The following is an 89303-nucleotide window of genomic DNA, read 5'->3' on the forward strand; positions in this document are numbered from 1 at the left end:
AGGTAGCGATTTCTGCTGGTTTTCGTGATCAATTTACCTACGAATTTGATGGTATAGAAGTGCTTAAAGATTCTCTGGCGAGGAAACAAGGAGGGATTTTAATATCGGCGCACGTTGGGAATTTTGAGATTGCGGAGCGATTTTTCGCAGATATCGATATTGACTTTCAGATCAATGTGGTCACTGTCGACCAAGAGCATACAGCGATTAAAGAATATATCGAGCGCGTGGCAGGAAAATCTAGTGTCAAATTTATCAAAATTACCGAGGACATGTCACATGTCTTTCAGATTAATGAAGCGCTCTCTAATAACGAGCTTATTTGTTTCACAGGGGATCGTTATTTTGTTGGTTCAAAAAAGCTGCGAGCAGAATTATTGGGTGAATTTGCAGATTTTCCGGCAGGACCTTTCTTGATAGCCTCTCGTTTACGAGCTCCACTTATTTTTGTCTATGTCATGAAGGAGAAGGGGTTACATTATCATTTATATGCCCGACAAGCTCCGGATGTTAAACACAGGGATCCAGACTCATATTTGTTAGCGTATATACAAAGCGTGGAAGGAATTTTGCGTAAATATCCGTTACAATGGTTCAATTTTTTTGACTTTTGGAATCGTAAGACTTAATTAGGTAAGCTCTCATGAAACACGTTCTATTTATTTATTTTTCCCAATCCGGTCAACTCGAAGAGATAGCTCGTTCTATTGCGACCCCTTTATTGAATGATAGTGATATAGTTGTAGATTTTTATGAGATAAAGATGGTGCATGCCTTTCCATTTCCTTGGGAGTCTGATACGTTCTTTAATGCGTTTCCGGAATCATTTCGGCAAACTCCAGAGGAAATTCATCCCCCAGCACCAAAAATACTTGAAACCAATTACGATTTGATTGTGCTACATTATCAGGTATGGTACCTCACGCCGTCAATTCCCGTCAATTCATTTTTGAAGAGTAGATTTGCTCAAAAGATATTTATGAACAAACCTGTGGTAACGGTTAGCGGAAGCCGTAATATGTGGGCATTAGCACAAGATAAGATGAAGATTCTACTTAGTAATCTTCGAGCGGACTTAGTTGGTAATATTGCGTTGACGGACAGAAACCATAATTTGATATCCGTTATAACAATAGTAGATTGGCTCTTTTCTGGAATTAAACGCAAAGCCTATGGCATTTTTCCGATGCCCGGTGTTTCTGAAGAGGAGATTCATGGGGCGTCAAAATATGGAAAAATTATTTTGAAACACCTGAAACAGGATAGCTATGTCGGTATTCAAAGTGAGTTAGTGAGAATGGGAGCTGTTGATTATCGTTTTTTCTTGGTTTCTATGGATCAAAAGGGGAACAGAATGTTTAGAATCTGGTCTAAACTTATTTTAGATAACCCTAAATACAGAAGCCGGTTAATCCGAGCTTTTAAATATTACGTTATTTTCGCAATTTACGGCATTTCGCCTATAGTGTATTTGATAGAGTTAGTATTTTTCCCACTGTTATACTTTCTGAAATATAAAAAGGAAAGAAAACATTATCAAGGATTATAAAATGTTCGAAGTATATATAAATAGAATTTCAAAATTTCTCCCAAACGGTCCAATATCCAACGAGGAGATGGAATTATACCTAGGTAAAATAAACGATTATGAATCCAAAGCGCGACGAATAGTATTGCGGAATAACGGTATTCTAACACGGTATTATGCTTTAACTGAGGAAGGAAAGCCCACTCATACCAACGCCCAGTTAACGGCGGAAGCGATAAATGGATTGTTTGATAACGAGTTCTCAGCTAATGATGCGCAATTGTTATCTTGCGGAACATCATCACCGGATTACCTTATGCCCTCCCATGCTGTCATGGTACACGGTGAATTGAGGAACTGTAACCTAGAGGTTAATTCGGCTTCAGGAAATTGTTGTGCAGGGATGAATGCGTTGAAATTCGGTTATTTGTCCGTAAAAGCTGGAAATACAGATAATGCCGTATGTGCGGGGTCTGAACGGATGTCTTCTTGGATGATTGCGGATCATTTTAGCCAAGAAATTGAAAATTTAAAGCAGCTCGAGCAGCAACCGACGGTTGCATTCAATAAAGATTTTCTTCGATGGATGCTCTCGGATGGTGCAGCAGCAGTATTGTTAGAAAATAAAAAACGAGGACCGTTGGCCCTACGCATTGACTGGATGGAAGGCTATTCCTTTGCTCATGAGTTGGAGGTGTGTATGTACGCTGGAGCAGAAAAGAAGGGGGATGGGACGCTAACTTCATTCTCTGACCTGCCTTCTGAGGAATGGTTACATAGGTCTATTTTTGCCGTTAAACAAGATACGAAGCTGCTGGATCAATATATTTTGGTAAAAGGTGTTGAAAGTATGAAGGCCGCAATGGATAAACATGGAATCACCCCGAGTGATATCGATTTTTTACTTCCGCATGTTTCGTCTCATTTTTTTGTGGAAGGCCTCTACGAAGGATTCGTACAGGCGGGAATTGAAATTTCCAAAGATAAGTGGTTCATGAACTTGAAGGACGTCGGAAATGTTGGCGCTGGATCGGTCTATCTAATGTTAGAGGAACTATTTGCTTCGGGCCGGCTAATAAAAGGACAACATGTGATGCTTTGCGTTCCTGAAAGCGCACGGTTCACTTACGCCTACGCATATTTAACTGTATGTTAATGAAAATACCTATCTCTGGCGTCGATTTAAAAGAGCTCATACCTCAAAAAGATCCAATTGTGATGATAAGTTCGTTAGAAACTTACCAAGAGAATGCATTACAATCGTCATTCTTGGTGACCAAAGAATGTATTTTTATTCAAGACGTTGAGCTTGCGGAGACCGGGCTTATAGAGCACATGGCTCAATCTGTCGCTTTGCATACTGGGTACAGTTTTTATTTGCAAAATTTGCCAGCACCTATAGGATATATTGGGGCTATACAGCACGTCGAAATCCATCTTTTGCCGAAAATCGGACAGACCATATATAGTGATGTAAAGATTATACAAGAATTTTTTGGAGTCACATTAGTAGAAATAATTACTAAATTAGATGGAAAAATAATTGCTAAAGCTCAGATGAAAACCGTTATAGCCGCGCCGTGATGAACGAACAATTACAACAAATTGTTGTCGACATAGAAAATTTTTTACCCCATCGTAAGCCTATGTTGATGGTTGATAAGATAATTGCTATTTCGCCTACATATGTGTTGTGTAGCTTCGCGATCAACAGGGATAATATATTTGTTAGTGGGGATTTTTTCCAAGAAGTAGGGTTAATCGAAAATATGGCGCAGACCTGCTCATCCATAGTTGGACAAACGTTCTACGACCAAAATTATAATCCAATTTCGGATAAACGTATTATAGGTTTTATTTCTGCTATTAAACAACTTTCGATATTTAATTTACCAAAAGTTGGAGCGAATATATCAACGGATTCCACATTGACTTCGCAATTTGACGGTGAAGATTACACCATTTGCACCATGTTTGTCCAAGCTAAACATAACGAAGTGCTACTTGCAAATGCAGAGATCAACTTGTTCTTAAAAAAGCAGTAATTATGAAGAAATCAGAAGTTCCTCAGGATAACGGTCGCGTGTTTGAGAAAGGCTCACGGGAATTATATTACGCATTGGATGAAAATGGCGAATATACAACAGCGTTAAGTACAGGATGGGAGGTTAAGAATCAGGTTCAGGACCAAACGATGCTTGAGCTTCAAGAACGAATTGATCGTGCTCGAAACGATTTGAAGACAGGGTTGGTAAGCCCAATCGTTTATTTTATGGAGTTACAACGAATGGACTGGCAGATTTTGTCGGACTATACAGGTATATGGAAGTGGCGGATTAAGAGACACGCCAGACCTAAAGTGTTTGCGAAATTAAATGATCGTATTTTGAGTAAATACGCGGAAGCATTCGATATCGATATTGATGAGTTAAGGAAATATAGCGGCGTATAATGCAAATAGAATTCGAACACCGTATAAGTGCGCATTGCGAAAATGGAGTAGCATCTAATTTACTAACCAACAAAGGGCTCGCTATCAGTGAACCGATGGTTTTTGGAATAGGTTCCGGTTTGTTTTACGTGTATCTGCCCTTTTTGAAGGTCAATCATGCTCCCGGATTGAGTTATAGGCCGGCTCCCGGATGGATATTCAATCGACTTGCGAAGAGATTGGGGATTAAGATTAAGCGACTTAAATTTTCAGATAAGCGGAAAGCGCAACAGATCTTAGATGAAAATCTTCGCAATGGAACTCCATGTGGTCTGCAAGTAGGTGTATATCATTTACCTTACTTTCCCGAAGATTATAGGTTTCATTTTAATGCGCATAATATCGTTGTTTATGGTAAACAAGAAGAAGAATACTTAATAAGCGACCCGACGATGGAAACCGTCAATCGACTGACGGAGATAGAGTTAGAAAAGGTCCGTTTTGCAAAAGGAGTACTTGCTCCTCGAGGACATATTTATTACCCATTGTTTATCCCAAAAGATATTGATTGGCGAAAGGCAATCAATAAAGCAATTAAGAAAACATGTAGCGATATGCTCGCTCCTGTACCGATAATTGGTGTGCGTGGGATGCGTATGGTTGCTCGCGCTATTCGGCGATGGCCGAAGCGGGTCGGCACAAAAAAGGCCAATTACTATCTTGCGCAAATGGTGCGTATGCAAGAGGAAATCGGAACTGGCGGCGGAGGCTTTCGATATATTTATTCTGCATTCTTACAAGAAGCGGGCAGATTGGTTGAAAATGAGAGATTGTTGGAACTTTCAATGGAAATGACCGCTATTGGTGACATATGGCGTGATTTTGCTTTAGAAGCTTCGCGGGTATATAAAAAGAGAAGTAACCAGGAAGACGTATATAATAGTCTCGCTGATAGTCTTATGCATCTCGCTGATCTTGAAGAAGCATTTTTTAAGAAATTGAGACGATCACTTTGAATATGTGTGTAATCGATATAAATAGTGTAACCAAGCATTATAGGGGAGCTAGTGAAAATGCCGTAGATTCCGTAAGCTTCGCTGTCCAGGCTGGAGAGATTTTTGGGCTATTGGGGCCGAACGGCGCGGGTAAAACCACGTTGATCTCTATGCTATGCGGACTGTTACGTCCGACTTCTGGAAATTTTGAGATCTGTGGTTTAACATATAGAAAATCATCAACGGAGTTGAAAAGTCGTATTGGCGTGGTACCACAAGATTTTGCTATCTATCCTTCTTTGACTGCTAGAGAGAATCTGCAGTATTTTGGGGGCATATATAACCTTAAATCAAAAGATTTATACCACCGCGTTCAAGTTGCTTTAGAAGCTTTGGGTTTAGCACCCTATGCTGATAATCGAGTTGATACGTTTTCAGGTGGTATGAAACGGAGAGTCAATTTGCTCGCTGCAGTCTTACATAAACCCGATGTTTTATTTTTAGATGAACCTACCGTGGGTGTAGACGTGCATTCAAAAAAGGCGATTATTGAATATCTACATAAATTAAATAAACAAGGTACTACAATCGTTTATTCGTCGCATCATCTATTAGAAGCGCAAGAATTATGTAGTCGAGTTGGTATTATTGAATCTGGTAAGCTACTTCTTGACGGTGCCCCTAGAGAATTAATCGCTCAGGTGAACGAGGCCCGCGATTTGGAAGATGTGTTTATAAATCTCACAGGAAAGGGGTTGCGCGATGTTTAAAATATTATTGTCGATAAAAAAGGAGCTGCTCCTGCTTATACGTGATATTGGAGGTGTCGTGATTCTTTTTGTTATGCCCTTGCTTTTATTGATTGCAGTAACTATGGTACAAAAAGGCTCCTTTGAATCTATCCTTGGTAGTCAAGTGTCCGTACTTTTGGTAGATAATGATAAAGACAGCGTGGCTCAGGTGCTTATAGATAAGCTTGGCGAAAACGATGGCATTTTGGTAGTCGACTCCATAGATGGGCGGCCTGTAACGCAGCAGCAGGCGAAGGAATTAGTTCACAGTGGGCAGTATCAATTAGCGATAATATTACCGTCCGAATTGACTCGGGATCTACAAACGCACGTTCAACAAAATGTTGACAAGGTACTTGCAGAATTTGATTTCAGTATGGATACTGTGTCCGAAATTCCCGAAATTGTCGACCCTGGGGAAGTGATACTTTATTTTGATCCAGCTACGCAGGCCGCGTTTAAGACTGCGATTCGAATGTCAATAGATAAGCTTGTTTCGAATATTGAATCACGAGCCATTTATACAACTTTTCAGCAGGAGCTAGTCGATGATCCAACTGAAGATTTCGGTATCCAGCAGTTTATTTCTTTTAAAGAGGAGTCTTCAGGCGATAGTGGTTATCAGGAAATACCGAACGCGGCTCAACACAACGTGCCTGCATGGACGTTGTTTGCGATTTTCTTTATCGTAGTGCCGCTTTCAATAAATATCGTAAAAGAAAAATCCCAAGGGACGATGGTGCGTATCACTACGAGTCCAACATCGTATTCCGTATTCTTAGTTGGTAAGACAATATGTTATTTGATTATAAGCCTCACTCAATTTTATTTGATGGTATTGGTGGGAATGTTTCTATTTCCTTTTATAGGATTGCAGGCGTTTCAGGTAGGAGATAATTTCTTTTGGCTAAGTATCATTGCTTTGTTTAGTGGATTAGCCGCTATTGGGTTAGGTGTTTTAATCGGTACAATGGCTACGACTCAAGAACAGTCTGCTCCTTTTGGTGCAACATTAACTGTTGTTCTTGCCGCTTTCGGCGGGGTTTGGGTACCGGTATTTATAATGCCACCTTTAATGCAGACGTTTTCGGCGATATCTCCAATGAATTGGGGTTTGAACGCATTTTACGATGTATTATTGCGGCATGGAGGAATGGGCGAGATTCTCCCTGAAATTATTTTGCTATTTTTGTTTTTTGTGCTGACACTTGGGCTAGCAATATTTTATGATAAGAAGAAAAAGGCAGTTTAGTGACCCATCTTCACTCGGTGCGTCGATTGATATTTCCGTACGATTTAGCGAAGTCGATTCGCTGGGTATCGTTTGGCATGGTCATTATATTCTGTATTTTGAGCAAGGTCGTGAAGCATTTGGGAAACTGCATGGTATCGACTATTTGACTATTCAGAGCCATGGCTATACTACGCCGGTGGTGAGCAGTTCTTGTGAGCATAAGTTACCTCTACGGTACGGCGAGATAGCGCGAATAGTAACTAAATTTCGTAATACACCGGCAGCAAAGTTGATATTTCATTTTGAGATATATAATGAGCAGAATAGACTCGTTTGTACGGGTGAAACGGTCCAGGTCTTTCTAGATAGCGATAACAATTTAGTGTTAAATTTACCAAAATTTGTCCTTGATTGGAAGCGTAAAGTGGGTTTATAATTATGGAGTGGAAACCTGTATATATACATGACAGCAATTGCGTGAGTCCTCTCGGGATCGACCTGCAATCTAACTGGGCCCAGTTAACATCTGGGAGTACCGGTATTACCGAACAGAAGATTGGACCATTTGACCATGTTTTTGTAGGGAAGATTTGTAATGATCTATTAGAAAGTTTCCCTGTTGAAGATACTCATCTTGAGCGGATTCTTTTAGCCGCCGCAACGCCTGTTGTCAAGAAACATCCTCCGGGTCGCCGAACCGTACTTGTCCTTTCAACGACTAAAGGGAATGTTGATTATTTAAATTTAGATAATTTTCAACAAGCAAGATTTTCATGCTTAGCGAATAAAATCGCCCGTTGTTTGGGATTTCAAACCCAACCCATCGTAGTGTCACACGCGTGTGTTTCTGGCTTGCTTGCAGTCTCTGTTGCAAAACGCTTGATACAAATGGAGAGTTGTGATGATGCTATTGTCCTTGCAGGTGATGTCGTAAATTCTTTCGTCGTTTCAGGCTTTAATGCTTTTCAGGCGATGAGTGATGTTCCCTGTAGACCTTTTGATGTGGCCCGTTCGGGAGTGTCATTGGGTGAGGCTGCGGCTTGTGTCTATATGTCAAAAGAAAAAGGCTCGTTTCGAATATTAGGGGAAGGAGGAAGAAATGATGCAAATCATATTTCAGGCCCGTCTCGGACAGGAGAGGGTTTATACTTGAGCGTAATTTCCGCTATCAAGGAAGCACAGATCGATATCACATCAATTGATTATATCTGTGCACATGGTACCGCAACACAATACAATGATGAGATGGAGGCTATCGCTTTTGATAGGCTCGGATTGTCCAATGTACCTGTAAATAGTTTAAAGGGATATTTCGGACATACTTTAGGAGCTTCTAGCCTACTTGAGCTAGTTGTCGCAATGTATTCCATGCAAGAGTCAATGTTGCTCCCAACTTTGGGATTTCAAGAGCTTGGTGTGTCACGCGATATAAATGTTATTGATACGCTTCGAAACACGGAAATCAATTGTTTTTTGAAGACTTCATCAGGCTTCGGCGGAAGTAACGTCGCCATATTAATCGAGAAAGTATGTTAGAATCGTTCTACATCGAGAAATTCTGTAAAATCCATAAGCAGCAAATCGCGGTAGATAGTCAGATCGTATGGCGAGATGAGGAATCGCCGTTCAGCGAGTTTGTTAAAAACTCATTTCGCAATTTGCAAGTGGAATATCCCAAGTTTTACAAAATGGATCCGCTAAGTAAATTAGCTTTGCTTGCCTCTGAGTATCTCTTAAAAGATAGTTCTGATAGTAATATTGCCATTGTACTTGCAAACCAATCAGGTAGCATGGATAGCGATGTTAAACATATGCACTCTATTAGAGATCCAGAGAGTTTTTTTCCAAGTCCGGCGACATTTGTCTATACTTTAGCAAACATTTGTGCTGGAGAAATAAGTATTCGACACAATCTGCAAACAGAAAATGTATTTTTTGTAGATGATCAGTATCCTACTGACCTTATCTATGCCTATACATCCTACCTTTTGCAATCCAATCGCGCGCGAAAGGTACTCTGTGGTTGGGTAGAATATTTCCAAGAAAATTATAAAGTGGTTTTGTATCTTGTTGGTCGAGATGGCACGCAGATACATTCTGTGAAAAATATAGAAGTATTATTTTAAAAAAATGACAGAATTAAAAGAAGAATTGAAAGGTAAAATCATTGAGGTTCTCAATCTAGAGGATATAACCTTGACTGATATTCAGGATGAAGACGCTTTGTTCGGAGAAGGTTTAGGTTTGGATTCTATTGATGCCTTGGAGTTGATTGTGTTGATGGATAAAGAATATGGCATCAAATTATCGGACCCTAAAAAAGGGAAGATTATATTCCAGTCAATAAACACAATGGCCTCTTATATTTCGGAAAATCGAACGAAATAGTCTAATGGGCAAAGGAAGAGTAGCAATTACTGGAATGGGAATTATTTCTTCGATAGGTCTTACTGTCGAAGAGAATCTGCATGCACTATTAACGGAACAGCATGGCATTTCTCGATTGGAAAATTTTCCTACCAAGTGGAGTTCGGATATTCTCGTTGGAGAGGTGAAGCATACCAACGAACAGTTGGCTCGGATTTTAGATGTCGATACGACGGCAGCCTATACGCGGACAGCACTTTTGGGAATATATGCTGCAAGGCAGGCAGTATACTCGGCGGGTTTAAAAGATTTAGGGGATAATCGAACTGGTCTAATTTCTTCAACAAGTGTGGGGGGAATGGATTATACCGAAAGATATTTTTATGATTATGTAGATAACCCTGTAATACGACCTTTTATAACGACACATGACCCTGGAAGTTCAACGCAGCAGATTGCTAGTGATCTTGGAATCAAAGGTCTTGTGACGACAATTAGTACAGCCTGTTCATCGGCGGCTAATGCGATCATGATGGGCGCGCGACTGATTACTTCGGGGCGACTGGACCGGGTTATCGTTGGTGGTGCTGATGCGCTAAGTAAATTTACGATTAATGGTTTTAACACATTAATGATCCTCTCCGATAAGCCTTGTAGACCATTTGATGATCAACGTAACGGATTGAATCTTGGAGAGGCAGCAGCTTATCTGGTTTTGGAGTCAGAGAAATCTATTCAAGCGAGAGAAAGGGAGGTTTTAGCATACCTGGCTGGTTATGGGAATGCGAATGACGCTTTTCATCAAACGGCATCGTCAGCTGATGGTGAAGGTGCATATTTAGCAATGCACAAAGCGCTGACGAATGCAGGAATAGAAACTTCAGCAGTCGATTATATTAATGTGCATGGTACTGCTACGGCGAATAATGATCTTTCCGAGGGTTATGCTATATTACGTGTTTTTGGTGATAAGCCTCCCGTTTTTAGTTCTACAAAGGCATTTACAGGGCATACGCTTGCCGCCGCCGCTGCAATAGAAGCTGTCTATAGTATATTAGCAATACGTCACAATAAGGTTTTTCCAAACCTCAATTTTCAGCGAACTATGCAAGAATTTACCTTCCGTCCGCAGCCAAGTCTTTTGACACAGGATGTTTCGTGTGTGTTGTCGAATTCGTTCGGATTTGGGGGTAATTGTTCTACTTTAATTTTCACCAAAAAATGAGCAAGTGTGTCTACATTAATGGAATTGGCGCTGTTAGCACACAAGGTGCATGGCGTCTAGGTTTGTTCCATCAAGCCCAGGAATTAAATCATGGGATCAATGAGGCCGTCTCACCCTCTTATAAAGAACTTATTGCTCCAGCAATGCTCAGACGCATGTCGAATGGCGTTAAGATGGGGATATACGCGGCTCAACAGGCACTCAATGAGTCATTTATCGTTGTTCCTGACGCTGTTATCACAGGAACTGGTTTAGGGTGTTCGATAGACTCAGAGAAATTTTTGCGGGGCATATTAGACAACCAGGAAGAGTTTTTGACACCGACGTCCTTTATTCAGTCAACACACAATACCGTAGCCGCTCAGATAGCTCTTAGGCTAGGGTGCAAAGGTTATAATTTTACCTATGTACATCGTTCAGTTTCATTTGAATCGGCTGCACTCGATGGGCTAATGCAGCTCCAAGATGACCAGGTTCGTGACATTCTTTTAGGTGGAGTTGACGAGCTATCCCAGCATACCTATGGTTTGCTACAATTAATCGGCCAAATAAAACAAAATGGGCTACATGAAACGGTGAAATGCAGTGTTTCTAAAGGGGTCAATTACGCAGAAGGAGCGACATTTTTTACGCTTAGTTCAGAGCGTAAAGAAACTAGTTACGCACAACTGATTGACGTCTCCCTTCAACATGATCTCGATCATAATGAACTTTCTACTTTCGTCGAAAACTTTTTAATAGCACAAAAAATTGATTATGGACAAATAGATGCCATTGTTCTTGGGATCAACGGCGATCGAGAATACGATAAATTCTACGATATATTTGGTCAAACGTTTGGGGAGATCCCAACCCTGTATTATAAACATTTAATAGGTCAATACGACACCTCTTCGGCCTTCGGTCTCGCGGTAGCGGCACGTGTGTTAAAGGATCAAGAAATTCCGGATGTTCTTTTTTGGAATACTCATAAAATGTTCAAAACTTTAACGAACATATTAGTTTATAATCAGTTTAACGGTAAAGACCATTCTTTAATTCTTGTTCGTGCATGTTAAAGCATTCCGTTCTTTTTCCGTTATTTATTACCTTAAACAGCTTCACCTTACTAGCCGTCTTTGCAGGGCAGTCATATGTTTGGTTGTTGTTGTCTTCAATGGTTACCCTAGCGATCGTTACCTTAGGCACCTTCGATATCCGGTTAGGGTATTTCATGCCAATATATTTCAAAGGGAAGGATACAAGGGATAAATTTATTTCGTTGTCATTCGACGATGGTCCCTCGGACCATACTTCCGAAATACTTTTTCTTTTAGATAAATATAACGCCAAAGCGACATTTTTTTGTGTCGGTAAACAAGTGAAAATTTATCCAGAGATAGCAAAAAAGATTGTTAGAAATGGGCACACAATAGGAAATCATACCTTTACGCATACTCCTCAGTTTGGGTTTATGGATCGTAGGCAGGTTGAGCGGGAATTACGCGATTGCGATCGCACATTTTTAGAAGTAGTAGGCAGGGTACCTCGTCTTTTTAGACCTCCTTATGGAGTGACTAATCCTTCGATCGCGAAAACAGTCAAAGTTACAAAGCACCATGTAATTGGTTGGAGTAACCGTTCTTTAGACACGGTTATAAAGCAAGATGCTAAAATTTATAAGAGAGTCGTTAGAAGGCTTCGTAGCGGTGATATCATCCTTTTTCATGATACATCAGCACGTACCGTCGAGGTAATCAGGAGATTGTTACCTTTTTTAGTAGAAAACGGGTACGTATGCGTGACAATAGATAAATTGTTAAATTTGCAAGCGTATGAGGATTAGTTTAATATATATTATTCTGTTTATTATCCCTTTTTTGGGTTGGAGCCAATCCCGAAAAATGGATGCTACGCAAATTCAGACTTTTGAGCAGTCACTGCGTCAGCTGGATAAGGTGGAAACTCTGGAGGCAGATTTTGTACAGTATAAACATATGAGTTTTATAAAAAGGCCAATCGTTTCTAAAGGGAAACTGTATTTAAAAGGTACTAAATTACTGCGGTGGTCATATCTTTCACCCTTTGTTTATGACATGGTTTTTAAGGAAGGAACGATTCGGATTAACGACCAAGGAAATAAACGTACAATAAATATTGGTGATAGTAAGCAGTTTGAGAAGATAAGCGGTTTAGTTTCTTCAAGTATGCGTGGAGGTAGTTATAATCAAAAGGAGTTTACAGTCGGTTATTTTATTAAAGATGGAGCGAATATGGTTCGCCTTACACCCAAAGGAAACGAAGCAAAAAAATATATAGAAACGATTGAAATTATATTTTCACGATCCGACAAGAGTATACAGGAGGTCATTTTAACAGAACCATCTAAGGACTATACTCGTTTCGTGTTATCCAATAAAAAAGTAAACAAATATATCGATGATTCGATTTTTAACCTATAGTGCATTTTTAGTATTTCTTCTGTTTTCTTGTCGAAGTTATCGATACGCCGATGCGGTCGGCGTTAGACCAGCAAGCCAGGAAATAAACACCTTTTTTTTAGACACGGCTGAATCGATCGTTTATCGGGCAAAAATTGATGCATTTTCGCGAAAAATTAATGGGACAGCGCTTATAAAGACGTTAGCTCCACAGGAGCATCGCGTAGCCTTAGTCAGCGATTTTGGTCAAACTTTATTTGACGTCAGCATTTCTAATGATGACTATACGTCACATTATATCGCCCCAGACTTAGCAAAAAATACGGTGATTAATACGGTAGTAAATATCTTTCGGACTATCACCGAGCGTCGATTTGCTAATTCTGCTTTAATCTTTAAAGATAAACAACATTACCCCGTGTATGTCGTCGAAGATAGCTATTACAAGTTTAAAGAGAATAAAGTGAATAGTATAACGCAAGTTAAAAGGCTAAAAGAAGAGTTTATCGTAAATTTTACATCATCGGGAGACTCTATACCTACACATATTGACGTGCAACATAAAAAATATCCATTTACGATGAGTTTGGTCTTGGATCAGCAGGATCAATAGATCTATAATCATTAAATTTATGATGTTAAAAGAGTTTTATACGATTGAGAATATTATAGAGCACGATGTCCAGTCTTACGATGTGCAGATCCGTTTGAACCCCAAACATGATATTTTTAAGGGACATTTTCCGAATAACCCGGTAACACCGGGGGTTTGTATGATGCAAATTATTAAGGATCTAAGTGAGCATGTAACGGGAAAACAACTATTTCTAACAAAGTCTTCCAATGTAAAATTTATGGCTCTAATCAATCCAGATCAGAATCCTCTTTTGAACCTAAATTTATCCATCGAGGCAGACGAGCAATACGGATTAAAGGTGAAAAATGTAACAAGTTTTGATCAGACGGTTGCTTTGAAGCTAACTAACATATATAAAATTATAATATCATGAAAAGTCTAGCGGTTATTCTGTGCTTGTTTCTCGGCTGGATTGCCGTAGATTTGCCAACTATTCGTGAACACTTTCGCAAGGCGAAAGATTCACAATCAGCGACGGAATCACTTTATAACGAGTTGGTTGGTTATACGATGGGCGATCCAGTAGTACTTGCATATAAGGGAGCTTCTCAAACTTTAAAAGCCAGGTTTGAAAAAAATCGGGCTAAGAAAAAAGTTTTGGTCGGGCAAGGCATAAAAATTTTAGAAGAATCTGTAAAAGCGGCACCTGATGAAGTAGAAATTCGACTAGTGCGACTAGCTATTCAAGAAAATGCACCCAAAATCCTTAAGTATAAAGCAAATATGAAAGAGGACAAGCAGATGATTTTGACTAATTTCGCAGCTCAATCCGTGGCGGTCAAGAGAATAATTAGGCAGTATGTGGCACAATCCGACTATTTCTCGCAAACGGAGAAAGATAAGGTCGCAGAGTAGTTTTTCTAATGGATGAACACGAATCTATAGTATTGAAGATAGCGCAACAGGGTGTTGTTATTATTATACCAACATATAATAATGAGAAGACCCTAGCGCGTGTTATTGACGGTGTACTGGAGTATACCTCGTCTGTGATCGTCGTAGATGATGGGTCCACTGACGGCACCAAACAGATTCTTTCAAATTATCCACAAATTGATATTATTAATTGTCCCGTTAATCAGGGAAAGGGCATGGCATTGCGAAAAGGATTTCAATTTGCGTGTGCTCATGGCTTTAAATATGCAATAACGATTGATTCTGATGGTCAACATTATCCTTCCGATATTCCTGTGTTTATCAATCGTCTTGATCAGCTTGCGGAACCGACGTTGCTGATTGGTAGTCGAAACATGGCGCATGAATCGGTACCGAGGAAAAGTAGTTTTGGTAATCGGTTCTCTAATTTTTGGTTTTGGTTTGAGACAGGTGTGAAACTATCGGACACGCAATCTGGATTCCGCGCGTATCCACTTCAGGCTTTAGCAAGAAAGTACTACACTAGGAAATTTGAGTTTGAAATCGAAGTTATTGTTCGTGCGGCATGGCATAGTATTGCTGTAGAAAATGTTCCTATTCAGGTGTTGTATGATTCAAAGGAGCGTGTAAGTCATTTTCGTCCATTTAAGGATTTTACGCGGATTAGTATTTTAAATTGTGTGTTGGTTCTTCTGACCTTTTTATACATTATTCCGCGTAATTTTATAGGTAGTTTCAAAAAAAAAACTTTTACAGAATTCGTTCGTGAGAATATTTTCGGTAGCGAAGATTCTCCGGAGAAAAAGGCGTTATCCATAGGCTTAGGCGTGTTTTTCGGGATCGCACCGGTTTGGGGATTTCAAACTGCATTAACGATCACATTGGCGGTTTTTTTTCGATTAAATAAAATTTTAGCATTCGCCTTCTCAAATATCAGTTTTGCACCCTTTATACCGATCATTATTTATGTTTCGTTGTTGGTTGGCAGTGCCGTCTATCCATCGGCGGAAAGTCTTCATATAGAGTCGATTTCTTTAGATACCATAAAATCTCACCTATGGCAATATTTAACTGGTAGCTTGATTCTCGCGTTTGGAATGGCCTTATTGTTTGGCGTTTCAAGCTACATGTTTTTTAAACTTAATCAGCAACGATCAATTTCAGCACCGTAATGGACGTATTTTTTTATCAGATATATCTATGGGTGCAACGCAAGAAAATAATTTCATGCGTGATTGTTTTTTTGTTTTTGATCATTTGCACTTTTCTTGCTTCGAAAATCCGTTTTGAGGAGGATGTTACGGCGATTATTCCGAACTCCCAGCAGTCGGAGGAACTCTCCCGGGTGCTAAGTCAGATCAATTTTGCAGACAAGATTACCATACTTATTGAAAAAACGGGAAGCGGAGATTTTGGCGTAATGGCTGAAATGGCGAGACAATTTGTTGATTCAACAAGTGTAGATACTTCTTACATACGAGCGGTAACCGGTGCGATAGGGCAGAGCCAGATGGCGGATGCTGTAAATTTTGTGTATCAGAATTTACCTTTTATACTTGATCAATCGGATTATACGGTGATTCAGCAGAAACTAACTCGGGATAGCTTGCGGAGCCAGATAGAGAGCAATTATCGGCGGCTGATTTCTCCCGAAGGTATGTTTATGCGTGACATGCTGCTAAATGACCCCTTGGGCTTGACTACTATTGGATTGAAGAAAATGCAGTATAGTGCAGTTGGAGACAATTTTATTTTAGTAAACGGCTATATTTCAACTCTAGATAGCAATAAATTACTTCTTTTTATTGATCCTAAGTACCAAGGGACGGACACAGAACATAACACATTCTTTGTTGATCATTTGAATGACTTAAAAAAGCAATTGAATGAACAATATCAAGATCGAGCAGAAATATCGTATTACGGAGCGCCTTTTGTTGCTGTCGCGAATGCCAAACAGATAAAGAAGGATATTTCCACTACCGTCGTTGTTTCGATGTCAGTATTAATGGTGTTACTAGTGCTATTTTATAGACGTATCTATGTGCCTCTGTTGGTGTTTATTCCAACGGTGTGTGGTACATTATTTGCATTGGCTTGTTTGTATCTCTATAAGCCCATCATTTCAGCAGTATCGTTGAGTATCGGTGCAGTCCTTATCGGAATCACGATAGATTTTGCCCTGCATTTATTAACGCACTACAAGAAATCTGCGAATCCAAAAATGCTTTTTAAGGAGTTGACACGGCCTCTACTGATGAGCGGGGCTTGTAATGCACTAGCATTTCTTTGTCTGTTGTTTGTACATTCTGAAGCACTGGTGGATCTAGGTATTTTTGCATCAATATGTATTTTCTCCTCTGCGGTTTTTTCATTATTGATAATACCTCATTTATATCACCCAAAAGAACAACTGCGCCATAGTAATCTGATTGATAAGATTGCGTCGTTTCCTTTTGATCGGAGCAAAATTTTAATAGCAGTTTGCTTGTTGTTGATATTTGGAAGTATATTTAGTAGTGGACGAGTGAGCTTTAATAAAAATATTGCAGACCTAAATTTCGTTCCGCCAGATCTTCGATTGGCAGAAAGTAAGCTCGATAGCATAACATCTGGGTCTACAAAGTCATTGTACTTAGTGTCAACTGGGAAAAGTTTTGAAGATGCAGCGCGCCAATCAGATACTTTGTTAACTACTCTAAAACGGACGTATGATCAAGGTATTATAAATGCATATCAGGGCTTTCATATATTGCCTTTGTCGAAATCGGCTCAGCAATACAAAATAGAGCAGTGGAATAATTTTTGGACACCAGCGAAGAAACGCGCGCTTATAGAAGAATTATTGCAAGAAGAGGAACGCTATGGATTTTCTTCCGATGCACATCAATCATTTTTCGAACTCCTCGATAGACATGTTGAACCATTAAGCTTTATAGATTATCAAACGTTATCGCTGCCAGGGTTTACCGATTACATCGCCGAGCGAGATAGTTTTTATACCATATCAACTCTCGTGAAATTACCGGTTTCAAATAAAGATACTTTTGTAAAGCAGATAAATAAAGAACATAAAGTCCTTGTTGTTGATAGACAACATCTTAATGAAACTTTTTTAGGACAGCTGCGAAACGATTTTAACAGGCTTATCGGCTACTCTTTTTTAGCGGTTCTTTTGATCTTGTGGTGCTTCTTCAAAAAGATTGAACTCGTATTGCTGAGTGCGATACCGATTGGTCTTACGGGTCTGGTTACCACTGGTTTGATGGGGGTATTTGGATTGGAATTTAATATATTTAGCGCGATAGTATGTACATTGGTTTTCGGCCACGGGGTAGATTTCAGTATTTTTATGACCGCTGCCTTACAACAACAATACACGACGGGTAAGGATGAATTGCAGACCTACCGTACATCAATTCTATTGGCCGTGCTTACAACCGTGCTTGCAGTAGGCGCTCTTGTATTTGCAAAACATCCTGCGCTACTTTCAATCGCTTCGGTTTCGCTCATTGGTGTCTTTGCAGCAGTGATAATTACGTTTGTATTCTACCCGATGTTGTTCAGGTTCTTCATCTCCGATCGAGCAAAGAAGGGGCAGTCACCGTTTACTATCATCCAATTATTACTTTCATTAGCTTTTTTTGCTTATTATGGAATTGGAAGTTTTTTGATTTCAATTTTCGGATCGGTGATGCATTCTATCTTTCCCAGGGATAAAATGCATAAAGAGCTGTTCTTTAGGGGATTAATCGTTAGGTTTATGAACTCTGTGTTATCTTTGAATCCGAGGGTGAAAAGGAGATTGTTAAACCCTACTGGTGAAAGATTTCAACGGCCTGCCATAATTATAGCTAATCATAGCTCTTTCCTAGATACATTATCCATGGCGACACTTGTGCCAAAAAGTATTTTCTTGGTCAATGATTGGGTGTGGAATTCACCTATTTTTGGTCGCGCAGTACGTCTACTTGGAGCTTATCCTGTTAATAATGGACTGGAAGATGGGATAGAGGTACTCCGTCATAAGGTAGAAAATGGATATTCGTTGATTGTTTTTCCTGAAGGTACCAGGTCTTATGACAATGAAGTACGACGGTTCCATAAAGGAGCGTTCTATTTGGCAGAGAAGTTAAGTGTTGATATATTACCAGTCTATCTTTTGGGTAACGGAGACGTGCTTCCTAAAGGTGATATACTTATTCATAATGGTGTTTTAACCCAGATTGTCGGGTCTCGGATCGGGATGTTAGACCGTACATTTGGCGAGGGCTATAGTGAACGCACGAAACTTATTGCACATTATTTTCGTGCACAATACGCAGATTATAGATCGCAAGAGCAGGATCATTATTATTTCCATAAAAAAATACTGCTTGCCTACAGGTATAAACATCCGTCAATTCAACGGATGGTGGAGAAAAATTTGTCAAGTTTTGCGTCGTTTTACGAAGAGGTAGATCAGCAATTGGGCAATCAAGTTTCGGTAGTACATTTCTCTGATTCTGTTGGTGAGTTAGATTACCTGCTTTCATTGAAACAGGGGCGTAGAAAAGTTTATGGTTTAATTGAGGATCCAGAACGGAATGCAATCGCACAAAGTATCTATTGGAACATACATCGTAATATAATATTTCTGCGTTCCGCAGACGGGTTACAAGGGTATCCTTTGGTTATACATCCTAATTTCACAGCTTCGTGTCTTCCAATTGCACAGTTGCACACATTCTCAGAAATATATACCTTTAGACAGGAGGATAAACTTACTGAAAATGGCTGGACGGAAAGCCGCGTCTCAGGAATGGTGTACCGTTATTTCAAATGAACGATCAAAAACCTACATATGATGTTCTGGTTATCGGCAGTGGCTTAGGCGGACTTGTTTCCGCTGTTATTCTTGCAAAGGAAGGTAAGCGGGTGTGTGTCATTGAAAAAAATAATCAGTTTGGCGGTAATTTGCAAATATTTTCGCGCGACAAAAAGATTTTTGATACCGGGGTTCATTATATAGGGGGGCTCTCAAGAGGGCAAAATCTATCTCGTTATTTTTCATATTTAGGGATTTTTCAGGATCTTTCACTGGAAATTATGCCGGAGGTCTTTGACAAAATATACTTTGAACAGACTAATACCATCTATCCCATTGCTCAGGGTTATGATGCATTTGTTCGTCATCTTTCTGTTTTTTTTCCTGAGGAAATTGCTACCCTAGAGCAGTATGTTGAAGATTTAAAAGCTACATGCGCAGCTTTCCCTTTATATAATCTGGAAGACAGTGAAGGTTATGGGAAACAGATCATGAGACAGGGAGTTAAAGAATATTTCCAGCAGCTCACGTCAAATTCTGTTCTGCAAGGGGTCCTAGCTGGAACCAATTTTTTATATGCAGGGATCGGGGATAAAACACCGTTTTATATACATGCTCTTACCGTCAATTCCTATTTACAGAGTGCCTATCGCTGTCGCAAGGGGGGAGGCCAGATTGCTAAGTTGCTGATACGGGAACTTCGAAAACATGGCGGTGAGGCTTTTAAGCGGCAGGAAGTTACTGCTCTTGAGATGGAAAATGGTCGTATTAAGAGTATAGTAACGAGTCAGGGACATCGATTTTACGCCGACCTTTTCATCAGCAATATAGATCCTAAGGCATTCTTAGCGATGATGGGGAAAGAGCACTTTCGCCCTTCCTATTTTAATAGGATTCAAGGCCTGGAAGTTACTACATCTGCTTTTAGTTTACACGTCGTTCTACGGCCGGAAAAAATGAAGTATATTGCCTATAATCTATATGGACATAGAGATTTTACTACTGTATGGACCGCAGCGGATTATGGTATGAAAGATTGGCCCGCTATGTTTATGGTGTCTATGACCGAAGACAGCAGACATCCTGGATTTGCAGATACGGTAACGATATTGACATATATGCATTTCGATGAGGTTGAACCCTGGGAACGAACTCGTAACACGGTCGTTCTGGGGCAGGATCGCGGACCGAGCTATGAAGCATTTAAACGGACGAAGGGACAGATACTTTTGAATGACGTCTCGCGTGTTATCCCAGATTTGAATGACGCTATAAAAGATACATACATATCTACTCCACTTTCATATCGTGACTATATTGGGATGCATAAAGGAAACCTATACGGTCACGTAAAGGATATCGAGGATCCCTTGAAGACGTTTATTGCACCGAAGACCAAGGTGGATAATTTATTTTTTACGGGTCACGCGACGTCCATGCATGGTATCTTAGGTGTTACGATTGGGGCTGTAACGACCTGTTCGGAGATATTAGGGCGCTCCTATTTGTTAGAAAAGATCAGAAAGGAGACTGATGTTACGGTATAGCATTTTGTTTATAATTTCCTTAATGCTGTTGAGTTCTTGTAAGTTGTCTCGTATGCGGGCGGAGCTAGATCCAGGTTCAGTTGTTCAACCGCAAATGGACTTATTAGTTTTGAAAAGTGATTCCTTAATGTTTTCGGGGGATGACTATATGGTGAAAAATGAATTAGCCAATTGGGAATTATATGTTCAAGGAAGTCCCGAGGTAATCGGAGCAAAAATCGGGTTGTTGTCGAAGGATTTATATCGGAATCAAGAAAATATTTTTGCTGAAAAGCTGTTAGAGTTAGTACCGTCAAAAAGAAAACAAAAGAGAATAATGTCTTTTTTGAATTGGTATACACGAAAGCTTGATGATTATATTCCTAAGGAATACTTGAAGGAGATTTATGCGCTTTCAAAGTTTTTGGATACGACATATAACTATTTGGGAAGTCCTTATCAACGAACTCTATGGATGCATGGTGCCCATGATATTGGCCATGTGTTGCAGGATTTGGCTATGGTAGGTTGTTCTTCATTTGCCTTTTGGGGTGAGAATACGCAAGATGGGAATCTACTTATCGGGCGCAATTTGGATTTCTATATGAATGACGATTTTGCTAAACAAAAAATACTTTATTTTGTAAAGCCTTTGTCGGGTCATCCGTACATGTCGGTGTCGTGGCCGGGTATGATGGGCGTGCTCTCTGGAATGAACCGTGAGGGCTTGACTATTACCCTGAACGCAGGGAAGTCTTCCATTCCATGGTCCGCAAAGACCCCTATTTCGATTGTCGCGCGAGAGGTACTCCAATATGCTGCAAACATCGAAGAGGCACTGCGTATATTAGAGAAGAAAAAGGTGTTTGTATCTGAAACGTTGATGATCGGTAGCGCACAAGATAAAAAAGCGATCCTTGTTGAGATAACACCGAGGAAGATAGATGTTGTGAATTCAGTGGATAATCGTCTATTATCTACCAACCACTTTCAAGGAAAGTTGTTGGGCAATGATAAACGAAATACGAAACACATTGCGCGTAGCCACTCTATGTATCGTTTTCAGAAGCTCCAAATGCTACTCGATACGACGAGAGACTTAACACCGGAGAAAGCGATATCGATTATGCGAAATAAAGATGGACATCAAGGGGAAAAACTTGGTTTGGGCAATGAGAAAAGTTTAAACCATCTACTAGCACATCATGGTGTTGTTTTTCAGCCCGAAGATAGACTTGTTTACGTATCGAGCGCACCTGGGCAAATGGGGGCATATAAAGCATACGATTTGAAAGCGGTGTTTGATAGGACATGGCAAGCGGGTGCGGAGCGAAGTGTCGATTCTTTGTTAATTCCGGCTGACACATTTATTGGAACTCGAGAGTATTTTAATTTTAAATCTTTTCAGCGTCTAACGCAGTATTATCTCGAAAAAATCTATCGGAACGATATATTGGTGGTTGATAGTCAATTACAAGAATATATTGATTTGAATCCAGATTTATGGCTAGGCTATTATATCGTTGCTCAAATATATTATCTTCAAGGTGATTATCCTAAAGCGGAGCAATATTTTAGATCGGCAGCTTGTAAAGTTTTGCCGACCGCACAAGTGAAAATTGATATACAGAAACATTTGAAAAAAGTGAGCAAGAGATGGAAGAAAACACAATAATGGAACGGCAATTCTCTTTTGAGATTAAAGCCTACCAGGAAGAACTTTTGCGTAGGCAGTTGACCTATTTAAGCGAATATTCTCCATATTATAAACGCTTATTTGAGCAACACCGCATTGATATAAAAGCGATAAACACAATAGAAGATCTTTCTCGCATCCCTACGACAAGCAAAGATGATGTACAACTTTTTAATGAAGATTTTTTCTGCGCACCAAAGAGCGAAATTATCGATTATTGTTCTACATCCGGTACCCTAGGTAAGCCGGTGACCTTCGGCCTAACAGATGCAGATCTCGAACGCTTGGCCTACAACGAGATGCGTTCATTTCGTACTATAGGTGTAGAGAAAGGTGATCGTGTACAATTGATGACGACGATTGATCGTAGATTCATGGCGGGCTTAGCCTATTTTCTTGGGCTTCGTAAACTTGGGGCAGGCGTTCTACGTGTTGGTTCTGGAATTCCGCAGATGCAATGGGATTCAATCCTTCAGCACACGCCTCGCTTTCTTATAGCTGTTCCGTCATTTTTGTTAAAAATGATCGAATATGCCGAACAGCATCAGATCGATTATTGTAATAGTAGTGTTGAGGCTGTGTTATGTATCGGCGAATCGTTACGTGATGCATCCTTTGGTGATAGTACGCTTACTAGAAGAATAAAGGAAAAGTGGCCGATTAAGTTATTTTCCACGTACGCTTCGACAGAAATGGGGGCGGCTTTTACGGAATGTGAGGCCTCAATGGGAGGACATCTTCACGAAGATCTGATAATTACTGAGGTGCTAGATGAAGATGAAATTCCGGTTCCTGACGGACAGCCCGGCGAGCTTGTTGTTACGCCGTTAGGAATACAAGGAGTGCCACTTTTGAGATTTAAAACGGGCGATATTGTACGGAGACATATTGAGCCGTGCTCATGCGGGCGTCAAAGTTATCGTATAGGCCCGGTAGAGGGACGCAAACAACATATGATTAAGTATAAAGGAACTACATTATTTCCTCCTGCTATGCATGATTTGTTGACAGAATTTCCCGCCTTAGAACACCATCTTATCGAGATAACCCATAACAATATAGGAACTGACGAGATTACAATTTATATTAGCGCAAGAGAGCCCAGCGACGAGATACTGTACCAAGTTAAAAATCTGTTTAGAGCGAAATTACGGGTCGCGCCTACAGTGGAATGGCGTTCTTCTCAGGAGCTTCAAAAGATTATATTCAACCCAATGAGTCGAAAGCCTATTATGTTTATTGATCGTCGAAAGACGAATTATTAACGAAGCAGCTCCTGAATGTCTTCTGATGACAAAGATTTAATGAAACTCTCTTCAGTTGTAATTAAGGCTGCGGACAAAGCTTTCTTTCTGTTTTGAAGAGCCAGTATTTTCTCTTCAACGGTATCTTTGGTGATAAACTTATAGATGAACACGTTTTTCGTTTGCCCAATACGGTGTGATCTGTCAATTGCTTGTTGTTCAACTGCAGGATTCCACCAGGGATCGAGAATAAACACATAGTCTGCCTCGGTAAGATTCAGTCCGACACCACCCGCCTTTATTGATATTAAAAATATTTGTGTGTCTTGTCTTTCTTTGAAAGTATTTACTGCGCTAGCACGATCTTTAGTGGCCCCATCAAGGTAAGCATATTTAATGTGTTGTCTGTCAAAGTGATCTCTAAATAAGTGTAAATGTTTGACAAATTGCGAGAAGATAAGCACTTTATGTTTTTCTGCGATAATGGATTCTAGCATCTCATTGACAGCGTCAAATTTACCCGATGTAAGCTGATCTTGACTATCGATCATTTTGGGGTGGTTCGCAATTTGTCGAAGTTTCGTCAGCCCCTGCAGAAGGAGGATTTGATTTCCTTTCCCTTGACCGGTTAAGGCTGTATCCAATAGCGCATTTCGGTATTCTGATTTTGTGTTCTCGTAATAGCTTGCCTGCTCTTCAGACATCTCACAGTAAAGAATTTGCTCTGTTTTGGCGGGTAGCTCGGTCGCCACCTGGTCTTTGGTACGTCGTAATACGAAGGGTTTAATAATCGCCTGTAAACGAATCGCTTTTGCTTCATCCTTCTTTTTCTCGATAGGAATTACAAATTCTTTTTGGAAGAAGGTGTAGGAACCAAGAAGTCCAGGGTTGGTAAAGTGCATCTGCGACCATATATCAGCAACAGAGTTTTCTATCGGCGTACCGCTAAGCGCCAACTTATGACGACTACTTAGGCTTTTAATCGCTTTAAAAGATTTTGAAGTAGGATTTTTGATGTGTTGACTTTCATCGAGGATGATATAATTGAAGAAAAATTTCTTTAACATTTCGTTGTCGCTACGGGCTATACCATACGTTGTGATGATCAGATCAAAATGAGAAAATCCGAAGGCGTCCCGCAAACGATTACTCCCTGCATGTATATGTATACGTAATTGCGGCGCGAATTTCTCGGCTTCTTTCTGCCAGTTGTACAGGAGTGACGTTGGGAGAATAAGTAAAGATACCTTTGCTTGTTCAGTTGGTAACAATAGTTCGCGTTGCTGTTGAAGTAATGCTAGTGTCTGAACGGTCTTTCCAAGCCCCATATCGTCGGCGAGGCAACCTCCAAATTTGAACTTTTGTAAAAAATGAAACCAATTGTATCCGGCTCGCTGATAGGGACGGAGTTCCCCATGAAATGTTTTTGGCAGTGGGGCCTCGTCGATGATTTCGAAATTTAGGAGATTCTCTAATTTGCGATGAAAGGTAACTTCAGTCTGGTCAGAGATTTCATGGAGTAATCCAATGTGTGTCTTACTGATTTGAAGAGCGTCTTTTTTTGTGTTGAAGTGAAATAAATGTGCATATTTGGCGAACCATTCCTCTGGTATAAAGGTAACTTCTCCGTTTGGTAGGACGAATTCGTGAATCTTTTTCAATATGTGGTCGCGAAGATCTAGGAAGGGTATTTCATATTCGCCGAATCGCGCAACAGCATGAATATCAAACCAATCGTTTCCTTCTTCAATATTGATTTCTAACGATGTTTGCCCCAAGAAAATACGCGTGTTTCCTTGCGTTTGCTTAATAACGAAATTCTTTTTAAGAAGTTCAGTTTGGTTGTTTGTTAACCACGAAATCACCGATTCATTTTCGTTTTTTGTTGTGAAGACGTTATACATGGGCCCACGGCTTTTTAAACCTAGGGATTCCAGTAGCTCGATTTGTTTCTTCTCCCAAAGTGACGATCTTTTAATCCTATGGAACGTGTATTTGTCTCGCTCTGGATCGTGTTCGACTCTCACACTAATAGGCATCACCGAACTGGAAGGGAATTCATATTTATCGTATTGGAAATAGAGCTCCAACGATGAATTTTCTGGCGAAATATAATAAAGCTTGATTAATGCAGTAGCTTGTTCTTTGTATGTTTTTATCTCGAAGCCTTCCGCATATACGTTGTACCGCTCAATTAAACCAGCAACAAACGTATTGAAATATTTCTGTTCGGTTTCTCGTGGGACGGCTATGTATCGTTTATTCAAGAAGGGGCTCAACTTTTTTCCATCAATATCTTGGTTAAAATGATAAAGGGTGTTTTCAATGAGAATCCATGCTTGTTCATTTATGATGACTTGGGCGTCTTTATACATGAATTCTAGTCGATTTCCTTCGTGCTTTAACGTTGGAAAATACCTTGTTTCCAGTTCGTTTCGACGGAAATGAAAAAGAATGGATGTTGCTTCTTGAGCGATGTTTATCTCCTGGTCGGCTGGATAACCATCTTTGCTCATGAGAAATAAGGGTTTGGTTCCGATAGAGTTGAGCACCTCTAGTAGTTTTCTTTCAATGCGAGGGCGCAGAAAATCATAAATCTTTGAATCGAAGTTTTTACTAAAAAAATCGAGCGGCCGCATCGCTTTCTTTGTATACGATTTTATAATGTGCGTCTGTTCTATTTGATCTAATAGAGCGATGAGTCTATAGTCCACGTCGTCTAGAACCGGTGCAAAATCGCCAATCGTATTCGTGAAGATACGTTTATAACTTAAAGAATATGATCCGTTTGCGTTTAGGTATACTATATGTGGTTCAATTAAATAGCCTAGATATGGATGTAATCCTAAGGAGTAGACGAGTTTAAACTTTAAATTACTTTCGACTTGTATCATTAAAAAAGATGAGTGCCCATGAAAAAAGGCTCTAATATACTAATTTTCTATAAACAAGCTCCAGTTAGATTTCTCCTTGGAAAACGAAATCTGCAGGTCCTATTAAACGGACCTTTGTAAAGGTATATCCTTCTCTGTAAAACGAAATGTAAAGCTGGCCTCCTAAAACGCGGATAGGAATTTGTATAGCCCCATATTGATTTGTATGTATCGCCATTGCTATCGCCGCCGCCGTGGCTCCTGTCCCGCACGCCAAAGTTTCGTCCTCCACGCCGCGTTCGTATGTCCGGACGAAATAGCCATTTTCTTCCTCCTGAACGAAATTGACGTTTATGCCGTCTATATGATAAGTATCATTGTTGCGGATTTCTCTCCCTGCGTTAAATACGTCCATTTTATCCAGTTGTTCAACAAGTTTTATATAATGGGGAGATCCCGTATTCAACACGAAAGCCTGATCATCTTTCGTTATGTCTTGTACATCGATCATTCCTAAATCGACTTGGTTGTTTTGTATTTTTGCTTCGTGACGCCCATCTACTGCCAAAAAGTCCGCTTTGTTATCGATAATGCCAAGATCCCGCGCGAAAGCCACGATACATCTCCCCCCATTACCGCACATCGAACCCTCGTTCCCGTCCGCGTTATAATATTTCATTTCGAAATCAAAATTTTTATTATATTGAAGTAGCATTAGTCCGTCTGCTCCAATTCCAAACCTCCGATCACAAAGGTTTTTAACCAATATGGTATTTGTTTCGTCGAATACGTTGGTCCTATTGTCAATTAGAATGAAGTCATTACCAGCGCCCTGGTATTTATGGAATTTTATAATTTCAGCCATTTTTTAGTGAAATATTAGTTATTTTTAAAATTCTTGTTACAATTCTTATGTTTTTTGTTAAAAGCTGTTAAAAGTTACGTTACGCGTCTCCAGTTAACATTTTTTAACTGCCAAAATTTGACTTGCTAGCCCGATGGTATTACTTTTGAACAAGCCAGATCACAATAAATATTTTTTAAAGATAATAGTTAATACAGTAAAAAAGATAATATGAAGAAAATAGGAATTACATTGGTGACCGCTTTGGTGGGTGGCGCTGTGGCTATCGGAGGTTATAAGCTTTTGGAAAGCAAGCAGGCTGAACACATGAGTTTTGAAGAAAAACAAAATGTGTTTTATGCCAGCAATCCCCTGCCTGATATGATTTCCTCAACGGGGAACCCAGATTTTACAGAAGCGGCGGCCGCAGTGTCACCGGGAGTTGTACATATAAAAGTGACCATGACAGCACGAGGTAGTCAGCGTGGAGGTGGTCAAGCCTCGCCATTTGACATGTTCGAGGAGTTTTTCGGTATGCCTCAACAGCGTCCCCAGTCACGTCCACGACAGGCAATGGCATCAGGATCGGGCGTTATGATTTCGAATGACGGATACATTGTCACAAATAACCACGTTGTAGAAGACGCAGACAAGATTGAAGTGCAATTAACGAATCAACGGTCTTATGAAGCGAAGGTTATTGGAAGAGATCCTGACTTTGACTTAGCGTTACTTAAAATTAATGCTACGAATCTCCCCTTTGTTAAATTTGGTGACTCTGATAATGTTCGTATTGGAGAATGGGTTCTTGCGGTAGGATATCCTTTAAGTTTGCAGTCTACTGTGACCGCAGGGATCGTTAGCGCGAAAGGACGACAGATCGGTATATTAGGTGAACAACAAAACACACCATATGGATACGGACAGCCTGAAGAACCAATTGTGCGAACTGCTGTTGAGTCGTTTATTCAAACAGATGCGGTAATCAACAAAGGAAATAGCGGAGGAGCGTTGGTTAATGCGCGCGGAGAGTTAATCGGTATTAATGCTGCGATTGCATCCCCAACCGGTGTATACGCCGGATACGGTTTTGCTATTCCTGTCAACCTTGTTAAAAAAATCATTAATGATTTCAAAGAATTTGGAGCAGTGCAACGTGGTTATGTGGGTGTTAGCTTCCGCGAAGTAGATGAGGCTATTCGTGAGAAATATAGTATCGATGACGTTCAGGGACTATATGTGTTAGATGTAGTAGAGGGTGGTGCAGCTGCAGGCAGCGGTATTAAGCAAGGCGATATTATCACTAAGGTAGAAGGCAAGACAGTATTTTCGTCGTCGGATTTGCAAGAGCGTGTAGCTCGACTTAGCCCTGGTGATAAAGTGAAAATTACGTACAAACGCGATGGAAAAGAAAAGGATGTGACTTTGACGCTCAAAGGACGTGAGACCAAGGCGAAAGAAGAAGCGGCGGGAAGTAATAAAAGCGGCGCTGAAATTTTTAATAAACTAGGTGCTAGTTTCAAGGCAGCTACTGACGCTCAGAAAAAACACTATGGAATCAGTTCAGGCGTTGTAGTAACTCAGGTTCATCGTGAAGGGATCTTTGGATATTTTGGTGTTGAGCGTGGGCTGATTGTAACGCATGTTAATGGTAAACCTGTTAACAATGTTGATCAAATAGAATCAGCACTAGCCGATACTAAACGTAATATTGTGCGGATCACGGGGGTTTCAGATAACGGAACGGTAGAATTCAATTTCCCAATTGAATATTAAAATAATTTTGGTTGATTAGATTAGGGTGGGTCAGTTTTGATCCACCTTTTTCTTTGCTATCTAGGTATTAATCGTATTTTCGTAATATGAAGATTTTGATGGTTTGTCTAGGGAATATATGTAGGTCACCCCTCGCGCATGGTATATTAGCACATCTCGTGAAACAAGAAGGGCTCGACTGGGATGTCGATTCCGCAGGTACAGGGGATTGGCATGTTGGACAGCAACCGGATAGGCGTTCGGTAGCTGTTGCTAAAAAGTTTAATATTGATATATCTACACAACGAGCGCAACTATTTCAAACGTCATTTTTTGATGAATACGATCATATCTTCGTTATGGATGAGAGTAATTATAACGACGTTATTGCGTTAGCGCGAAATGATGAGGACCGAAGGAAAGTAAGAATGTTTCTTCTTGACGGAGAAGTTCCTGACCCGTATTTTGATGCCACTCAATTTGAATCAGTTTACCTTATGATTGAAAATCGCTGTAAAGAATTGGTGCGGGAATTAAAAAGCGAGGTTTAAATTACTTCGTTGTACAGTCGTCTTTTGCTATTTCCTTCAGTTCTGATAGAAGTCCTTTTTATTTTCCTATTTTTGCTACGTTGGGTTAGTTACTTAAAACGTTATTAATCTTTTGCATAAAACACGAATTAAAAATTGAAATGAAAGCATCTGAAGTAAATAAAAAATGGGCCAAACTGCAGGAGACGATTGCAACAGAATTCGACATGGAGCTTCCCGATATGAAGGTATTACTTTTTTTGATCGGAGTACAAGAACTTGGTAAGGGTCCGCAGGAGTTTTCGAAAAGGGAAAAAGAGGAACTTATGCATATTGCGACCTGCCGGATGTTTAGTGCGATGGGTTTCTACGAACTGAACGGACTTGATGAAGATGGATGGCCTCATTGGGAACTGGTGAAACCTATACCAAACTATACCTTGCTTGAACAAGAACTTATAATGAAGTCGCTTATAATTGATTATTTTCAGGATACATATGCGTTATCCTAAACTTAAAAAATACGAATGAAGGAACTATTAAAGAAGACTCTACTTTTTACATTTTGTTTATTTATTTCTGCAACGGTTTTCGGGAAAAAGCCAGTTTTTCACTACATACACATTGATACTGATAAAGGGAGTTGTCTTTTAAAACTTTATAATGAAACACCTACGCATCGAGATAATTTTGTGAAATTGGTTCGTGAAGGATATTATGAGGATCTGATGTTTCACCGCGTTATCAACAATTTTATGATACAGGGGGGAGATCCTGATTCTAGGTTCGCTGCAGAGAAGCAAGCATTGGGCGATGGAGGACCTGACTATACATTGCCGGCAGAAATTTATGAAGGCTTAATTCATAAGAAGGGCGCTGTTGGTGCCGCTCGTGACAATAATCCCGCGAAGCGATCCTCTGCATCGCAATTTTATCTTGTTCAAGGTCACGTTTTTACACAGGCAGGTTTAGATTCTCTGGAGCAATTTCGCTTAAAAGGAAAAAAGCTAACCCCCCTGCAACGTGAAACATATTCAACTATCGGCGGAGCACCCCATCTAGATAATAATTATACGGTCTTTGGAGAATTAATTAAGGGAGTTGAAACTATCGATAATATTGCGAGCGTTGAAACGGACACGCGCGATAGACCTATAAACGACGTTAGAATGACGATGAAAGTATTGACAAGACGGGAAGCACTGAATCTGGAACGAGAGCAAGCTGGTCTACCGGCTAAAAATGGTGCATTAACTAAATTTTTTGACCTATTTTCCTCGCCTAATTACTGATGAAAATAATTACTTATAACGTAAACGGGCTACGAGCGGCGTTAAAAAAAGACTGGTTGGGTTGGCTTAAAAATGTAAATGCGGATGTCGTTTGTTTACAAGAGATTAAAGCGACGCCCGATCAGGTTCCAGAGGTTGCTATATTGGAACAATTAGGTTATGAGCATTATTGGTATCCAGCACAGAAAAAAGGATATAGCGGCACAGCTATCTTTACTCGTATTTCTCCGACACAAATCATATATGGTTGTGGGCATGAGGATTATGATTTTGAGGGAAGGGTAATTCGTGCCGATTTTGACGATGTGTCTGTAATGAGTGTTTACTTCCCTTCGGGAACAACAGGAGACATACGACAAGATTTTAAATACATGTTTCTGGATGATTTTCAGCAATATAGTGACAAATTGCTATTAGAAAGACCAAATTTAGTTATTTGTGGAGACTATAATATATGCCACCGAGCGATTGATATACATAATCCAAAGTCAAATGCGAATAGTTCTGGATTTCTTCCAGCAGAACGTGAATGGATGGAAAATTTTATCAATTCGGGGTACGTCGATTCTTTTAGGCAGTTCAACCCTGAGCCGCATAATTACACGTGGTGGAGCTATCGTGCAGGTGCTAGGGCAAGAAATTTGGGTTGGCGTATTGATTATAATATGGTATCTAATGCCCTTTCTGACAGAATAATTGCCGCTGAAATTATTCCCTCGGCCGTTCATTCGGATCATTGTCCAGTACTTCTCGAACTACAGTAGAGAACAATAATATTCTGAATACGGCTAAAGTGAATTATATGTTGCTGAACATTTTGCTGTTTCTTCAACCCGGCAGGCCATAAGTTTTACAGGATAACCTTTAAGTTGAAGAGGTCCGATTTCTTCAACTAGATATTCTGCAATTCGTTCAGCGGTTGGATTGAATGGGACGACAACTAAACTTTCCGGTGAAACAGCCTTCAACGATACAAGTAACTCATCTTTCTCCCAGATCAGAAATTTGTGATCGAAGTTATCTTCAAGCCATTGACATAAAGCTGATTTAATAACTGAGAAATCCACAACGCGGCCTACGGCATCGAGTTCGGTAGCGGCAACCGTAAAATGGATACGGTAATTGTGTCCATGCAAAAACTGGCACTTGCCTTCATGCCCTACAACACGATGCCCGCATGAAATGTCATGGTATCTTTCAGCAATTATCATAAGGCAAATATAGTAATTGATTTCCGAGCTTCTATTATCCCTAACGACACATTTTAGAGCGCGGCTACTCGCACGGGCTCTAAAAAGGTTTAAATAATTAAATTAATCGCCCAGGGAATTGGGATACATTTTCTAAGGTTAGTTGCTGCATCACCTGATAAAGCTGTGCTTTGAACATATTTATCGTATGCTCCCCCCCTTGATTTCCTAAAGCACCCACGCCATACATAAAAGGTCTTCCCATGAAATTGAATTCTGACCCTACAGCGTGTGCCCTAGCTAGATCTACTCCAGATCTTATGCCGCCGTCGAGCATGATTTTGATTTTCTCTTTATATGATGGGTTTTGTGCTAAGTGTGTTAAAGATTTTATTGATGACTCACCTGCGTCAATTTGACGTCCTCCGTGGTTCGAAACGATGACCCCGTCGACCCCTAGACTTATAGCAGCTTGCATGTCTTGGTCTGTTGTAATTCCTTTAAGTACTAATGGACCGTTCCAGATATCACGTATAGCTTTGACCTTTTCTATATTGACTTTTCCAGTGAACGTACGGTTCATAAACTGTCCAAGTTGGGCTAAATCAAGGCCCTTTTCCATATATGGTTTAAGTGTTGCAAACGATGGGATTCCGTGCTGTAAGGTTTTTATACCCCAAGTCGGTCGTAACATAGCTTGAATAACATTAGAAATATTCATCTTCGGAGGCATGGAGAGCCCGCTCTTGATTTCTCTATAACGTAGTCCGAAGGATGGTACGTCGACAAGGACCACTAGCACTGGACATTCAACGTCTTTCAATCGGCGAAGAATATCATCTCGCAGCCTGTTTTCTGTAGGGTGGTAAAGTTGAAACCAAGCTTTCCCGTCGGAAACTTCGGCTATTCGTTCGATACTGGCTGTCGATACTGTACTTAATATGTAAGGGACATCGTGTTTAGCGGCAGCTTTTGCAAGAATCTCGGGAGCGTTTGGCCACATTAACCCTTGAAGGCCGATAGGAGAGATTCCAAAAGGAGCGCTGTAACGTCTTCCAAAAAGTTCGACTGACATGTCGACGTCGCCAGCGACATGAAGATACTGTGGTTTTAAATAAATTTCATCAAAATCGTTCTCATTTCTGAAGAGATTTAATTCTTCGTTCGTTCCACCGTCTAAATAATCAAACGCAAATTTGGGGATACGTGATTTTGCCTTCTTTCTTAAATCTGTTACTGAAGGATATTTAGAATTGTACTGAAATGCAATTTTTTTACTCATGAAAACCAACGTTTTATAATGTTGGGGTCGAAGATACACACTAATCATTAATTTACCATCCTGTACAAGGCTGTTTCACTTTAAGTGTGTTATTTTTTTGGAATTTAATTTGTAATTCTTATCTTAGCAGCGCTTATAGAGAAAGGCCGAGGGAATAGACCCGCTGAAGCCTTAGCAACCTGTCCTTTGACAAGGTGCTACATTCTACTCCGCAAATAGCAGAGAAAGATAAGCTGAGATACTGTTCTGGTGTCCTTCTCTCCAAGCATCAATATTTAAGGAAAGAAAAAATTTAACAAGCACACATTTATGTTATTAACAAACAATTTAGGGTACCCGCGTGTGGGTCCATTCCGCGAATTGAAAAAGGCCAATGAAGCATATTGGGCAAAAAAAATTAGCGCGGATGAGTTATTACAAGCCGGGAAGAAAATTCGTGAAGGCAACTGGAAGACGCAACAGAACGCTGGTATTGACTTGATTCCTTCGAATGATTTTTCGTTTTATGATCAAGTATTGGACTTATCTTTAACTGTTGGCGCAATTCCTACACGTTACAATTCTCTTTTAGATAAAGTAGATCGTCAATATAACTTAGATTTGTATTACGCGATGGCTCGTGGTTTTCAGCAAGACGGCGTAGACGTAACTGCGATGGAAATGACGAAATGGTTCGATACGAATTATCACTATATCGTTCCTGAATTCACAAAAGATCAAACTTTCAAATTGACATCTGAGAAATTTTTAAGTGAATATAACGAAGCTAAAAATTTAGGGATAGAAACTAAACCAGTATTAATTGGTCCTATCACGTATCTTCTAGTTGGTAAAGAAAAGGAATCGGGGTTCAACCGTATTGATCTTATCGATAGATTACTACCGGTATACGAGGAAATTTTAGGTAAGCTAGCTGATGCAGGAGCAAAATACGTTCAAATCGACGAGCCTTTCTTAGCTTTGGATTTAGATGTTGATACACGTGCTCTTTACAGTAAGGTATTTGCAAAATTAGCTGCTGCAGCAAAAGATATTAAGTTAATCGTTGCAACGTATTTTGAAGCATTAGGCGATAACGAAGAGACTGCATTAAATTTGCCGGTGTACGCATTACACGTAGATTTAGTTCGTGGTGAAAACCAATTGGATACTGTTTTGGCGAAAGTTCCAGCGTCCTTAACACTTTCTTTAGGTGTTGTTGAAGGTAGAAATATATGGAAAAATGATTATGAACAATCATTAGCCAAAATTAAGCAAGCTGTTGATATTTTAGGTGCTGATCGTGTTTGGGTTGCACCTTCATCATCGTTGTTACATGTACCTTTTGATTTGGATAACGAGGATAATGAAGAATCGTTACCTGCTGAAGTTAAAAATTGGTTAGCATTCGCTAAGCAGAAGTTGGCAGAAGTAAAAGATCTTGCTGTACTAAGTGGTGGTGATTTTGACGAGGCGACATCGGAGCGATTCCGCGCTAATAAGGCTGCAGCTGAAAGCCGCCGTACCTCTCCGTTAATACACAAGCCAGAAGTTAAAGAGCGTACTGCTAATATTACCGATGACGATGCACGGCGTACTTCTGTTTTTGGTGCACGTAAGGCAGCACAACTTGCAAAATTTAATTTGCCGGCATTTGCAACTACGACGATTGGTTCATTTCCACAAACAAAAGATGTACGTAAGTGGAGAGCGGACCTTAAAAAAGGCGCAATTTCTCAAGAGCAATATGATAAAGAAATTGCAGAGGAAACAGAAAGAACAATTCGTTTACAAGAAGAGTTAGACATTGACGTATTAGTTCACGGAGAATTCGAACGTAACGATATGGTCGAATATTTCGGTGAACAATTAGCGGGATACGCATTTACTAAGAACGGATGGGTTCAATCGTATGGTTCGCGTTGCGTTAAACCGCCAGTAATATATGGTGATGTCTATCGTCCAGCAGACATGACTGTTCGTTGGTCAGCATATGCACAATCATTGACAACCCGGCCGGTAAAAGGTATGTTGACGGGTCCTGTAACAATCTTACAATGGTCATTCGTCCGTAACGATCAACCGCGTTCGACAACTACATACCAAATTGCGCTCGCTATTCTTGATGAGGTTCAGGCCTTAGAGAAAGCAGGTATTAAAATTATACAAATTGATGAGCCGGCTATCCGTGAGGGATTGCCTTTACGCAAAGCTGATCAGCAAGAATACTTAAACTGGGCAGTCCGTGCATTCCGGGTCTCGTCGTCAAATGTGGATGATGATACACAGATTCATACACATATGTGTTATTCTGAGTTTAATGATATCATTCAAGATATCGCAGCAATGGATGCAGACGTGATTACCATCGAAACTTCACGTTCCCAAATGGAGCTCTTAGATGCGTTTGCAGGAGAATTTAAATATCCAAATGATATTGGTCCCGGTGTTTATGATATCCATTCCCCGCGTGTTCCAAGCACTGAGGAGATGGTAGATCTATTACGTAAAGCGAAGGCTGTAGTGCCAGCTGAGCAACTTTGGGTAAATCCAGATTGTGGACTAAAAACTCGTGCATGGCCAGAGACGAAAGCCGCTTTGGAGTCTATGGTCGAAGCTGCAAAAATTTTGCGTGCCGAATAAATAATTAGTGATATAAAATAATAAACAGCCTGAAGTTCTACTTTAGGCTGTTTTCGTTTTACTGCTATCTGTGAAATATAGAGAACTGCTGTTTTTTAGAAAGATTGTTTTTCAGTAATCTAACTTTTTCTTCGATCGATTGTTATTCAGTAAAAGGAGGTTATGATGAAATCGTTTATAAATATTTTTATTTTTGTCTTTTTAACAGTAATTCTCACTAGTTGCGAACTAATAGAGGGTATATTCGAGGCGGGGGTTTGGTCCGGCGTTATCATCGTTGTTTTGGTGATTGTTTTGATTTTATGGTTAATCGTAAAGGTTCTCGGTAGAAATAAATAGCGATGATTAACCACCTTTCAAGCGGCCTGTTTATGAGAGTGGGGTTTGTCTTGGGACACTAGAATTTATGCAGAAAATAGTTTGCTTTAGCTTGTTGTTGTTTTTTGGGCTGTCAGGTTGTCTCCTCGGGCAGGAGGGGTATCCTGTACCTAAAGTTAAAAATCTCCTGTTTTATGTGCAGCATAACCGAGGGTATAATACTTTCTTTTATACATTGAATTTACAAGCAAACGGACAGATTGATCGTAAAGAACCTGTTGTTGTTCGTCGTCAGTTATTTGATGAAGATGGTGCGATAAAGACGCTTACTGGTATCCAGAATCGCTTTGCCTACGGAGTGAAAGGTAGATTTGTGAATTCCAAACGTTATGAGTTTGCCTTGGCAGGGTATGCTAATCAGGTTTTTCTTTTGGACCTTAGCGAAAGGAAACCGCGGGTAAAAACCATTGTTAATGGTCGTGAGATATTTCTGAATCGAATGTTCCTTTATCAAACTGAAGGATCAACAGGTTTAAATACTAAACTCGATTATATCTTGTTTTTCGGACTAAATACCTCCGTGCGTCCCGTGGTCGAAAAGCTTATACCGTAGCGAACATTGATAAGAAAATAGTTTTGTTCTGCGTTTCTCGTTGTGTAACGAGTTTTTGACCTGAAACGCCCGGAAGTTAACATGTTTTTTACAAATTGGTATTGCTCACACTAAAGTAGCTTGGTAGTTTTGCATCAAATGTTACTTAAGCTGGTTCACTATTTTGTTCTGTTGTGTTATCTCAACATTCTTGCCTATGAGGTAGGGAGTGGGACAGCCCCAGTTGTGAGCTCTCCAATTTTAAATGGTGAATCGATTTTAGAATTCGTTTTGGAAGATGTGTTGTCGATTCCTATCGATAAGAGTTCTGATATACAAATTCGTTATGATGAGTATCGTGTTATACTAAATTATTTTCTTCTTCTACCGTTATTCGTTCTTCTTGTTGGATTTGTCTTTAGCACCAGACTCCTCGGTGAAAAGGCACGACATCCAGTTTATGATGGAAAGAAACGGCATATAGTACCTGGCTACTATAAGTACTTGCACCGTTTGAAACTCTACTAATTTACCTTTCCCAATATTTTCCTAATTCCTAGGATACTTTTGTTCACAAGAGATGAGTGAACTATAGCCTCGTTTTTTTTATTTTTTTAAATTTTCTATTTGATATGAAGACATTTATTTCATTTCTTACTCCGTTTACGGGGGTAATTTTACTTGTAGCTAGTTGTACTGTGAAAAGTACCGAAAATAAATTGGAGCCCGCAAGGCAAGTTCCTGTTGTCGGCCTATCGGTACAGGATACGACCATTTTTAAAGAGTATATTGCGGATATTCAGGCCGCGAGAAACGTAGAGCTGCGCTCTCGCTTGGGAGGGTTTTTAGATAAGATTTACGTGGATGAAGGAGCGGTTGTCAATGCAGGCCAAGTACTATTTAAGCTGAATGATGAAGAGTATAAGGCAGACTATGCAAAGGCAGAGGCGGCTTTGAACATCGCAATTTCTGAAGCAAAGAAAGTCGAATTAGAAAAAGAACGCACAGAGAAACTGATTAACAAGAACATTGTATCGCACACGGAGCAAGAGCTGATGGCTGTCCAATATAGAGCTGCACTGTCTAAAGTTGAAGAAGCAAAGGCCGTCCTAAGTCAAGCGCGAACTAAGTTATCTCAAACAGCTATTCGTGCTCCATTTAACGGTAGAATCAATAGGATATTGCTTAAAGCAGGATCATTGCTCGAGGAAGGATCATTAATTACCACGATCTCTGATTTGAATGCGGTTAACGTGTATTTCGATATCTCCGAAGCTGAATACCTGAATCTTGCAAATGATTCCAGCTTTTCGAGCAACAATTTTAGGAGGAAAGTTAAGTTGATTTTAGCGAATGGTCAGGAATACCCTCACACGGGCGAGGCTCGAATTGTAGAGAGTGAATTTCAACCCAACACCGGGTCAATTTCCTTACGTGCTAAGTTTCCAAATTCCGAAGGCTTATTGAAACATGGCGCTTCAGGCAAGATTGGTGTGCCCATTTCGACGGGTGTCACACATTTCGTCCATCAAAAATCAGTTATCGAAGTTCAAGATAAGGCTTATGTATACGTTGTCAATGACGACGAAACTGTAACCATGACTCCGTTCCTCGCGGGAAATCGTATCGGACACTACTATGTGGTAGAAGGTGGGCTGGATAAGAACCAAAGGATAGTTTACGAAGGTGTACAGGGGCTACGTGATGGAATGAAAATTCGCGAACTTAAAAAATAATGACTACTACGCGTTGAGCGATTAGTGAGAAAGATAATCATATAAATTTATGTTTGAAACTTATATTAAAAGGCCTATTCTATCGTTGGTGATATCTTTATTTATCACGCTACTAGGATTACTGGCTCTATTTACATTACCTATTACGCAGTTCCCTGATATTGTACCTCCTTCGGTGGTTGTTACGGCAAATTATACGGGAGCCAATGCAGATGTCAGCACCAATGCTGTAGCAATACCCTTGGAACGAGCCATTAACGGGGTGGCAGGAATGACATCAATGAATACGGTCACTACAAACAATGGGACGACCTTGATTCAAGTGGCATTCAAAGTAGGGGTTGATCCCGATGTTGCCGCTGTTAATGTACAGAACCGGGTAACTACGGTTTTAGATGAGTTGCCTGAAGAAGTTATTCGCGCTGGAGTGACCACGGAGAAAGAAGTGAACAGTATGCTGATGTACCTGAACGTGTACACGTCCGACGAAACTGCGGATGAACGCTTTATTTACAACTTTACTGATATAAATATTCTAAAAGAGCTAAAGCGGATAGAAGGTGTCGGATTTGCTCAAATTATGGGTATGCGCGATTACGCCATGCGTGTTTGGTTAAAGCCGGACAGGCTAGCTGCATACGAGATATCTCCAGACGAGGTGATCGAATCACTACGTAAACAGAATATTGAAGCTGCACCAGGACAAACAGGGATTAGTTCCGATAAAACTGTAAACATGCAGCAATATGTACTTCGATATCCAGGTAAATTTACCGAAGCCGAAGAGTATGCAAACGTACCAATTCGTGCAAATAATGATGGGTCGATCATACGTATACGGGACGTAGCGGATGTTGAATTTGGGTCATTGGATTACGAAATGGTTTCTAAGACAGACGGACGTCCCTCTGCATCGATTATGTTGAAGCAGCTACCAGGTTCAAATGCTCAGGACGTTATTCAACGTGTAAAAGATCGCATGGAGGAACTGAAAGCGGCTACTTTTCCTCCTGGGATGACGTACACGATGGGGTATGATGTGTCTCGTTTCCTCGACGCGTCAATCGCCAGCGTTATCAAAACCTTACTCGAAGCATTCTTACTTGTGTTCATTGTTGTTTTTGTTTTTCTACAGAATTTCCGCGCGACAATTATACCTATTCTAGCTGTTCCCGTTAGTTTAATTGGGGCATTGTTTTTTATGCAAATGATGGGGTTCTCGATTAACCTATTGACGTTGTTCGCTCTAGTGCTTGCTATTGGTATTGTTGTCGATAATGGCATCGTGGTCGTTGAGGCTGTTTATGCAAAAATGGAGGAAGAGCACCTGCCACCAATGGAAGCTACACTTGCAGCAATGAAAGAGGTGGGGACGGCGGTTATTGCTATTACGTTAGTAATGTCAGCCGTGTTTGTACCCGTAGCGTTTTTGTCTGGTCCCGTGGGGATATTTTACCGACAATTCTCGTTAACATTAGCGTCCGCAATAGTAATATCAGGAATTAATGCTTTGACGTTAACACCAGCGCTTTGTGCCCTTATGTTGCGTTCGCCGCATGACCAAAAAGAATCGAATAGCTTGCTAACCCGGTTTTTCAAAAAGTTTAACAGTGGTTATGAAAAAATTGCAGGTCGTTATAAAGGTTTATTGGCTAGAATTGCAGGTCGTCGTATAATTACTGTTGGACTTTTGAGTTTATTTTTCGTGGCTACGTGGGGAACGAGTGCAATCCTTCCTTCCGGCTTTATTCCGACTGAGGATCAAGGGATGGTGTATGTTAGTGTCACCACACCGCCAGGAGCAACGGTTGATCGTACGGAACGTGCATTGGATGAGGTCGATCGGATCGCAAGGGAGCTGGAGTCCGTAGAGACGGTATCTACTTTGGCTGGCTACAGTATTTTAACAGAAGTTTCTGGGGCTTCTTTTGGCATGGGAATGATCAATTTGAAGGCTTGGGACGAACGCAGTGTCTCGCTTGATGAGGTGATGGTTGAGTTACGCACGAAGACTGCGCATATCGCTGATGCTGAAATTGAGTTTTTTCCACCTCCGACTGTACCTGGTTTCGGTAATGCTGCAGGTTTCGAGATGCGTATACTTGACCGAAGTGGAAGTGAAGATTTAACGAAGACAGCGGAGATCGTTGATAAGTTTATCACTGAAATGAATGCTTCAGAAGCGATTGAATCTGCTTCTTCGAGTTTCGACGTCAGTTTCCCTCAATACATGCTTAATATCGATTATGATATGGCTGCTAAACTTGGTATTTCGGTAGAAAATGCCATGAACACGCTTCAAACGTTGATGGGTAGTTTCTATGCGACGAATTTTATCCGTTACGGGCAGATGTACAAAGTCATGGTACAAGCTGACCCTCACTACCGTCAGACTCCAGAAGACGTTTTAAATTTGTTTGTCCGCACGGATCAAGGTGAGATGGTTCCGTACTCATCGTTTATCACGATGCGACGTGTTTACGGTCCCGAGCAAATTACACGCTATAATATGTTTACCTCAGCGATGGTTACCGGACAACCAGCTCCTGGGTTTAGTACTGGTCAAGCGATTGAGACCGTTCAAAAATTATCCGAATCTTTGCCACAAGGTTTTTCGATTGAGTGGTCTGGGATGACGCGTGAACAGGTGATTTCTGGGAACCAAGCGATCTATATATTTGCGTTGTGTTTAGTTTTTGTGTATCTGCTTTTGGCAGCACAGTATGAGAGTTTCCTTTTGCCTCTTCCAGTTATTTTATGTTTACCAGCAGGTATTGCTGGGGCATTCTTTTTCCTGAAAATTTTTGGTTTGGAAAATAACATCTACGCCCAAGTGGCGCTTGTCATGTTGATTGGGCTGTTAGGGAAGAATGCTATTTTGATCGTAGAGTATGCTGTGCTAAAGCAAAAACAAGGAATGAATGTTATTCAAGCAGCGGTAGAAGGCGCTTATGCCCGTTTACGTCCAATTCTTATGACGTCTTTCGCTTTCATTGCGGGATTAATCCCTTTAATGATGGCAAGTGGAGCCGGTGCAATTGGCAACCGTACAATCGGGACAGCCTCAGTAGGCGGGATGTTTATCGGTACAATTTTGGGAGTTATAATTATCCCCGGCCTCTTTGTGCTGTTTTCTAAAAAACGAAAGGTGAAAAAGAAAAAAGTAATTCCGCAGGTTATATCTATGATCTTGATCGGGATAACCGTTGTCTCGTGTAACGTACCTAAAGAATTAGAGAAGGCGGAACATAAACCGTTGCCATCTCAGTTTGATTCGTTGATTATTAATAAATCAGATACGACCTCGATAGCTAAGCTTCCGTGGCGCGAAGTATTTACTGACCCGCATCTTAAGAAGTTGATTGATTCGGCATTAGTTTACAATCACGATATTCAGCAAGCATTAAAGCGAATTGACATCGCGCAAGCAAGTTTCAAACGACGTAAAGCAGCTTTACTGCCAAGTTTGGATGCTGCCGCAGAAGCTGGATTGCAAAAGTATGGATTTTACACAGAATCGGGAATTGGAAATTATGACACCAATTTTTCTGAAAATCTTTCTGAGGATGAGCGGGTTCCTCAACCGGTGGTTCCAGATTTTTTTGTAGGTGTGCGGGCTTCTTGGGAGTTAGATTTATGGGGTAAAATTAAAAGCCAGAAGAATGCTGCTTATAACGCATTGTTGGCTGAAAATGAGGCTCGTAGACTTGTTGAAACCGAAATAATAACTAATTTGGCGTCCGCCTACTTTGAATTAATTAGTTTGGATGCGAAGATTAAGGTGTATGACAATAATATCATCTTAAATCAGCAAGCGTTGGAAATTTCTGAATTGCAGAAGGAAGCGGGGCGTTCGACACAACTAGGTGTGCAGCAATTTAAAGCTATCGTCGCAAATGGAAAAGGAGAACGTGAACGTGTTAAACAAGAAATTACTAACCTTGAACATCATATAAACTTTTTGACGGGCCATTTCAATCGACCTGTTGTTCGTTCTACGGACAATATGATGGGGCAGCGGTTATTTAAGGAGTTGGGTACTGGAGCGCCGCTAGAGCTCCTTGCACATCGTCCAGATGTTCGTGAAGCATCTTTTAGTCTACTAGAAGCCGAGTTTGATGTGCGATCTGCAAAAGCAGCATTTTTACCGTCAGTAGTTTTATCTCCGTATTTCGGCTTACAATCATTCAGTTTGAATAAATTGACGAATTTGGATAAATCATTAACGTATGGTTTGATAGGTGGTTTAACCGCACCTATTTTTAACCAGCGCCAACTTAAAACACAGTACGAAACATTCAAAGCGCAGTATGGGCTAGATTTCTTAGAGTATGAAAAGCGGGTATTAAATGCTTATAATGAGGTTTCCAATGCCATAAAAACACAGGAGCATATTCAACAAAGAGAAATTTTCGTTACCGAACAAGTTGAAGCCTTAGGCGGAGCAGTCGAAGCTGCTAACGAGTTATTTATTGCCGGTCGCGCCAATTATTTGGACATTATTACTGCGCAAAAGAATGCAGTGGAAGCAGAGTTAGAAGCTGTAGAGGTTCAAAAAGAAGGATTGATGAATGAAATCGTGATATACAAAGCCTTGGGCGGAGGTTGGCAGTAAGCCTCTCCGTAGAGCGATTCGTAGATTAGAAAACATTAACCCCATAATTTGAAATATTTCGTTTTTCAAATTATGGGGTTTTAATAAATCGGGAATACCTTATACATAAATTGCATCAACTGAAAAGGATTCTTTAATGTTACGTTAAAGGCGGAGAATCCCTACCAAATTTGAAACCTAAAGCTTTTAACCAATTTAACTAACTAATAGTTTATAGCCTTTTCCATGTACATTCACAATTTCTACATTTGGATCTTCCTTAAGATATTTTCGCAGCTTACTTAGAAAAACATCCATACTACGGCCTGTAAAATAGTTGTCGTCATGCCAGATTTTCACCAATGCTTCTTCGCGGGTCAGAACGTCATTTTTATTTAGACATAACAGTCGTAATAGTTCTGCTTCCTTGGTCGAGAGCTTTTGTTGCTGCCCTTTAAATGAAATGACTTGACTGGTGTAATCAAAAAAATAGTCTCCGATTTCGAACTTGTCAATAACCTCTTCATCTTTATCCTTGAGTGCACGCTTTAAAAGGGCATTTATTCGTAAAAGTAATTCTTCGACGCGGAAAGGTTTGGTGATATAATCGTCTCCACCGAGTTCGAACGCCTGTGTCTTATCTTCCATCATTCCTTTTGCAGTGGCATAAATAATAGGAACAGTCTTGTCCATTTTACGGATGTCTTTCCCTAAAGAGAAGCCATCTTTTTTTGGCATCATGACATCCAGTATACAAAGGTCATATTGATTATTGCGGAAGGCATTCAATGCTTCATCTCCGTCTTGCGAGAGCGTAACGTCAAATTTTCCTTTTAATTCTAAATAGTCTTTGAGAAGTTCTCCCAAATTTGGGTCATCTTCAGCTAATAATATTTTCTGCATAAGCATGTTCTGTTTTTAATCTAAATCAATCTTGAGATTTATTTTTCAGGGGAAATGTTAGCTCAAAGACTGTGCCTTTATCTTTTTCACTTTTTACTTGAATATTCCCGCTTAATCGCCGAACAATGTCATTTACATAACTTAGTCCTAAGCCAAACCCTTTCACGTTATGTACATTACCCGTAGGTATGCGATAGAATTGATCAAAAATTTTTTCTTTTTGATCTTTGGTCATACCCATGCCTCTATCGGCGATCGTTATATGAATATCGTTTTTATTATTATAAGTTTTTACGGTAATCTCTGGAGCACCTTTGCTGTATTTTATGGCGTTGTCTACTAAGTTAAAGAATACGTTAGAAAGATGCAATTCGTCGCCAATCACTAGGTCATCGTTCGCCGCAAGATCCATCGTTAATTTTCCGTTCGCTTTTTGTAATTGTAAGTTCATGCTGTCTAGGACGCCGGAGACCACTAAGTTAATGTGGACATTTGTTTTTTCGATCTTAAGATTTTCTTTTTCTAGACGAGCGATGTTTAGTACGCGTTCAATATGGTTCCCTAGACGGACATTTTCGTCGTAAATAATATTTGCTAACCGGTTCACACGTCGTTCATCAGCAGCTATTTCTGGGTCACGTAGCGATTCGCTAGCAATCATAATTGTTGCTACTGGAGTTTTGAACTCGTGCGTCATATTGTTCATGAAATCCGTTTTCATCGCCGAAATTTTCTTCTGGCGGAAGATTATGATGAGTGTGTACGCGAAGGCTCCAATAAGAAGGCCCAATAAGGCGACCATCGGTAGAAGCATATAGCTCATTGTGTCCCTGATGACCGTTGATTTATTTGGGAAATAGATTGAAAGAAGTCCCGGGGAACTTCCTAAGTCATTTTCGAACAAAAGAGTGCTATAGCGCGGGACTTTAGCATCAGCCTCGGGTTTCGTACTACGTATAGTTTCGAAAATAATCGTATTGCGATCATCCCTTACTTCCATATTGAAAGGTGCGGCGATTTGTCTTTTGTTTAACTCCGCGTCCAATTCGCTACGGAGTAAACGTACGTTCACGCGTTCTTGAATTGGTCTTTTTGATAATTGTTCAGTAGCAGCAACACTGGTTAACAATTCTATATTTTTCCCGCCAATAACTGCGACACTATCATAGATATTCTGAGCGGCATCAAGCCTCAACTGATGCTCAAGTTGCTGAATTCTAGAAGCGATTTTTAAGTATTCTCGAGCGGGAAGAGCGCGAACAACCCAGTTAATTGTGTTGTAGGTGTTGGAGAACGCTAAGTAGCGTGTGCTATCGTCTTTTGCCGGAATTAGAGGGAGTTCTTTTGTGGCATACACGTCAACATTATTGTTTTGAATATCCCCCTCAATTTCGCCTGGGAGCACCCGAATTGTTACCAAGTGGTTATATCGTCGTCTCTTTACGTAGGTTTCATAGAAGGGATTTTCAACATACGCAACTAAAGGATATCTTGCTTTAAGTTTGTCTTCCTCGTCCTTAAATGCTTGTTCCGCTTCGTATTGCTGAATACGCAGTTCTTCAATTCTTTTTTGTAAAGCTATCTGCTGGTTAAGTTTTTCGTGTTTTGCCTGTTCTTGTCTATACTTCTCTTGTTCAACCTTTTGTTGATGCTGAAGAAAGTCATATACTTCTTGTTTTTCAATACGCCCAGCAACTGTTGTTAATGACGCTCGGACGGCTTCGTCGAAAAGTTGTGATTTCTGGATATAAGATTCATGAACAAAATAGTATTGCATAGCCATTACTCCCAGTAGCGCAATCGACATTAACCAAATAATCAGTGTAATACTACGTTTCTTCATTTTTACAAAAATAGAGATGGTAAACTGTTAAATACTTCATTTAACACAATTTAACAAGGATATAGTGATAAATACCATTGTATGAAAGCAAACCGGACAAAATAGTAAACCCAACATGTCGCTTAATTTGGTGCGTTATGTTGGGCTCGTTTTTAGTATGTATGATCAGTTACATTTTCAAACCGATTTCGCGCAGTCGTTCATCTAAATATTGCCCAGCAGTATAATCCTCATATATTTTAGGGTAATCATCAGAAATACATGTCTCTAAGCTAGCTAAACTCATTGAAGATTTTGGGTGTAGAAAAAATGGAACAGAATAGCGTGAATTCCTCATCTGTTCTTTTGGAGGGTTCACTACACGGTGTGTTGTTGATTTGAGCTTGTTATTGGTAAGGCGTTGAAGCATATCGCCCACATTTACAACGATGTCTTCTCCGTGAGCTTTGATCGGAAACCAGTCGCCCTCCTTCGTTAAAACTTCAAGCCCATCAGCACTAGCTCCGATTAACAAGGTAATCAGGTTTATGTCTTCATGTGCTCCAGCGCGAACTGCATCCGGAGAGATGGTCTCAACATTATCGATTGGGAAGTAATGAATCGCACGAAGGATAGAATTTCCATTAATGACGTATTGTTCGAAAAAATTTCGATCTAGTTCAAGGTAAGAAGCAATAGCTTTTAGGAGTTCGCGGCCAGCATCTTCCAGTTTCTTATAGATCTCAGCTGTTACCTGATTAAAACGGGGTAGTTCGTGGACAAGTGGGTTGTCTGGGAAGTCAGTTTTTGAATATTCTTCGCCAACAATAGTTTGACCACGTTGCCAGAATTCTTTTAGATCGGGCGTATTCGCATCTTTTGCTTTTTCTTTTCCTTTGGACGTGTATCCACGCTGTCCAGCAAGTTCGGGGAATTCGTATTTACGTTTAACCGCCTCTGGTTGATCAAAGAACGCTTTAACTACTTGGTAAAGTTCGCTGATCAATTCAGGACTTATCCCATGGTTCGCGATAGTTACAAAGCCTGTCTCATTAAATGCTTTGCCGATATTTTGAATGAACGCTTGGCGTTCAGCGTCACTTCCTTTGGTGAATTGGAGCAAATCTAATCGTGGGATATTTACTAATGCCATATGCTTGAAATTTATGTTACAAAGTTAAGCGAATATTCTTAGTTTATGTTCGCTGACCGTTTAAAACCTCGCATTTATTTAACGTAAATTCAAGTAATACAGCGGTTAAAAGTTTTCCACATTGGTATTTAGCCAATGCTCTTTACCTACCTTAGAGAGTGTGATGCGTGTTTTTCGGTCATAATCCCGAATTAACCAAAAAAAGAGTTTGATTATTCAATGTAATCATTTAAATTTGTTATGCTTGCATAGCAAAAATATACATCAAATTATGAACCAAGATAATACAATTGATTATTTTTTAAAAACGAGTTGGCAAACAGTTGCAAACAAATATAACCTCATCGCATCGCAATTTGGGTTCACCCAAGCTGCGGGTTATATTCTTATAAACATCCATAAGGACGGCACGTCAGTTTCGCAGATAGCGAATTCCACCGGAGTCAAAACGACGTCGCTTTCTCGGGTGTTGAACAACTTAGAAAGTTTAGGGTTTATATACAGAGAGGTGAACGCTGAAGACAAACGTTCGGTTAAGGTATATCTTACTGAATTGGGACGGGAGAAACGTAAGATTGCAAAAGATGTGGTGAGAGAGTTCAACGATTATCTAGAATCTGCCATTCCTGAAAAAGATAGACAATTATTTGTCGGCCTCTTGCAAAAAGTAAATGAACTTGCGGCAAGTTATGACCCGAAAATGAAGACTGTGGTCGGTTGAATGTAAACGTGAAAATATAATTGAGATGAATAGAAATATTAAAAAAGTTGCGGTATTGGGATCGGGCGTTATGGGCTCGAGGATTGCGTGTCACTTCGCTAATATTGGGGTAGAGGTACTCTTGTTAGATATTGTTCCGCGTGAGCTTTTACCCGCTGAGCAAGCAAAAGGCTTAGACTTACAACATCCTTATGTTCGCAATCGCATTGTAAATTTGTCGTTGGATACTGCACTTAACACAAATCCATCACCAGTTTACAGTAGAAGCTATATCTCTCGTATAAAAACGGGGAATTTCGATGATAACATGAAAGACATTGTCGAATGCGATTGGGTTATTGAAGTGGTTGTGGAGCGTTTAGATATAAAAAAATCTGTATTCGATCAGGTAGAACGTTTTAGAAAAACGGGTACCTTGGTTACTTCTAACACCTCTGGCATTCCGATCCATTTGATGACCGAGGGTCGGTCAGAGGACTTTAAAAAGCATTTCTGTGGAACCCATTTTTTTAATCCTCCACGATATTTGGAACTCTTAGAGATTATACCTACTCAATTTACCGACACTGATGTTGTAGATTTTCTTACCAATTTCGGCGATAAAATACTTGGTAAGTCGGTAGTATTATGTAAAGATACACCAGCGTTTATTGGTAATCGTATTGGCGTATACTCGATGCTCGCTGTCACTCATCTCGTCGAGCAACTTGGGTTATCTGTTGAGGAAGTTGATAAGTATACTGGCCCAGCAATGGGACATCCGAAATCCGCGACGTTTAGAACAGCAGATGTTGTGGGGCTTGATACCTTGGTGAATGTGGCTAACGGGCTTGCTGAAAATGCACCAGAGGACGAAGCAAAGGGTGTGTTTCGGTTACCGACATACCTGACTAAAATGGTCGAAAATAAATGGCTTGGCGAGAAAACAAAACAAGGATTCTATAAAAAGGAAAAAGATGATCAAGGTCGGTCAATGATTTTGTCGCTAGACTTAAATTCTCAATCGTACGTCGAACAGAAAAAAATAAAATCGACGACCTTGGAGGCAACAAAACCGATAGAAGACATTCGCAAACGGATGAAGGTTTATGAGCAAGGCAACGATAAAGCAGCGGAACTGTTTCGGGCGATGCATTATCCTCTTTTTGAATACGTTTCGCGTCGTGTACCGGAAATTACAGACGATTTCTACCGCATCGATGATGCTATGCGTGCCGGATTCGGATGGGAACTAGGACCTTTTGAAGTTTGGGACGCTCTAGGTGTACGCCAGACACTTGATAAAATCAAAAACGAACCCAAGCGACTTGATGGACAAAGTGGAGATGTTGCTGCATGGGTACACGAGATGCTCGCCGCGGGGTATGAATCCTTCTACAGTATACAAAACGGCATAAAACATTACTATGATCTTGCCTCAAAATCCTACAAGCCGATTCCAGGTTCGCAAGATCTAATTGTTTTAGAAAATATTCGCGAGAGTAAGACGCTATGGAAAAATAGTGGTGTAACGATAATAGACCTAGGGGATGGTATACTAAACTGTGAGTTCCACACGAAAATGAACACAATCGGTGGAGATGTCATTCAGGGGATCAATAAGGCTATCGATTTAGCGGAGAGAGAATATCGAGGATTAGTGATTGCTAACGATGGTAAAAACTTCTCGGCAGGAGCCAACATCGGAATGATTTTTATGATGGCTGTTGAGCAAGATTATGATGAATTAAATATGGCCGTTCGTATGTTTCAGGACACCGCAATGCGAATTCGATATTCGTCCATACCCGTTGTGGTCGCACCTTTTCAAATGACGTTAGGAGGCGGTTGCGAATTTTCGATGCATGCGGATTTCGTTCAGCTTCATGCAGAAACATATATGGGGCTCGTAGAGTTTGGTGTCGGTGTTATTCCTGGTGGTGGCGGTTCTAAAGAATTCGCCTTGCGTGCTTCGGATGAATACAAGTCAGATCAAGTTGTTCAAAACACTTTCAAAGATAGGTTTTTAACAATTGGTCAGGCCAAAGTGTCTACTTCTGCAGTTGAAGCATATGACCTCGGTTATTTACAAAGGGGAAAATATGCTATAACGATGAACCGTAAACGCTTGCTTGCTGATGCGAAAGCTAAAGCACTCGAGTTGGCAAAGGCTGGATATGTTCAACCTGCACCACGCAATAATATTAAAGTTCTCGGAAATCAAGGTTTGGGAATTGTTTATGTTGGTGCTTCATCAATGCATGCGGGGAATTATATCTCCGATCATGATAAAAAGATTTCGGAAAAATTAGGATGGGTTATGTGCGGGGGAAATCTCTCCGCTCCTACGGAAGTTTCTGAACAATATTTGCTCGATATGGAACGAAAAGCATTTTTAGAATTATGTAAAGAAAGAAAAACGCTTGAGCGCATTCAGCATATGTTGACCAAAGGCAAACCTTTGAGAAACTAGAGTTTCAAAATTTGATGAAGATATAATTGGTATTTTAAAACGAATTGAAGCAATGATAATGCGAAATTATTAATCGTAATTCGCTAGTTACACTGTAAAATAGAACAAAATGGAAGCATATATTATAGCAGGGTATAGAACAGCAGTAGGAAAAGCTCCACGTGGCGTCTTTCGCTTTATGCGAGCTGACGATCTGGCTGCGGAGGTAATACAGCATATGGTGTCCAGCATACCAAACTTAGATGTAGAACAGATTGATGATGTCATCGTAGGTAACGCGATGCCCGAGGCAGAACAAGGATTGAATGTTGGTCGTTTAATTTCCCTTATGGGATTAAGTACGGATAAAGTACCTGGTGTTACTGTAAACCGTTACTGTGCGTCGGGTTTAGAAACAATAGCGACAGCCGTAGCCAAGATTAAAGCGGGAATGGCCGATTGTATCATAGCGGGTGGCGTTGAAGTGATGTCCGGGATGCCTTTCGGAGGATGGAAGATAGTACCCAATCCTGTTGTAGCTAAAGAACATCCAGACTGGTACTGGGGAATGGGTTTGACGGCGGAAGCTGTTGCAAAAGAATTTAACGTTTCTCGTGAAGACCAGGATGAATTTGCGTTGCGTTCTCATCAAAAAGCAGCGTCAGCCATTCAAGAAGGTTACTTTAAATCAGGGATTGTCCCAATTAAAGTAACAGAAACCTATATCAAAGACGGAAAAATTTCGAGTAGAGATTCTATTGTAGATACGGACGAAGGACCTAGGTTCGATTCTAGTATTGAAGCACTCGCAAAGCTAAGACCGGTGTTCGCGGCTGATGGTTGCGTGACTGCGGGAAATTCGTCCCAAACGTCCGATGGAGCGGCCTTTGTACTGGTCGTTTCAGAGAAACGGCTAAAAGAGTTGCAGGTAGACCCTATCGCACGACTCGTAAGTTTTGCGGTTGCAGGAGTACCGCCCAGGATTATGGGTATTGGTCCTATTGCAGCGATTCCGAAAGCCTTAAAACAAGCTAATTTGACCAAAGACGCTATAGATCTCATAGAGTTGAATGAGGCTTTCGCATCTCAGTCTTTAGCGGTAATTCGCGAGTTAGAACTCGACCAATCGCGCGTGAACATTAACGGAGGTGCGATTGCATTAGGTCATCCGCTCGGTTGTACTGGGGCTAAACTTACCGTGCAAGTGATAAACGATTTACAGCGGCGCAACGAAAGGTATGGAATGGTGACGATGTGCGTTGGTACTGGTCAGGGCGCGGCTGGCATATTTGAAATGTTATAATCAAGAACGTTATCTAATTTAAAATAGATATGACAGAAAAAGTTGCAATAAAAGGAGGAGAATTTGTAATCCGTGAGACGGCGTATACTGATGTTTTTATACCTGAAGAATTTGATGAAGAAGCGAGAATGATTCGACAGACATGTCTGGACTTTTTGGATACCGAGGTTTTAAATAAGCTTGATCGTATTGATTCTCAAGAGGAGGGACTGATGCAATCCTTAATGGATAAAGCGGGTGAACTGGGTATGCTTGGTGTTTCTATTCCTGAAGAATATGGTGGTTTTGGAAAAGATTTCAATACATCGATGCTGGTAACCGATGCCGTAGGGGGTGGATATTCATTTGCCGTTGCGCTTTCTGCGCATACAGGAATAGGTACTTTACCAATTCTATATTACGGAAACAAAGAACAAAAAGACAAGTATATACCTAGGCTTGCTACGGGAGAGTGGAAAGCTTGTTACTGTCTGACAGAACCTAATGCCGGGTCAGATGCCAATTCGGGCAAAACGTCTGCTAAGTTAAACGATCAAGGGACGCATTATATGATTAATGGTCAGAAGATGTGGATTACTAATGGTGGTTTTGCGGATATCTTTATTGTTTTCGCGAAGATTGATGATGATAGAAATTTAACCGCGTTTATCGTTGAAAAGGATTTCGGAGGCATCACGATGAACCCAGAGGAGCACAAATTAGGGATAAAAGGTTCGTCAACCAGACAGGTTTTTTTCAACGATTGCCCTGTGCCTATTGGAAATATGTTGTCAGAGCGTGAGAACGGTTTTAAGATAGCTGTCAACATTTTAAATATAGGACGTATCAAGCTTGGCGCGGCAACAATTGGTTCAGCACGCTCAGTGATTTCTCAAGCGACAAAATATGCAAATGAACGAGTACAATTCGATTTACCGATCTCAAAATTTGGTGCGATACGATATAAGCTAGCCGAAATGGCTATACGGCTATTTGCAACTGAGTCTGCGACATATAGGGCGGGACAAAATATCGATGATGCGTATCGTTATTTGCTTGCCGAGGGGATGGACGAGGCAAAAGCGAAACTTAAATCTGTTGAACAATTTGCTATCGAATGTGCCATTATTAAGGTCTGGTGTTCCGAGATGCTGGATTATGTTGTGGACGAGGGGGTACAAATCTACGGAGGTATGGGGTATTCAGCCGAAGCGCCGATGGAGCGTGCGTATAGGGATGCGCGTATTAATAGGATCTTTGAGGGAACTAACGAAGTAAATCGCCTACTAATTGTTGATATGCTTCTAAAGCGAGCTATGAAAGGGGAGATTGATTTAATGGGGCCGGCAACTGCTGTAGCTAATGAATTAATGGCCATTCCGGAGTTTGGTGACGAGGACGAGACACCTTTTGCTAAAGAGAAAAAGGTGATTGCAAATTTGAAGAAAACGGGATTGTTAATCGCAGGAGCAGCTGTGCAGAAGCTGATGATGTCACTAGCTAAAGAAGAAGAGATTCTAATGAATATCGCAGATATAATTGGATATACATACGTCGCTGAATCGGTTCTGCTTCGTGCCGAAAAAATCCATAACACACAAGGAGAACAAACTTCAATGTATGCCACTGATATGGCGAAGGTATATTTATATGGAGCTGTAGATAAAGTGAATATAGCGGGCAAAGAAGCGTTGAATTCTTTCGCTGAAGGGGATGAGTTAAAAATGATGCTCATTGGATTACGTAGATTTACTAAAATGGAGCCATTTAATATTAAAGAAGCAAGGCAGCGTATTGCGAAGAAACTTATCGATGAAAACAGCTATTGTTTTTAGGGATAAACTATCTGTATTTTTAAGGATGAATAAACAATAAAAGTCTACTATTATAGTAGACTTTTATTGTTTATTTTTATATTTGTTGTGGTCGTTTCGATTGGCGTTGGCGCGAGTGTATTAAAAATTAAACTACTATGAAAAACTATTATATTAACAGTAAGAAATATAATATTCTGCCTACATTTGATAATATCTATCTGATTGCTCGGAGTAAAATCGTTAAAACTTAAAATTGTAAAGTGAATAAGGTAGCTTCGACTTCAATTTATTTTAAGTTTAATGGCCGTTTGCACTTGTGGATATTCGCTATTAGCGTCCCTAAAACGGAAAGATTATAGCGTATCTCAGTCTAAATTTTCGATGTCATTTTTTAGTCTTTAATCGCTTAGGTTCGCGAGGATCAAGCTTATTATAAGCAACCCTTTCTAAGGGCTAGTGTCCATATTCTGACTAAAAGTCCAATAGAATGAGCAATGTTGCATTGCGATGTCGCAAAAAGGGGGGAGAAACGATAATGTTTTTCTAGGCGACCGACTCAATTAATTATAAATTAGTACGTCAGAATAGAAACAAGAGCCAAAATGATCAAGATTATCTTACGGTTTAAAAAAAGGGAAACTGTAAAATGAGCTTAGTATTCTTGCTGGAAATATCTCATTTATTGAGGGCGAGGAACGCAAAAGAGGAATGCTATATAGATTTGTTTATACAATTAAGAGGAGGTGAGATTGAAACAATATGATGCCATAGTGGTAGGATCCGGACCAAATGGGTTTTCAGCAGCGATAACTTTGCAGCGGCAAGGATTGTCAACACTCTTAGTTGAGGGGGCAGATTCGATAGGTGGCGGCACACGAACAAAGGAATTGACAGTACCGGGATTTAAACATGATATTTGCTCTGCAATTCATCCGATGGCATTTGCATCACCATTTTTCTCCTCCCTTCCCCTCGATGAATTCGGCTTAAGTTTTACTCACGCACCATATCAGGTCGCTCATCCATTACTTTCTGGAGAGACGGGTATATTACATAGAGATATCGAAGAGATGGTTCGGGAACTTGGTATAGATGGTGATGCCTATCTGCGCTTAGTCGAACCTGTTGTAAATAATTGGGAGAAGCTAGCAAATGACACCATGGGCCCAATGCGTTTCCCTAAAAATCCTTTGCTCTTGGCAAAATTTGGTTTGGACGCCCTGCAGCCTGCAACGTGGATTGCAGGGCGTTTTAAAACAGAAAAGGCCCGTGCCTTGTGGGGCGGGGTGGCGGCGCACGGTATTCAACCGTTATCCAACTTCACAACTAGCGCCATTGGCATAGTTTTGTGCGGTATAGGGCATAAATACGGATGGCCAATTCCTATTGGTGGATCACAATCTATCGCAAATGCGCTTTCTGCCTATTACCGCTCTTTGGGGGGAGAAATTGCGGTGGATTATTGGTTGACCGATCGTGCTGATTTACCGAAGCATAAAATATTGGTATTGGATCTTACGCCTCAGCAGATCTTAAAAATAGAAGGGTTAGATCTGATGCCGAATTTTAAAAAACAGCTACAGCGGTATCGTCAAGGCATGGGGGTGTTTAAAGTAGATTGGGCATTATCGAATCCAGTCCCGTTTACAGATAGTCGGTGTGGTCAAGCCGCGACAGTGCATTTGGGAGATACTTTTTCAGAGATTGCTCGAAACGAACAATTGACCAATAGCGGACAACTCGTCTCCAGGCCATTTGTGTTATTTTCTCAGCAAAGCGTTTTCGATGATACACGGGCGCCTCAAGGTAAACATACCGCATGGGCTTATTGTCATGTTCCAAATGGCTCGCGTTCTGATAGGACCGAGTTTATCGAAAATCAATTAGAACGATATGCCCCGGGCTTTAAGGATACAATTATCGCACGTTCTACAATGAATACGCGACAACTTGAGATGTATAATCCTAACTATATTGGAGGAGATATCAATGGAGGGGTGATGGATATATTTCAACTTTATACGCGGCCGACTTGGCGATTTACACCATATCGAACATCGAACAAGTCAGTATATATCTGTTCCTCGTCCACCCCACCTGGAGGTGGTGTTCATGGTATGAGTGGTTTCCACGCTGCAAAAACAGTGTTAAGAGACCATTATAATATAAGTGTAGAAATTCAATAGTATGAAGATTGTGTTAGCGGGAGGAACAGGAAATATTGGCGAATTGCTGATAGCCTCTTTTTTGAGTCAAGGATTTAAAGTTACTGTTCTCACTAGATCGGTAAAGTACAGCGATCAGGTTGATTACGTTCAGTGGGACGGCGAACATATCGGAGATTGGGTAGGAGCATTGGAACGTACGGACGTATTAATTAACCTGTGCGGGGAGACCATAACAAAGCGTTTTACTGAAAAAAACCGCAAGATTCTTGAAAATTCCCGATTATTACCGACATCGGTAATAGGGGTAGCGATCGAACGCATGGTCAATCCCCCTCGATTATGGATTAATTTTTCAGGGATATCTATCTATAGTGGAGTAAAAAAAATACAAGACGAGAGCAGCGTGTTATATGGGAATGACTTCTTGGCAAATTTAACGAAGCAGTGGGAAAGGAGCTTTTTAAGTTCGGAAGCTCGCTCGACAAAAAAAGTTATCCTACGTATTAGCGCTGTTTTATCTCCGAATTTCGGGATGGTAAAGGAATTATACCCGTTAGCAAAGATAGGGCTTGCTGGAACTATCGGAAACGGTCGACAGTATATTAGTTGGATTCATCAAGATGATTTAGCGAGATTGATTAACTGGATTATAACTTTGGAAAATCCGCGTGAGCTATATCATGCTTGTAGCCCAAACCCAGTTAAAAATCGTGAATACATGGCTGCATTTCGCCAAGCGGTAGGCGTTTTAGTAAGTATACCTTTACCAAAATTACTCGCTAAAATTGGCGCGTTTGCAAAGGGAGTAGATTCTAGCTTACTTCTTCAAACCGTGCCAGCGACTACCCATTATACTTTGGATGATGGATTTGTTTTTCAATTTCCATATATTGCACCAGCATTTAATCAACTTATAAAATCGAATAATTTTTAAAATTTTATGTCAACTTCTAAATCGTTTTCCCTGTCAGAAGACTGGGTCGTTGTTATTTTAGGCTTTGCTATTATCCTCTTAGCTTTAATAGGAGTAGCGGTACCTCGTCCGAGTTTTTCGTGGAACAACAGCGATGAGTTAATGAATTCCGTAATTTCAGGAGCAAATTTATTTAAAATTGGGGCGCAATTTATACTAGTCTTTTTTATCGCTATCCTTGGAGCAATGCTGTTAGGTAAATCATTAAAAAATTTATTAATAGTCTTTCCCGCGGTTTTTATTATTACTGCTGTGGCGCTTATTTTGGCGGGAAACGCTGTTGTACAGGATTATAATCTTGAAGCGGTAATATTTAGCTTGGGTATTGGATTGATTATAGGAAATTTTTTTACATTACCAACCTGGTTTCGTGAGGCTTTGTCTACTGAGCTTTATGTAAAGATTGGATTAGTGCTTTTGGGTACTTCCGTTATCTTCCGAGATATTTTAACTGCTGGAGGCCTTGGGTTGCTTCAAGCTATTGTAGTCGTTTTGTCGGTATGGTATTTTGCATTTTGGCTTTGTAAAAAATTGAAAATTGATTCAGAAATGGCAATGATGTTATCGTCTGCGGTATCAATTTGCGGAGTTTCAGCAGCAATAGCTACTTCAGGGGCGATAAAAGGAGACTCAAAAAAATTATCCTATATCGTTTCGTTAGTATTAATTACTGCTATTCCGATGATGATTTTCATGCCCTACATTGCTAATTGGCTTGGCTTGTCACAAGAGGTGACAGGTGCTTGGTTAGGAGGGAGTATTGATACTACTGGAGCAGTCGTTGCTTCGGGATCGTTAGTTGGTGAAGAAGCTTTAAAAATCAGCACTATTGTTAAGTTTTCTCAAAACGTATTGTTGGGCATTGCTGCCTTCGCCATTAGTGTTTATTGGACTTACTCCAATTCCAAAAGTGCAGAAAATGCGGAAAAACCCACTTTGAAAATTATTTGGGACCGCTTTCCTAAATTTGTTCTAGGCTTCGTGGGAGCCTCTTTATTATTTTCATTCGTGATTTCTCCAGAGCACGTTGCTACGGTTAAAGGTAGTTTAAAAAGTGTTCAAGGACTTTGGTTTGCCCTCGCGTTTACGTCAATAGGGCTTGAAACGAATTTTAAGGATTTATTTGTTCACAACAACAGGAAACCGTTGTATGCATTTTTAATCGCACAAACATTTAACATAATCGTAACACTAGTTGTCGCAATGTTATTATTTGGTTAAAGCGGAGTGCCTTTATAATATATAGAGACCTATTTTGTCGATTTTCATTCTTGAATTTGACGTTCCTTTATGGATTTCTGAAAAATAAAGCATCATTAATATAAGGTGATTATGGCTGAAAGAGAACTATTAGTACAATATAAAAGCACTGGAGATGTGGATGTATTAGGGAAGTTGTTCTCGCCATATATGTCGTTACTATACGGCGTTTGTTTTAAATATCTTCAAGACCGAGATGCGAGTCAAGACGCCGTTATGCAGATTTTTGAGCAGCTCGTTAAAAAGTTGAGAGTACATGAAGTCGAAAATTTTAAAAGCTGGCTCTATGTTTTTGCGCGCAACTATTGTTTGATGGAATTGCGTAAAAATAAAGGAAAAACTAATGTAGATATCGATGAGCATACCGTAGAGAGCGAAGCGGTGTTGAATGTGGATGACTACGTTCGGTGGGAGGAGTCTGATTTTGAAAAAATGGAGCTCTGCTTATCCCGTCTACCAGAGGTTCAAGCAATTTGTATTCGTTTGTTTTACTTGGAACAGATGTGTTATAAGGACATTCATGAGAAATTAAATATTGACTTAAATCAGGTTAAAAGTTCGATCCAAAATGGGAAGCGTAATCTGAAAATCTGTATGGAGAAAAAGAACAATGGAAAATAATTATCAGTTGTCGAGGATTCATAATTACGTTCAGGGTTTGATGAATAAGGAAGATATGCATACTTTGGAACGGGAAGCCCTGAACGATCCGTTTTTACAGGATGCTATTGAAGGATACAAATTGCAACAAGGGGTCGATGCGAAATCCTTGAGCCTATTACAGCAACGACTCGAACGCCGTATTGCTGCTGACCGAGAGCAGAAAAACCGATTTTATTTCAGCGGACAGCGTTTAGCTATTGCGCTAACTGCAGCGGTGATGTTTGTAGCGGTTTGTACGCTACTAATGTTACGTTATTTACCTAGTCAGTCTTCAAATAGTGAAACAGAGGTTTTGTTAATGGATGATTTCCTACAGCGCACGTCCGTTGTACCCTTGGCTGGTTCTGATGCTGTTCCACTAGGGGGGTGGGATGAAATCTCTGAATTTATATCGCAGAATTATTCAGGGCTGAACGAAAATAGACGTTTGCAAATTCTCTTTAAAGTCAATGCCAAGGGTGTTCCATATGATATTCAGCCGCAGGTAGATTCAGATTCGGATATTTATAAAGAGATCGTTAAGATACTTCAAGTCGGCCCAAAGTGGAGTGGGACGGAAGGGAACATTGAAATTGTCTTCCCCGAATAACCCCTATCTGATGAAAGGGCTAATTCTTCTGTTTATAATTGGAGGCATAATTAATTTTAGTTCTTTTTCTTGCTATGGTCAAATCGAGCAGCCATTATCCAAAGATCGGGTAAGTTGGAAAGCGCCCGAACGTCTTCGATATGGAAATGTCAGGTCAACAGAGTATATCAAAAAACTAGTTATAGCGAATGATCAATATGACTCTATAGAAGCTTATCAGAAAATGTTTGGATTTGAGGAAAGCTCTTATTTTTCTAATCTCGATTCTATCCTTTACATTATTCGAATCGAGTATCCCATTGTAATTTTTCATAAAAAGAACGTTAAAACATACATAAACTTAAATTGCGAACAGGAAAAAGAAATTGGATCAGGCGTATTCGTGGGGGTTATTCGAAATGATTCTTTATTTTTAAAGACGCTTAATCGGTTTTATAAATATGAAGACGAGTTTTATAATCTTAAAATTGATCCTCTAACACGAAGGTTGAAAGAAACCAAGCTAAAGCGTAGATCTGTAAAGTACTATTCAAAACTTAATGGAAATGAGTTAAGTCAGTTAGAGTTTAGGTGTCTTTTTACCAAAGTTTATTATCGAAATGAAGGCGTCACCAAAGAGCCCCATCCTTTAAAGGAATTAAATCTGGTACATAAGGGACTGATCGATGAATGTTTTTGGGACAAAGTTGATTCTCTGAGGATAGCTAGGGACAATATTAACGTAATATTCCAATATTTGGTGAATTCTGACGGATCTGTATCGGATGTCTCTTTCGATATATACGATGCGACGACGCGGAAGTCTTTAGAATTGGCTTCCTTTAAATATTATAAGGTGTCGCTGAAAGAACAAGTGCGTCAGGCCGTTCTTTTTTCGCCCGCGGAAAAGAACGGTTCTAAAGTCAAATCTGTTTTTTTAGTAAATGTAAATCCTCATTTCGAATATTAGATAATAGCTTACGCTTGATGTTGACTATTAAAATTTCGATATCAAAAATTAAAACCCCTGCCAATATAGTCAGGGGTTTTATAGTTGGAGAAATTAGACTCCGTGTATGACTGTCCTAATAACTTCTTTAGGAAGCTATATTTGTTAACGTGATTTAAAAAGGTAAATCATCGTCATCTGAGCCAGAAGACGATATGTCTACAGGGGGCATGTCTGCATACCCTGGTGTAGGTGCTGTCTGAGCCGTTCCTGCAAGTTTAGTAACACGCCAGGCAACTAATGAGTTGAAATAAGTTGTGACACCTTCCTTGTTTGTCCATGGGCGACCTCTTAAATTAAAAGAGATTTCAATTTCTTCCCCTACAGATAGGTTGTCAAATATATTAACACGATCTTGAGTGGCCTCAAAACGGATGTACTCTACAAATTGTGGGTTTTCAGCGTATGCAACAATTAAGTCTCTCTTTTTGAAAGATTCAGTAACTTGTTGCGTAGCGCCTATCTCATGAACTTTTCCTCTTATTTCCATATCAAAACTAATTAAACTGTAAAATTAAGCATTTTTTGCTAAGCAGAATAAGTAACTTTGGAAAAATATGATGGAAGTTTTCAACACCCCCCGTAAGGTTATCATTACCTGTAACAGACGTCTATCTCCTTTTTTAGAGCAGGAGGTAAAAGATCTTGGTTTTAATGTTGTACGTTTATTTAACACTGGTTTAGAGTTAAAAGTATCTGTTAATGACTGTATTAAACTGAATTTGAATCTTCGTGTTGCGAGTCAAGTATTGTACGAGATTAAATCGTTTAAAGCAGCCGATGCAAATGAGCTTTATAAAAATTTAGTAATGATTCCATGGGAGGAACTTTTGCCTTTCGATGGCTATTTTTCGGTGACTTCTAATGTACATAACGAAACTATAACAACTCCTTTGTTTGCAAACGTCAAAGTTAAGGATGCGATTGTTGATCGGATTAAAGAAAAAAAGGGAGTGCGTCCGAACACCGGACCGGAACTTAATCGTGCTGTCGTTCATTTACATTGGATGGAAGACCGGGCAGAAATATTTCTTGATACTTCGGGAGAGACACTAGCCAAACACGGGTATCGGAAACATCCGGGAAAGGCCCCAATGTTGGAGGCACTAGCTACCTCAACGATTTTGGCTACAAAATGGGATGGAAAGAGCCCGTTTGTAAATCCGATGTGTGGATCTGGTACACTTGCGATTGAGGCAGCGCTGATTGCGCAAAATCGGAGGCCAGGACTTCAACGTATGAATTATTCCTTCATGCATTTTATCGGTTATAACGAAGAGGTGTTTTTTGAAGAGAGGCGTGTACTAAAAGAAATTACGGATAAGACCAACTTGCCCGAAATTATTGCTTCTGATATCTCTGAAGAAGCGATTGATATTTCAATACAGAATGCGAAGACAGCTGGAGTTGAACATTTAATTACCTTTGAAACTTGTGATTTTGCAAATACGAGTATACCTGATAGCCCAGGCGTTATTATGTTTAACCCAGAATACGGTGAACGCTTAGGTGTGCATAACAAACTCGAAGTGACATATAAACGTATTGGCGATTTTTTAAAGCAAGATTGTAAAGAATATCGTGGCTATATATTTACGGGAAACCCGGACCTTGCAAAGAAAATTGGCTTACGGGCTTCTCGCCGTTTCGAATTCTTCAATGGTAAACTAGACTGTAGATTGTTACAATACGAATTGTACGACGGGTCAAAAGACCGTACTTAATATGCAACATTTAATCGATCAAACGGCTGCTTTTGTGCGCGCTCGTTTAGAAGGTGCTGAATCAGGTCATGACTGGTGGCACATTGAACGGGTTTGGAATAACACTAGGCTTATTCTGGAAACTGAAGATGCTGATGCTGTGGTTTGTGAGCTTACGGCTTTGTTACATGACATAGCTGATAGTAAATTTCACAATGGCGATGAAAGTATTGGGCCGCGTATAGCGGGCGAGTTTCTAGAGAGCATAGGAGTAAAGCCCGTTATTATCGAACATGTTCAAAATATAATATTGAACATGTCTTACAAAGCCTCATTAGGTGACGTCATATTTAATTCTAAAGAACTAGAAGTCGTTCAAGATGCTGATCGGCTGGACGCTATGGGGGCAATTGGTATTGCTCGTGCTTTTAATTATGGGGGATTTAAAAACCGTGAAATTTATAACCCTACAATTCCTCCCGAAACTCAATTGGACAAGGAACAATATAAAAGTTCCACAGCGCCGACTATTAATCATTTTTACGAAAAATTATTGCTGTTGAGAGATAAAATGAATACCTCCACAGGTAAGCGTATCGCAGCAAAACGCCATGAGTATATGGAATCATTTTTGCAACAATTCTATAACGAATGGGACGGCAGATTGTAATTTAATATTATGTTAATCCATTTTTGGTATATTCGTTACGTAAAATCAACCCGAATATATCAAGAAGCTCCGGTTTATGGAAATAGACGGTAATAAATTATAACTGCAGTAAAATGAAAAACAAAACACTTGTTATGCTTACGCTGTTGTCGGCGGTAAGTTTCGCATCTTTTGCTCAAACGCAAATTATTGCTCATCGTGGTGTATGGAAAAATACGAATCTGCCACAGAACTCAATCGCGTCGTTGAACGCTGCTGTTGAACAGAAACTATGGGGGTCAGAATTCGATGTGCATTTGACAAAAGACGATGTGTTGGTGATTAACCACGATAACGATTTTTATGGTATTGATATTGCGACATCGACCTATGAAGAGTTATTAACAAAGAAGCATCCTAATGGAGAGAAAATCCCTACGCTTACGGAATATTTGAAAGAAGGTCTTAAACAAAAAGACGTGAAATTGGTATTGGAGCTGAAAACCAATAAACTTGGAACGGAACGAACTTTAAAGGCTGCGGATCTTGCAATCGCGACAGTCAAAGAGCTCAAAGCGAAAAACGCTGTAGAATATATCGCGTTTAGTTACGATGCTTGTGTACGTCTACGAGAACTCGACAAAAAAGCAAAGATTCATTACTTAAATGGTGACAAAAGTCCGAAAGAATTGAAAGACGCTAAATTTGATGGTTTTGATTATAATCTCTCCGTTTTGAAGAAACATCCTACTTGGATTAAAGAAGCGAAAGATCTTAAATTGAAAACGAATGTTTGGACTGTAAATACAGAAGCTGATATGATTTTTTTCTTAGGAGAGAACGTTGATTATATTACAACCGATCAACCTGAACTGTTACGCACTGTAAAAGAAAAAAAGTAAGCTATTTAACATGAAAAAGATATTAGTAGCGATTATACTGACTTTAGGGTTCATCGGCGTTCGTGCACAAGAGTTAAGGGTTGCGACATTTAATATTCGTATGAAAACAGATGCTGACACGGGGAATCTTTGGGATGACCGGAAATCGGCGGTTACCGGCCTGATTAAATTTCATGAATTTGAAATTTTTGGTGTGCAGGAAGCTTTTCGTGAACAAATTGATGATATGAAGGGATTTTTACCCGAATTTTCTTATGTTGGTGTAGGCCGTGACGATGGTGCAAAAAAAGGAGAGCACTCAGCGATATTCTTTAATACAAAGCGGTTTAAAGCAATTAAAAATGGGACGTTTTGGCTTTCGGCAACTGATACAGAGCAACCTAATAAGGGTTGGGATGCGGCACTTCCACGGATCTGTACATGGGGCGTTTTTCAGGATTTAGAAAATGGCAAACAGTTTATTTTTATGAATACTCATTTTGATCATGTGGGAATCGAGGCTCGTCGAGAGAGTGCGAAGCTTATCTTGAATAAAGCGACTGAATTTGCGAAAGGTTTGCCATTGATCCTCACGGGGGACTTTAATATCGATGAAAACAATGACGCCTATTTCACATTGGCCAAAAGCGGCGTTGTTAAGGATATCTATGATCTTGCGACAATTGTATATGAACCAAACTCGAGTTTTAATGCTTGGGGTAAACGAATCGAACAACGTGGACGTATAGATCATATATTTATCACCAAGCCATTCAAGGTTCATAAATATGGAATATTGACAGATACTTATATGGGTAAATTTCCTTCCGATCACTTCCCTGTGATAGGTGTGTTAGAATGGTAATTGTGGAATGACGATTGAACGAACAAAGGGGTTGTTGAAATTAAATATAGTGAAAAAAAGGGGTTTAATATATTATTTTCTCGGGATTTTGTTGATGAGCGCTCTAAATACCCAGGCTCAAATAGATTCAAAATTAAAGGGTGCATTGGAAAGGTTGTCTCCTATTACTAATGATAATATAACAACGCAAAAGCAAGGAACAACTGTAGCTAACGCCGGACAGATTTCACAACTAGAGGCGAAAAATGCCCTAAAACAAGCGTTAAGCAATGGGCTACAAGCTAGCGTAAAATCCTTGGCTGTTCAAGATGGATTTCTTGGCGATGCGACAGTAAAGATTCTAATGCCAGAGGAAGCGCAGAGGGTTGAAAAGACATTGCGTGCTGTTGGTATGGGAAGTCTCTGTGATCAGTTTATCTCGAGTATGAACAGAGCGGCCGAGACTGCTGTGAGTGAGGCAGGAAATGTATTTTTGAATTCACTTTCCACAATGTCGATCTCCGATGTATATACTATTTTATTAAGCGGAGAGAAAAACGCAGCGACAAACTACTTTAAAACGAACACTATCGAAGAATTGACAGGGAAATTTAGTCCAATTGTTGAATCTGCGATGGGGACTAATAATGTAACAAATTATTGGGAACAATTGTCTATAGCGTATAATAAGCTGCCTTTAGTGAAAAAGGTGGAGCCGAATCTTACCTCATACGTAACAGGAAAAGCAATTGACGGTCTTTTTGTCAAAGTAGCTGATCAAGAATTGAAGATAAGAAATAATTTTGGAGGGGCTCGCTCAACAGAGTTGCTGTCAAAGGTATTTGGTTGGGCTGATGCTCAAAAGTAGGGTGTAGCTTGCATCTCATACTAGACTACTTTTTAAAGTGTCATTACAAAGAGCAAAAGGCAATCCTTTTGCTCTTTTAAATATCGAAATGGGTCAAAGAACTGTCTATTTTACTGATTTTTGCGGTTATTGAAGGCAATCTTCCTATTTTTGGGCGATTAAAGTGAATAAACATGTCTGATAACTATATTAATAGTCTTAAAGAATACAAAGTTCTTGAACGATTTTTACGCTACGTCAAGATTGATACGGAGTCTGATCCTTATTCCGCATCATTTCCATCTACTCAGAAACAGAAGGATTTGAGTCGTATTCTTGTTCAGGAGTTGTTAGAAATGGGAATTGAAGATGCTCACTTGGACGAGTTTGGATATGTGTATGCAACAATCCCATCGAACACGGAAAAGAAAAATGTTCCCGTAATTTGCTTTTGTTCTCACGTGGATACTTCTCCAGATTGTTCGGGAAGAAATGTAAAACCAATTGTTCATCATAACTATCAAGGAGATGACATTATATTACCCGAAGATACAAGCGTTGTCATTCGTATGAGCGAACATCTAGACCTACGCGATCAGATAGGTGCTGATTTGGTTACTGCAAGTGGCACCACGCTTCTGGGGGCGGATGACAAAGCAGGTGTTTCGGAGATCATGGAAGCTACACGGATTCTCTTGAGTAACCCGCAGATCAAGCATGGCGAAACCAAGATCCTTTTCACGCCGGATGAAGAGATTGGTCAGGGGGTAAAACACGTAGATATAAAAAAGTTGGGTGCTCAATTTGCATATACAATGGACGGCGAGAAGGCTGGTACGATTGAAGATGAAACCTTTTCGGCTGACGGAGTGCAGGTGATTATAAAAGGAGTCTCTGTACATCCAGGTTTTGCTCATGGTAAAATGGTAAGTGCTATAAAAGCAGCTTCTGCCATTATTAATAACCTGCCAAAGGGAAGACTTTCTCCTGAAACCACAAGAGCGAAGGAAGGATTCGTACATCCTACACAACTGTCAGGGGGAGTGGATCGTGCCGTTATTGAATTTATTGTTCGCGATCATCAAACGGAAAAATTAAATCAACACGAAAAGGAATTACGTTCAATCATTGAACAGGCACTAGAAGACTTTCCGGGAACCAGTTATGAATTTAAAGTCACCGAGCAGTATCGTAATATGAAAGAAATACTAGATCTTCACCCTCAAATTATGGATATTGGACTTGAAGCAATTAGCAGGGTAGGGCTTTCTGCAGAACGTCGAAGCATACGTGGTGGTACCGACGGGTCACGCCTCTCGTTCATGGGGCTTCCGTGTCCTAATGTGTTTACAGGAGGTCACGCCTTTCATGGAAAGATGGAGTGGATAAGTAAACAGGATATGGAAAAGGCAGTTATGACGATTTTACATATCGTGAACATTTGGGAGGAAAGAGCTTAGTTATTTATTATAAACAATCATTATATGTCAAACGAAATATTAAAAGCGATACAGTATAGAAGAACGGTAAATCAAGCAAGTTTCACAGAACAACCGGTTAGCAAAGATGATATCACGCTTATTTTGGAGGCTGCGAATGCGGCACCTACACATAAACGTACACAACCATGGCGTTTTGTTGTTTTTCAGAACAAAGGGCTCCAAAGATTAGGTGATGAACTGAGCCGGCTTTACAAAGAAATTACCCCAGTTGAAAAATATAGCGAGCTGGCTGAACAAAATATGGCAAAGAAAGCGACAATGTCTAATGTCGCAATAGCTATTATTGTCAATTACTCGGGGGATTTGCCGGAATGGGAGGAATTAGCAGCTACCTCGTGCGCGGTACAAAATTTATGGCTGGCAGCACATTCATTAAATATTGGAGGGTACTGGGCAACTCCTGGGCTTATAAATCACCTTGATTCATTTTTGGAATTGGAAGCAAACCAAAAATGCATTGGATTGTTCTATATGGGGCACCATGATGGTGAACTACGTGAGCCTGTGCGCACACCAATCGCAGAAAAGGTGCGTTGGGAAGATTAGATCACAGGAACTTTATTATAAAAACATCAATTATTATGAAATTTTTATTGCCATTATTTGCATTCTCTGTATGCTTATTTTCATGCGGACAGCCAACCACATCTGACAAAGTAGAATCTCCGGTTTTGGATACAATGGCTCCTGAAGTCGATTCAGAGCACACTTCTGAGAACTCTTTAGATTGGGCGGGTACATATGAAACTACACTTCCTTGTGCGGATTGTCCCGGTATAAAAAGTATAATAACTCTTAACAACGATAGCAGCTTTTCGATTAGTAATGAATATCTCGAGCGGAACACAATAAATAAAGATAGTGGTAAGTTCATGTGGCACGAAAATGGTTCTGTGGTACACTTGAGTTCCGAAAATACAAACGTTAAACTGAAAGTTGGCGAGAATAAATTAATTCATCTCGACACGGATGGGAATGAGATAGTAAGCGAACTTGCCGATATGTACGTTTATAAAAAACAATAATATCTGAAATTGGTGATATTAAAAAAGCGTTCATTAAATTTCTATGGACGCTTTTTTAACGTCAAGATTTCGAACATGCTTAACCGGTAAGATATTTTCCCCCCGGAAGTTTGCGTATAATTACACAAAAGAATAAACATAAAGCTAAAGTAGAGAGCGTTGCGACTGGAATTTTCCAAATTACAGGCAGCGTGACGAGTGGGTGGATAGCATTCAAAATAATGATATGGACAAGGTAGATTCCAAAGCTGTGGCTGTCGATTTCTAGTAGCCATCTTGGCAACGGTTTTTGGATGATCGCCTTGAACAGAAGAAAGACAGCGGCCGCGAGGATTGCGTTGTTTATTCCTAGGTATCCGTAAAAGGTAGGCGTATATTTGCTGAAGTTAATACTCAGATTTAAAGTTCCCCAAGTATTTAATGTCCCTATCGCTATCGCTAAAACTAGATAGAACCACCACGGTCCGTTAAATTCGGTTTTGGCTAAAAAGTATCCGAGAAATAAATATCCCATATATCCAGAGAAAGTAGTTAAATCGATGGTGGGTAAATATTTATTAAACTCTTTATTCATTACGAGTAATGACGCTGCCCACAATAATATAAATAGGATAATTTCATTTTGGCTAGCTTGATGTACAATCATCCGAAGAAAAGGAATCGCAAGATAAAGTCCGACAATCATATATAAAAACCAAAGATGCGCACTAGAACCGTGCATTATTTTTTGAATACTAGTATCTATTACTTGCGAAAGAGGAAGCACGCTGAAGGGCGTGTAACGATAGAAATGATAGATCAAATATATTAATGTCCATATGACAAAAGGAATAAAAATCTTAACCAACCTTCTCTTGTAAAAAACCAGTAGATTTTCTTTCTTGGCTAATAACAAAGCTCCTGAAATCATTACAAAAAGAGGAATGCTAAATCGGGAAAAACTGTTTAATACGTTCGCGTAATTCCAATTGAAGCTTGCAGATTCGAAATGGTTGAGATAACCGGTTGACGCATGAATTAGAATAACCATAAAGGTCGCTAAAACGCGTAGTGCCGAAATATAGTGTATTGGCATAGGTTGCATGTTTTAAAGGTAATGAAAAGGAAACAACTTTTGCTCCATTACATGGACCTTCTGTAACTGTGTTTTTTACTTGGGGTAGCTGTCTAGATTATTTCTTTGTGGCAAAGACATGTCAAAATACCGTTATTTTGAAGCCTACATAGAATAACATTAATGAAGGCTATGATGTAAATGGTAAAAAATATTTAAATTGCATCATGGGATTTGCTACAAAAAAAACAAAACGTTGGGAGCTGCAGAAACTAACATGGACATTTATATCCATTGTTATGTTTGTACCGTTGCCGGTACACCTATTTCCCTTTGTGATGTTATCCCAGGCAAAAAAGAGTAAGATTAAATCTTGGTATGCTTCGGGAATAGTGTTGCTACTGATAGAATTGGCTCTCTTTGGATCCTTCGTATACTACTTTGGCGCCTTCTCGACAGGGATGCTACTTACCTTAGTAGGTTCTGTTACTTCGTATGTTATAGGAAATGGTTTGCTTTTAAATAGAGCCAAACCGTATTTGCAACGATTGGAACTTGGCGAGGTTCGCACGTTAGCGTGGATTCCGACAGCTTCTTCGCGGAATCGACTTCAAGTTCTTCCACAGGCCACACTTGATACACCACAATTATTTATAGAACGGCTACTTCATTGGCGTAAAGAAATCAATAATCAATCTATTCATCAAAATATCGATAAAATTATTCATCTCTTTCAGTTGCTGGAAAAAAATGACAAGCAAGAAGCGGAAAAATTTCTTGTTCGTCATTCTACAGTGGTGAATGTCCTCATGAAGTATGATGAAATAGAGAATTCAAAGCTGTACAATAATGTCACCTCCGAATCGATGCGTAAACTTGAAAATGTAATTTCCAAGGCCGCAGTTGCAATAGAGCAGGAGGTGACTAATCAGTTTAAAATGGGGATACTTGATGTGTCTGCTGAGACTGATGTTTATATCCAAACATTAAAAAATAGAAACCTTTTAAAAGAATAAATATGGCTAACCTAGACTTGACAACATTTGATGATAATCAAGGTGATAAAAATAAAGCGCTTGATGTAAATTTTACTCAAGAGGAAAAGAATATTATTCAACAATATAAAGATAAAATTAACCTAACCTCCACCACCGACGTTATTCAATTCGGCGTCGGGAGCCAGACAAAAGTTAGCAACTTTTCGAATGAAATTCTTAAGCAGGTTCGTACACGCGATATGGGAGGAGCCGAAGATATATTGCTGAATCTCCGTTCGGATATCAAATCCTTTGATGAAAATCTCAATAAAAAACCTTTGATCCCGTTTTTTGACAATATGAAGAAAAAACTTAAGCGGATGAGGACGGAATATCAATCTGTGGAAACAAACATTCATCAGATTGAGCTTAAGATGGAAGGGCATTACAAGAACCTAGCAAAAGATGTAAATATCTTCGATAAATTGTTTACGGAGAATCAGAACTATTTCAAAGAACTTTCGCTATATATAGCCGCAGGTGAACAAAAGTTAGAAGAAGCTCATTCAACAACTCTACCTCAGTTAAAGGCAGATGCCGAGGAATCGGGCGATCAACATAAAATTCAATCCTATAAGGATATGGAGCAACATGTCGTCCGCTTTGAACGAAAAGTTCATGACTTGAAATTAACCCGGATGGTTGTGCTCCAGACTGCTCCACAAATCCGCCTTATACAAAACAATAGTTCAGCTTTAATGGAGAAAATACAGTCTTCATTAGTAAACACCATACCTTTATGGAAAAATCAAATGGTGTTAACCCTTGGTATTGCTCACTCCCAACGTGCTCTTGAGGCGCAGAAAGCTGTCACTGACGCGACGAATGAACTTCTTCGACGTAATTCGGAAATGCTGAAAGAGTCGACCATCAAAGTGGCAAAAGAAACGGAACGAGGCATTGTAGATATAGAAACTATTAAAAAAGCGAACCAAGATATTGTTTCGACTATCGATTCAGTGTTGCAAATACAGCGTGAGGGGCGTGAAAAACGTAAAGTAGTTGAGCAAGAGCTACTGCAGGCTGAGACAGAATTGAAGACACACACGCTTAAGTCCGCGAGCGACGAAAATAAGCTGATTAACTAAATAAAAACGGGCTCTCATTAATCTGAAAGCCCGTTTTGTTAACAGGACGAAAGTCAAACAAAAATCAATTTAATCTTCCCATCGCCGTTTTGGTATGCAAGAGATCGCTTGGACTTTCCGTAAAACGATTGGACGTTGATCATAGCGACTCTCCAAAACAAGGGAATCGTCATCGTGATAAGCAATCCTGTATCTGGGTAGGTACGTTCCTGTTTTATAGCAACCTGAAGCTTTGTATTTTCCGTTTGGTTTGGTGTATACCCCTTCTCCAATTAAGCTATCACCACGAATAACATACACGCCTTTCGCATATTCCGTCCATTGACCGTTATTGTAACAGGAATCTGGAATACGTTGGGTCTTGGCATGGACATCCATTGTTGTGTACACGGAGTCACAAATAAATTTAAACTTGTGTAAAGAATAGTCCAGCATCTGTGCTTGATGCGGGATGCTATCTTGTACCCAAATACCTTGTAAGTACTGTGCGCCTTCAGTTTGCATCTCAGAATGTCGTACACAGGCATTGGTGAGAAAGAGCACGCCTACCAAAACAGATAGACATGTCTTTGTTAATATATTTGTCTTTGATAATACTATCACTTGACTATTTTAAGCTGCCGACCATCTCTTCTGGTTTCACCCACTCATCGAATTCTTCAGCGGTAACATAACCTAACTCAATAGCTGTTTCTTTTAAAGTTGAGTTGTTTTTATGTGCTGTTTGCGCAATTTCAGCGGCTTTATAATAACCGATTTTTGTGTTTAATGCGGTAACTAACATCAATGAATTGTCAACTAGTTCTTTAATTCGTTTGTGATTTGGTTCAATCCCTTCTGCACAATGATCATTGAAAGAGATACAGGCATCACCAATAAGACGGGCAGATTGTAAAAAATTTGCCGCCATCATTGGTTTGAAAACGTTCAGCTCATAATGACCCTGTGTACCGCCAATAGTGATTGCGACATCGTTACCCATAACCTGAGCTGCAACCATGGTTAAAGCCTCACACTGCGTAGGGTTAACCTTTCCAGGCATGATTGATGATCCTGGTTCATTTTCAGGGATAATTATCTCTCCAATCCCAGAGCGCGGACCAGATGCGAGCATACGGATGTCGTTTGCAATTTTATTTAAAGAAACAGCAAGTTGTTTTAAAGCACCATGCGATTCAACGATAGCATCATGAGCAGCTAACGCTTCGAACTTATTTTCAGCAGTAATAAACGGAAGCCCTGTAAATGCAGCAATGTGTTTCGCGACAGTCACATCATATCCGCTAGGCGTATTTAAACCGGTTCCAACAGCTGTTCCTCCTAAAGCAAGTTCTGAAAGGTGAGCTAGTGTGTTTCTTACCGCTTTTAAGCCGTAATTCAGTTGAGCGACGTAACCGGATAATTCTTGACCTAAAGTAAGCGGTGTTGCATCCATGAGATGGGTACGACCAATTTTTACAACATTCATAAATTCTTTCGATTTACGTTGTAAAGTGTCGCGTAGTTTCTCGACACCAGGGAGTGTTACTTCCACGACCGACTTATAAGCCGCAATGTGCATTCCTGTAGGGAAGGTGTCGTTTGAAGACTGGGACTTATTAACATCGTCATTTGCTTTCAATACCGGTTCGCCTTCGCCAATTTTGTTGCCAGCTAAGACTTGAGCGCGGTTTGCAATCACTTCGTTAACATTCATGTTTGACTGTGTCCCTGAACCTGTTTGCCAGATTACGAGGGGGAACTGATCGTCTAGTTTGCCAGCTAGAATCTCATCACAGACCGCAGCAATAGCATCACGTTTTTCTACCGGTAGCACACCTAATTCATGATTTGCATAAGCAGCAGCTTTTTTCAAATAAGCGAAACCTTCAATAATTTCTTTTGGCATTGATGCGCCAGGACCAATTTTAAAGTTGTTGCGCGAACGCTCGGTTTGTGCTCCCCAGTATTTATCAGCAGGAACTTGAACCTCGCCCATCGTGTCTTTTTCTATTCTGAATGACATAATTTAACGTATTTATTCGAATTACAAAGGTAATGAAAATATAACAGATAGGTAGCTAAAATCACGTTATCTACAATGAAACGAGCGACTTTTCCGCTTTGTGTTTCCTAAGTTTACCCGCTACCCAATCGGTTGTTAACATGCTTTTCAATATGATGGTAAAGTTGTTTTGGCTTTAGTGTACGCCATGGAAATTCATTGAGCTGTCCTCCGAAATGTATATAATAATCGATTCCTAGCGATTTAAATTCTTCGATGACATGCTCTCGGAAATTCAGCCCAACGATCCAGCCCTCACTCGTGTCTTCAAACCATTCTTCATAATAAGAGTCGTCAGAGCCATGAAAATTCAAAACATTTTCCCCGATTAAAAGAAATTTATCTATTCCTTCAATGGTCATCACGTCTATCAGCTCTCTTTTAAACACCATGATATCGTTATTGATAGCATCATTCCATTCGCCGATAAGCTCAATAACCGTAAATCTTCTATCGTAATCGACAAATAGCACTTTTAAATAGAGCGTTGGCGAACCGAATTCATCCCACTGCGGATGCAGAAGGAAATTATAGATCTGTTTATCGAATTCAAATTCATTATATATCGTCCCATAAAAAGGGGATCGTTCGTCGTCCGCAGCGATATAATCGTCGCGCCAATTGTAATAAGGTTCAATCTCGTGCACGTTTATCTATTTATAACTCAAATATTACCAAAATTTTATACACTTTGATGTCTTTGATTATTTTTTGTACAAATACATTGTTAACTTAACAGTTATTAATTGGTGAAAACATCTTAATTTTACACCAGCTATTATAAATGCAAAAAGGTACTAAACGAAATATTTTTGTCGCTGCGACATATGCGGCAGTGCTATTACTTGGAATATTGCTGGGACAAAACTATGTGGATGAGCAGGGAAGTAAGCCAGGGAATAGCCTGGTGCCAATTGGTTTGTCAAATAACAGTTGGAAAATTCAACAGATGATAGATCTAATAGCAGATACATACGTGGACAGTGTAAATATAGACTCTGTACAAAATGGAGCTATAAATCATATTATCTCGCATTTAGATCCTTATTCCAGTTATCTAGTACCCAATGAAGCCCAACGTCAAACGGAAATACTTGAGGGGACTTTTGAGGGAATAGGTATGGAATATTTTAATTTAAACGACTCGTTGGTTATTGTGTCTCTGATAAATGGAGGACCAGCAGATAAAGCTGGCTTTCGAGTAGGTGATAAGCTTCTGAAAATAGCAGATACCGCAGTTGCCGGTGTAAATGTGTCGCGCGAACGAGTTGAAAAATTGATTAGAGGTCGAAGAGGGACATCTTTGGACATTCATATTGCTAGAGATGGGCAGGAGTTAAATAGACCAATTCGCGTCATTCGTGATCAAGTTACCGTAAGTTCGATAGACGTAGCCTACATTATTCGACCTGGTGTTGGTTACTTAAAGATCAGGCGGTTTGGGATTAATACTGCGGAAGAATTCAAACGGGCAATAATTGAATTAAAAAAGCAGGGTGCCTCGAAGCTGGTGTTAGATTTGCGAGATAATGGTGGCGGGTACTTCCACATCGCGATTAAGATCGCAGGTGAATTTTTTAACGATAGTCGATTAATTGTTTATACTGAGGGAGCACATGAAGAACGTCACGAATACTACGGAGACGAATCTGGAGAATTCACAGACGGTACGGTCGTTATATTAATTAATGAGAATACTGCATCGGCCAGCGAAATTGTTGCTGGAGCGATACAGGATTGGGATCGCGGCGTAATTATAGGCCGACGTTCATATGGAAAGGGAATTGTACAAGAGCAGTATGACTTTTCTGATGGCTCATCTGTGAATCTTAGTATTGCCCGCTATTTTACACCTTTAGGGAGGAGCATTCAAAAGAAATATTCCCCCAACTGGTCAAATATGCATGATTACTCAAGTATGTATAATGGATTGTGGGCACTGGACACTCTTTATGAACATGGTAAAACTTTTAAGACACGCGCCGGTAAAATGGTTTATAGTGGTGGCGGAATATTACCCGATATTCATGTTGCTCAAGATTCAAATGAACTCAGTTTGTTCTATCAGGATTTAATACAATATAGTTTTATTGAGCAATTTGTCTATTCGCGGTTTACGCAGAAATTGCCAGCATATTCTATTGAAAATTTTTTACAAGGATATCATCTTCCTGATAACGAATTTCGCGCATTCGTGGACTTTGTGCGCGCAGAGGGGTTTATATTAAATAATCAAAAGAGTAGGCAATTGCGGGAATTAATCGAGTCGGATATTGAGGCCCTAGTAGGGCGATATTATTTTGGTAGAGAAGCATATTTTAAAGTGAAGAATCGCGACGATAAGTTTGTGAAAGAGTCGTTGGAATATATTAAAAAGGTGGACAGTCAATTGATTAGCCCCTAGCAGTAACTATAACCCCAGAAGCACGTTGTAAAAGAAAGAATTAGTCAGTTATTGGAAACAGGTTGACTTATTTACAGGTTGAGGCAGGGGCTAGGTTAGCGATTAAGTGCTTACTATCTGCACTTCGCCAATAGTTATTTAATTAATCTTCTGAATTAAGAAAGAGAGAAACTTGCATATTTGTCAATAGCTCTGATCGGAAATCTCTAAAAATCAATCAAAACAGGTTTGTAACTAACAAAGAATATCCTTGAGATTAAAAGTATAGATTCTAAAAGGGTTTAGTCCGTCGAAGTATCCCAATTTGTTAGATGTATATCTGACCAAACAGGATAATGATCCGATAATTTTTCTTTTATTATTTTATATTTCTCAACATTAAACTTTTTGCTGCAGAAGATATAGTCAATTTGGAGTATCGGTAACATCTCATAATGAGTCACACCCCAACCGCGTCCTTTTTCGTCGAAGGTGTTTTTAAGATTTTTACCAATTAGGTTGACACTATACGACATCGGAGTATCGTTGAAATCACCCATTACGATAACAGGATGTCGTGTCGTATCGATATGCTCACGGAGAGCTAACGCCTGTTTACCTCGGCGTTCAAATGCAAGTTTTAATTTTCGTCCTAATTTCTTTGTGGTTTGCTCGTCGCCTGGGACAGTCGATGGATTTTGAATGAATGCTTTGTCTTCAGACTGAAGTCCGAAAGAACGAAGGTGTACGTTGTAGACACGTACAGTATCTCGACCCTTAACGATATCGGCAAATATAATACGGTTGATTCCAAACTCGTTTTTGGTAATTACACCGGAATAGACAATAGGGTATTTAGAGAAGATAATCTGTCCATAACCCTCGTGTTCACTCTGCATAGCGGGTTCAAATATGAATTCTTTGAAATTACCTTGTTCTAATATTTGATCCGTAAACTGTTTTGTACCCTTAATTTTGCTGAAATATTCCTGTATGGTAAGTAAGTCTGGTTGCACTTCTTCTATAAGTTTAGCAACTTGAGTTTTGATATCGTTTGTCGTTTTGCCCTTTACTTTACTAAACAAGTGAGCGTTGAAGGTCATTACTCGTAGGGCTCCGTCGGTTTTTGTTATTTCGTCACTTTTAGCACGTATACCCAGATGCTGGCTCAGCAAATTCCATCCTAACAAGATAGGAATAATCGTAAATAGTGCGACTTTAGGGCGTCGCAGCAGCCAGTATAAAACGAAAGTTACATTTATGATTAGGATAGGAAGATAACCTAGGCCGAGAAAAGCTAATGGCCAAAAAGTCTGCGGATTGATAATAGTTGCCGCATAACTCATAAGTAACAACAAGACGGCAACTATATTGACAAGGAATATCGTTTTGCTGAATAAGCCAAGATCTTTTTTTAGAAGATTTTTTTTTAGCATGCCGTTATTTTTCGCTCTTACTCGCCTTGAATAAAACTTCTTTTTCCTGTGAAGATAAGCTTTCATAACCTCCAACTGAAATTTTATCTAATATTTCATCAATTTCGGATTGGTTTGGAAGGTCTGAATCATTTCTATAAACATGGGGGGAATGGTTGGCCGGCCTCTTATGTACAACTTTGAGTTTTGATCTTTTGAATAATTTTAGGATGTTACTGAAGTCTCTCCCTTGCTTCAGATTTATCATATAAATCACTCCCCATACAGCTGATAATAGAAAAGCGAGTGCAGAGGGTCTGTCGCCAATGGCCATGAAGATGAGCTCAATACAGATGTAAACGATCGCAATGACTTTGATTGATACATTGCCGAATAAAAACAATCGTACTTCGGACTGTGGAACAAGAGTCGCTGTGGCTGCAACTACGGCGCCTAACGCAAATGATCCCGTATTGATAAAACTTGATTGAAAGCCGTTTAATACAGGTATGAAACCGAAAGTAAGATAAGCAATACCGCCTATAATTAAACTACTGCAGTATACATAAAGGAATTGCTTCTTGTTAAGGAAAACCATAAATGTATTACCCATCCAAAACAGCCATAAGCAATCAAAAAGTAGTGAGAACAGACCTGTGTATAAGAAGGGAAATGTAAATAGCGACCATGGTTGACGCAAGAAATCATTAAATGAAAGAGGTAGACTTAAAAGACGAACCGTATAGTCATACAGCGACAAGTTTATGATACCAACATCTTGAAGGAGGTCAAAAACGTGGATAAGCACAAATATGAAAACCTGCGCGGTAATGATAAAAGGTATCGGTGAGTCGCTTTTATAAGTGTCTCGCCAAAAAGTCTTTAAAACGCTCTCTTTCATCGATTATTTTATTTTTCTCTATTTTCCAGATCATCAATTATACGACATATTTTGCTTTTCTCTGTGGTATAGGAATTAAAAACCTTATACCATTCTAACATGTGAAATGCACTTAATGTTCTTTTTAGTAGTAAGTTCCGTTAAATTCCTTTTCTAATCTTCCATGTTTTAAGTAATATAAATGCAAACAGTGCTCCTCCGACATGGGCAAGATGGGCGATAGACCCCCCTCCGTTAGAGAATCCTAGGTATATTTCTATTAGAATTAATATAGGAATAAAAATCTTCGCTTTGACAGGTACGGGAATAAAGAATAGAAAAAGGGGCATATTAGGGAAAAGGTATGCGAAAGCTAGGAGTAATCCATATATAGCGCCAGAAGCGCCAACTAACGGAGTCCCATATATTGATGCTAACGTCGAAAATTGTTCCTGAGTAACTTGTAGATCTGATGTTACTCTATTGTTTATCATATCAAAATTTAACAAGTCCGAAGCTTTAATTGTACCTGCAATTTGGTGTACTTCGAATGCTTGAATACCGTATTGTAAAATAAGGGCGCCAATTCCACAGATAAGGTAAAAATTTAAAAATCGCTTAGAGCCCAACATATGTTCAATGATTGGACCAAACATGACTAGTGAAAACATGTTAAAGAAAATATGGCTGAAACCTCCATGCATAAACATATAGGTAATGATCTGCCATATATGAAAAAATGGCGAGTCAGGGTAGTAAACACCAAAAAAGCGTGTGGATTGGTCGAAAATGGCGGAACCAATAAAACACAGGACGTTTATGATGAGTAGATTTTTTACTACTGGTGTTAAATTTGAAAATAGGTTATTCATTGTTTTTGCTCGTTTAACGTTCGTTTTTATTAAATCGCTCAGATAACTCCTGAAGCGTTATAGTGATGATAATGGGCTTACCATGTATTGATATGCTCGGAGATTCAGTCGCGAACAGCTTATCAAATAGTTCACCCATCTCTTGATTATTCAAAGGTGTTCCAGGTTTGATGGCGGCATTTTTCGCCAAGCTTCTTGCTAAGTTCTCTCGTTTATCTAATTGTAAAGCATCTTTATTGTTCTTAAAGTCCTCTAATAGTTGCTCTAGTATGGTTGTTTCATTTATTCCCGTGCCTAGATCAGCGGGGATACCATCGACTATAAAGGTAGATTTCCCTAAGGCTCGTAGTTGGAAGCCTAATGTCTGTATTTCCGGCAGTATTTCTTCCATTAAAGCAAAATCCGAAGCACTAAGTTCGACGGTTTGGGGAAAGAGACTCTGTTGGCTGCTACCTTGGTTGTTTTCGAGTTGTTCTCTGTATTGTGCAAACAAGATGCGCTCATGAGCAGCTTGTTGATCGATCATCATAAAGCCCGAATGTATCTGGGAAACGATGAACCTATTGTGAAGCTGGAAAAATTGCTTTTTTGACTCTTGGGTTGTTTTTCCTTCTTCAGGCGTCGATGCCCTGTCGTTTAATTCTTCAGAGTTATCGTGGATCAGGGAGAGCTGCTCTGGCGTAGAGTGCTGGGATATCTGATATAATGTATCCCAGTTTTTAGGCATACCGGCCTTTTTCTCCAATCCAGCGGCGTAATCGGAAGAGCGCGATGAAGTCTTTCGGTCTTCGAATGGATTGAAATTTGGGTTAAAATTTATGGTCGGTGCTTGAATCTCATCGATGGGTTTTGTCGTTATAAAGTTGCTAAAGCTCGTTTCTTGGTCGAAATCTAGCGTGGGGGTAATGTTGTAGCGACCGAGCGATCGCTTAACAGCTGATCGAAGGATGGCATAAATAGATTTGTCATCTACATATTTTATTTCCGTCTTAGTAGGATGTACATTAATGTCGATTTTTGATGGATCAATATCAATTGATAGTACGTACAAAGGATAAGTTTCTGCGGGAAGTATTTCTTCGTACGCATCCATAACAGCATGGTTCAAATAGGGATCTTTAATGAAGCGGTTATTGACGAAGAAAAACTGTTCTCCTCGTGTTTTTTTTGCATATTCGGGTTTACCTATAAAACCGTGTAATGTTATGATCGAAGTCTCTTCTTCAATCGGTACCAGACGCTGATTATAGCTATTTCCGAAAATGTGGACTATACGTTGTTTAAGGGTTTCTGCAGGGAGATGGAATAATTCATTTCCATCACTGTGTAATGTTAAAAATATTTCCGGATGAGCTAAAGCAATGCGCTGAAATTCATCGATAATATGGCGCATTTCCACTGCGTTGCTTTTTAGAAAGTTACGTCTGGCAGGAATATTGTAAAATAAATTTTTAACACTTATACTCGTTCCGTTTGGTACCCCTTCAGGATACTGCTTTGCTAGTTTGGAGCCCTCGATTTCAACAACGCTTCCAAGCTCATCTTCGATTCGTTTCGTTTTCATCTCGACCTGCGCAATAGCAGCGATAGAAGCCATTGCTTCACCTCGAAATCCCATTGTACGGATGGCAAAAAGATCCTCTGCTTTACGTATTTTAGAAGTAGCATGCCTTTCGAAGCAATTTCGTGCGTCTGTAACACTCATGCCACAACCATTGTCGATAACTTGGATTAAAGACTTGCCTGCATCTTTAACAATAAGCTTTATTTTATCCGCTCCTGCATCGATTGCGTTTTCAATAAGTTCTTTTACTGCAGAAGCAGGGCGTTGAACGACTTCTCCTGCAGCTATTTGGTTCGCGACCGAATCCGGTAACAACTGAATAATATCTGACATACGAGAACAAAGTTACAAAAATGAGAGGTGATTCTATAGTGATTTGGTGGTTTCAAAGGGGCCATAATAGATCCTTTTAAAAAAATTAAAAATGGAGAAGATTATTCCATCTCCATTTTTAAGAAACGGGCGGTTTCGCTTACTGAATTTTTAATAAGCTCTTCTGGGGTGCCGGCAAACATTAACTCGCCACCACCATTTCCACCTTCGGGACCCATGTCAACTACCCAGTCCGCTGTCTTTATTACATCTAAGTTATGTTCAATAATGAGAACCGTGTTGCCCCGTTCTACTAATCGGTCAATAACACCAAGCAAGACGTTAACGTCTTCAAAGTGTAACCCAGTTGTCGGTTCGTCTAAAATATAAAACGTGTTTCCGGTGTCTTTTTTAGAAAGTTCCGTGGCGAGTTTTACGCGTTGAGCTTCCCCGCCGGAGAGGGTCGTTGACGACTGTCCTAGCGTGATGTATCCAAGCCCTACATCATGCAGCGTCTTAATTTTTCTATAGATAGATGGAATGTTTTCAAAGAAATCTACCGCCTCGTCAATTGTCATATCCAGTACGTCAGAAATTGATTTACCGCGATAACGCACTTCTAAAGTCTCCCGATTGTAGCGTTTTCCCTGACAGGTCTCACAGGGCACCTGTACATCCGGGAGAAAGTTCATTTCTATAATTTTCATTCCGGCCCCTTGACATGTTTCACAACGACCGCCTTTAACGTTAAACGAAAAACGGCCGGGCTTATACCCTCTAATTTTGGCCTCGGGTAATTGAACAAAAAGTGTACGGATATCGGAGAAAACACCGGTGTAAGTAGAAGGATTCGACCGAGGGGTTCGCCCTATGGGACTCTGGTCAATTTCAATGACTTTATCAATATGAGAAAGGCCATCGATACTTTTGTAGGGCATCGGTATGCCTTTCGCGCGGAAGAAGTGTCTATTTAAAATAGGGTATAACGTGCCTGTAATGAGGCTGGATTTGCCCGATCCAGAGACTCCTGTGACAAGAATAAGCGAGCCTAGTGGAAAGTCTACATCGACATTTTTTAAGTTATTGCCTGTGGCTCCTTTAAGCGATAATGTTTGTCCATTTCCGACCCTGCGACGACTAGGGATTGGCACTTCGCGCTGTCCATTTAAATATTGAGCGGTTAAGGAGTCCGAGCGCATGATTTCCAATGGAGTCCCTTGGGCCACAATTTTTCCTCCGTTCACCCCGGCCTCCGGTCCCATATCTATTACATGGTCCGCATTTAAAATCATATCTTTATCATGTTCCACGACAAGAACAGAGTTCCCTATATCACGTAGGTTTTTCAGGGAACTTATTAACCGTTCGTTGTCTCGTTGATGTAAACCAATGCTAGGTTCATCGAGAATGTAGAGTACGTTGACGAGTTGAGATCCAATTTGAGTAGCGAGACGTATCCGTTGGGCTTCACCCCCAGAAAGTGTTTTGGAAGATCTATCTAAGGTTAAATAACTTAAGCCAACATCTAATAGAAAGCCAAGTCTCGTACGAATTTCCTTTAGAATTTCAGCAGCAATAGTATTTTGCCGTTGATTTAAGCGGCTTTCAATTCCTTCAAACCACATGTAAAGTGCGCTGACATCCATACTTGCCAGTTCGGAGATGTTCTTATGGTCGATTTTGAAATGTAGAGATTCTTTTTTTAAACGAGCACCGTTACATGTCGGACATTTTACTTTAGTACGGAAGTCATCAAGCTGTGGCGACTCGTCCGACCCTCTACCGTTTAATTCTTCGAGCATTTTAAATATACCTTCAAATTGCACTTTGTATTCCCGCGCGCCGTAGCTTCCATACGAGATCGTAAGATGAATTGGTTCTATATCGCCAAAAAGCAAAATATCGACTTGTGCATCAGTAAGTTTTTCTATGGGCGTCGTCAATGAGAAATCTAGCCTTTTTGCGACCGCCTTTACAACCTGAAATGTCCAAGACTCACGAGATGGTCCTAGAGGTAGTATAGCTCCTTTTTGTATGCTTAAACTTTTATCTGGAATCACAAAAGTTTTGTCAATTTCAAAGATATAACCTAATCCATCACATTTTTGGCAAGCTCCGTAAGGTGAGTTGAATGAAAATGAATTTGGCTGCGGTTCGTCATATGAAATACCGGAAACAGCATCCATTAGGTAACGGCTAAAAAAGTGCTCGCGGCCGTCTTTGTTCGCTATCTTTATAATTCCTTTGGAGGTTTTCATCGCCTGCATAACAGAGGTATAAAGGCGTTTAGATTCATCTTTAGAAGTGTAGAGCCGGTCGACTACTGTTTCAATGTCGTGTATTTTGTAGCGGTCAACCTGCATTTTTGGTACTAAATCAATTATCTCGCCATCAACACGTACTTTTGTATAGCCTTGTTTTCTGATTTGTTCGAAAAGCTCCCTGTAATGTCCTTTTCTTCCTTTTACTACAGGCGCAAGAATATAGATGGGTTCGCCATCAAATTCTTCGATGATTTTTTCTACGATCTGTTCCTCAGACATACGTTGCATCAGCTCTCCAGTCTGGTAGGAGAATGCATCTGCTGCACGCGCATAGAGTAATCGCAAGAAATCGTATATTTCAGTAATAGTACCGACTGTAGAGCGGGGGTTTTTGTTCGTGGTTTTCTGTTCTATAGAGATAACAGGGCTAAGCCCCGAAATTTTGTCTACGTCGGGACGCTCCATTCCGCCTAAAAACTGACGGCTATACGCAGAGAAGGTCTCCATGTAGCGGCGTTGCCCTTCTGCATATATTGTGTCGAACGCTAGAGAAGATTTTCCACTGCCACTTAACCCGGTAATAACTACCAATTCATTGCGTGGAAAGGCGACATCGATATTGCGTAGGTTGTGCACGCGTGCGCCAAATACTTCAATTTCGTTTTGTTCACCTAAATCTATATGGTTCTGCTGCTTTAAGGAATCCATGTGTTTGTGTTCTGAATTTTGCAAGATACAAAGTTACAGATTTTTAGGCGGACTACCGTGGGATGTAGTAATTGAAAATAGTAAAAACTGCATTTTGAATTCTGTGCAACGGTGCTTTAACATATAATTTGTATTTTGTGGAAAATTATGTTTGGAATTTGAAAAAGTTAGATCTCACTAAGAATGAAAAGGAAGTCGTTGAACAAGCTCTAGAACATTGGGTGGAGAACGGCCAGTTGGCGCCAGAACAGGTCGATGGGTTAAAAAGCACGATTGATCAAAGGTCTTTTGAGTGGAAAGCACTCGCACGCTATGCCTTTTGGATAGCTCTGGTTTCGTTGGTTTTTTCGGTATTTTCCTTATTCGCTGACGACGCGTTAGTGAAATTCGTCGAGCGCTTCTACGAAACTCCGAATATAGTCTTTTGCCTATTGTTCGCTGTGATAGCAGTGGGATTTTATCTGCTTGGTTTTAGAAATAAGAAGCGCTATCCTGATAAAACTTTTTCAAACGAAACATTAATGCTCGCAGGTTCATTTTCTACTGCAGCATCCGTTGGGTTTTTAGGACAGATATTAGATCGGAATACGAATCATTATACAATATCTTTTCTTCTGTCAATTTTAATTTATGTCTGGCTCTCTATTAAGTTACGCTCGAAACTTATTTGGGTATTCGCGCTTGTGGCCTTAGGCGTATGGTTTGCAACCGAGACAGCGTATCATAGCAATTGGGGATTTAAGTTTTGGGGAATGAATTTTCCATTACGATTCACGCTTTTCGGTTTAATCATAACGGCCTTTTCTATTTGGGGACAGACAAAAATTAAAGCTATAGCTGCCTTTCAAGGCGTGAGCTACGTAATTGGCTTATTATATACAATGACCGCATTATGGTGCCTTTCTATTTTTGGAAATTATAGTAGTTTCGATCATTGGACGCAAGTTCGACAATATGAAATATTTTATTGGGGAGTGCTAGGAACCCTGTTGTCGCTAGCTCTTGCGTTATATGGGATGAAGACAAAAGACCATGTGGCACGTGACATTGGTTTTGTTTTTTTTATCCTGAATCTCTATACCCGATTTGTAGAGTATCTATGGGATAATATTAATAGAACGATTTTCTTCTTGATATTAGCGATTTCGTTTTGGGCAGTAGGAAGATGGGCAGAAAAAGTGTGGCGGAAGGGGCAGCCTAATTGATTTTTAGGCTATAAGTGATCTCTACGCCTCCCGCGGCAAGCATATCGTGCACAGAACAATATTTCTTAACAGCTAGATCTGCCGCCTTTTGTGCTTTAACTACATCAATTTCTCCTTTTAGAAGGAAGTTGATATGAATGTGTGTAAAGATATTCGGGATCTCATCTCTCCTTTTTCCTTCGACTTCTACCGTAATGTCACTTATTTTTTGACGTTGCTTTTGCAAAATCGTGTTTAAGTCAAATACACTGCATGAACCTAGGGCCATCAAAATAAGTTCCATAGGACGCACGCCTTTTCCCTCACCACCGATTGTATCCGAGCCATCAATATTTACCTTAACCGAAGATAATTCGCTTGAAGCTTCGAAATGAACTGCTTGGTTTTTACGTTCTAAGTTTATTTTCATGTTTTAGATTCTTTTATTTTGTATTCCAAAGATACAAGATCTATTATTAAAAAGATAATATCTCTTAATAGGTTGGTCCGGATATAGCGGGAGAGGTATGAAAAAGCTCAACTAGATATTAATTAGTTGAGCTTGAAAATCTTTTAAGACGATTTATGGAAATTTTACACCACGATATTGAGCGGCATTTACTTTTGGTATTCTACTGCTATAGGTTGTGTTAATAGCATCTATAAATAAATTGGCCATTAGAGCGTTTCCCATTGGAGTTAAATGTATGCCGTCTAACGAGAAAGCATTTCCTGTAATGAAGGAAGCATTTACACCGATACCGTTGTATTTGATTCCAGGACTTTTTATTTTGTTTAAGTATGCATAAGCATCTGCGACCGCTAAGCCGTTAGTTTCAGCTACTTGTTGAATAGCGGCATTAAATTCCTTTACACGGGCCTGAATGACTTTAACTTCCTCAGTATCTAGTACATATTTGCTTTCCACGGGGTTCAGCGGGTGTAAACCATAAGGAGCAGGGTTCTGCTCACTTGTGCTGCCTAAAAGCCCGGCAGAGGAGAAAGGCAGTACGAATAAATCGGCATCGGTAGCCGCGCGTGGTTGCCCCGAGCCAGCTGTAATGTATATGTTTTCGATTTCCTGTCCAGAAGCAGCTGACGCTGCAACAATCAGAGCGTTACGTGTTACGGTCGTGAAGTAAGGGATAGCAGTGACATCAGGAATAGTCGCTAGTACGCCTTTTTGATCTTCCTGAGTTAACGCGTTTATGAAATTGTTGAGTAGCGATGTGAATGTAGCTGTTTCTGTAAGTGTTTTTGTTGGGTCTCCCTCAACTGCAACTGCGCCATTCATAGCGTAACCGAGAATATCATTGTTGCCCAACCAGAAAGAAAAGAAACTATGATCTTTTCCTGAGACATATTCTTGATATGTTAACGTTTGTGGAACGTCATCAGGAAGTATTCGTTCGAAAAAGGGGTTTCCTATTTGAGTACCTACACCAGGTGCAAATGCTAAATCCATTCGCATACCTGGAACACCATAATTTTCTATTTCGCCTGAAAATTTAGTGTATAAAGGAGTATTATTGGGACTCATCCCTCGTATCGCAAGTTCGGTAGTTACTGGTTCAAGCACAGGTTGTCCCTCCTGTAACGCAGTGAGTTGAAGATACCCTGAGCCATTTCTCTGATCCTCCGAAAATAGCGGACTTCTAAACTCAGTTCCACCAACTGTTTTGATTTGTTCTGATAATAAATTAGGGTAGGCTACTTGTTGCCCCTCAAGGTAAAGACCTCCATCCGCATAACCTGCGGTCAAGGAGTTGCCAATTGCAATATATTTGGAAAAATCTGCCTGACCTGGTTTGGGTTCGTAGTCGGAAAGCTCGGGTTTACATGAGGAGGCTAGAATGATAGCCGATAGACCTACTATTCCTATATTTTTATATATTCTTTTCATAAATATATTACCATTTATAAGTTAAAGATAAACCAGGAGCGTGTATATTCGTGGCATATGCTCCGGTAAGACCAGATTCCACGTTCGAAACGGTACGCTCGGCTAGATGTTGAAACACGTAAGCACCTGTTATGTCCCATTTTTCATTAACGTCGTATGTAAATCCTATTGATCCCATCAATCGGTTGTTATCTGGGGTTTCTGGTGAAACATACGGCCCACGAACAGGCGTGTATACGTAGCCGGCACCTGCTCTAAGAGTAAGTTTATTGTTGGTTTGGTAGTTTATTCCGACTTTACCTGAGAAAGCATTCTCATATTTCTTCGTTTGACGTGTGTCTTGTAATGCTGTGGTGTTATCATGGTAATCGAAAACTAATTCTTTGTAGATGTCGTAACCAATAATTGTTGCATCAGCGGCGATGTCAAGCTTTTCTCCTGCAGGGAAGGTGATTCCTAAATTAAACGAACCTGGTAAAGGCAGTTCCGCATCAAATTTTGTGTTTGGAAAGGAAGAAGCCAGTGCTCCGGGAACTGTGAATTCCGCGTCGCCGTCCTTAAGCTTCGTAATTACTTTTGATCGATAGCTTAACGATAAAGCAAAGTCATCTTCTAAGTTATAATGTACGCCGACGTTGAACCCCATACCCGTCCCAACTCCTGATAGCTCGGCCTTTCCTGGTTCTCCGTTGCCATTCGCAATTGGGATAGAACGTGTTAGATCTACTAATCCCACGTTATAGACGAACCCGCCTCCCATGCCAAAATTTTCCGTAATTTTGAAACTCACAGTAGGTTGTATGTATATCGCACGCATTTGAAGTGAGTTTAATTCATATTTGCCTGGCCATTGATCACCCCAGTCTACGGATCCACCGAAAGGTGTATATATTCCTAATCCGGCTTTCCACCATGAATCTTTAGGGCCAAAAGTTGCAAATACTGAAAAAGGAGGACTGATTTGGAATTTTGTGTGATGCTTATCGACACTGTTAAATTGTCTAAAAGCAGAGCGATACATGACGGCGCTTGCACCCACGGATATTTCGTTGTGGTTCATTTTTGCTAGTGCGCCTGGGCTGTAGAAGATTGATGAGGCGTCAACGAAAAAGGCCGATCCAGCTCCTGCCATACCTACCGCTTTTTGACTTTGTGTGTTGACTTGGGAGCCCTGCGCCCATAACATTGAGGGGCTAGCAAGGAGTATTGCGAGTAATAATCTTTTCATATACGCTGATTGGTTAGCCAAAAATACAATTTATTATGCTAACATAGTATTTATTTGGTGATAATGCAAATCAAAATTATATTTTATTTTATTTATTTTTAGTATAAAAGTTATACTAAACTACTGAATTATTCGCTAATCAAATTTTCTTAGGCTAAAATGTTACACGCCTTTTTATCATCTAGTCCAAACATACATACCCATTAGAAATGTAGTCTAGAATTTATAACAGAGAGTTTTTCTCATAAAAGATAGGCGTGTAGTAATAATCTTGGCAATTTTTTTCGTTAAAAACTGCACAAAATACTAAACTAGTAGACTAAAAAAATTAAATTTGCTCATCATGGAAAAAGATCAATCTAAAATCATTCGGGAACAAGCTAATCGTTCCGCTACCAGAGAGCATTCCGTTCCATTATACCTCACCTCCAGTTTTATTTTTGATAGTGCTGAACAAGGCCGTGCCATATTCGCGGAGGAGGAAGTCGGGATGGTTTATTCGCGTTATGCAAACCCGAATACAACAGAATTTATTAATAAAGTTTGCATCGGAGAACAAGCAGAAGCGGGTCTAGCCTTTGCTTCAGGAATGGCGGCAGTGTTTGCTTGTTTTGCGGGTTTAGTGCGTCAAGGTGATCATATCGTTTCCTCTCGTGCGATTTTCGGATCAACGCATCAGTTATTTACACAATTATTTCCACGTTGGGGAGTTACTCATACTTATGTGGAGGCTGTCGATAACCAAGCGTGGGAAGATGCTATACAAGAAAATACGAAAATAGTATTTTTAGAATCTCCATCAAATCCGGGGTTGGAACTTGCAGATTTAGAATTTGTTGGAGGATTAAAAGCGAAGCATCCAAATGTGATTTTTATTATAGATAATTGTTTTGCAACTCCTTATCTACAAAAACCGTTGCAGTATGGCTTCGATTTGTCCGTTCATTCAGCAACTAAATATATGGATGGGCAGGGACGTGTGCTCGGCGGTGTGATCGTTGGTAACGGCCAATTAATCGAAGAGCTTCGTTTCTTTATACGTCATACAGGACCAGCCATGTCTCCTTTTAATGCCTGGATACTTTCAAAAAGCATGGATACATTAGGGTTACGTATGGACAGGCATTGCAGTAGTGCGCTAGCTCTTGCTGAGACATTAGAAAAGCATCCTGAGATCGAAGACGTGAAATATCCGTTTCTACCATCTCATCCACAATACCAGCTAGCAATTAAGCAAATGAAAGCAGGGGGGGGGATCGTTACGTTTGAAGTTAAGGGAGGAGCCGAACGCGCATTTCGGTTTATCGACGCATTGAACATGATATTGTACACGTCTAATTTAGGAGATGCGAGATCGATAGCCACACACCCCGGTTCTACGACACACTCTAAACTAACGAATGACGAGAAAGTTAGCCTTGGAATCCGTCCGGGAACTATTCGACTTTCAGTGGGGTTGGAGGATAAAGATGACATCATCAACGATATTCTTCAAGCTTTAGAATCAACGAGATAGAGAATTTAAAATAACTACACTCATGGAAGAACACCTACGAGTGTAGCTATTTTTACTTGCAAATTCGTTACAATGCTTGGAGTGCCTGCTCGTAATTTGGTTCTTCGGTAGTTTCTGCAACTTGTTCCGTGTAGCTAACGTTTCCGTTCTCGTCAACAACAACCACTGAACGGCTTAGCAAACCCGCTAATGGACCGTCTGTGAAACGTACCTGATAAGCGTCAG

Annotated in this window: 79 protein-coding genes and 1 riboswitch; of the genes, 58 read left to right on the forward strand and 21 right to left on the reverse strand. The window is 40.0% G+C overall.

Annotation, left to right across the window (positions count from 1 at the left end; genetic code table 11):
- The 25 genes from HP439_RS00450 to flxY all read left to right on the forward strand — a co-directional run.
- Window positions 1–629, forward strand: a 629-nt coding sequence (locus HP439_RS00450) for a lysophospholipid acyltransferase family protein (RefSeq protein ID WP_172388363.1), incomplete at its 5' end; no start/stop codon positions are given.
- Between the two features lie 14 nt (window positions 630–643).
- Window positions 644–1549 carry a dialkylrecorsinol condensing enzyme DarA gene (locus HP439_RS00455; protein ID WP_172388364.1) on the forward strand — a complete coding sequence of 302 codons (906 nt, stop codon included), beginning with the start codon at window positions 644–646 and terminating at the stop codon, window positions 1547–1549.
- Between the two features lies 1 nt (window position 1550).
- Entirely contained in the window at window positions 1551–2684 is a 1134-nt protein-coding gene (gene darB / locus HP439_RS00460; RefSeq protein ID WP_172388365.1) for a dialkylresorcinol biosynthesis protein DarB, read from the forward strand.
- The gene (locus HP439_RS00465; RefSeq protein ID WP_216657717.1) at window positions 2684–3112 is read left to right on the forward strand and encodes a hotdog family protein; all 429 of its coding nucleotides are present in this window, start codon (window positions 2684–2686) and stop codon (window positions 3110–3112) included. Before darB ends, HP439_RS00465 begins: the two co-directional genes overlap by 1 nt.
- On the forward strand, window positions 3112–3573 hold the full coding sequence (locus HP439_RS00470; RefSeq protein ID WP_172388367.1) for a hotdog family protein: 462 nt from the start codon (window positions 3112–3114) through the stop codon (window positions 3571–3573). Before HP439_RS00465 ends, HP439_RS00470 begins: the two co-directional genes overlap by 1 nt.
- Before the next feature lie 2 nt (window positions 3574–3575).
- Complete coding sequence (gene DarG / locus HP439_RS00475) at window positions 3576–3980, forward strand: flexirubin biosynthesis protein DarG (protein ID WP_172388368.1); 405 nt, start codon at window positions 3576–3578, stop codon at window positions 3978–3980.
- Window positions 3980–4975, forward strand: coding sequence for a BtrH-related acyltransferase DarH (darH, locus tag HP439_RS00480; protein WP_172388369.1), 996 nt, complete (start codon window positions 3980–3982; stop codon window positions 4973–4975). Before DarG ends, darH begins: the two co-directional genes overlap by 1 nt.
- 2 nt (window positions 4976–4977) lie before the next feature.
- Window positions 4978–5724, forward strand: a complete 747-nt coding sequence (locus HP439_RS00485; protein ID WP_172388370.1) for an ABC transporter ATP-binding protein — start codon at window positions 4978–4980, stop codon at window positions 5722–5724.
- Window positions 5717–6997 (forward strand): ABC transporter permease, encoded by a 1281-nt coding sequence (locus tag HP439_RS00490; protein WP_172388371.1) that lies wholly within the window; start codon window positions 5717–5719, stop codon window positions 6995–6997. Before HP439_RS00485 ends, HP439_RS00490 begins: the two co-directional genes overlap by 8 nt.
- Window positions 6972–7415: an acyl-CoA thioesterase gene (locus tag HP439_RS00495; protein ID WP_172388372.1), complete on the forward strand. Its 444-nt coding sequence runs from the start codon at window positions 6972–6974 to the stop codon at window positions 7413–7415. Before HP439_RS00490 ends, HP439_RS00495 begins: the two co-directional genes overlap by 26 nt.
- 2 nt (window positions 7416–7417) lie before the next feature.
- The gene (locus HP439_RS00500; protein ID WP_172388373.1) at window positions 7418–8515 is read left to right on the forward strand and encodes a beta-ketoacyl synthase N-terminal-like domain-containing protein; all 1098 of its coding nucleotides are present in this window, start codon (window positions 7418–7420) and stop codon (window positions 8513–8515) included.
- Window positions 8509–9105: a 3-oxoacyl-ACP synthase gene (locus HP439_RS00505; protein WP_172388374.1), complete on the forward strand. Its 597-nt coding sequence runs from the start codon at window positions 8509–8511 to the stop codon at window positions 9103–9105. The genes HP439_RS00500 and HP439_RS00505 overlap by 7 nt, the downstream gene beginning before the upstream one ends.
- 4 nt (window positions 9106–9109) lie before the next feature.
- Entirely contained in the window at window positions 9110–9367 is a 258-nt protein-coding gene (locus HP439_RS00510; RefSeq protein WP_172388375.1) for a phosphopantetheine-binding protein, read from the forward strand.
- A 4-nt stretch (window positions 9368–9371) separates the two neighbouring features.
- Window positions 9372–10571: a beta-ketoacyl-[acyl-carrier-protein] synthase family protein gene (locus HP439_RS00515; RefSeq protein WP_172388376.1), complete on the forward strand. Its 1200-nt coding sequence runs from the start codon at window positions 9372–9374 to the stop codon at window positions 10569–10571.
- Window positions 10568–11629, forward strand: coding sequence for a beta-ketoacyl synthase N-terminal-like domain-containing protein (locus HP439_RS00520; RefSeq protein WP_172388377.1), 1062 nt, complete (start codon window positions 10568–10570; stop codon window positions 11627–11629). The genes HP439_RS00515 and HP439_RS00520 overlap by 4 nt, the downstream gene beginning before the upstream one ends.
- Window positions 11623–12396 (forward strand): polysaccharide deacetylase family protein, encoded by a 774-nt coding sequence (locus HP439_RS00525; protein WP_172388378.1) that lies wholly within the window; start codon window positions 11623–11625, stop codon window positions 12394–12396. The genes HP439_RS00520 and HP439_RS00525 overlap by 7 nt, the downstream gene beginning before the upstream one ends.
- A complete protein-coding gene (gene lolA2 / locus HP439_RS00530) occupies window positions 12386–13012 on the forward strand; it encodes a flexirubin biosynthesis/transport protein LolA2 (RefSeq protein WP_172388379.1) in 627 nt (208 codons plus the stop codon). The genes HP439_RS00525 and lolA2 overlap by 11 nt, the downstream gene beginning before the upstream one ends.
- The gene (lolB2, locus tag HP439_RS00535) at window positions 12990–13604 is read left to right on the forward strand and encodes a flexirubin biosynthesis protein LolB2 (protein ID WP_172388380.1); all 615 of its coding nucleotides are present in this window, start codon (window positions 12990–12992) and stop codon (window positions 13602–13604) included. The genes lolA2 and lolB2 overlap by 23 nt, the downstream gene beginning before the upstream one ends.
- 19 nt (window positions 13605–13623) lie before the next feature.
- A complete protein-coding gene (locus HP439_RS00540) occupies window positions 13624–14001 on the forward strand; it encodes an ApeI family dehydratase (RefSeq protein ID WP_216657718.1) in 378 nt (125 codons plus the stop codon).
- Window positions 13998–14483, forward strand: a complete 486-nt coding sequence (locus HP439_RS00545; RefSeq protein ID WP_172388381.1) for a hypothetical protein — start codon at window positions 13998–14000, stop codon at window positions 14481–14483. The genes HP439_RS00540 and HP439_RS00545 overlap by 4 nt, the downstream gene beginning before the upstream one ends.
- An 8-nt stretch (window positions 14484–14491) precedes the next feature.
- Entirely contained in the window at window positions 14492–15676 is a 1185-nt protein-coding gene (locus tag HP439_RS00550; RefSeq protein ID WP_172388382.1) for a DUF2062 domain-containing protein, read from the forward strand.
- The gene (locus tag HP439_RS00555) at window positions 15676–19329 is read left to right on the forward strand and encodes an MMPL family transporter (RefSeq protein WP_172388383.1); all 3654 of its coding nucleotides are present in this window, start codon (window positions 15676–15678) and stop codon (window positions 19327–19329) included. Before HP439_RS00550 ends, HP439_RS00555 begins: the two co-directional genes overlap by 1 nt.
- Entirely contained in the window at window positions 19326–20858 is a 1533-nt protein-coding gene (locus tag HP439_RS00560) for a phytoene desaturase family protein (RefSeq protein ID WP_172388384.1), read from the forward strand. Before HP439_RS00555 ends, HP439_RS00560 begins: the two co-directional genes overlap by 4 nt.
- Window positions 20845–22512 (forward strand): C45 family peptidase, encoded by a 1668-nt coding sequence (locus HP439_RS00565; RefSeq protein ID WP_172388385.1) that lies wholly within the window; start codon window positions 20845–20847, stop codon window positions 22510–22512. The genes HP439_RS00560 and HP439_RS00565 overlap by 14 nt, the downstream gene beginning before the upstream one ends.
- The gene (gene flxY / locus HP439_RS00570; RefSeq protein ID WP_172388386.1) at window positions 22494–23798 is read left to right on the forward strand and encodes a flexirubin biosynthesis putative acyl-CoA ligase FlxY; all 1305 of its coding nucleotides are present in this window, start codon (window positions 22494–22496) and stop codon (window positions 23796–23798) included. Before HP439_RS00565 ends, flxY begins: the two co-directional genes overlap by 19 nt.
- Here the strand turns inward: flxY and HP439_RS00575 are convergent.
- Both HP439_RS00575 and dapF read right to left on the reverse strand, forming a co-directional pair.
- Window positions 23795–26671 carry a DEAD/DEAH box helicase gene (locus HP439_RS00575; protein WP_172388387.1) on the reverse strand — a complete coding sequence of 959 codons (2877 nt, stop codon included), beginning with the start codon at window positions 26669–26671 and terminating at the stop codon, window positions 23795–23797. The two genes, flxY and HP439_RS00575, sit on opposite strands and share 4 nt — an antisense overlap.
- Window positions 26672–26735: 64 nt before the next feature.
- Window positions 26736–27515 (reverse strand): diaminopimelate epimerase, encoded by a 780-nt coding sequence (gene dapF, locus HP439_RS00580; RefSeq protein ID WP_172388388.1) that lies wholly within the window; start codon window positions 27513–27515, stop codon window positions 26736–26738.
- 210 nt (window positions 27516–27725) lie between these two features.
- On the opposite strand from dapF, the gene HP439_RS00585 reads away from it, so the two are divergent.
- The 5 genes from HP439_RS00585 to HP439_RS00605 all read left to right on the forward strand — a co-directional run bounded on the left by HP439_RS00585 (window position 27726) and on the right by HP439_RS00605 (window position 31835).
- Complete coding sequence (locus HP439_RS00585; protein ID WP_172388389.1) at window positions 27726–29270, forward strand: Do family serine endopeptidase; 1545 nt, start codon at window positions 27726–27728, stop codon at window positions 29268–29270.
- Window positions 29271–29356: 86 nt separating this feature from the next.
- Window positions 29357–29800, forward strand: coding sequence for a low molecular weight protein-tyrosine-phosphatase (locus HP439_RS00590; protein WP_172388390.1), 444 nt, complete (start codon window positions 29357–29359; stop codon window positions 29798–29800).
- 140 nt (window positions 29801–29940) lie between these two features.
- On the forward strand, window positions 29941–30291 hold the full coding sequence (locus HP439_RS00595; RefSeq protein WP_172388391.1) for a hypothetical protein: 351 nt from the start codon (window positions 29941–29943) through the stop codon (window positions 30289–30291).
- 15 nt (window positions 30292–30306) lie between these two features.
- A complete protein-coding gene (locus HP439_RS00600) occupies window positions 30307–31071 on the forward strand; it encodes a peptidylprolyl isomerase (protein ID WP_172388392.1) in 765 nt (254 codons plus the stop codon).
- Window positions 31071–31835 carry an exodeoxyribonuclease III gene (locus HP439_RS00605; protein ID WP_172388393.1) on the forward strand — a complete coding sequence of 255 codons (765 nt, stop codon included), beginning with the start codon at window positions 31071–31073 and terminating at the stop codon, window positions 31833–31835. The genes HP439_RS00600 and HP439_RS00605 overlap by 1 nt, the downstream gene beginning before the upstream one ends.
- 24 nt (window positions 31836–31859) lie before the next feature.
- Here the strand turns inward: HP439_RS00605 and HP439_RS00610 are convergent, their stop codons facing one another.
- Window positions 31860–32282 carry a 6-pyruvoyl trahydropterin synthase family protein gene (locus tag HP439_RS00610; protein ID WP_172388394.1) on the reverse strand — a complete coding sequence of 141 codons (423 nt, stop codon included), beginning with the start codon at window positions 32280–32282 and terminating at the stop codon, window positions 31860–31862.
- 97 nt (window positions 32283–32379) lie between these two features.
- A complete protein-coding gene (locus tag HP439_RS00615) occupies window positions 32380–33543 on the reverse strand; it encodes an alpha-hydroxy acid oxidase (RefSeq protein WP_172388395.1) in 1164 nt (387 codons plus the stop codon).
- 130 nt (window positions 33544–33673) lie between these two features.
- Window positions 33674–33778, forward strand: a riboswitch (SAM riboswitch).
- A 74-nt stretch (window positions 33779–33852) separates the two neighbouring features.
- On the opposite strand from HP439_RS00615, the gene metE reads away from it, so the two are divergent.
- From metE to HP439_RS00640, 5 genes are all read left to right on the forward strand, one after another.
- Complete coding sequence (metE, locus tag HP439_RS00620) at window positions 33853–36165, forward strand: 5-methyltetrahydropteroyltriglutamate--homocysteine S-methyltransferase (RefSeq protein ID WP_172388396.1); 2313 nt, start codon at window positions 33853–33855, stop codon at window positions 36163–36165.
- Window positions 36166–36571: 406 nt separating this feature from the next.
- Complete coding sequence (locus tag HP439_RS00625; protein ID WP_172388397.1) at window positions 36572–37096, forward strand: DUF4833 domain-containing protein; 525 nt, start codon at window positions 36572–36574, stop codon at window positions 37094–37096.
- A 138-nt stretch (window positions 37097–37234) separates the two neighbouring features.
- Window positions 37235–37603 carry a hypothetical protein gene (locus HP439_RS00630; protein WP_172388398.1) on the forward strand — a complete coding sequence of 123 codons (369 nt, stop codon included), beginning with the start codon at window positions 37235–37237 and terminating at the stop codon, window positions 37601–37603.
- Window positions 37604–37707: 104 nt separating this feature from the next.
- Window positions 37708–38811, forward strand: a complete 1104-nt coding sequence (locus tag HP439_RS00635) for an efflux RND transporter periplasmic adaptor subunit (protein WP_172388399.1) — start codon at window positions 37708–37710, stop codon at window positions 38809–38811.
- 49 nt (window positions 38812–38860) lie between these two features.
- On the forward strand, window positions 38861–43426 hold the full coding sequence (locus tag HP439_RS00640) for an efflux RND transporter permease subunit (protein ID WP_172388400.1): 4566 nt from the start codon (window positions 38861–38863) through the stop codon (window positions 43424–43426).
- 195 nt (window positions 43427–43621) lie between these two features.
- On the opposite strand, the gene HP439_RS00645 is transcribed toward HP439_RS00640, so the two are convergent.
- From HP439_RS00645 to HP439_RS00655, 3 genes are all read right to left on the reverse strand, one after another.
- Window positions 43622–44308, reverse strand: coding sequence for a response regulator transcription factor (locus HP439_RS00645; protein ID WP_172388401.1), 687 nt, complete (start codon window positions 44306–44308; stop codon window positions 43622–43624).
- 25 nt (window positions 44309–44333) lie between these two features.
- Window positions 44334–46151, reverse strand: a complete 1818-nt coding sequence (locus HP439_RS00650) for a sensor histidine kinase (RefSeq protein WP_172388402.1) — start codon at window positions 46149–46151, stop codon at window positions 44334–44336.
- Window positions 46152–46320: 169 nt separating this feature from the next.
- Complete coding sequence (locus tag HP439_RS00655; RefSeq protein WP_172388403.1) at window positions 46321–47283, reverse strand: isopenicillin N synthase family dioxygenase; 963 nt, start codon at window positions 47281–47283, stop codon at window positions 46321–46323.
- A gap of 271 nt (window positions 47284–47554) precedes the next feature.
- Between HP439_RS00655 and HP439_RS00660 the strand changes: the two genes are divergently transcribed.
- The 10 genes from HP439_RS00660 to HP439_RS00705 all read left to right on the forward strand — a co-directional run bounded on the left by HP439_RS00660 (window position 47555) and on the right by HP439_RS00705 (window position 60136).
- Window positions 47555–48004 carry a MarR family winged helix-turn-helix transcriptional regulator gene (locus HP439_RS00660; protein ID WP_172388404.1) on the forward strand — a complete coding sequence of 150 codons (450 nt, stop codon included), beginning with the start codon at window positions 47555–47557 and terminating at the stop codon, window positions 48002–48004.
- A 25-nt stretch (window positions 48005–48029) separates the two neighbouring features.
- Window positions 48030–50456 (forward strand): 3-hydroxyacyl-CoA dehydrogenase/enoyl-CoA hydratase family protein, encoded by a 2427-nt coding sequence (locus tag HP439_RS00665; protein WP_172388405.1) that lies wholly within the window; start codon window positions 48030–48032, stop codon window positions 50454–50456.
- Window positions 50457–50565: 109 nt separating this feature from the next.
- Complete coding sequence (locus HP439_RS00670) at window positions 50566–51738, forward strand: acetyl-CoA C-acyltransferase (RefSeq protein WP_172388406.1); 1173 nt, start codon at window positions 50566–50568, stop codon at window positions 51736–51738.
- Window positions 51739–51767: 29 nt separating this feature from the next.
- Window positions 51768–53552 (forward strand): acyl-CoA dehydrogenase family protein, encoded by a 1785-nt coding sequence (locus HP439_RS00675; protein WP_172388407.1) that lies wholly within the window; start codon window positions 51768–51770, stop codon window positions 53550–53552.
- A 725-nt stretch (window positions 53553–54277) separates the two neighbouring features.
- Complete coding sequence (locus HP439_RS00680; RefSeq protein ID WP_172388408.1) at window positions 54278–55720, forward strand: NAD(P)-binding protein; 1443 nt, start codon at window positions 54278–54280, stop codon at window positions 55718–55720.
- 1 nt (window position 55721) lies between these two features.
- Window positions 55722–56636: an epimerase gene (locus tag HP439_RS00685; protein WP_172388409.1), complete on the forward strand. Its 915-nt coding sequence runs from the start codon at window positions 55722–55724 to the stop codon at window positions 56634–56636.
- Between the two features lie 6 nt (window positions 56637–56642).
- Window positions 56643–57896 (forward strand): YeiH family protein, encoded by a 1254-nt coding sequence (locus tag HP439_RS00690; RefSeq protein WP_172388410.1) that lies wholly within the window; start codon window positions 56643–56645, stop codon window positions 57894–57896.
- 111 nt (window positions 57897–58007) lie between these two features.
- The gene (locus tag HP439_RS00695; protein ID WP_172388411.1) at window positions 58008–58556 is read left to right on the forward strand and encodes an RNA polymerase sigma factor; all 549 of its coding nucleotides are present in this window, start codon (window positions 58008–58010) and stop codon (window positions 58554–58556) included.
- A complete protein-coding gene (locus tag HP439_RS00700) occupies window positions 58546–59187 on the forward strand; it encodes a hypothetical protein (RefSeq protein WP_172388412.1) in 642 nt (213 codons plus the stop codon). The genes HP439_RS00695 and HP439_RS00700 overlap by 11 nt, the downstream gene beginning before the upstream one ends.
- Window positions 59188–59197: 10 nt before the next feature.
- On the forward strand, window positions 59198–60136 hold the full coding sequence (locus HP439_RS00705) for a hypothetical protein (RefSeq protein ID WP_172388413.1): 939 nt from the start codon (window positions 59198–59200) through the stop codon (window positions 60134–60136).
- Between the two features lie 154 nt (window positions 60137–60290).
- Here HP439_RS00705 and HP439_RS00710 read toward each other — a convergent pair whose 3' ends face one another.
- Window positions 60291–60665 carry a DUF3127 domain-containing protein gene (locus HP439_RS00710; RefSeq protein WP_172388414.1) on the reverse strand — a complete coding sequence of 125 codons (375 nt, stop codon included), beginning with the start codon at window positions 60663–60665 and terminating at the stop codon, window positions 60291–60293.
- A 70-nt stretch (window positions 60666–60735) separates the two neighbouring features.
- On the opposite strand from HP439_RS00710, the gene HP439_RS00715 reads away from it, so the two are divergent.
- The 8 genes from HP439_RS00715 to HP439_RS00750 all read left to right on the forward strand — a co-directional run bounded on the left by HP439_RS00715 (window position 60736) and on the right by HP439_RS00750 (window position 67626).
- Complete coding sequence (locus HP439_RS00715; protein ID WP_172388444.1) at window positions 60736–61899, forward strand: THUMP domain-containing class I SAM-dependent RNA methyltransferase; 1164 nt, start codon at window positions 60736–60738, stop codon at window positions 61897–61899.
- A gap of 1 nt (window position 61900) precedes the next feature.
- A complete protein-coding gene (locus HP439_RS00720; RefSeq protein ID WP_172388415.1) occupies window positions 61901–62548 on the forward strand; it encodes an HD domain-containing protein in 648 nt (215 codons plus the stop codon).
- A gap of 113 nt (window positions 62549–62661) precedes the next feature.
- Window positions 62662–63429 (forward strand): glycerophosphodiester phosphodiesterase family protein, encoded by a 768-nt coding sequence (locus HP439_RS00725; RefSeq protein ID WP_172388416.1) that lies wholly within the window; start codon window positions 62662–62664, stop codon window positions 63427–63429.
- Between the two features lie 10 nt (window positions 63430–63439).
- The gene (locus HP439_RS00730; RefSeq protein WP_172388417.1) at window positions 63440–64273 is read left to right on the forward strand and encodes an endonuclease/exonuclease/phosphatase family protein; all 834 of its coding nucleotides are present in this window, start codon (window positions 63440–63442) and stop codon (window positions 64271–64273) included.
- A 49-nt stretch (window positions 64274–64322) separates the two neighbouring features.
- Entirely contained in the window at window positions 64323–65120 is a 798-nt protein-coding gene (locus tag HP439_RS00735; protein WP_172388418.1) for a DUF4197 family protein, read from the forward strand.
- Between the two features lie 173 nt (window positions 65121–65293).
- Window positions 65294–66559, forward strand: a complete 1266-nt coding sequence (gene pepT / locus HP439_RS00740; protein WP_172388419.1) for a peptidase T — start codon at window positions 65294–65296, stop codon at window positions 66557–66559.
- A 24-nt stretch (window positions 66560–66583) separates the two neighbouring features.
- Window positions 66584–67147, forward strand: a complete 564-nt coding sequence (locus tag HP439_RS00745; protein ID WP_172388420.1) for a nitroreductase family protein — start codon at window positions 66584–66586, stop codon at window positions 67145–67147.
- Between the two features lie 35 nt (window positions 67148–67182).
- A complete protein-coding gene (locus tag HP439_RS00750; RefSeq protein ID WP_172388422.1) occupies window positions 67183–67626 on the forward strand; it encodes a copper resistance protein NlpE in 444 nt (147 codons plus the stop codon).
- Window positions 67627–67705: 79 nt separating this feature from the next.
- Here HP439_RS00750 and HP439_RS00755 read toward each other — a convergent pair whose 3' ends face one another.
- Complete coding sequence (locus HP439_RS00755) at window positions 67706–68701, reverse strand: acyltransferase (protein ID WP_172388424.1); 996 nt, start codon at window positions 68699–68701, stop codon at window positions 67706–67708.
- Between the two features lie 206 nt (window positions 68702–68907).
- Here HP439_RS00755 and HP439_RS00760 point away from each other — a divergent pair, with 206 nt between their 5' ends.
- On the forward strand, window positions 68908–69696 hold the full coding sequence (locus tag HP439_RS00760; RefSeq protein ID WP_172388426.1) for a hypothetical protein: 789 nt from the start codon (window positions 68908–68910) through the stop codon (window positions 69694–69696).
- 2 nt (window positions 69697–69698) lie between these two features.
- Window positions 69699–70805 carry a toxic anion resistance protein gene (locus HP439_RS00765; RefSeq protein ID WP_172388427.1) on the forward strand — a complete coding sequence of 369 codons (1107 nt, stop codon included), beginning with the start codon at window positions 69699–69701 and terminating at the stop codon, window positions 70803–70805.
- A gap of 69 nt (window positions 70806–70874) precedes the next feature.
- Here the strand turns inward: HP439_RS00765 and HP439_RS00770 are convergent, their stop codons facing one another.
- The 3 genes from HP439_RS00770 to HP439_RS00780 all read right to left on the reverse strand — a co-directional run bounded on the left by HP439_RS00770 (window position 70875) and on the right by HP439_RS00780 (window position 73496).
- Entirely contained in the window at window positions 70875–71408 is a 534-nt protein-coding gene (locus HP439_RS00770; RefSeq protein WP_172388429.1) for a fumarate hydratase, read from the reverse strand.
- A gap of 4 nt (window positions 71409–71412) precedes the next feature.
- Window positions 71413–72810 carry a class II fumarate hydratase gene (fumC, locus tag HP439_RS00775; protein ID WP_172388430.1) on the reverse strand — a complete coding sequence of 466 codons (1398 nt, stop codon included), beginning with the start codon at window positions 72808–72810 and terminating at the stop codon, window positions 71413–71415.
- A gap of 113 nt (window positions 72811–72923) precedes the next feature.
- The gene (locus tag HP439_RS00780; RefSeq protein ID WP_172388431.1) at window positions 72924–73496 is read right to left on the reverse strand and encodes a hypothetical protein; all 573 of its coding nucleotides are present in this window, start codon (window positions 73494–73496) and stop codon (window positions 72924–72926) included.
- Window positions 73497–73633: 137 nt separating this feature from the next.
- Between HP439_RS00780 and HP439_RS00785 the strand changes: the two genes are divergently transcribed.
- Complete coding sequence (locus HP439_RS00785; RefSeq protein WP_172388432.1) at window positions 73634–75253, forward strand: S41 family peptidase; 1620 nt, start codon at window positions 73634–73636, stop codon at window positions 75251–75253.
- Between the two features lie 281 nt (window positions 75254–75534).
- Here HP439_RS00785 and HP439_RS00790 read toward each other — a convergent pair whose 3' ends face one another.
- From HP439_RS00790 to uvrA, 5 genes are all read right to left on the reverse strand, one after another.
- Window positions 75535–76668 carry an endonuclease/exonuclease/phosphatase family protein gene (locus tag HP439_RS00790; RefSeq protein WP_172388433.1) on the reverse strand — a complete coding sequence of 378 codons (1134 nt, stop codon included), beginning with the start codon at window positions 76666–76668 and terminating at the stop codon, window positions 75535–75537.
- 4 nt (window positions 76669–76672) lie between these two features.
- On the reverse strand, window positions 76673–77548 hold the full coding sequence (locus HP439_RS00795; RefSeq protein ID WP_172388434.1) for a rhomboid family intramembrane serine protease: 876 nt from the start codon (window positions 77546–77548) through the stop codon (window positions 76673–76675).
- Between the two features lie 140 nt (window positions 77549–77688).
- Window positions 77689–78399: a rhomboid family intramembrane serine protease gene (locus tag HP439_RS00800; protein WP_172388435.1), complete on the reverse strand. Its 711-nt coding sequence runs from the start codon at window positions 78397–78399 to the stop codon at window positions 77689–77691.
- 13 nt (window positions 78400–78412) lie between these two features.
- Window positions 78413–80296 (reverse strand): DNA mismatch repair endonuclease MutL, encoded by a 1884-nt coding sequence (gene mutL, locus HP439_RS00805; RefSeq protein WP_172388436.1) that lies wholly within the window; start codon window positions 80294–80296, stop codon window positions 78413–78415.
- A gap of 101 nt (window positions 80297–80397) precedes the next feature.
- Window positions 80398–83247: an excinuclease ABC subunit UvrA gene (gene uvrA, locus HP439_RS00810; protein WP_172388437.1), complete on the reverse strand. Its 2850-nt coding sequence runs from the start codon at window positions 83245–83247 to the stop codon at window positions 80398–80400.
- A gap of 137 nt (window positions 83248–83384) precedes the next feature.
- Between uvrA and HP439_RS00815 the strand changes: the two genes are divergently transcribed.
- Window positions 83385–84452: a DUF2157 domain-containing protein gene (locus tag HP439_RS00815; protein WP_343043493.1), complete on the forward strand. Its 1068-nt coding sequence runs from the start codon at window positions 83385–83387 to the stop codon at window positions 84450–84452.
- Here the strand turns inward: HP439_RS00815 and HP439_RS00820 are convergent.
- From HP439_RS00820 to HP439_RS00830, 3 genes are all read right to left on the reverse strand, one after another.
- Entirely contained in the window at window positions 84445–84861 is a 417-nt protein-coding gene (locus tag HP439_RS00820) for an OsmC family protein (protein ID WP_172388438.1), read from the reverse strand. The genes HP439_RS00815 and HP439_RS00820 overlap by 8 nt on opposite strands.
- Window positions 84862–85014: 153 nt before the next feature.
- Window positions 85015–86334, reverse strand: coding sequence for an SGNH/GDSL hydrolase family protein (locus tag HP439_RS00825; protein WP_172388439.1), 1320 nt, complete (start codon window positions 86332–86334; stop codon window positions 85015–85017).
- A 7-nt stretch (window positions 86335–86341) separates the two neighbouring features.
- Complete coding sequence (locus HP439_RS00830) at window positions 86342–87562, reverse strand: OmpP1/FadL family transporter (RefSeq protein WP_172388440.1); 1221 nt, start codon at window positions 87560–87562, stop codon at window positions 86342–86344.
- A 343-nt stretch (window positions 87563–87905) separates the two neighbouring features.
- Here HP439_RS00830 and HP439_RS00835 point away from each other — a divergent pair, with 343 nt between their 5' ends.
- Window positions 87906–89078: a trans-sulfuration enzyme family protein gene (locus tag HP439_RS00835; protein ID WP_172388441.1), complete on the forward strand. Its 1173-nt coding sequence runs from the start codon at window positions 87906–87908 to the stop codon at window positions 89076–89078.
- Window positions 89079–89145: 67 nt separating this feature from the next.
- Here the strand turns inward: HP439_RS00835 and HP439_RS00840 are convergent.
- Window positions 89146–89303 (reverse strand): redoxin family protein (locus tag HP439_RS00840; protein ID WP_172388442.1); only part of this gene is annotated, 158 nt, incomplete at its 5' end.

The sequence above is a fragment of the Sphingobacterium shayense genome (assembly GCF_013179575.1).
Taxonomy (GTDB): Bacteria; Bacteroidota; Bacteroidia; order Sphingobacteriales; family Sphingobacteriaceae; genus Sphingobacterium; species Sphingobacterium shayense.

Excerpts from the sequence above, each read along its gene's own strand:
- HP439_RS00455 (WP_172388364.1), top strand. The coding sequence starts at position 644 with ATGAAACACGTTCTATTTATTTATTTTTCCCAATCCGGTCAACTCGAA.
- darB (WP_172388365.1), top strand. The coding sequence starts at position 1,551 with ATGTTCGAAGTATATATAAATAGAATTTCAAAATTTCTCCCAAACGGT.
- HP439_RS00465 (WP_216657717.1), top strand. The coding sequence starts at position 2,684 with ATGAAAATACCTATCTCTGGCGTCGATTTAAAAGAGCTCATACCTCAA.
- HP439_RS00470 (WP_172388367.1), top strand. The coding sequence starts at position 3,112 with ATGAACGAACAATTACAACAAATTGTTGTCGACATAGAAAATTTTTTA.
- DarG (WP_172388368.1), top strand. The coding sequence starts at position 3,576 with ATGAAGAAATCAGAAGTTCCTCAGGATAACGGTCGCGTGTTTGAGAAA.
- darH (WP_172388369.1), top strand. The coding sequence starts at position 3,980 with ATGCAAATAGAATTCGAACACCGTATAAGTGCGCATTGCGAAAATGGA.
- HP439_RS00485 (WP_172388370.1), top strand. The coding sequence starts at position 4,978 with ATGTGTGTAATCGATATAAATAGTGTAACCAAGCATTATAGGGGAGCT.
- HP439_RS00490 (WP_172388371.1), top strand. The coding sequence starts at position 5,717 with ATGTTTAAAATATTATTGTCGATAAAAAAGGAGCTGCTCCTGCTTATA.
- HP439_RS00495 (WP_172388372.1), top strand. The coding sequence starts at position 6,972 with ATGATAAGAAGAAAAAGGCAGTTTAGTGACCCATCTTCACTCGGTGCG.
- HP439_RS00500 (WP_172388373.1), top strand. The coding sequence starts at position 7,418 with ATGGAGTGGAAACCTGTATATATACATGACAGCAATTGCGTGAGTCCT.
- HP439_RS00505 (WP_172388374.1), top strand. The coding sequence starts at position 8,509 with ATGTTAGAATCGTTCTACATCGAGAAATTCTGTAAAATCCATAAGCAG.
- HP439_RS00510 (WP_172388375.1), top strand. The coding sequence starts at position 9,110 with ATGACAGAATTAAAAGAAGAATTGAAAGGTAAAATCATTGAGGTTCTC.
- HP439_RS00515 (WP_172388376.1), top strand. The coding sequence starts at position 9,372 with ATGGGCAAAGGAAGAGTAGCAATTACTGGAATGGGAATTATTTCTTCG.
- HP439_RS00520 (WP_172388377.1), top strand. The coding sequence starts at position 10,568 with ATGAGCAAGTGTGTCTACATTAATGGAATTGGCGCTGTTAGCACACAA.
- HP439_RS00525 (WP_172388378.1), top strand. The coding sequence starts at position 11,623 with ATGTTAAAGCATTCCGTTCTTTTTCCGTTATTTATTACCTTAAACAGC.
- lolA2 (WP_172388379.1), top strand. The coding sequence starts at position 12,386 with ATGAGGATTAGTTTAATATATATTATTCTGTTTATTATCCCTTTTTTG.
- lolB2 (WP_172388380.1), top strand. The coding sequence starts at position 12,990 with ATGATTCGATTTTTAACCTATAGTGCATTTTTAGTATTTCTTCTGTTT.
- HP439_RS00540 (WP_216657718.1), top strand. The coding sequence starts at position 13,624 with ATGATGTTAAAAGAGTTTTATACGATTGAGAATATTATAGAGCACGAT.
- HP439_RS00545 (WP_172388381.1), top strand. The coding sequence starts at position 13,998 with ATGAAAAGTCTAGCGGTTATTCTGTGCTTGTTTCTCGGCTGGATTGCC.
- HP439_RS00550 (WP_172388382.1), top strand. The coding sequence starts at position 14,492 with ATGGATGAACACGAATCTATAGTATTGAAGATAGCGCAACAGGGTGTT.
- HP439_RS00555 (WP_172388383.1), top strand. The coding sequence starts at position 15,676 with ATGGACGTATTTTTTTATCAGATATATCTATGGGTGCAACGCAAGAAA.
- HP439_RS00560 (WP_172388384.1), top strand. The coding sequence starts at position 19,326 with ATGAACGATCAAAAACCTACATATGATGTTCTGGTTATCGGCAGTGGC.
- HP439_RS00565 (WP_172388385.1), top strand. The coding sequence starts at position 20,845 with ATGTTACGGTATAGCATTTTGTTTATAATTTCCTTAATGCTGTTGAGT.
- flxY (WP_172388386.1), top strand. The coding sequence starts at position 22,494 with ATGGAAGAAAACACAATAATGGAACGGCAATTCTCTTTTGAGATTAAA.
- HP439_RS00575 (WP_172388387.1), bottom strand. The coding sequence starts at position 26,671 with ATGATACAAGTCGAAAGTAATTTAAAGTTTAAACTCGTCTACTCCTTA.
- dapF (WP_172388388.1), bottom strand. The coding sequence starts at position 27,515 with ATGGCTGAAATTATAAAATTCCATAAATACCAGGGCGCTGGTAATGAC.
- HP439_RS00585 (WP_172388389.1), top strand. The coding sequence starts at position 27,726 with ATGAAGAAAATAGGAATTACATTGGTGACCGCTTTGGTGGGTGGCGCT.
- HP439_RS00590 (WP_172388390.1), top strand. The coding sequence starts at position 29,357 with ATGAAGATTTTGATGGTTTGTCTAGGGAATATATGTAGGTCACCCCTC.
- HP439_RS00595 (WP_172388391.1), top strand. The coding sequence starts at position 29,941 with ATGAAAGCATCTGAAGTAAATAAAAAATGGGCCAAACTGCAGGAGACG.
- HP439_RS00600 (WP_172388392.1), top strand. The coding sequence starts at position 30,307 with ATGAAGGAACTATTAAAGAAGACTCTACTTTTTACATTTTGTTTATTT.
- HP439_RS00605 (WP_172388393.1), top strand. The coding sequence starts at position 31,071 with ATGAAAATAATTACTTATAACGTAAACGGGCTACGAGCGGCGTTAAAA.
- HP439_RS00610 (WP_172388394.1), bottom strand. The coding sequence starts at position 32,282 with ATGATAATTGCTGAAAGATACCATGACATTTCATGCGGGCATCGTGTT.
- HP439_RS00615 (WP_172388395.1), bottom strand. The coding sequence starts at position 33,543 with ATGAGTAAAAAAATTGCATTTCAGTACAATTCTAAATATCCTTCAGTA.
- metE (WP_172388396.1), top strand. The coding sequence starts at position 33,853 with ATGTTATTAACAAACAATTTAGGGTACCCGCGTGTGGGTCCATTCCGC.
- HP439_RS00625 (WP_172388397.1), top strand. The coding sequence starts at position 36,572 with ATGCAGAAAATAGTTTGCTTTAGCTTGTTGTTGTTTTTTGGGCTGTCA.
- HP439_RS00630 (WP_172388398.1), top strand. The coding sequence starts at position 37,235 with ATGTTACTTAAGCTGGTTCACTATTTTGTTCTGTTGTGTTATCTCAAC.
- HP439_RS00635 (WP_172388399.1), top strand. The coding sequence starts at position 37,708 with ATGAAGACATTTATTTCATTTCTTACTCCGTTTACGGGGGTAATTTTA.
- HP439_RS00640 (WP_172388400.1), top strand. The coding sequence starts at position 38,861 with ATGTTTGAAACTTATATTAAAAGGCCTATTCTATCGTTGGTGATATCT.
- HP439_RS00645 (WP_172388401.1), bottom strand. The coding sequence starts at position 44,308 with ATGCAGAAAATATTATTAGCTGAAGATGACCCAAATTTGGGAGAACTT.
- HP439_RS00650 (WP_172388402.1), bottom strand. The coding sequence starts at position 46,151 with ATGAAGAAACGTAGTATTACACTGATTATTTGGTTAATGTCGATTGCG.
- HP439_RS00655 (WP_172388403.1), bottom strand. The coding sequence starts at position 47,283 with ATGGCATTAGTAAATATCCCACGATTAGATTTGCTCCAATTCACCAAA.
- HP439_RS00660 (WP_172388404.1), top strand. The coding sequence starts at position 47,555 with ATGAACCAAGATAATACAATTGATTATTTTTTAAAAACGAGTTGGCAA.
- HP439_RS00665 (WP_172388405.1), top strand. The coding sequence starts at position 48,030 with ATGAATAGAAATATTAAAAAAGTTGCGGTATTGGGATCGGGCGTTATG.
- HP439_RS00670 (WP_172388406.1), top strand. The coding sequence starts at position 50,566 with ATGGAAGCATATATTATAGCAGGGTATAGAACAGCAGTAGGAAAAGCT.
- HP439_RS00675 (WP_172388407.1), top strand. The coding sequence starts at position 51,768 with ATGACAGAAAAAGTTGCAATAAAAGGAGGAGAATTTGTAATCCGTGAG.
- HP439_RS00685 (WP_172388409.1), top strand. The coding sequence starts at position 55,722 with ATGAAGATTGTGTTAGCGGGAGGAACAGGAAATATTGGCGAATTGCTG.
- HP439_RS00690 (WP_172388410.1), top strand. The coding sequence starts at position 56,643 with ATGTCAACTTCTAAATCGTTTTCCCTGTCAGAAGACTGGGTCGTTGTT.
- HP439_RS00695 (WP_172388411.1), top strand. The coding sequence starts at position 58,008 with ATGGCTGAAAGAGAACTATTAGTACAATATAAAAGCACTGGAGATGTG.
- HP439_RS00700 (WP_172388412.1), top strand. The coding sequence starts at position 58,546 with ATGGAAAATAATTATCAGTTGTCGAGGATTCATAATTACGTTCAGGGT.
- HP439_RS00705 (WP_172388413.1), top strand. The coding sequence starts at position 59,198 with ATGAAAGGGCTAATTCTTCTGTTTATAATTGGAGGCATAATTAATTTT.
- HP439_RS00710 (WP_172388414.1), bottom strand. The coding sequence starts at position 60,665 with ATGGAAATAAGAGGAAAAGTTCATGAGATAGGCGCTACGCAACAAGTT.
- HP439_RS00715 (WP_172388444.1), top strand. The coding sequence starts at position 60,736 with ATGGAAGTTTTCAACACCCCCCGTAAGGTTATCATTACCTGTAACAGA.
- HP439_RS00720 (WP_172388415.1), top strand. The coding sequence starts at position 61,901 with ATGCAACATTTAATCGATCAAACGGCTGCTTTTGTGCGCGCTCGTTTA.
- HP439_RS00725 (WP_172388416.1), top strand. The coding sequence starts at position 62,662 with ATGAAAAACAAAACACTTGTTATGCTTACGCTGTTGTCGGCGGTAAGT.
- HP439_RS00730 (WP_172388417.1), top strand. The coding sequence starts at position 63,440 with ATGAAAAAGATATTAGTAGCGATTATACTGACTTTAGGGTTCATCGGC.
- pepT (WP_172388419.1), top strand. The coding sequence starts at position 65,294 with ATGTCTGATAACTATATTAATAGTCTTAAAGAATACAAAGTTCTTGAA.
- HP439_RS00745 (WP_172388420.1), top strand. The coding sequence starts at position 66,584 with ATGTCAAACGAAATATTAAAAGCGATACAGTATAGAAGAACGGTAAAT.
- HP439_RS00750 (WP_172388422.1), top strand. The coding sequence starts at position 67,183 with ATGAAATTTTTATTGCCATTATTTGCATTCTCTGTATGCTTATTTTCA.
- HP439_RS00755 (WP_172388424.1), bottom strand. The coding sequence starts at position 68,701 with ATGCCAATACACTATATTTCGGCACTACGCGTTTTAGCGACCTTTATG.
- HP439_RS00760 (WP_172388426.1), top strand. The coding sequence starts at position 68,908 with ATGGGATTTGCTACAAAAAAAACAAAACGTTGGGAGCTGCAGAAACTA.
- HP439_RS00765 (WP_172388427.1), top strand. The coding sequence starts at position 69,699 with ATGGCTAACCTAGACTTGACAACATTTGATGATAATCAAGGTGATAAA.
- fumC (WP_172388430.1), bottom strand. The coding sequence starts at position 72,810 with ATGTCATTCAGAATAGAAAAAGACACGATGGGCGAGGTTCAAGTTCCT.
- HP439_RS00785 (WP_172388432.1), top strand. The coding sequence starts at position 73,634 with ATGCAAAAAGGTACTAAACGAAATATTTTTGTCGCTGCGACATATGCG.
- HP439_RS00790 (WP_172388433.1), bottom strand. The coding sequence starts at position 76,668 with ATGCTAAAAAAAAATCTTCTAAAAAAAGATCTTGGCTTATTCAGCAAA.
- HP439_RS00795 (WP_172388434.1), bottom strand. The coding sequence starts at position 77,548 with ATGAAAGAGAGCGTTTTAAAGACTTTTTGGCGAGACACTTATAAAAGC.
- HP439_RS00800 (WP_172388435.1), bottom strand. The coding sequence starts at position 78,399 with ATGAATAACCTATTTTCAAATTTAACACCAGTAGTAAAAAATCTACTC.
- mutL (WP_172388436.1), bottom strand. The coding sequence starts at position 80,296 with ATGTCAGATATTATTCAGTTGTTACCGGATTCGGTCGCGAACCAAATA.
- uvrA (WP_172388437.1), bottom strand. The coding sequence starts at position 83,247 with ATGGATTCCTTAAAGCAGCAGAACCATATAGATTTAGGTGAACAAAAC.
- HP439_RS00820 (WP_172388438.1), bottom strand. The coding sequence starts at position 84,861 with ATGAAAATAAACTTAGAACGTAAAAACCAAGCAGTTCATTTCGAAGCT.
- HP439_RS00825 (WP_172388439.1), bottom strand. The coding sequence starts at position 86,334 with ATGAAAAGAATATATAAAAATATAGGAATAGTAGGTCTATCGGCTATC.
- HP439_RS00830 (WP_172388440.1), bottom strand. The coding sequence starts at position 87,562 with ATGAAAAGATTATTACTCGCAATACTCCTTGCTAGCCCCTCAATGTTA.
- HP439_RS00835 (WP_172388441.1), top strand. The coding sequence starts at position 87,906 with ATGGAAAAAGATCAATCTAAAATCATTCGGGAACAAGCTAATCGTTCC.